We start from the raw sequence: 98,912 nt of genomic DNA, 5'->3' as shown, positions 1-98,912 counted from the left end.
GAGGTGGTCCGATCAGGCTGGACAGTTTAGGGCAGTAGGTTGAAGGAGTTGTTGATGAGTGCGATAGGGTGTCTGATACTCGAGGCTGGAGTGCACCCGGCCGTGATTGTAGCAGTCAACATATTCGGCGACGCTTTGCTGGGCATCGGCTAAATCGGTAAACACGGGCCCCTCGCGGAGTTCGAGCACCTCCGTTTTGAGGCGGGACTACAGGCTCTCGGCCTGGGCGTTGTCGTAGCAGTCGCCGCGACGGGCTTCAGAGCCTCTTTATGTCACTTATAGAGTAGTTTGGAGCTGCTATTCAGGCGCGGCCCGCGGCCCGGGTCAAATGGCTCTCGCCTGCCAGATGCAGGACTTCGGCGCGGAAGGAGGCGTCATAACGTCGACGTTTGGCGGGTTGAGGACTGTCTTCCGTGGCATTCGAAAGATAAAGCCCTATTCTGTCCACATTTACCCGACCACCTCACTACCCACGAAAAGTCGAATCAGACTATGGTAGGTTAGCTCGCAATGGGCCACCCCAAGCGGTTACTTGTAGGTGTTCGGCAACCTCCCCAAGGACATACCCACGAGAACATCTCGTCGATTCCCGCCGTTATGAGGTGCTACTCCGCTGCTCTAATGAACCACATCGACGACTCTATCGAGTACAAGCCGCCAGGGCTGTTAGTGGAGCAGTACCGATTGGAGGCCACGCACCTACCGGCTCACTTCCAAGCCGAGCACCTGCTTATTCTACACCAGGGCATCGAACCGGTGCGTTCGCACCGCCAGCACGGCACGGCGGTTGAAGAAGTGGTATTTCAGGCCGGCGACGCCGGCTTATACCCAGCCGGGGAGCGCGGCTTTGGGGGCTGGGACGGCCCCGTCGACGTCATCCAGGTGCACGTGGATGCGCTGGCGCTGGAAAACCACGCCCGCCAGGGCCTGGACCTGACGAGCTTTACGTTGCAGGATCGATTTTGCTTTCAGGACGGCTTGCTGACTGGGCTCGGGCGGCAGCTGCTGGCCGCGGCTGGGGCTGAACATGCGCTGGGACGGCTTTACGGTGAGTCGCTGGCCAACACGCTGCACTACCACCTTATCGCGCATCATGGCACGTTTGAGCGGCGCATCGCGGCGGGCCGGAATTTATCGGCCCCGGTATTGGCCCGCATCGACGCTTTCCTGGAGGCGGCCGTGGAGCAGTCCGTGACGGTGGAAGCCCTGGCCAGCTTGGCCAACCTGAGCGTGTTTCACTTTGCCCGCTGCTTCAAGCAGACCACCGGATACTCGCCGTATCAGTATGTTCTCAAGTGGAAAATCCGCCGCGCCCAACTGTTGCTGCGCGCCGGGGACCTGCCGCTGGCCGCCATCAGCGACGCGCTGGGCTTTGCCTCGCCCGCCCACTTTTCGGCCGCTTTCAAGCGGGCCCTGGGCCAAAGCCCGCGCGCGTTTCAGCAGAGCTGAGCCCGGCCCCAAACCCGCACGAATGTGTAAGTATTGAGCAGAAATTGGGCAAATTCCGGCGGCGACGCGGGGGACCTTTGAGGTAATCAAACAGGCAGCATTGCAGCCTTCTCACTTCCCTTACCCATTTCGCATGAATACGCCCCTTTCTCCCGCCAGCCCCCCCAATCCGTCGCTCAGCGAAGAATCCTCAAACCAGCCGGTGGCTTTGCCGCGCGAATACTCCGACGAGGAACTGGTGAAGCGGCTGCCCGGTTTTATCAATCAGTACGCCACGGTGAACGGCATCCGCCTGCACTACGTGGCAGGCGGCAGCGGCCGACCCCTCATCTGCCTGCCCGGCTGGCCCCAGACCTGGTATTCGTTTCATCCCGTGGCCGCCGAGCTGGCCCGGCACTACCGCGTGATTCTGGTGGACTACCGGGGCATGGGCACCTCTGACAAGCCCGAGACGGGGTACGACAAAAAAACCATGGCCCACGACGTCTACGAGTTGGTGCAGCAGTTGGGCCTGGGCACCGTTTCCCTGCTGGGCCACGACATTGGGGGCATGGTCGCCAGCAGTTTCGCCTACAACCACCCGGAGGCCACCGAAAAGCTCATCATCGTGGATGGCACCCACCCGTCGGAAGGGATGATGCAGATGCCTATACTGCCCGCGCCGGGCACCTTTGGCCCCCAAATGGACGGCCAGCAGCCCTACATCTGGTGGATGGCCTTCAACCAAATCAAGGGCTTGCCCGAAAAACTGCTGGCCGGTCGGTTCGAGCTCTTGCTGGATTACCTGTTTGCCTACGTGATGAAGGACGAAAGCAAGATGTCGGCCTTTGACCGGGCGGTGTACGCGGCCGTCTACAATCAACCCGAAAACATTCGGGCGGCCAACGCCTGGTACCAGGCCCTTGGGCAGGACATCGCCGACTCCAAAGCATATACCCAGCTTCACCTGCCGGTGCTCGGCATTGCCAGCTACGTGGCCCACGGGACCTTGCAGTACGGGGTGCCGGCCATGACCAGCAACGGGCGGGTGGTGGGCCTGCTCGACAACGGCCATTACCTGTTCGAGGAAAACCCGGCGCAGGTCATGAAGGAGGTACTGGGCTTTTTGAGCGAGTAGCCCAGAGACTAAACTTGCTGGCAACGTGCCGGAAATCCGGTATGTCTGCCACCAGCACTTCGCAGGCATAGCATAGGCATAGCATAGGCATAGCACAGGCAAAGTCGTCTTTTATCCCCTGCACTGCTTCACGCAAACGATCGAAACCGCCTGTTGCTGCCGCGTAGCTTTGCGGCATGGAATTTCAGAAGAGGAAATACACATTCCGGGGCATGGACGGGTTCGCCGGCTTCCGCCACGGCCAGGAGTACGAACTGGAACTGGGCACGAGTGAAGCCGACGACGAACGGCCGGCCGAGGTGGTCCTCGTCAACCCCGTCTCCAAGGCGTGGATGTATGGCAGCAAGCCGGAATTTGCTGAGCGCTGGGAGAAACGCTAACGGCTGCCTTGCGCGAGATTATCGTTCAAGTAAAGGGTGGCAAGGTAAACGCGCGCTGTTCAGAATTACGAGGGGCAACATATCCCACGGTTTGGATGCGCCGCTACGACCAGCCGCCGTGTGGTCTTAGGGTGTCCTTGTGGGCTAGACCGGACTGGAACCCTTAGCCGCCAATTTTGCCTGATATCTTGATTGACGCATACGCCCAGGCGGCGCCTGCGGCCAGCAGAAAATACCAGAGGGCGAGCGGGTATTCTCGCCGCAGCAGCGCCTTGAAGAACATAAATCCATTAGCAAGCACGGACAAGAGCACCAGGAGGATTACCCCCAGGAGGGCACCCCAGTCCCTCAAGCCGCTGAAGAGCAAGACGCCGAGCAGAAGCAAGCACCCGTTGAGCGTGAGCAGACCGCGCACAGTCATTTCTTTGCGCTCCTTGACAACGGGAGAATTAGGGGGCAGCGGATGCATTCAAATCAGTGGGCTGATTGGTACGAGGGTAAATGTAATGTAGAGCACGAACAGCCGCCTAAAGCGCGATAACTAAAGCGCTTCAGGAATCTACACAAGGCGAGCTTTTCCCAAGGAGTGTATGAGAGAATGGTTGCTGTTCAGGAAAACGGTCCGAAAGAATAACGAGGGCTTCCCTGTTATTAGTCTCGAACCGCTGCTTTTTTGTACATGACTGACCTTTCGATTGCCCAATCCGTGGCCCTCGCGCCCATCAAGAGCGTAGCCACCCGGCTGGGCATTGCCGAGGACGACCTGGAGCTGTACGGCAAGCACAAAGCCAAGCTGCCGCTGGCGCTGATTGACGCGGAAAAGATGGCGCGGGCCCAACTCATCCTGGTCACGGCCATGACGCCCACCCCGGCGGGCGAAGGCAAAACGACGATGTCCATCGGCCTGAGCGACGGGCTGAACAAGCTGGGCAAAAGGGCCATTGCCGTGCTGCGCGAGCCCTCCGTGGGGCCGGTGTTCGGGGCCAAGGGCGGAGCCACGGGCGGGGGACATGCGCAGGTGGGGCCCTTGGTCGACATCAACCTGCACTTCACGGGTGATTTCAGCGCGGTGGAAAAGGCTAACAACCTGCTGGCGTCCCTCATCGACAACGCCCTCCACACGCCGGGCCACCCGCTCAACCTCGACCCACGCGCCGTGCTCTGGAAGCGGGTCATCGACTTGAACGACCGCAGCCTGCGCGACATCATCATCGGCCTTGGCGGCAAAGCCAATGGGGTGATGCGCAGCGACGGCTTCAACATCACGGCCGCCTCGGAGGTGATGGCCATCCTGTGCCTGGCCACCAGCCTGGCCGATTTGAAGGCCAAGCTCGGCAACATCCTCGTCGGGTTCACCTACACGAACGAGCCCGTGTACGCCCGCCAGCTGAAGGCGGAGGCAGCCATGGCCATCCTGCTGCGCGACGCCCTGCAGCCCAATCTGGTGCAAACTCTGGAAGGCAACCCGGCCCTGGTACATGGCGGGCCCTTTGCCAATATTGCTCAGGGCACTAATACGGTGCTGGCCACTCGCATGGGCCTCTCGCTGGGCGACTACGTGGTGACGGAAGCCGGCTTCGGCGCCGACCTGGGGGCCGAAAAATTCCTAAACATCAAGTGCGGCTACGCAGCACTGGCGCCGGCGGCCCTGGTGATGGTGGCCACCATCCGGGCCCTGCGCCACCACGGCGGGGCCCCGCCCGTCGAAATCAACACCCCCGACCTGGCCCGGTGTGAGCAGGGGTTTGCCAACCTCGAAAAGCACCTGGAAAACGCCCAAAAGTTTGGATTTCAGCCCGTGGTGGCCATCAACCACTTCGTAAGCGACACAGCCGAGGAGGTGGCCCTGGTGCAGCGCCTGTGCCAGAATATGGGGGTGCAGGCCGTAGTGAGTACCAGCTGGGCCGAGGGTGGCGCCGGCGCCACCCGGCTGGCCGAGGCCGTGCTGGCCAGCATCGCGAGCGGCGCTAACCGCTTCCGGCCCTTGTACGCCTGGGACCAGCCCATCAAGGCCAAAATCGAGACCATTGCCCGGGAAATTTACGGAGCTGCCGGGGTGGATTACTCGCCCAAAGCCGAAGCCGATATTCGCCGCATCAACCGGCTGGGGTTTGCCCACCTGCCCATCTGCATGGCCAAAACGCAGAAGTCGTTTTCCGACAACGAAAAGCTCATCGGCCGGCCAGTGGGTTTCCGCGTGACGGTGCGCGAATTTGAGCTGGCCACCGGGGCCGGCTTTGTCATCCCCCTTCTCGGCTCCCTGCTGCGCATGCCCGGGCTGCCGGCCGTGCCCGCCTCCGAGGGCATGGACATCGACGACGACGGCGTCATCACGGGGCTGTCGTAACCGTGATTATCTTCACTTGATTATGCTGCTGGAGCAAGAGGAGACGTTCTAAGTGGGGAACTAATTTCCAGAAACTGTAATTACATATTTCAGGAGGAAATTATCAATTCCAGAACTGTGCATCGTGCCTTTGGGTATGGTCGTCATTTCCCAGAAGCCGCTGTGGGAGTTTTGGGAGCAGCACCCCGATGCGAAAGAAGCGCTGAGTGCCTGGTACGCCTTCGTACAGGAAAGCGACTGGGCCCGGCACGCGGATGTGGTGCGCGACTACAACACGGCCGACTACACCCGCGACGGGCGCTACGTGTTCAACATCCGGGGCAACCGCTACCGCCTGGTGGCCCGGCTGCACTTCGCCACCCGTACCGTGTTCGTCCGCTTTGTGGGCACGCACCAGCAGTACGACAACATCGACGCCGACACCGTTTGAGCACCCGCGTTGAGCACCCGTTGATTCTCTCCCATTTTATACGCTTCTTACTCATGGACATTCGCACCCAAGCCGACTACCAACAGGCCCTGGACCAGTTCACGGCCTGGATGGACCACGAACCCGCGGACCTGGCGCCCATGCGGGCACTGCGCGACGCCATCAGTGCCTACGAAAAGGGGCAGGGCTACGAATTGCCCGAGCCCCGGACGCTGGTGGGCCGGCTGGAGCTGGAGATGTACCGGCGCAAGCTCAACAAGAAGAATCTGGCCGCGCTGCTGGGCATCCCGGCCTCGCGCCTGAGCGACGTACTGCAGGGCCGCCGCATCAACCTGGACTTGGCCAAGCGCCTCTACCAGCGCCTGGGCATTCCCGCCGACTTCATTTTAGAGGCCGCTTAACGGGCCTGATCAGGCACAGGGCGCGTTCAATTAAAGGAGCGTTATATCCTTATTTGCTAGGGTAATACGCCACTAGCTGCCACTTGCCTACTCGGTACTCGATGTGGAATCCTGAGGGGTAGTACCCGGCCTCTAGGTCTAGTCGGCCCACTGCCAGCGCGGCTTCGGTCGGGCTCAGGAGCCGGACTCTCAGCGGCTCCTGTTGACACCGCACGGCGAAGCGGCGCAGCTCTTCGGCGTACGCCGTTGGCTTGACTCCCTGCATCAGCGAGGCAAAGGCGGAATCGGTCATGAGTCCCTTGCTCGCAGCAAGTGAGCCGGTTTCCAGTTGCTTGAGCAGCCGGTGCCAGGCCTGTGCGACTTCCTTCTCTTGGTGACTTGGCGCTTGCCCAAAAGAGGGGCAGGCGTATCCAAGAAGAACGAGCATCACTACACAAACGCATTTGGTCATTATCGTACGCAAAGGCAGCTGACAGTAAGGAGGGACAACTTACAACAGTTCACATAAACGGTCGGATGGTGAATGAGGGGTATTACCCCCACTCGTTCCATTCTAGTGCTTCGATATCTCGCCATAAGCCTTTACCGATGGGGAGGTACACCGCCGGTTCTAGGGTAGGGTCGATGCCCAATAGCACGCCCAGGGGCACCATGCGTCGGTCCGCTGCAGGAACTTCCGGCCCGGCTCCGGCGAAGATTTCCCAATCGTCCGCCTCCCACCGCATCATCTCCGTGGCGGCCGCCCCCCGCAACACCTGCACCTCAGTCAGGACCATGGAATGGGCCGGAACCGGGAAGGGCCACGGGCGGTCCAGCCACTGCCACACGGGCTGGGCCGTGGCGTCAAAAGCCTGTGCCATTTCGGGCACGTCCAACGTGCGGTGTAGGCCCTCGGGCACAATTTGCCACACCAGTAGGTCGGGTTGCGCGTGGTAGTCCACAGCACCCAACAGCACTCGGTTGCGCCACGAGGCGTCCACAGGTGCCAGCGTAAATGTGCCCAACAAGCCGAGCCATACCGAGAAACCCGCGTCGATGGGTTCCCTGGAGAGGCGGGACACGAAGGCGTCTAGGATTTCCCTGATCTGAGCTTGGGAATAGTACTCGCCGCCAGCAAAGACCAATTCGGCACCGACTATTAGGACACAGCCGATGGTGTAGGCATAGCGAGGCAAGGCTCCGCCAGTTACCACCGTGACATGGTAGCCGTGAGCGTTGATGTTGGCCTGGATCAAACGGAGAAACTCACTTTTCTGCATCATGCAAGCACTGAGATCTTGACTATACGGCGGAGCTTCATGGCCACGATAAGTTCAGGAAAACGGTCGTTTGGAAGACGTTATGAACCCTACCTCGGGGGGCTTAGTTAAGAGTGCCCGGGCTTTCTAAGGGCTTTCCTATAGAGTAGGTCAGCTATGCCTATAGACCCGCTATCTAAATCAACTCCGTCAACTCGCGCACGCCAATGGGTCGCTCGCGGGTGAAGCCCTCACCATACTCCGTACCGATGAGGTGGCCAAACTCGCGAGCCCGGGCCTCCATAAAGTCGCTGAACGCGGGCGTGGAGAGGTAAGTGGCCGGCTCCTGACTCTTGGGGTCGTGGAACTGGGTTTTGTAGGCTTGAATGGACTCCCATTTCTTTGCCCAATGGGCAGTAATATCCACTACAAAATCGGGCGCAATCTGGCGGTCCTGGATGTAGTGGTACACTACCCGGGGGCGCCAGGCGGCCTGGGGCTGGCCATCTTGGCCCAGGGTTTCAATCATGCGCAGGCCCGAAAGAAAGCAGGCTTCGGTGGCCACCTGGGCGGCCCGGCCGTGGTCGGGGTGCCGGTCGTGAATGGCGTTACAGAGCACGACATCGGGCTGGTAGCGGCGCAGGGCAGCAATGAGCACCAACTGGTGCTCCCGGTCGTTGCGGAAGAAGCCATCGGCCATGCCTAGGTTTTCGCGCACGTTGAGGCCCAGAATTTGGGTGGCGCGCGCGGCCTCCTCGGCCCGGGTCTGGGGCGTGCCACGGGTGCCCAGCTCGCCGCGGGTAAAATCGATGATGCCAATGGTTTTGCCCGCCGCCGCCGCCGCCAGCAGCGTGCCGGCACAGGACATTTCCACATCATCGGGGTGTGCCCCGAGGGCCAGTACGTCAAGTTTCATTTTGGAATCTTAGGAGTCTGAGTTTAGTCGGCTGAGGATTCGGGAAATTTGTCGTCCTCACCTCCCAGGATGACAGCCAGGCATCTCACACCTACTTAATGCGCAGCATACGGCCAATGCGCAACGTGCCGGTGCTGCCGTTCAAACGGCGCAGCTGAGCCTGCGAAACGCCATATTTCTGGGCAATACCCGAGAGGGTTTCGCCGCTTCTGATTTTGTGCGTTACGACGCGACGGGCCTGTGTAGGCCGTACTTTGCTGCTGCTGGCTGCTCCCGGCACGCTACCACCCCGGTAGCGGAGCGACTTGCTGTAGTAGTCGAACAGAGTCGAGGTAATCTGAAAATTGTCCTTGATGAGCTTGTAATCAGGGAAGTCGTAGAGCTCGTTGGGGTTGATGGGGTTGCCCTCGTAGCGCACTTCGAAGTGCAGGTGCGAGCCGCTGCTGCGTCCCGTGCTGCCACCCCAGCCAATTAGCTCCCCGGCCTTTACAAAGGTACCGGGCGTTACAAGAGCCTTCTGCAGGTGACCATACAGCGTTTCGATGCCGTTGTAGTGGCGCACCAGCACGTAGTTGCCGTAGCCGCTGCCGTCCCACTTCACCAGGCGCACCACGCCGTCAAAAGCCGTTTTCACCGAGTCACCGGTATTCAGGTCGAGGTCGGTGCCGTAGTGCCAGCGGTAGCCGCGGAAGCCGAAGCCCGAGGTAATGGGCGTTTTGGTAAGCGGCATTTTGGCGTAGCGCTGCTTCTCAGGCTCAATGAGCCGCAGGTTGAGCGTGTCCTTGATACGGCGGCCATCCACCCGGTACGGATTGATGTTCTGGGTGTCCCAGATAGCGTAGTAGCCGGCCACCTGAATCCAGCTGGAGTCAATCTGCACCTGCTCCTTTACCTCCACAATATGCTGCTCACCCTCGTTGAGCGTGGTCGTATCCTCGCTCACAATGGAGAGCTTGCGGGCCGGGTTGAAGAAGATAGACTTAGCCGCTTCGGAGTTATCGTCGGGTAGCTCCTCCGTCTGGATGAGTACCGTGGTATCGGGCCGCACGTAGCGAATAGTGGGCGTTTTGATGCGGAAAAAGTCCTTGCGCTTACCGGCGTCGCCAGATTTAGGCTTGGAAGTAGCGGGCACTTTGCGCCGCTGGGCCAGCAGCTGGCCGGGCAAGCCTAAAAACAGCCCGATCAGTAGTAGCGGCAGCAGCCAGTGTCTAACAAAATTCAGCAAGAGCAAAATGTTAATTAGTGAAGGCGTGGGGAAGCGAATGAGTGAATGCCGCAGGGTAAACGCCCTACCAAACCAACTGGTATATCCGGCTGGTTACACATTCACTCATTCGCTCATCCACGGCAATTAGTCGCCCAGGGCCGCCAGATAGCGTTCGGCGTCGAGGGCGGCCATGCAGCCGGTACCAGCGGCCGTAACGGCCTGGCGGTAGGTGTAGTCCTGCACGTCGCCGCAGGCAAACACGCCATCGACGTTAGTTTTGCTGGTGCCGGGCAGGGTTTTAAGGTAGCCCTGCTCATCGTGGTGCAGGTAGGGCTGGAATATTTTGGAGTTCGGGTCGTGGCCAATGGCCACAAAGAAGCCCTCGATAGCCAGCTCGCGGGTAGTACCATCGAGCACGTTTTTCACCCGCACGGCTTCCACGACGTGCTCGCCCAGAATTTCGTCGGTTACTGTGTGCCAGAGCACTTCAATCTTGGGATTGTCGAGCACCCGCTTCTGCATAATCTTCGAGGCCTTCATCTCGCCCTTGCGCACAATCATGTACACTTTCGAGCAGAGGTTAGCCAGGTAAGTTGCCTCCTCGGCGGCCGTGTCGCCGGCACCCACAATAGCCACGTCTTTGCCGCGGTAGAAGAACCCGTCGCACACCGCGCAGGCCGACACGCCCGAACCGTTGAGGCGCTGCTCGGAGGGCAACCCCAGCCATCTGGCCGACGCGCCGGTGGCAATAATAACGGTGTCAGCCGTCAGTTCCAGCTTCTCGTCAACGGTGATGCGGCGCGGGTGGGCCTCAAAGTCTACGGCCGTAGCAATGCCGTACCGGATGTCGGTACCGAAGCGCTCGGCCTGCTTTTTCAGGTCCTCCATCATTTCGGGGCCCATCACGCCATCGGGGTAGCCGGGGAAGTTCTCCACGTCGCTGGTGATGGTTAGCTGACCGCCGGGCTGCAGGCCCTGGTACATAATGGGATTGAGACCGGCACGGGCAGCGTAAATGGCGGCGGTGTAGCCGGCCGGGCCGGAGCCAATAATCAGGCAGTGAATGTGTTCGGGAGTGGTAGTGGCCATACAGTATGTAGCGGCGGCGGGCCAGGCCCGCGCCGGGATGGATTAAGGTTGGGGCTACAAAGGTAACAAGCCCGGACGGTTGGGCTGTTTTGGAAGAACATTCCTATCGTGCTTCGTAAGCTGACAGCAAACAAAAAGTGGCGAAGGCATGCTCTGCTACAACAAAAAACCCCAACCAGTGGGTCAGGGTTTGATGCTTGGGGGGTGTAAAAAATTACCCCAGATACGGTTTCAGCGCTTTGCTGCGCGAAGTGTGGCGCAAACGGCGAATAGCCTTCTCCTTGATCTGGCGAACCCGCTCGCGGGTCAGGTTGAACTTCTCGCCGATTTCCTCCAGCGTGAGCGAGCTTTCGCCGTTCAGACCGAAGTAGAGCGTAATAACGTCGGCTTCGCGCTTGGTGAGCGTGCTCAGGGCGCGCTGCACTTCCTTACGGAGCGAGTCGTTCATCAGGCCCGTGTCGGGGCTCTCCTCGTCCTCGTTTTCGAGCACGTCGAGCAGGCGGTTTTCCTCGCCCTGCACGAAAGGAGCGTCCACCGATACGTGGCGGCCCGAAATCTTGAGCGTGTCCACCACTTCTGAGGTGGTCAGCTCCAGTACTTCGGCAATTTCTTCGGGCGAAGGCTCGCGCTCGAATTTCTGTTCCAGCTCCGAGAACGACTTGCTGATTTTATTCAGCGAGCCAACCCGGTTCAGGGGCAGACGCACGATGCGCGACTGCTCGGCCAAGGCCTGCAGAATCGACTGGCGAATCCACCAAACGGCGTAGGAAATGAATTTGAAACCGCGGGTTTCGTCGAAACGCTTGGCGGCTTTAATCAGGCCGAGGTTGCCCTCGTTGATCAGGTCGCCTAGGCTCAGGCCCTGGTTCTGGTACTGCTTGGCCACCGACACTACAAAGCGCAGGTTGGCTTTCGTTAGCTTTTCCAGTGCCAACTGGTCGCCTTCCCGGATGCGTTGCGCCAGCGTTACCTCCTCATCGGGAGTCAGCAGGTCCACTTTGCCAATCTCCTGGAGGTATTTATCCAGCGACTGGCTTTCGCGGTTGGTAATCTGCTTGCTGATTTTTAACTGTCTCATTGCGGGCGCGAGAGGATGATAGTAGTGATGCTTCTGCTTGTAAACGTCATTTTTGATTCGTCGGGCGAATCCCCCCGTTCAACGGGTACTAGGCTCAGTTTAATGCAACGGCCCGGTACCCGCTAAAGTTCGGCGCAGGCGGTATTAAGCCGCGCCGTTGGAGTCGGCTGTACGCTCGGGCCTAGCCATGAGCACCTTCCGCGAGAGCCGGTATTTACCGGTTTTCTTGTCGATGTCAAGCAGTTTCACATCAATCTCCTGCCCTACTTCCAGCACGCCTTCCAGCGTGGCCAGCCGCTCGTGCGACACCTCCGAAATGTGCAAGAGGCCGTCTTTGCCTGGCATGATTTCCACGAAGGCACCGTAAGGCTGAATGCTGCGCACTTTGCCTTTGTAGGTTTCGCCCACTTCCGGCGTAGCGGCAATGGCGTTGATGCGGTCGATGGCGGCCTGCATGTCTTCCTGATTGGAAGCGTAAATGCTCACGTGGCCCTTCTCGTCCTTCTCTTCGATGATAACTGTGGCGTTGGTATCCTTCTGAATCTGCTGGATAACCTTGCCGCCGGGTCCGATTACGGCACCGATGTACTCCTTATCAATCAGCATCTTGTGCGAGCGAGGCGTATGCGGCTTCAGCTCGGCAGCGGGAGCCGAAATGGTCTTGGCCATCTCGCCCAGAATGTGCAGGCGGCCTTCACGGGCCTGGTGCAGCGCGGCGGTCATAATCTCGGCGCTCAGCCCCTGGATTTTGATGTCCATCTGGCAGGCTACGATACCTTTTTCGGTGCCGGTTACCTTGAAGTCCATGTCACCGAGGTGGTCCTCATCGCCCAAGATGTCTGAAAGCACGGCGTACTCGCCGGTTTCCTTGTCCTGCACGAGGCCCATGGCAATACCCGAAACGGCAGCGCGCACCGGAATACCGGCGTCCATCAGCGCCATCGAGCCGGCGCACACCGTGGCCATCGACGACGAGCCGTTCGACTCCAGAATGTCCGACACAATGCGCACGGTGTAGGGGTTCTCGTCATCCGAAGGCATTACCTTCTTCAACGAGCGCAACGCCAGGTTGCCGTGGCCGATTTCGCGGCGGCCGGGGCCGCGGTTGGGCTTCACTTCGCCGGTCGAGAAGGCCGGGAAGTTGTAGTGCAGCATGAACTTGCTGTAGCCCGACGTCATGGCCGTATCGACAATCTGCTCATCGAGCTTGGTACCGAGGGCAACCGTAGTCAGCGACTGGGTTTCGCCGCGCGTGAACAGGGCCGAGCCGTGCGCACCGGGCAGGTAGTTGATTTCGCTCCAGATAGGACGAATCTGGGTCAGGGCGCGGCCGTCGAGGCGGGTGCGCTCCTTGATCATCATGTCGCGGATGCCTTTCTTCTCCGCTGAAGCGTAGTAGCGGCCGAACATTTTCTGGTCGAGCTCGGGGTTTTCTTCGAGCAGCTTAGCCAGCAACGGCTTCTTGATGGCTCCGAAAGCCTCCTTACGACCGGCCTTGCTGGTGTTGCCCGACTTAGCCACGTCGTAAGCGCCCTGGTAAACCGCGTCGTTGATTTGCTTTTTCAGCTCCTCATTCTCCACGTACTTGGGGTAGTCGCGTTTTACCTTCGACTTCTCCACTTCGGCGGCCAACTCCAGCTGGGCTTTCACCTGCAGCTTGATGGCCTCGTGAGCGTAGGCAATGGCTTCTACCATTTCCTCCTCGCTCACCTCATCCATCTCGCCTTCCACCATCGCCACCGAATCAGCCGTGGCACCCACAATTAGGTCGATGTCGGCGCGGGCAATGTCGGCGGTGAGGGGGTTGATCTGAAGCTTACCGTCAATGCGGGCCACGCGAACCTCCGAGATGGGGCCGGCGAACGGGATATCGGAAATCGAGAGAGCAGCCGAAGCGGCCAAAGCGGCCAGCGCATCAGGCTGCACGGTGCGGTCGGCCGAAATCAGCGTAATCATCACCTGCACCTCATAGTGATAATCCTTGGGGAACATCGGGCGCAGAATCCGGTCGACGATGCGGCAAACCAGGATTTCCTGGTCCGACAGGCGGCCTTCGCGGCGCTGGAACGAGCCGGGAATGTTGCCGGCACCGCCGAACTTCTCTTGGTAGTCAACTGAAAGGGGCAGGAAATCCACCTCGCCGCGCGAGCTAGGCTGCGATACAACCGTGGCCAGCAGCATGGCATCGCCTAAGCGAACCACTACGGCGCCGTCGGCGAATTTGGCCAGTTTGCCGGTTTCGAGGGAAATCTGCCGACCGTCGGGCAGGGTGATGTGCTTGGTAACCGCGTGATAGTTGGGCATCGAGGGTGCTTTAAGGGAAAGCGTGCAGCGGGCGAGCAGCCGAAAAAACCGAACCGGCAATGGTCCCGTTTTGCTCTAAAAAAGATGTATCGGAATTTAAACAACAAAACCGGCGGAATGATGTAGCCGGCTTGGCACAAAAAAAGAGCAGGGAACCTTCCGGGTGGAAGGCTCCCTGCTCCGGAAGGTGGGCTTACTTACGCAGACCCAGTTCCTTAATAATCGCGCGGTAGCGGTTGATGTCACGCTGCATGAGGTAATCCAACATGCTGCGACGCTTACCTACTAGTTTGAGAAGACCCAAACGGGTCGAGAAGTCCTTCTTGTTCACCTTCAGGTGCTCGGTCAGGTCAAGAATGCGCTGGGTGAAGAGGGCAATCTGCGACTCGGCCGAACCGGTGTCTTTGGAGGTTTTCTGGAGGCTGTTTTTCTCGAAAATAGCCTGTTTTGCTTCGGTAGTCAGAATCATCGGCAGATAGGTTGCCCCGTCTTAGATTAAAAAAAGAAAAGAAAATCCACCCCGCACCTCGGGGTGGTTGCAAAGGTAGCTATTTAATATGGGTTGAATGTGGGTAATGGAGGAGCAATGTAAAAATCCGGTCGCGGGCGCCGGACTCATCCGTACACCTCGCTGGCCTTACTACCTCACACCGCCTTTTTGTAGCCGCGCAAAGGCCAGCGCAGCCAGCGGGGCACCAGCCGGCCCCAGTTCACATCGAGCAGCCCCGAATCGTGGCGGGCCTGGTAGAGGAAGAACAGACCTATAGGCAGCAGAATGGCCCCCGACATCCACATACCGATGGCAACTGGCATCACCTGCTCGCGCCCATACTTCTCGCCCATAATCGAGAACACGTAGTAGATGATAAAAAACACAATCGACACGAGAATGGGCACGCCCAATCCGCCTTTCTTGATAATGGCTCCCAGCGGCGCCCCAATCAGAAACATGAGCAGAATGGCGGCCGACTGGGTGTACTTGCGGAAGACTTCGATACGGTAGTTGGCCGCCTCCTTGGTCAGGTTGGTCAGGCGCTCCTCGGTGGTAGTCAGAGACGACTGCACGTTGCGGGCACGGTTGACAGCTTGCTGGGCGGTGGCTTTGGTAGGGGGTGGCAATCGGCTTGGAGGCACGGCCCAGGCTGCCACGCGCTGGTCGGTAGCCTGGCCCAGCGTATCAAGGCGCAAGTAGCTGTAGTAAGGGGTCAGCTGCCGCACTACCTGCCGGCGCTCCTGGTTCACCCGGGTCTGGAGCGAGTCGGTGTAGTGCCCAAGCTGATCCAGGTTGAGCATCATCTTGTTGGTATTGAAGAGCTCTTTCTGGGTACGGTCAAGGCCGAACGACTTAAGTGAGAACGTAATCAGGTTGCGGTCGAAGTTCTGGCGGATGAAGCTGGCACCAGCCGTACTCTGGGTGTTGGGCTGCTCGGTATAGGAGCGCCCCCGAAATAGCTCCAGCCCCAGATACTGCCCTCCAAACCGGGTAAACATCCGGCCCGAGTCGGCCAGGATTACGGTGCTACCACCGCGCCCGCCGGTATGGTCGTAAATCATCACGCCCATCAGCACGTCACCGTTCTTGCCCTGCTTTTCATCCACTTTAATCGTGAAACCGGGAATACCATTGTAAAACACGCCCTCGCGAATATCAAGGGCCAGCTTCTGCTGCCGCACATCCCAGAGCAAGCTAAAAGCCTCCAAGTTGGCTAATGGCACTATAGTATTGTTGAACCAGAACGCGCCCCCCGCCAGCAGCACGCTCACGACCAACACCGGCCGCAGAATGCGGGTAAGCGAAATGCCAGCCGTTTTAATGGCCGTCAGCTCATGGTGCTCGCCTAGCGTACCAAACGTCATCAGCGACGAGAGCAGCACGGCCAGCGGCAGCGAGATGGGCACAATCAGCACGCCGAAGTAGAACAGCAACTGCAAAATCACGCCCAGGCCCAGGTCCTTGCCCACCAGATCGTCCATGTATTTCATCATGAACTGCATCAGGAAGATGAACTGCACCACGGCGAAGGTGAGCAGAAAGGGCCCGGCGAAGGCCTGCAGGATTAGCTTATCGAGTTTTTTCATAGAAGCAACCGCCCGCCCTCAGTCCGGCGGACTAAAACACAACGGGGAGCAAACGCTAAACGAAGATACTGCTCGTTTCGCGTCTGCTCCCCTCCTGCCGGCCTGCGGCCCCGCCTAGCCGCCTACTTGTTCGCGCAATTTCTGCATCAGGCTGGCCCACATTTCTTCCAGTTCCTCGGTATCGGTTTCCTCCGAGTAGTCTACCACGCGTAGGTATACCTCTTGCGTCAGTTGCGACTCCTCAATCAAAAAGTCCAGGTAATTGGCGTCGGCCACCGTCTGGCGCCGCTCATCCAAAAAGCAGAACCGCACCGAGCGGTTGGTACGGTGCGAACTCATCTCGGCGTAGTGCGGCTGATTGTCCCACACGAAGTTGAAATGCTGGGCACCTTCCATATGCACGCGCTGGCAAAACCACTGTTCCAATCCCGAAGCCGTCGCCAAATAGGGATACAGAATTTTTGGAGAGGCATTAATAGGATGTTCTACCGAAAAACGGTGTTTTTGACGAGTTGTAGAAAGGGACATAAGCAGTACAGCGTAAAGAATTTAGGACCGGAACGCCGCTTGGCTGCTCCTCCGGCAGCCAATATACGCGGGTTTTTTTTCCTGCCCCTCTTGCGTTGCGTCAAAACTTGTGCCTACCTTTGCACCACCAAAACAGGGCGGGATAGCTCAGTTGGTTAGAGCACAGGATTCATAACCCTGAGGTCACGAGTTCAACTCTCGTTCCCGCTACATATCAAAACCGCGTCGGTAGTACCCCGGCGCGGTTTTTTTACGTTTCGGCCTGTCCGTTCTGCCTCCCTGGCAAATGGGTTGTTTTGCTTTGCCAGAAACGTCACTAACCGACGATTTTTCAACATTCGTCTAAATAACTAGGAGGTTGAGCGAGAAATACGCTCCTTTGAGTCTATGCGGCAGCAATTCCAAACAAGCACTGGCACCACGTTTCTTCTCACTGAATTCGACCAGCAGAATAACTGGATTTATAACGACTGGCGGGGCCTGCTAACGCTGGAATCCATCCAGGAAGGCTCCGGGGGAATTCTGCAGATCATGCAGCGCACCCGTTGCCCCTATATCCTAACTGATAACCGCCTATTGCTGGGCTCGTGGAAGCACGCCAACGACTGGCTGGAGCAGATCTGGATACCGCAGGCGCTGGCCGCTGGCATGACATACTACGCCCATGTTAAGGCGCCTGGTGTATTCGGACAGGCCGCCGTGGAGGACATGCACCTGCGTGTAGGCTCACACTTGCACCTGCAGTTATTTGAGCAGATGGAGGAAGCCGTTGCCTGGTTGCGCGAAATGCAGGAAATAGAGCGCGGAGTATAAGCAAACCTCTCCCCTAGCCAGTAGGGCTAGCTCTTTCAATAAGCAGTTCTTATCAGAAGAAGAACAAAAAAGCGGCTGCTCCTTTCGGGGCAGCCGCTTTTTGTAGTTATAACCGTTTGTGGTTACTTCATTTTCTCCACGATGCCTTTGAAAGCCTCGGGGTGGTTAAGGGCGAGGTCGGCCAGAACCTTACGGTTGAGTTCGATACCAGCCTTCTTGAGGCCACCCATGAACTGGGAGTACGACAGACCATGCTCGCGGGCACCGGCGTTGATACGCTGGATCCAGAGGGCACGAAATTCGCGCTTCTTTACTTTCCGGTCGCGGTAAGCATAGAGAAGACCTTTCTCGACAGCGTTTTTGGCAACGGTCCATACGTTTTTGCGACGGCCATAATAGCCTTTCGCCAAACGCATGATTTTTTTCCGACGGTGGCGTGAGGCCGCGTGGTTTACACTTCTTGGCATAACCTGGGTTGTTTTTGGCGGTCGGCGGCGGACTTACTGCCGCAGCTTGGGTTCCTACCGAACGCCTGGTGTAAGTTTTGATGGATAATCAGCAATCAGCAAGTAAGAAGCACAAGTATTGACTATTCAGCCAGCTAATCCTTCTTAATCAGCCATTTCTAATTACATGTTAAGCATGTCCTTTACGCGGTTCATGTCGGCCGAGCTAACCAGCGTGATGTGCGTAAGGTTACGCTTCTGCTTGGTGGTTTTCTTGGTCAAGATGTGGCTCTTGTAGGCGTGCTTACGCTTGATTTTGCCCGTGCCGGTCAGCGTAAAACGCTTCTTGGCGCCGGACTTGGTCTTCATCTTCGGCATTGTGGTGGTAGAAAAAGGTGAAACATGCGGTGGTCGGCTGCCTAGGGCCGGTGCACCAGCGAAAAACGGAGCATAGCTCCGGATAAAAGCGTTACTCGGCGCCTTGATCAGCAGCGCTGATTTCAGCCGTGGCTGTTTTAGGCGCTTCTACTGCTGCGGTTTCAGGAGCCGGAGCGGCGGCAGCAGGTTTGGCGACTTTATCGGTTGGCTTGGCCTTGTCAGTCTCCTTGGGAACAACCTTTTTAGGGGGAGCTATAACTTTGGGAGCCAGATACAGGAACATGCGCTTGCCTTCGAGCTTAGGCAACTGCTCTACCTTGGCCAGATCCTCAAGGGCTTGGGCAAACTTGAGCAGCAGGATTTCGCCCCGCTCCTTGAAGACAATGCTTCGGCCCACAAAGTGAACGTACGCCTTGATTTTCGCACCTTCCTTCAGGAATTCCTGGGCGTGCTTGAGCTTAAAAGCAAAGTCGTGGTCGTCGGTGTTGGGTCCGAAACGGATTTCCTTGATGACAACCTTGGTTTGCTTGGCCTTCAGCTCACGGGTTTTCTTCTTCTGCTCGTACTTGAATTTCGAGTAGTCGATAACCCGGCACACCGGAGGCGAGGCAGTGGGCGAAATTTCAACTAAGTCCAAGTTTTGGTCCTGCGCCATGCGCCGGGCCTGATCCGTGGGATAGATGCCTTGCTCCACGTTGTCGCCAACGAGGCGCACTTCACGGGCCGTAATCTTATGATTGATTTTGAACGGCTCCTCGACCTGGGCACGAGGGATATAGCGGCGGTTAGGGGTAGCTATGGCGGTTTCTCCTTAAGGTGAAAGTCGATTTTGACTAGAACTACAACCACATCGACCGGGGCCAATGAGTTCAGCTAGTGGGCAAATATCCGGCATTTTTTCCAAATCCTCACTAAAACCTATATAAAAAAAGGCCCCAACGAGCAGAAAAAGCCAATTTTATTAGGGCTCAGCCAACGGCCGAGCCCCGATGATGCTGCTACTCGGCCGCTCCGTCCATCATGGCGGCTACCTGGCTTTCGAAGCTCTTGATGAACGAGTCGATGGGCATAGAGCCTACATCGCCCTCGCCATGCTTGCGCACCGACACAATGCCGTTTTCCTGCTCTTTTTCGCCCACAATCAGCATGTAAGGCACTTTCGACACCTCGGCGTCGCGGATTTTACGGCCGATTTTCTCGTCCCGGTGGTCGACGGTACCGCGCAACTCGGCGGCCATCAGGCGGTCGTACACCTGCTGGGCATAATCGTGGTACTTCTCCGAAATGGGTAGCACGGCGAACTGCTCGGGTGAAAGCCAGAGCGGGAAGTTGCCGGCGCAGTGCTCGATGAGTACGGCCACGAAGCGCTCCAGCGAGCCGAATGGGGCGCGGTGAATCATCACGGGGCGCTGACGCGAGTTGTCGGAGGCCACATACTCGAGGTCGAAGCGCTCGGGCAGGTTGTAGTCGACCTGCACCGTGCCCAATTGCCACTTGCGGCCCAGCGCATCGCGCACCATGAAGTCGAGCTTAGGACCATAGAAAGCGGCCTCGCCCAACTCCGTCACGGTCGTCAAACCCTTCTCGGCGGCCGACTCGATGATGGCCTGCTCGGCCTTGTCCCAGTTCTCATCAGAGCCGATGTACTTGGCCTTGTTCTCGGGGTCGCGCAGCGAAATCTGAGCGGTAAAATCATCGAATCCTAGTGCCCGGAAAACGTAGAGTACCAGATCAATAACCTTAGTAAACTCTTCCTTTACTTGATCGGGGCGACAGAAGATGTGGGCATCGTCTTGGGTGAAGCCGCGTACCCGCGTCAGGCCGTGCAGCTCACCGCTTTGCTCGTAACGGTACACCGTGCCGAACTCAGCCAGGCGCACCGGCAGGTCACGGTAGCTGCGGGGCTTGGTCTTGTAGATTTCGCAGTGATGGGGACAGTTCATGGGCTTGAGGAAAAACTCCTCGCCCGGGTTCGGCGTCTTGATGGGCTGGAACGAATCGGCTCCGTATTTCTCGTAGTGGCCGCTGGTTACGTACAACTCCTTGGAGCCGATATGGGGCGTAACCACGGGCTGATAGCCGGCCTTGATCTGGGCGCGGCGCAGGAACTGCTCCAGCTTTTCGCGTAGCATGGTGCCCTTGGGCAGCCACAAGGGCAGCCCCGCTCCTACTTTATCCGAGAAAGCAAATAACTCCAACTCCTTGCCCAGCTTGCGGTGGTCGCGGCGCTTGGCTTCTTCCAGCTTTTCGAGGTACTCGGTCAGCTCCTTGGCCTTGGGGAAGGTGATGCCGTAGATGCGCGTGAGCTGCTTGTTCTTCTCATCGCCGCGCCAGTATGCGCCGGCAATGTTGAGCAGCTTTACCGCCTTGATGTTGGCGGTGTCGGGCAGGTGCGGGCCGCGGCAGAGGTCCACGAAGTTGCCCTGCTGATAGAACGTGATGGTGCCGTCGTCGAGGCGCTCCAGCAGGTCCAGCTTGTAAGGGTCGGCCTTCTCGGTGAAATAAGCAATGGCATCGGCCTTGCTCACTGCGCGTCGCTCAAACTTGCTTTTCTGGCGGGCCAGCTCCAGCATCTTCTTCTCGATTTCCGGGAAGTCCTCGCTCGAAATCATGCGGCCTTCGCCCAGGTCGATGTCGTAGTAAAAGCCGTTTTCGATGGCCGGACCAATACCCAGCTTCACGCCGGGGTACAGCGCTTCGAGGGCTTCGGCCAGTACGTGAGCAGAGGAGTGCCAGAAGGCCGTCTTGCCATCGGCGTCGTTCCAGGTCAGGATAGCCACTTGGGCGTCTTGCTCGATGGAGCGGTGCAGGTCGCGCACTTCACCATCAACGCGTACGCCTACGGCGTTGCGGGCCAGGCCTTCGCTGATAGCGGCAGCAACATCGTAGCCCGTGGCGCCATCTACAAACTGGCGCACCGAGCCATCGGGGAGGGTAATATTCAACATACAAAAAGGGGACGTAATGGCTATACAAACAGCCGTGAGGCGGCAAGTTAGGAAGTTTTGAGCGGAGCTGTTTTCACATCCGGCACCCAAAAACCGGGTCTGCCCGCGACATAAGGTACGCCACCCAGCTATGCGCAAACCTGAAATCACCCCAACTCCCTATAGCCTCGGTTTATAGAAGTCGAGCGGCTCGATGGCCTCTACCGGGGCAGGGCGGGGCGTTTCGTCAACTATAACACCGCGGGCTCGGTTTCCCACTTTCCAGACTTTATAGGTCCAGCGGCGGTTGCCGGGATTTTCGGCTGCCAGCAAGCGGTACTGGTCGGCGGCTTCGGCCCAGAGGCTCTGGCTTTCGAAGCTTTCGGCCAGCATGGAACGGGCATCGGGCAGGCGCGGCGCGCGGCGCAGGGCCCGCTGCAGGTGGGATGCGGCCTGCGCGTAGCGGCGGGCCTTATAGGCCGCCAGTCCCAGTCGGTAGTCGGCCCGGTAGAAGGTGGAGTCGAGCTGCGCCACGCGGGCGTAGCTGCGCAGGGCTTGCTCGGACTGGTTTTGCAGCTCAAACTGGCGACCGTAGTCGTACCAAAGCGGGGCATAAGTTGAATCCAGCTTCAGGCCGCGGGCGGCATAAACAGCTGCCTGGTCGGGCTGCCGGTAAGCGTTGGACAGGAAGGCTAGTTGGTGCAGGATTTCGGGTTCGCGGGGCGCGCGGGCTACGCTGGCACGCAAGTAATCGAGGGCCTGCACAGTATCGTTCAGTCCCACAAACGCCAAGCCTTTATAGAACAGGGCCGCGGCTAAGTCGGGCTCCTGCTGCAGGGCGCGGTCGAGCTGGTCTAGGGCGTCCTGGTAGCGGCGTGAGGCCAAGTGCATCTCCCCTACCAGCAGGTTAAGCTCGGGCGAGGCGAAACCGCGACGGGCGGCTTGGTCGGTGGCATCGAGGGCCGCCTTAATGAAGCCCTGAGCACGTAGGGCGCGGGCTTTAGTGAAGTAGAACTGGCCCGGCGCGTCATCAAGGGCAAGCGCCTGGTTGATGTCGCTCAGGGCGGCATCGGTCTGGCCGGCATCGAGGCGAAAAGCGGCGCGGCGGGCGTACAACGAGGCGTTGCGGGGCTGGCGGACAATGGCACCGTCGAGCTCCTCGGCCTGCACGCGGGGGCCGCTGGCTACCGTGCCCAGGTCAATCATGGTATCGGGCCGGGCCGCCGGAGTTGGCTCGGCGCAGCTGGTCAGCAGGGCGGCTATAGTCAGCCCGGCAATTCCCCGAAATTGAAAAAACCGCACAGTCAGCAAAAAGGTAAGGTGAGCCGGTAAAGATACGTGGTGCTGCTTAGAGCGTCAGGCGGAAACGGCCCTGCTGCCGGCGTTGGCGACGATTGAGCTGATCGAGCAGTTTCTGGCAGCTGCGGCTGATAACCAATTCTTCGGCCGTAACGGGCGTCAGCTGCACAGCGGCCTGCAGTACGGCCCGGGCGCGGCCATCCTGGCTGCGGTTGAGGTGCACCCGGGCCAGATCGTAGGCGACTTCGATGCGCTGGGAATCCAGCTGGTAAGAGCGGCGAAGCGCCTCAATGGCCAGCAGCGTACTGCCCCCCTCCGGCATGCCCCCCATAAACAGCCGGCTGTAAATACGCTCGGGCAGGCTGTAGTGGTCGACGCGGTAGTGCCAGCGGCCCAACAGCTGCCAGGCCGCGGCCCAGTTGGGGCGCAATTCGGTAGCCTGGTACACGTGGGGGCGCATTTCGCGGTAGGCCAGCAGGCGGCTGCGCAATGGCTGAAGGGGCGCTTGAGCAGCCAGTACGCGGGCGGCGGCGTAGTGGCCTTCCGCCCCTTCGGGGCACACCACCAGGGCCCGGTTGGCGTAGAGGCGGGCAGCGGCGTAGTAGGCAAACCGGCGGCTCTCGTCGGTGTAGCGGTTGCCAATGCGCACACTCAAAACGGCGGCCTGCCAGAGTGCCTCGTATGTGGCCGGAGCCTGCGCCAGTACCTGTTCGTAGCGGCTCAGCGCCTCCGACTCGCGGTAGGACTTGAGCAGTTCCCCGGCTTCGGCCAGCCCAACCTGCATGGCAGGATTGGCGGATGGTGCCCCGCAGGGAGGTGCCAGCACAGCCGTAACGGCCTTCTTTTCGGCAGAGGCACGTTTTGGGCGGAGCTGGGCCTGAGCCGCCGGGCACGCCAGCAGCCCGGCTCCACTCACGAGCAGACTCAGCAACGCACAACGAACCAATAGCAGACGAAAAACCAGCATAAACAACCAACAGCCCGGCGTTCAGAATTTGCCAGCTAACGCAAAATTGCGCAATACTGCTTACATACCCGAGGGGCTGAAATCCGAGAGGGGAAACAGCAACCTGTTACGGTGCTGCTTCCCCTCTCGGATTTCTAAACCTAACCTGCCCTAGAAAAACTTCAGCTGCGACTTGGGCGTCTTAAGCAGAGCCTTGGCCTGGGCCACCTCATCGGCCGAGATATTGAACTCGTCGGTGCGGTCGGGCAGTGGCTCGTGGGGCGCGTTGGGGTCGGCAGCGGTTTGTGGGGCCGCGGCCGGAGCGGCTTTCTTCTTGGCCGCTTTGCGCTCGGGCTCAGCACCTTCGTCGGTGAGCAGCGTGAGGGCGTGGAGCTTGTAGTAGTTGAGTTTGTTGCCGCGGGCCTTCCAGCCTTTCACGTCGATAAACTCGTGGAGCAGCAGCTTTTCGGTTTCGCGCTCGGCCTTCTTGTCGCGCTGCAGCTTTATTTCGGTAGCCGGCTCGGGGTGGGCGGTGGCCACCAGCAGCTTTGAGCCCTTGGCTTCGCTGATGAAGGTGAAGCGGTTGGCCAAGGTACTGGTTTCGATCTGGAAGCGCTTCACGAAGTGCATCTTGGTTTCGCCATCTAGGTACACCGCGCTCAGCACCGTTTTAGGATCGAACTTGCGCAGCAGCACTAGGTTGGTTACCACGAAGTCGATGGCCGGGTCGGGCGCGGTCAGCTCGTAGGTGCCATCCTTGTACACGGCCAGCACGGTGTCGTCGGTGTCGAAGGTGCCCAGGTAGCGACCGTGGCCGTTGGCGTTGAGGCGGCCCACCACGCTGTCGAAGAACATTTCGCGGCCGCCCAGCGTCGAGTCGCCCAACGATTTCTGGGTGATTTTCTTGATAGGTTGCTTGGTTACGATGTTGCCCATGGAGCCCTTGCCCTTGATGGCAAGGTCGGCAAAGTCGAAGTCGAACTGCTTAACCCGGGCTACCGCCTTATCGGCCAGCTGAATGGCCACAAGCTCCGATTCCGAGTTGGGGTTGGCCGTCAGGTAGAGCGTTTTGGTGCCCTTGGTGCCCTTGGTCAGGTCGTAGGTTTTGTCGCGGGTGATGCCCGAAACGAGGAAGCGCTTGGCAAAGCTGATGCCTGAAGTGCCGTCCTGGTACACCATGTTGTACACCAGCCGGTCGTCGTTCTTGTTGTACACGCCGGCGTGCAGAATGTCCTTACCCACAAAGGTTTTCTCGGCAATGCGCGTGACCATGAACGTACCGTCGCGGCGGATAGCAATGATGTCGTCGAGGTCGGAGCAGTCGGTGACGGCCACGGCCTTTTCGTCCTTCTTGAGGCCGTAGCCCACGAAACCGTCGGCGTAATTCACATAGAGTTTCTGGTTGGCCACGGCTACTTTCTGGGCCGTTACCACCGCGAAAGCGCGCAACTGAGTACGTCGCTCCCGGTTGGCACCGTATTTTTTCAGCAGGCCCTCGAAGTAGTTGATGGCGTAGCGCGTGAGGTTGAGCAGGTGGTCGGCTACCTCGGCCAGCTCGGCTTCGAGGCGGGCAATCAGCTCGTCAGCTTTGAAACCGTCGAACTTGCTGATGCGCTTGATGCGGATTTCGGTCAGGCGCGTGAGGTCGTCCTCGCTGATGGCGCGGGCTAGCATAATGCGGGTGTCGTTGGGCTTCTCCTTCTCGCCGGCCACCCGCGTGAATTTCTTCAGGCCAGCTTCAATAGTCAGCAGAATTTCCTCCCAGGTTTCGCACTCCTCTATTTTGCGGTAGATGCGGTTTTCGATGAAAATCTTTTCCAGCGAAGCCGAGTGCCACTTTTCGCCCAGCTCTTCCTGCCGTATTTCCAGCTCGCGCTCCAGCAGCCGCACCGTTTTCTGGGTGCTCAGCCGCAGCATGTCCTCCACGGCCACAAAGCGCGGCTTGTCCTCGATAATAACGCAGGTGTTGGGCGAGATGCTTATTTCGCAGTCGGTGAAGGCATAGAGCGCGTCCATCGTCAGGTCGGGGCTCACGCCGGTAGGCAGGTGCACCTGCACTTCCACTTCGGCGGCCGTGTTATCGACTACCTTCTTGATCTTGATTTTATTCGCCTCCGAGGCCTTCACGATGCTTTCCATCAGCGCCGTGGTGGTGGTGCCATACGGAATGTCGCGAATGACGAGCATGGTTTTGTCGGCCTTCTCGATGGTGGCCCGCAGCCGGATTTTGCCGCCCCGCTGCCCGTTCTGGTAGTTGCTCACGTCGGCCAAACCGCCGGTCGAGAAGTCGGGGAACAGCTGGAATTCCTTGCCCTTAAGTACTGCCACACTGGCCTGGCACAACTCCCGGAAGTTGTGGGGCATAATCTTGGTGCTCAACCCCACGGCAATGCCTTCCACGCCTTGCGCCAGCAGCAGCGGGAATTTCACGGGCAGCGTGGTGGGCTCGCGCTTGCGGCCGTCGTAGCTCATTTGCCACTCCGTAATGTCGGGGTTGAACACCACTTCGAGGGCGAACTTGCTCAAGCGGGCCTCGATGTAGCGGGGCGCGGCGGCCGAGTCGCCGGTGCGGATGTCGCCCCAGTTGCCCTGCGTTTCAATCAGCAGATCCTTCTGGCCCAGGTTCACCATGGCGTCGCCGATGCTGGCGTCGCCGTGGGGGTGGTACTGCATGGTCTGGCCGATGACGTTGGCCACCTTGTTGAAGCGGCCGTCGTCCATCTCCTTCATAGCGTGCATAATGCGGCGCTGCACCGGCTTGAGGCCGTCCTCAATAGCCGGCACGGCCCGCTCCAGAATCACGTACGAAGCGTAGTCCAGAAACCAGTTCTGGTACATGCCGCGCACCGTGGCCACGTCATGAATAGTTTCGCCGGGCGCAAACTTGGCCTCCTCCTCTTCTTCCGCCGACAGCTCGTCTTCGGGAATGGCTTCGGCCTCGATGATGGCCTCCACATCGGCGCCGGATTCAGCCAGGATTTCCTCGGTTTCAGCGCCGCCTAATTCCACCGATTCGCCGGCTGCGTACAGCTGCTCATCAGCATCAGATTCGGAGTTCATTGGAGCGGCGTGGGGGTTCGTTTCTTCGGACATACGGGGTGTGGCTCCGGGCCACGCTTATTTGTTCTTGTACCACTCTTCGCGTTCGGCCGAGCCGAGTGCGAAGGATTCTTACTTGTCCGGCTCCAAGCCGGGTGGCAGTTAAGCCAAATCCTCTTCCGGAACCTCTGCTACGGGCAGCACGTCGGAGGTAATCAGGTCCTTTTCGAGGCGCAGGTTGTCGATGATGAATTCCTGACGGGCGGGCGTATTCTTACCCATGTAATAGGTCAAAATCTGCTGCACCGAGCGCTCAGCCTGCAGAATTACGGGCTCCAGCTTGATGTTTTCGCCGATGAATTTGCCGAACTCGTCGGGGCTGATTTCACCCAGGCCCTTGAAGCGCGTGACTTCGGGGTTGCGGCCGAGCTGGCGCATGGCGGCCTGCTTCTCGCCTTCGTTGTAGCAGTAGATGGTCGTTTTCTTGTTGCGCACCCGAAACAGCGGCGTTTCGAGAATGTAGACGTGGCCGTTGCGCACCAGGTCCGGGAAGAACTGCAGGAAGAAGGTGAGCAGCAGCAGCCGGATGTGCATACCGTCCACGTCGGCGTCGGTGGCAATAACCACGCGGTTGTAGCGCAGGTTTTCGATGCCTTCCTCGATGTTGAGCGCGTGCTGGAGCAGGTTCAGCTCCTCGTTCTCGTACACGATTTTCTTCTTCAGCCCGAAGCAGTTGAGCGGCTTACCGCGCAGACTGAATACGGCCTCGGTCTGCACATTGCGGCTTTTAGTAATAGAGCCCGAAGCCGAGTCGCCCTCGGTGATGAACAGCGTCGTTTGGGCCTCCTCTTCGTGCTTGCCGTCGCCGAGGTGGAAGCGGCAGTCGCGGAGCTTACGGTTGTGCAGGTTGGCTTTTTTGGCCCGCTGATTGGCCAGCTTCTTCACCCCGGCCATGTCCTTACGCTCCCGCTCGCTCTGTTCGATGCGCTTTTTAAGCGCCTCTGCAATAGCGGGGTTTTTGTGCAGGTAGTTGTCGAGGTGCTCCTTGATGAAATCGAGGATAAAACCGCGCACCGTAGGGCCATCGGGGCCCATGTTCAGCGAACCAAGCTTGGTTTTGGTCTGGCTTTCGAACACCGGCTCCTGCACCCGAATCGAAACCGCCCCAATCACCGAGGCCCGCACATCGGAGGCGTCGTAGTCCTTCTTGTAGAACTCGCGCACCGTTTTCACAATGGCCTCGCGGAAGGCCGCCAGGTGGGTGCCGCCCTGGGTGGTGTACTGGCCATTCACGAAGCTGTAGTATTCTTCGCCGTAGTCGTTGCCGTGGGTCAGGGCCAGCTCCATGTCCTCCCCTTTCAGGTGGATGATGGGATAGCGCAGGGTTTCGGGGTCGGCCTTGCGGGAGAGCAGGTCGAGCAGGCCGTGCTCGGAGTAGTACTTCTGGCCGTTGAAGTGGATGGTGAGGCCGGCGTTGAGGTAAACGTAATTCCAGATCTGGTTTTCGAGGTACTCGGGGTAGAACTTGTAGTTCTTGAAAATCGACTCGTCGGGCTCGAAAACCATCAGCGTACCGTTACGCTGGCTGGTTTTTTGGGGCTTGGGGTCCGAGGTGAGCATGCCCTGCGAGAACTCGGCCGACTTCATCAGCCCGTCGCGCACGCTCTGCACCAGAAAGTAATTGCTGAGCGCATTAACCGCTTTGGTACCGACCCCGTTTAAGCCCACAGACTTCTGGAATACCTTGCTGTCGTACTTGCCGCCCGTGTTGATCTTGCTCACCACGTCCACGACTTTGCCCAGCGGAATACCCCGGCCATAGTCGCGTACCTGTACTTTATCTTCGGAAATCTTGATTTCAATGGTCCGGCCGTGGCCCATCACGTGCTCATCGATGGAGTTATCGATAACTTCCTTCACCAACACATAAATGCCATCGTCGTAGGCCGAGCCGTCGCCGAGCTTGCCGATGTACATGCCCGGCCGCAGCCGGATATGCTCGCGCCAGTCGAGTGAGCGGATGCTGTCTTCGGTGTAGCCGTGGGTGGCTACGGAAATCTGTTCTTCAGCCATGCCGAGGGGTTGCCATTCAAAAGTTGAGGTAAAATAACGCAGAAAACCGACCTTTTCCGCGTTTCATTTCGCTAGTAAAGTTAGTAAACACCGGGCAATTCTCCCAACCGATGCCCTAACAAGGCGTATCACACCCAAAAAGCCCTTCCTTCCGGGCCCGTACATCGCCCCTCTCTCCCAATAATATTAGCAAAATGAACTCTCCTCTTAGTCCGCACCGCCTGCCTACTACCACGCCCCAGCCCCCGCCCACTGTGCGGCAGGTGTCGAGCGTGAAGTTTGCCTTCTTTATGCTATCGTCCGTGCTGCTGGTTTACACCCTCCACAAGCTCGACGACATTTTGTTGCCGCTGCTGTTTGGGGTCCTGTTTACGCTGCTGCTGCTGCCCATCTGCCAGTGGCTCGAAAACCACCGGGTGCCGCGAATTCTAGCCATTATCGTGTGTTTGCTGCTAGTAATGGGGCTTTTTGCAGGCATTATTCTAGCCTTCGGAACCCAGTTGGCCCAGTTTCAGGATGAGCTGCCCAAACTGCAAGTGAAGATGATGGAATTCTTCCGCGACGGTCAGCAGTGGGCCCAGCAGAAGTTTGGCTATAAGCCCATGAGCGTCGACGATTTGAAAGAAACGACGATGAAAGCGCTTAAGAAGTCGGGTGGTACTTACCTGGGTACTACGCTGAACACCACTACCGCCGTGCTTAGCAACCTGGCGCAGGTGCTCATTTACATCTTCTGTCTGCTGCTTTACCGCGACCATCTGCGCCAGTTCATGTTTCGGTTTGTCGACCCCGACAAGCGTACCAGTGTGCTGCATACCGTCGATGACATCCAAACGGTGGTGCAGGCTTACATTTCGGGCCTGTTCAAGGTGATTGTTATTGTGTCGATTCTCAACGGCATCGGCTTGCTGGTGCTGGGCGTGAAGTTTGCCATCTTCTTTGCCATTTTCGCCTCGGTGCTGGCCGTTATTCCCTACATCGGCATCCTGATTGGCGCCACGCTTCCGGCCATTGTTACGCTGGTTGAAACCGGCTCGCCTTTGCAGGCCGCGCTGGTGGTGGGCGTGTTCGTGTTTGTGCAGTTTCTGGAAGGCAACTTTATTACCCCCATGATTACCGGCTCGCAGGTCAGCATCAATCCGCTGGCTGCCATTCTGGCCCTTATTCTGGGCAACGAGTTGTGGGGTACGCCCGGCATGATTCTGAGCATTCCGCTGATGGCCGTAATAAAGGTGGTGCTCGACGCCAACAAGTCAACCGAGCCCTGGGGCTTTTTGCTAGGCGATACGGCCGATGGCGATGACTCACTCAAGACCGAATCGGCCGAGCCGGGCGGGCTCAAGCGGCTCTGGAACCAGATGCTGGGCCGCGGCACGGCATAGGCCGGCCCCTAATTTTATACGCAACCCGGCCGCCGCTCCTGGCAGTATAAGGACGCAGTTGCCGTCGCCATCTGGCTCGGCCTGTATCTTTTACCTTAAACTCCATTCCATGGCTACTATCACTGGCGAAACCGCCCGCGCATACAACGACCTCGTAGAACTCAATAAAACGGCCGCCAAAGGCTACCAGGAAGCTGCCGAAGGCGTCAGCAGCCCCGATTTAAAAGCCAAGCTGAGCCAGTTCAGCCAGCAGCGCGCTAAGTTTGCTTCGGAACTGAGCCAGAACGCCCGGCAGTTCGGTATTAATCCGGCAGACGAAAGCACCGTTGAAGGGGCTCTCACTGACGCCGCCGCGGCCGTACACCGTGGCTGGATCAATATCAAATCGGCTATTACGGGCCAGGACGATTCGGCCATTTTGGGCGAGTGCGAAACCGGCGACGCTACGGCGCTCAGCGGCTACGAAACGGCGCTCAAATCGAACGAGCTGCCCGCAGAAGCCCGCAATGTTATTGAGCAGCAGCACAGCGAGATTTTGTCGACCAAAAACTGGATAACCGGCCAGAAAGGCCGCTAGGCTTATTGAGCTTTTAGCTGCTAGTTTTTTGAAAGAAGCCCACCATCCGGTGGGCTTCTTTTTTGGCTTTATACCAATCCTGTTGGGTTTGGTGACTTGTGCAACCATCCGGGCGGGTATCTTTGTTACCAATCTGCTTAGCCAACCAGGACCGGCTATGTATCACCACCCGAAAGCTATCAGCTAATAGTTTTCAGCTAACAGCTCAGAAATACTTGTACGCCATCATCGACCTTGAGACCACCGGGGGCCAGCCGGCGCAGGACCGCATCACCGAAATTGCCATTTACATTCACGATGGCGAGAAAGTGATTGACGAGTTCAGCTCCCTCATCAACCCCGGCCGGGCCATTCCGTTCTTCATCACCCAGCTCACCGGCATCACCGACGATATGGTGCGTGAGGCCCCGCGCTTCCACGAAGTGGCCCGCAAGGTGGTGGAAATGACCGAGGGTTGCGTATTTGTGGCTCACAACGTGCGCTTCGACTACTCGTTTCTGAAGAAGGAATTTGGTGACCTGGGCTACACTTACTCGCGGAAAACCCTTTGCACGGTGCGCCTGAGCCGCTCGCTTATGCCGGGTCAGCCGAGTTACAGCTTGGGCAAGCTCTGCCAGAACATTGGTATTCCGCTGAATGGCCGCCACCGCGCCGCCGGCGACGCGGCAGCCACGGCCATTTTGTTCGGGCGGCTGCTCGACATCAGCCAGGAGCAGGAAACGCCCGCTACTGCCCGGGGCCTGAGCCCGGCCGATGCGCTGGCCGTGGTGGATGCCAATGCTCCCTCGGGCCGCAAGCCGGCCGCGGCCGTTACGGCTATTGCTACCAAGGCGCCCTCGCCCCGCAAGATGAAGGCCGTGCAGGAGGCCATTAAAACGGCGCTGCTGCCGCCCAACATTACGCCCCAGCATGTGGCCGCGCTGCCCCACGAGGCGGGCGTGTACTACTTCCACAACGAGGCCGGCGAGGTGATTTATGTGGGTAAGAGCATTAATATTTACAAGCGTATTCAGCAGCATTTTGCCGTTGATTACAAATCGCGCAAGAGCATCGAGTTCAAGAACTCGATATCGGAAATCACCTGGGAGCTGACGGGTTCAGAGTTGGTGGCGCTGCTCTACGAGTCGCACGAAATCAAGCGTCTGAAGCCGCTGTACAACCGGCAGCAGCGCCGCTCGGTGTTTCCGGCGGGTATCTTTCTGCGCACCGACGACCAGGGCTACAAGCGCCTTTACTACGGTCGCGCCGACGACCACGCTGAGTCGCACCCCCTAATTGCGCTGGGCAACCAGTTCAAGGCGAAGGGCTTCCTGTTTCACAAAGTGGCCAAGTTCAACCTGTGCCAGAAGCTTTGCGACCTGTACAAAACGCCCGGCGCCTGCTTCGACTATCAGGTGCACCGCTGCCAGGGTGCCTGCTTGGGCCTAGAGCCGGCCGAGGAATACAACAAGCGCGTGGAAGCCGCGGTCGAGTCGTTTACCTACGAGCACGGCTCGTTTGTGGTGATTGGGGAAGGCCGGCGGCCCGATGAAAAGACCCTGGTGGTGGTAGAAAACGGCCGCTACCTGGGCTTTGGTTACATCGACGAAACCTTCTCGGCCCGGCGCTTCGAAGACTTCCGCGACGCCATCACGCGCTACAACGACAACAAAGACGTGCAGCAGATTATTCGCCAGTACCTGCGCACCAAGCATAAGGACAAGGTGAAGGTGTTCAACTAGTGGCCGGTATTTCGGTGTTGGCGCGGCCCAGGCGGTTACCCGATGTGCCGAAAGGTGCGCAAACAACGGCATGCCGGCACACCGCTTGGCTTGGAGCGGTTCCCAGTTTAGCAATAAATACGGCCAGTTTCCAGCATATAGCAGTGGGCCGGCAGGGAAGCTACGCCGACCGTTAGGAGCAATTATGCGCATCGCAACTGTGCCCGGTGGGTCCGCCGCCAAGTGGGCCGCTAGTTTGCCCAGTATGCGGGCCGTATCTTTGGCCTAGCGACTTGCTCCATTGTTTCATTTCTACATGCCTGCCAATACCTCTGCGCTTTCGATTACTTTTCGTTCCGACCTCGACCTGCTCATTGTACGCTGGCTTCGGGATGTAAAACAAAGCGAGTTGCAGGAGGGCTACGCCCAGGTTTTACAAGCGGCCATCCAGCACCAGGCCGCCTACTGGCTCGTTGATTCGCGCCGCCGCTTTAAGTCAAACCCCGAAATGGTGGACTGGCTGGCCCATGAGTATCTGCCCGATCTTAGCCCCGCCCTCGACAACCGCCCTATATACCTGGCCTGCCTGGTAGGCGCTACCTGGCAGCCGGGCAACGCCCCTGCTACGCCCTTAGCTGTGCTGGCGCAGTCTTCGTCTCTGGCTTCCAAAGACGAGTATAAGGTGCAGCTTTTCAGCGACGAGGGTGTTGCCAACACTTGGCTTCAGCAAATGGCAACCAAGTAATCGGGTCCTTGCTCTGCGCCGGCAAGCAGTCCGGAGCGAAACAACCCCAAGGCAGCGGCCCTATCTGCGTCCCGGAACGTCTGTGTTGACGACATTCTAGGACGCAGATGGGGCCGCTGCCGTACGCGCTAGTACAACCGATGGCGTAGTAGCCAGCCGGCGGCGTCGAACTCCTGCGCTTGGGGCTGGTAGGCTTCGGTTTTGAACTTGCCTACCCGAAGGGTGTTGCCGTCGCCACTTTCGTAAATAGTCAGGCGGCTGGTGGGGCTTTTCAGGGGGGCGGGCGTTGCTTCTATCAGATCCTGGCCCGAACCGTCGTAGACACTTAGCCGGATACGGCCGGTGGGCTCGCCGCGTACTTCGAACGCATCGTTGCCGCCCAGCCCGAAGAGTTTGATAGAGCGGGTTTCGGGGGCCGAAAAAGTACGCTGGTGCAGGAGCGTATCACCCTGGGGCGTACGGCGCAGCAGCTGCACCCGCACGGCCTCGGGGCCGGCGGGCTCCACCACAAACCGCTCGGCCTCGTCGGTACCAGGCAGCTCTATATCGCGGGCCAGCAGCTCGTAGAACCGGTTGGCTACGGCGGGCAGCTGGGCCCGCCGGGCGCGGAGCTTGCGCGTGAACTCGGCCTGGCTCAGCTCCTGCACCTCAGGCGGCCACACGGCCAGTGCACGGGCAATCACGTCGTCCGACAGCGCCAGGGTCAGCGAATCGGCTACCTGCTGGAAGTCCTCGCGCGTCAGGTAGGCCAGCAGCGACTTATCCATGGGCAGGGCCGCCCGATTGAGTCCCTCCACATCGGCCAGTCGTATCTTCTCGTGGAAGCTCTGGTAGTTGGTTTTCACCCAGCCAATCATGTGCGTCAGCAGGCCATCATCGAACTTGAAGAAAGCGTGGTCCCGGTCGCGCGGAATTGCCCGATAGGTGGTGCCGCCAGCCGCAGCCGGAAAGCTGGCCCAGCGCCACTGGTCTTCGCGGCGGCTCCAGTCGCCGAGCCACATATCGAACAAGCGGTTGCGCAGGTACTGGCGGGCATCTACCTGGTACCGGGAGCTGGCCAGCAGGTTGGTGAACACCTTGCGCGAACTTTCCACGCGCGCCGAGCGGCCGAAGCTGGCTACCGTGGTCTGGTCGCCTTCGGGCCGCTCCTCAAACAGATACAGTGCATACCCAAATTCTTCCCTAAACTCCCCCAGGGCCGGGTCGTCGGCCACATATACAAGGCGGGGGTTGGTGTGGTAGAGGCCGGCGGCGGTGGCCAGCGGCGCGGCAATGTAGGCCCCAAACGGATGGATTACGCTGGTCTGGTCCTTCATGATACGGCCAATGGGCCCCTCGCGCAGCCCTTCGGGCAGGGCCCGGGTAGCATCCTTATCCACGGAGCGCAACACATACTCGCGGCCGTTCCGATCAACGAGTCGCAGGTTTTTGGTCTGGAACGAGCCGCCCTCCTTGATGGGCGTCAGGCCGCCGGGCACGGCCGTGCGCAGGTTGAACACGGGTACCCGCACCGGCAGTTTCCACAGGTCGCGGTAGTGGGTACCCCAGAAAAAACGATGGATACGGCCCCGGTCGTATTGGGGGCCGGCTGCCACCACCACCGTCGAGTCGGGGCCGATTACGGGGCGGGAAGTGGTAGTAGTGCCTGATGGCTGGGCCGGAGCCGAGCAGGACAGCAGCAGCAGGCTGCTGCTGAGGCCGGTCATCAGCCAGGCCGAATAAGGGAAGAAGGACACGATACGCGAGAAGGAGAACCTACTAAGTGGCTGCCGCCAGGCGAGCCAACTACCCTTATAGCGCAAAGCCAGGGCCCGCGGTTGTTGAGAAACCAATACGCCGCAACCAACAAGCCGCGACCAATTACGTAGCAGAAACCACTGCCGCGAACTTTCCGCCCTGCATGAACTATCGTTACGCCCTGCCTTTTCTGCTGCTGAGTGCCACTGCCTGCAGCCGCAAGCCTTTTTTTCAGCCCGATGCCCGCGTGGCTTACACCACTCCCCTGCCGCCCACCGCCGATAGCGCGCTGGTAACGGCCGGGCGCCACTACCAGCGGGGGCCACTGGGCCGCTTCGTGCTGGGCCCGCACTACCGCCGGGCCTGGGCCGAGCCCGTAACGCTGCCCATATTCCGGCCCGAGCAGCTGGCACCGGGCGGGCTGAAATTTGTGAAGATGGGCGGGGGTTTTCAAACCACCAGCCTAACCATGGCCGACCCGGCGGGGCGCAGCTATGCGGTGCGTACCATCGATAAAAATCCTGAAAAAACGCTACCCAAATTCCTGCGGGCCACCTTTGTGTTCGGGGCCGTGCGCGACGCTACTTCGGCGGCCATGCCCTACGGGGCCTTTGTAGTACCACCGCTGGCCAAGGCCGCCGGTGTGCCGCACAGCACTCCGCGGCCCTACTACGTACGCCCCGATGAAACCGGACTCGGACCGGATTCAGAACGGTTTCAGGGTCGGGTAGTAATGGTAGAGCGCCGGTATGAAGGCAAGGAAAACATCGACGGGCCGGTGGCCGGAGCCACCGACCTCGATGAAACGGAGGATGTGCTGCCCGCCCGCTACGAAAATCAGCGCGACCAGCTCGACGGCGCAGCCTTTGTGCGGGCCCGGCTGCTGGACATGTGGCTCGGCGACTGGGACCGGCACGAAGGCCAGTGGAGCTGGGCTGCCTACCCGCGGCCCGACCGGCAACGGCACTGGCAACCCGTTCCGCAGGACCGCGACCAAGTGTTTTTTCGGTTCGATGATGGCTGGGCCTCGTGGCTGGTGAGCAAGGCCGTGGCCAAGTTCCGCACCTTCGGGCCGCGCTACGAAAGTATCAGCGGCTACACCCGTAACGCTTCGTTTATTGACAGCCGGGCACTGCCGGCCGTGCCGCGAACTGCATACCTGGCGGCAGCCCGCGAGTTGCAGCAACGCCTCACCGACACCGTAATTGAGCAGGCCGTACGCCAGGGTTTGCCGGCTGCGGTGTATGCCTACGAAGGCCCACGCATGATTGCCGGCCTGAAAGTCCGCCGCGCCAAGCTGCCCCAAGTAGCCGACGAATTCTACCATCTGCAGGCCGAGGAAGTGATGGTAGCCGGCACCGACGAGAAGGAGCGGTTTGTAGTGGAGCGCCGGAGCGACACGGCCACCGTGGTGTCGGTGTATTCGCTGGAGAAAATCCCCGCCGGGCAGTCGCAGGGCCAGTTGCTGTACAGCCGTAGCTTCGACCCGCGCGATACCAAAACCGTGCGCCTGCACGGCCTCAAGGGCAAAGACGAGTTCCTGGTTTCGGGCAAGGTGCGCCGCTCGCCTTTCATCGACATTTACGGCGGCCCCCACGAAGACATGGTGCGTGACTCCTCCCAGGTGGCAGGCCTGCGCAAGCGTACCCGCTTCTTCGACACGGCCCGCAACAACGACTTCCAGCGCGGCTCCGAAATCAAGGACAAAACTTCCCACGACGTTCTTTCCCACGCTTTTGACCGCGACGGTTCGGGAAGATGAGGTAAAACAGAACATCCTGCTGAGCTTGCCGAAGCATCTCTACTACATTCATAGAAGCGGTAGAGATGCTTCGGCAAGCTCAGCAGGACGTTCTGACTGCTTTCAAGCGGCTTCTATTTTTCAATCTCCTTCAGCATTTCCAGCACCATATGCTCGGTGGGCGTGAGCAGGTCGTTTTGCTTGGGGTCGGCGTCATGGCGGCGCAAGTAATCAACGAGCTTGTTGGAATTGAACAGCTCGATAACTTGGGGGTGAATGTAGTATTTGGAGCACACGGTGGGCGTGTTGCCCAAGTTTTCGGCCACGTCTTTTACGGCCCGTTTCAGGGTTTTGGGGCGTGGAAAGTCAGGTTCTTCTTCCAGAATCCGCTCCAGCGCCTCCACCATTTTCACGGTGCCGCCCCAGGTTCTAAAGTCCTTGGCTGAGAGACTCAGGCCGGTAGCCTCGTGCAGGTAGACGTTCACGTCGCCCGATTCCAGCTCCTGGCGGTGGCCGTCGGGGGCGTAGTATTGGAACAGGTGCTGGCCCGGAATTTCCTTGCACTTCTGCACCATGCGGGCCAGCTTCCGGTCGTGGATGGTGAGGTCGTGGGGCACGCCTTTCTTGCCCACGAAGCTGAAGCGCACATCGGCACCGCTCACGTTTACATGCTTGTCGCGGAGCGTAGTCAGGCCGTAAGTTTTGTTCTTTTTGGCGTATTCCTTGTTGCCGACGCGGATAAACGACTGGTCCATGAGCGTGAGCACCAAGGCTACCACTTTGGTTTTATCGAGCTGCGGCCGGGCCAGATCCTTGTGTATGCGGGCACGCAAGTCGGCCAGGTTTTCACCGAAAGCCCGCAGCCGGCTGAACTTGGTGAGGGCCCGGGCCTGGTCCCAGGCAGCGTGGTACAAGTACTGCTTACGGCCCTTGGCGTCGCGGCCCGTTACCTGCAGATGCGTGTTGGGCGAGGGCGAAATCCAGACGTCGGTCCAGGCCGGCGGAATGACGAAACCACCGATGCGGGCCAGCGTTTTTTCATCCTCAAGCAGCTCGCCCTTGGTCGTGCGGTAGCGCACTTTGCCGGCACGGGTTGTTTCGCGGGTCAGGCCGGGCTTGGTGTCGGTGAGGTAGCGCAGGCCGGCCAGCTCGGCCTGGCGGGCGGGGTCTTTATAAAGCTCGTGGGCGGCGGGCAGTGGGTCGAGACGCTTTTTCTTGGTTTTGGGGCGGGCGGTGGCAGTGGTAACCATTGCGGAATAAACAGGAAATACGGCACGCGCCGGAGCTGGCGGGCGGGTTTTGCTCTACGCAAAAACCTGGCAGAAGGTGGCCGCTGCTCGGTGCCCCGCCCAACGGCATAGTCAATCTGGCCAACTATTTTTTCTACCTGATTAGCCGCATTCTGCGTGACTGGTGCCTGTTTTTATGCCCGGACAAGCAACACCCCGCCGGGCTAGACCGTTAGTGCACCGCTGTCCCTGGCACCATTTTTTCTAGCGAGCCAGACAACTCTTTCTTATCCAACCATTCCATTCTTCGCTTCACATGCGGAATTTCCTGAAAAAAACCGGTCTTCTGGCGGGCTTGGCCCTCACCCTGGGCGGCGCAACTTCCTGCTCTAAAGACGGCGACGGCGTACTCCTGTTCTCCATTGAAGACGATAAGGCCCTGGGCGAGCAGGTAGCTGCCCAGACTGACTCAACTTTCCGGGCCAAAGGCCAGCTATTGGAGCCTGGCAGCAACCCACAGGCCTACGCGGCCCTCAACAAAATCGTGCTCCGGGTGCTCAATTCGGGCAAGCTCCAGTACCGTAACGAATTTCCCTGGGATGTAAAAATCATCAAGGACGACCAGACCCGCAACGCCTTTGCCACGCCCGGCGGCCACATCTACGTGTATTCGGGACTGATTAAGTACCTCGATAACGAAACTCAGCTTGCCGGGGTAATCGGCCACGAAATTGCCCACGCCGACCGCCGCCATACCTCCCGCCAGCTACAGCAGCAGTATGGCATTGGTGTGCTGTTGAGCCTGGTGCTGGGCAACAACCAGAACGCGCTGGTTGATATAGCCAACGGCCTGGGGCAACTCAAATTCAGCCGCGACTACGAAATTGAGGCCGATGACTACTCGGTGGAATACCTCAACGGCACCAACTACTATGCCTGCGACGGGGCGGCCGGCTTCTTCATTAAATCTCAGAACGACAACCAGGCCAGCCCGCCCGAGTTCTTCAGCACCCACCCCAACCCCGGCAACCGCGTGGAGAGCATTCAGGCCAAGGCCGACCAGCTGAACTGCCGGAACCGCACGGCTGGCTCCGACGACTTCAACCAACTGCGAAACGCGTTGTAGGGCCACGCACTCTTCGGTATTTTCAGGCTCCCGGCAGTTTGCCGGGAGCCTTTTTTGTGGCTGCTACTGACCCATTTCCACCGACCTGGCAACACCACTGGCCGGCTGCTGCGTAAACTGCTCTCCGGCAAACTGCTTTATTTGCGCCTATGCTTCCTTTCCGCGACACACTCCACACCTGGGCCGAAAACGCCGACGAATCTCTGACCCGCCTACGCAGCCGCCTCGGGTTGCTGCAACCACTACAGTTGGTATCCTACCGCAGCTACGGTACACCCGAGCGCCTTTACGTGAAGGGTCGCCTGCTCACCGACCGAGGCATCAGCGAGCCGGTCGACGACGACTCTCGCTGGCGCAACCTGCTGAACATGTACCGCCGCTTCGACAGCAACGAAATTGCCGGGGCCCAAATCAGCATCCGTCCCACCGATGGCACCAACCACCCCATTCTTACCGACGAGGAAGGCTACTTTACCCTCAACCTAGCCCCGCAGTCGTTGCCTGTGCCGATCGATTTTCTGTGGTACCCGGTGGAGGTGGCTTTGCAGCAGGCTCCTGCCCCCTTTCCCACCCCGCACGGACTGCGTGCCAACGCCATGGTGCTCATTCCGCCGCCCGACGCCGAGTACGGCATCATTTCCGACCTGGATGATACCGTAATAGAAACGTCGGCTACTGACCTGCTGCGCATGGCCCGCACGGTGCTGCTACGCAACGCCCGCTCGCGGCTGCCTTTCAAAGGTGTTGCTGAGTTCTACCGCCAGCTGCAGCTGGGCCGTAATGGGAAGCGCAACAACCCGTTCTTCTACGTCAGCAGCTCACCCTGGAACCTCTACGATTTGCTCGATGACTTTTTGGAGCTGAACGGCATTCCGCCCGGTCCATTGCTGCTCCGCGACGCGTCCATCAAGCGCCAGACGGCCGCCGCCAGCAGCCACCACGCCCACAAGCTGCACGAAATTGAGAACCTGCTGCTCACTTACCCGCTCCTACCCTTCGTGCTCATCGGCGACTCGGGCCAGGAAGATGCCAACATTTACCGCGAAGTGGTGCGCCGCCACCCCGGCCGCATCCTATCTATCTATATCCGCGACGTTAACCGCGCCGACCGCGCCGCTCTTGTTGAGCAGGTGCGCGAAGACTTACGGGGCGATAAGGTAGAGATGCTGCTGGTGCAAGACACCGTACAGGCCGCCGAGCACGCCGCTGCCACCGGCCTGATCTTCCACGAAGCCATTCCGGCCGTAGAGCAGGAAAAGGCCAAGGATGAGGTGAAGGAATAAGGCCGCACTGCCATTGCAAGTACACTCTAAAGCCAAACGCCCCCACCGGAATCCGGCGGGGGCGTTTGACCTTGGCAGTAGGGAAGGCTTAGCCGCGTACCGACAGCCACTTATCGAACACGCGCTGCTGCTCGGCGGTGGGATTGGGCTGCCGCTCGATGCGGTAGCGGCTCACAGGGCTGGCCAATAGCGGAAAGCTCAGCTCCTGCACCCGTCCCTCGCGGGTGACAAGCACCTTAATGGTAGCGCCCACGGGCCGGCCGGCCAGCAGCTTGTTCATATCGTCGGTTACGCGCACACCGTCGAGGCTCAGAATTTCGTCGCCTACGTTGAGGCCACCTTGCCAGGCACTGCCGTTGCGTACAACGCTGGCCACCGTCTGGCGGCCACCGGCAGGGCTGATGCGGGCTCCCAAGTCGGCCTCGGTAGCCTGGGCAGGCGTAACGCTCAGGCGCAGGCCGGCGTAGGCAAGGGCCTGCTCGTACGGCAGCATTTCGGTGCCGTACACATGTTTGGCGAAGAAGTCATCGAAGCGCTGGCCGGCTACTTTGGCCACCGCATCCTGATACTCCTGGTCGGTGAAGCCCCGTCCCTGCTTGAGGTAGTACTGGTCGTAGAGGTACTGCATCACGTCGTCGAGGCGCTTCTGGCCTTTGGTGGCGTTAATCACCATTAGGTCGAGCGTAGCCAGAATTACCTCACCCTTGTCGTAATAGCTGATGGCGGTATTGCCCGAGTTTTCGTTGGGGCGGTACTGCTTAATCCAAGCATCAAAGCTGGCATCGGCGGCCGACTGCACCTTGTTGCCGGGCGTGTTCTCGACGCGGTTGATACCGTTGCTTAGGTCGGCCAGGTATTGGTCGGGCGTCAGGAAGCCGGCCCGCTGCATAATCACATTCGAGAAGTATTCGGTGCCGCCCTCGCTCAGCCAGAGCATGCGGGTGTAGTTCTCCTTGTCATAATCGAACGGCCCCAGCGCCACCGGGCGGATGCGCTTTACGTTCCAGAGGTGGAAATACTCGTGCGCCACCAACCCCAGAAATCCCTTCCAACCGGCCTCCGACGAATACGCGTTGCGCGAAACCGACAGCGTGGTAGAGAACAGGTGCTCCAATCCGCCGGTGCCCCGGTCAATGTTGTGCACAATGAACAGGTAACGGTCGAGCGGATTGCGGTCGACTACCTTATGGGCTTCCTCGCACACGCGTTGCATGTCGCGGGTCAGGCGCTGCTCGTCTACCACCGGGTCGCCGTACATGGCCACCGTGTGGGGCGTGCCGTTGGCGGTGAAGGTGTAGATTTTCTGGTTACCGATTTCAATAGGCGAGTCGGCCAACTCGTCGTAGTTGCTGCTGCGGTACGTAAACGTGCCGCCGGCGGGCTTGAGGCTAGTGCTTACCTGACCCCAGCCGGGGGCGGGCTTCACCTCCAGCTGGCTGGGCAGCTGCTTGTTTTCGGCAGGGTACATGAATACGCTCGTGCCGTTCACGTAGCCGTGCGAGGCATCGATGAAACTGGTGCGCACGCTCAGTTCGTAGGCGTACACCTTATAGCGCACCGCGAAGCTGCGGGCCTTGGGGTGGTAAACGCGCCAGGTGTTCTTGTCCATCTTCTCGGTGCGCAGTGGCTGGCTGCCAGCCGTAGCTCCGAAGTCCTCTACATTACGCTCAAACTCGCGGATCAGGTAGGAGCCGGGAGCCCAAACCGGCATTTTTACGTCGGTGTAGGCTTTATTAAAGCCATCGAGGTTCATCTCGACCTCGAAATAATGGGTTTGCGGGGCCGGCATAGCCAGCGTGTAGCGCAATGTGGGCGCGGCCAGAGCAGCCAGGGCCGTGTGGCCCAGCAGCACGCCCAGGGCCGCCACCGCCAGGCGGCGGCGAGGAGCAGTAAGGAGCATTCAGCAGAAGATAAGATGGAGAACAAATGACGCCCGCCCCGCGGGCCGGCTGGGCAAAGAACGCGCAAAACCCCCAAAGGCTGCAATTACCCGCCCATGCATCTTTGCGCGCGCACTGCTTTGCCAGCGCAAACCCCACCAAGCCCGTTCCGCCTTGCCCCGCATGCGGGCCGGAACCTGCACTGTACTGTGGCCGTTAAGCAGGTCATCACCTTTTAATTGAAGCGATGCGCTACGTATGGTTGGTTTTTCTGCTGCTGGTTGCCCTGCTGCTGGGGCGTGCCGCCTGGGTGCGCCTGGGCTCCCCTGTACCTGCTGTGGTTGCCAAAGTTGACCGGCTCGCACCGGCTCGCCCGACGGCTTACGTAGTTTCGGCCACCGCCCCGCCGGCCACACTGCCGGTTGCCAGCTCCCCACTGGCCACACCGGCCGCTCGTCCAAAGCAAACGCTCCCTACATCCGGACTTCGGGCTCTCACTCCGGCCAGCAAAGCCGATAGCATCGTGGCTTTTGCGCTGCGCCAACTTGGTACCAGCTACTGCTACGCCGGCACCACGCCCGAGGGTGGCTTCGACTGTTCGGGCTTCGTGCTGTATGTTTTTGCCCGCTACGGCGTGCCCACCCCCCACTCTACTGCCCTCCTGATTGATGTGGGTCGCCCCGTGGCCCGGGCCACTGCCCGCCCCGGCGATATTGTGGTATTTACCGGCACTGCCAAAACCGCCACCACTCCCGGCCACGCAGGTATCGTTATCAGCCAGCCCGGCGAGGCTATCCGGTTCGTGCATTCCTCGTCGGCCCGCCGCGAGCCAGGCGTCAAAATCAGCCAGGTGGCCGGCACCGACTATGAGCGGCGCTTTATGCAGGTAAGGCGGGTGCTCTAAAAGGATATTAGTCAACAGGTTACCAGCCATATACAGCAGCCGGCCCCCGTCGTGAGTACGACGGGGGCCGGCTGCTGTATATGGCTGGGTTATTTTGCTTTGGAGGGCGAACGGTTTCACTTATTTATCCGATCATGAATTCGCCTAAAAGAGCGATGCCCGGCTGCCTATGCAGACCTCGTTTTGAGGCTGCTGGGCAAACCGGGCATCTAATCCTTCAAATCTTACCAAGCGGCTGGGCTGGGGTACAGCCACGCCATCTATTTGTAAGACCTTGCCAGAATGCGAGAACCCACCCTGAAGGGCCAACAGGGTTCCGCGCGTAAGCTGTTGTTAAGCGCGTCCGGCGGTGAAGCGGACTACATTCGACAGGCTTGGCAGGATTTGGTTGGGACTACTAGACATTTTGTACCTCCTTTCTTTAGATCCGACATAACCTCTGCTTCGCTACCCAGCACCTTAGGGCGGCTCGGCAGGGGCTGTAGCACTCGCTACGCATGGTAAAGTTAAACGCTAAGGGGATGGTTCAAAATAAAAACAGCTTTTTTTACGGTTCAAACTCATCTTTTATTCCATCTAATTGACATTCACGGGCTTTTAGATTCTAATTTTTCTCGTTGTCTGGCCTCACCGGCTTTTGGCCTCATACTTGCAATGCTCATCACAAGCAGAAAAATCCGCAGAACAGCCTATTGAGCTGGATTTTTCTATCTTTTCTCCCGAATCTATTTCCACTTCATTATCACCAATTCCATGAAAAAATTTCTTCTGTTAAGCGTGGCCTTCCTTTTTGGCCTGCTCTCTTCCGCTTCGGCCCAATCCCTCTCGCCGCTTGGCGTGTGGACCAATGCCGAGAAGAAAGCCACCTTTGAGATTTACAAGTGTGGCACCAAGCTCTGCGGCAAAATTGTGTCGCTGACAGTACCCAACGACGCATCTGGCAAGCCTAAAGTCGATACCCAGAATCCTGAGCCTAAGCTTCGCACTCGCCCCCGCTTGGGCATGGTATTCATGAACGGCTTCGAGTACGACGAGAGCAATAAGTGGGACGACGGTAAGATATACGATCCGGAAACCGGCAAAACCTACTCCTGCTACATAAAGATGCTTAACGCCAACACCATGGAGGTGAAGGGTTACATCGGCTTCTCGCTTATTGGTAAGTCGCAGACCTGGACGCGGGTGAAATAAGTCGCGTTACTGCACCAGTTTCGGCGGGGCTTCCGGCAACGGAAGTCCCGCTTTTTTGGGATTTCCGGGGGCCTATATTGGCGCATTTTTTGAACCTGAGCTATCAGCTGGCCACCAAACCATTTAGCTGGCCTGTGGTTACTACTTAAATTCAGTTACTTAATTTTGCTCGACCTGCTCAAACAGCTTTTTGCCGGCTCCGCCCCCGAATCGGGCGCTTGGCAGCCGTTGCACCGCAGCCCGGCGCAGGAGCGGCGCAGGCAGCAGTGGCTGGCTCAGCAGGTGTTCCTTAACTGGGCGGGGCCTTATTTCAAGGCCTATCACTACCAAAAGGCCGGCTTGCCCGGGGCTAGGTTCCGGGTGCAACTGGCCCGTAAGGAGGGTCAGCGCGGGGCTGTATTCCTTTACGACCCCAGCATGGGGCCGGGCAACTTCCAGCATTTCTTCGACTTCATCCGCGACCGGGTGCTGGCCCAGGGCTACCAGTTGGGCGCGGCCGACCAGCGCACACTGCACCACGAGCAGTACGCTGAAAGCACCCAGAAATACTTCCTCAAGCCCCAGCCCAACGACTGCACGGACACTGGCCGTTGTAACCAGCGTTTCGGCAACGTAACCGTCGATTTAGTGAGCATTAACGGCCAACCCGGCTTTATTCGGTTCGCCAACAACCCCTTTACCGACGCTATCTTCACACCGGCTGCTACCTTCGATGCACTGGTAGATGCGGTTTTCAACCTGCCCCCTGCCCCGCTCGAGGTGGAGGAACTGATAACGGCGTACAAAAAGCCAATAGCGTAGAAGCTTGCACAGCCCCAAAAACGGGTAAGGCCGCTGAACTTCCTATAGAAGGAAATTTAGCGGCCTTACCCGTTTTTGGAGCTTACGATTTTCTAGTCCTCCTTCACGAACCGGGCGCGGCTGGCCGAACCATCGGGACTGAGTAGACGCAGGTGGTAAAGGCCAGGGAGCAGCGTGCTTGTTTGGAGCACGGGGCGGGCGGCGGGCACGGTTTGGCGCAACACTACGCGGCCGGCGGCATCGGTTACCACGGCCTGAGCGCTCGGGCCGCTGAAATCGGCTAGGTGCAACTGGTCGCGGCAGGGGTTGGGGTACACGCTGAGCTGTGGCGCACGGGCCGCTTGGGTGCTCGTTATAACTCCCTCGTCGCGCACGGCCGGGCCGGCAGTGCTGTTAAGCAGCCACTGGTCGGGGTCGATTTCGATGCCGACGACTGCGCGCGACTCGGCCACGGCTAGCGTGCGTACCGGCTGCGTCTGGGCAAAGCGGACGATGCGGGTGCTGTTATCGGCAAAAGTCAGGCGGTAGTCGATATCGGTTTGGAAAAAGGGCGTAACGGTAGGCATCGATACGGTTTGGGTGCTCTGCAGATACACCAGACCGCCAGTCTGGTTCCAGCGCAACGCAAACGTAGGGTAGCCTTCACCCCGGAACCACTGGTCAAAGAAGTACTGCAACGACCGGCCGGCTTCGGCCTCGAAAAGCCGTTGCAGGTCGCGGGTGCGGGCCGTGCGCCCGCCATAGGTGCTCTGGAAGGTGCGCAGTACCCGGAAGAACTTGGCGTCGTCATTGAGCAGGTAGCGCAGCATGTGTACAACAGCCGCTCCTTTCTTGTAGCTGAGCCGGGAGCTGAAGATGCGACCTACGTTGCTGGTATCACTCACGAGTACGCTGCCGCCGGGCTGGCTCATGGCTGAGCTATGAGCTTGATTGAGCCAGCTACGGGCCGCAACGGGCGTAGAAAACGCGTTCAGCGCGAGGTACTCGCCGTAGGAAGCAAAGCCTTCATTAAGCCAGATGTCTTCCCAGGCCCCACAGGTTACGTTGTTGCCGAACCACTGATGGAACAGTTCGTGGGCCGTAAGCGTGAAATTGAAGCCGTCTTGGGTGGTCATGGTCTGGTGCTCCATGCCGCCGCCAATAGGTGCCATGCTGTGGCCATACTTCTCGTTGGCAAACGGGTAGAGACCCACCTGGGCCGAAAAGCTCTCAATGAAGCCCGGCGTCCGGTCTAATTCGGCGCGGTAGAAATTGAGGGCGGCCTGGTTGTAAATGTAGTTCACGATGGGAATACGCGGGCCACCTACGGGATTGGCGTAGTTCACATACTCGATATAAGGCGCCACAGCCACCGAAACCAGATAGTAGACAATCGGGTGGCGCGACTTCCACTCATAACGCACCTCGTTGTTGGGCAGGTTGGTTACGCGCTCCAGTACCCCGTTGGAGCCCACTTTGTTGGCTGCGGCTGTCGTCACCCACACGTCGGTCGAATCGGCTTTATCGGTGAGCACCTGCTTGCAGGGCCACCACTCATAGGCGTTGTAGGGCTCCGACAGGCTCCACGTGGTGCTCACGTTGTAGGTGGGCGCAATGCGGGTGTTCAGAGCGTTGCCGATGGCGCCCGCGTTGCTGTTGGGAGCCGTACCATTGTAAGTAATGCGGGCCTCAAACAGCGTGTTGGCGGCCACGGGCTGGGCCAGACCCACCGTTACGTCGCCCTGACCTTTGCGGCGCAGGCCGGCGCTGGCCTGCCCGTTTACCACCACCGATTCGATGGCGAAGGTGCTGTACAGCTCGAAGGCCAGCGAGTCGAGCGGCTGGCTGCCGGTGCGGGCCTTTATAGTCACCGTGCCGCCCACGTTACGGCTGGTGTTGCTCAGCCGGATATCGAGTTTGTAGTACTTGACGTCGTAGCCCGCCATTTTCTGGCGGTGGCTAAGGCTGGCGTAGGCCGGGCGGGCCGCCGCGCCGGTATGCACGCGGGCGCAGGCCTCGGCTGCCGAGCCATCGAGGTCGGTAGTGATAGGGCGATAGGTGGGCAGCTGAGCGTTGGCCGATAGGCTGCCTGCCAGCAGACCACTCAGCGTCAGCAGAAGAATAGAAAGGCGCATGGAGCGGATTGAAGTGGAGAACAGGATGCGGGACCTAAGGTACGGCCCCACCGCTCAAATTCAGTGGCTTACAGTTAGCCTTTACCCCGGCCGCTGAGTGCCGGTTTCGGTAGCGGCCGGCAGGACGTTCGGGCCGCTGCACCGAGCGTGACTTACGAAAAAAGCACAAAGCTCCTGCTTCGTGTATCACTGAATTACGGCGCGGCTGTCAGCACCGGCCCATAAAGCTGGGGCTTCGCGCCACTCGCTTTTTGCGTGATATCTACCACTTAAAATTCCTACCCCCAATACCTACTCAGGTACCGGGGGCAGGAATTTTTATTTCCCTTGCCTGCAGGGGCTCAAAATAGAAGTAGAAAGGCCGCAAACAGCGCAATCCAGAGGCCGTCGATGAAGTGCCAGTAAAGCGTGACCATGCGCAGTTGGAGGCGGCGGTAGGGGTTGCGGATGAATACCAGCGTGCGCACACCATCGGCGGCAGCGTGGTGGGTGCGTATCAGCAGCACTAGCAAAAACAGCATGCCGCCCAACAGGTGCGCCACGTGCAGGGCCGAAAGCAGGTACACGAACGAACCGCTGGCCATACCGTCGAAGAATACACCCTGAGCCATCAGCTCGCGCCACCCCAGCACCTGCAGGCCAGCAAAAACGCAGCTCAGCAGTAACGTGGCACCCAGGCAGCGGCGCAGCGTAGGCAGGTCGTCTTGGGCATAAATTCGACTGGCCTGGGCAATAACATAGCTACTGACCAGCAGCACAATGGTACTCAGCGAAAAGAAGCGCGGCAAAGCAAACACCCCACTGGGCGCTCCGGTCCGGAAATGCGTGAAGGCATAGGCACCAACCAGCACTACAAACAGCGCCGTAATACCGGCCAGCCCCACGTACAGCATCATTTGCAGCGGTGGCAGGCGCTCCATGCGCTGGAAGGCGGAAGCGGGGTGGTTGGAACCCACTTTTTTAGGAAAGTCGTGGTCGGAGCTCATGGACGAGGAAAACGGACAGACGTACGAAATGAAAACCAATCAACGGGCCTTTAGTTCCGGAAAGCCGACAGCTGGTTTCGGCTTACCGGGCCGTTTCTAAAGTACGCGAAATGGGCAGTTACAACCGTACGTTTTTCGGGCCGGTTTTCTCTCGCTTCTTCCTTGCCGGCAGGCTGCTACAGCTTACGGAAGAAGGAGCCAATTTTACCGAATACTGCGTTGATGGTAATTTTTGGGCTGCCGCTGGCGCCAAACGTAACGTGGGTTTTGCCCGCCACCCGCAAATCGAGTATCAGGCCCAGCTGCCGGGCCAGGTCGTTGAGTTGCTGCAGTGGGTCGGGGCCAGGCGGGCCTTTAGGCTTAGGTGGCGCGTGCGGGTCTTTGGGAGGACCGGCCGTTATTTTGTCGAATACGCGCTGGCTGGGAAAATTGATAATCAGGTAGCCACCCGTGCCCGCCACCTGCACCTCGTCCCCATCAAGCGACACCACCAACTGCGCGTCAATATCGAGGCCGCTAGCCAAGAGTGCTGGGGTTGGAGTTGGCCGGCGGCAGGTTACCGGAAGGCGGGTTCTCGCCCCGGGTGCGGATGCGCAGCGCGCCGTTGAGCCGCCAGGTAGTAGGCGTACCAGGGTTCTGGGCGTTGGGCACCTGCAACTCCATCTGGTCAAAATTCAGGGCCAGTTCAACGCCGCCCGAAAGCTTGGAGAGCAGCGAAGCGGCCGTGTCGGCCCAGGAAGTAGGTTGGTCAGGCATAGTTTGGTGATGAAGTGGTGAGTGGTTGATTCGTGGGGCAAGAACGTCATGCAGTTCGGAGCGGAGAATGACGTTCTCTCGCGGGCCGATGATGGTAACTCTGCAAACGCCGTTGCGGGGCGCAAGTTACAGTTGTGGACGGGCACGGCTTTTGCCTGACAGCTTATGTCCCCGGCAGAATCCAAATGGGCTGGCCTGCGTATGCAGGGCGTGCAGCCGGTTTTGTCGGGTCAGATTTTCACTTCGCTCTTTTCTATGTCCTCCTCTTACTTTGTGGCTCTGGCCACCGGCCTCTTGGCTACGGTAACCCTGCAGGCCCAAACCCTCTCGGCTTCTACCCCGGTGGCCAGCTGCCCCCACCCTTTCGGCCTGGCCGACAACACGGCCCGAACTTTTACTCTGCAGGACGGGCGGGGCTCAACCACGGGCTATTTACATCAGCGGGTGGTGAGCCTAGACACCGAGCAGAACAAGAAAAAGACCCAGACCACCAACACTGTGCTGCTTAAAAGCGGAGCCTACGACACCAAAGGACGCCTGTTGTACCTGCGCGACCTGACTTTCCGCTGCCGCCAGGACACGGCCTTTACCGACGGCCTCGACCAACTTAAGCCAGAGCAGCTCAGCTCCTTCCGCGACCGGCTCCTGACTTATACCCCTACGCCTCTGGCCTGGCCCAACCAACCCACCGTGGGCTCGGAATTACCCGGGGGCGGCATGTTGGTTGATGTGCGTAGCTCGGCCGTGGATATTGCGAAAGTCTACGCCACCGTTGGCAAGCGCCGCGTAACGGGCCAGGAGTCGGTTACGACACCTGCCGGCACCTTCCTGTGCTATAAAGTGGAGGCTGAGCTAGAAAGCGCTACCGTGGCCCGCACCGACCTGAAGCTGGGCTCTACGGTGCGGGTGGTGGATTACTACGCGCCCGCCGTAGGGCTGGTGAAGTCGGAGGTGTACGATAAAAAAGGCCGGCTGGAGCAGGTACGGCTACTGACGGGGCTGGACCAATCGGCAGGCTCCATTGTAAAAGAAACGAGTAAGCGCAAAAAGTCCTAAATTCCGACTTTCTACCGCTTTTCATTTCCTGGCTTATGCGCCCTTTCCTCCTATTGCCCACCGCGCTGCTGCTGCTGCTGTTGGGCGCCTGCCAGAATGCAACAACCACTTCCGGCACGGCTGTTACCACTCCGGAGGTTTCTCCTCCAACGGCCAATTCGCCCCAGGGCAAAACCTACGGCGCGGCCATTACGGGCGAGGGCGCTCAACCTCTGTCGGCCCTGCCTACGCTGCTTGGCACCCAGGATTCGGCCCAGGTGAAGCTGGTGGGCACCGCCAACGAGGTATGCCAGGCTAAAGGATGCTGGATGACCATGAAGCTGGCCGATGGCCGCGACATGCGCATTAAGTTCAAGGATTACGCCTTCTTCGTGCCCAAGGATATCAGTGGCAAAACCATCGTCATCAACGGTTGGGCCCACCGCGAAACCGTGCCCGTATCCGACCTGCAGCACTATGCCAAGGACGCCGGCAAATCGTCCGCCGAAATTGCTGCCATCACCGAGCCCCAGCAGCAGCTCAACTTCGAGGCCGACGGGGTATTAGTGCAGGAGTAAGAACAACCAAGCAACCGCCTGTCATGCTGTGCATGGCAGGCGGTTGCTTGTTTACCAGTTCGCGCATTCACCGCTTCACCTGCTCAATTCGTAGCTTGCGGACCTAACCTGCAACACCGCTATGAGCCCCGATATCGAAGCGCGCATTATCGCTCTTACCGAGCAGCTGCACCACCTCAACTACCAATATTACCAGCTCGACCACTCCGAAATACCCGACCAGGCGTTTGACGCGCTGCTGGCCGAGCTGGCCCGGCTGGAGGCCGAACATCCGGCCCTGGCCCGGCCCAACTCGCCCACCCGGCGGGTAGGTGGCACCGTTACCAAGCAGTTCCCAACGGCCGAGCACCGCTACCCCATGCTCAGTTTGGGCAATACCTACTCAGAGGCCGATTTGCGTGAGTTCGATGAGCGGGTGCGCAAGGGCCTGGAGGGTGCCGAAATGCAGTATGTGTGCGAGTTGAAGTTCGACGGCGTGGCCATGAGCCTGACCTACGAGCATGACCAGCTGGCGCAGGGCGTTACGCGCGGCGACAGCACCCGCGGCGACGTGGTAACCAACAACGTGCGCACCATTCGCAACCTGCCGCTGCACCTGCGGCCCGCCGGCCCGCCCCGGCCACCCGAGTTCGAGGTGCGGGGCGAAATATTCATGCCCCTGCCCGTATTCGGCGAGCTGAACGAGGAGCGCGAGGCCAACGGCGAGGCCCTGTTGGCCAACCCGCGCAACGCCGCCAGCGGGGCCCTCAAGCTCCAGGATTCGGCCCAGGTGGCCGCCCGCCGGCTGCGCTTCTACGCCTACTCCTTCCTGATGCCCGGCCGCTCGCAGTTCGAAACCCACAGCGCCTCGCTCGAAGCCTTAAACGCCTGGGGCCTGCCCGTTTCGGACACCTGGCGGCGCTGCGCCACTATCGAGCAGGTGCTGGATTACGTGCATGAGTGGGACAAGAAGCGGTTCGGGCTGCCAGTCGCCACCGATGGAATAGTTATTAAGGTAGACGATTTCCGGCAGCAGGAGCTGCTGGGCTACACCTCCAAAAGCCCCCGCTGGGCCATTTCCTTTAAATACCCCGCCGAGGCCGGCCGTACCCGTCTGCAGGCCATCCAGTATCAGGTAGGCCGCACCGGGGCCGTTACGCCGGTGGCCTTACTCGACCCCGTGCCGCTGGCCGGTACCGTGGTAAAGCGCGCCTCGCTGCACAACGCCAACCAGATTGCCGCCCTCGACCTGCGCCTCGGCGACCTGGTGTTCGTGGAGAAAGGCGGTGAAATTATTCCCAAAGTAACCGGGGTTGACCTGGAAGCCCGCCCCGCCGATAGTCAGCCCATCGTGTACCCCACCGAGTGTCCGGCCTGCGGTACGCCGCTCATCCGGCCCGAAGGCGAGGCCCACTTCCGCTGCCCCAACGACCGGGGTTGCCCGCCCCAGCTCAAGGCTAAACTCGAGCATTTCGTGTCGCGCAAGGCGCTTGATATTGACGGGCTGGGCGCTGAAACCGTGGGCCGCTTCTTCGATCTGGGTTTAGTGACTGATGCGGCTTCCCTCTACGAATTGCCGGCTAAGGCTGTAGAGTTGGCCCAGTTGGAGCGCATGGGCGAGAAGTCGGTGCAACGGCTGGTGGCGGGTCTGGAAACCAGCAAGCTGGTCCCGTTCGATAGGGTACTGTTCGGGCTGGGCATCCGCTACGTGGGCGAAACCGTGGCCGAGAAGCTGGCCGCCCAATATCGCACCGTAGAGGCGCTGGCAGCGGCCACGGCCCCCGAGCTGGCCGCCGTGCCCGAGGTGGGAGGCGTTATTGCCGAATCGGCTGCCGCCTGGTTTCAGGAGCCCGCCAACCAGGACTTTGTGGAGCGCCTACGCACCGCGGGCGTGCAACTGGCCCTCACCGGCGAGGCACCCCAGCCCCAAAGCGACCGGCTGGCCGGCCTCACGTTCGTGCTTTCGGGCGTATTTGAGCTGCACAGCCGCGACGAGCTGCAGCACCTGATTCAGCAGCACGGCGGCAAAATCACGGGCAGCATCAGTAAAAAGCTCAGTTTCCTGGTAGCCGGCGACAAAATGGGCCCGGCCAAGCGCGAAAAGGCTACCACGCTGAAAGTGCCCATCATTGGCGAAACGGAACTGCTGGCCATGCTCCCGAAAGCTGACGAAACGCCAGTTCCCTCAGCCGACGAAGCCCCAGCGGCTTCCGCCGACAAGGCTTCGGGCACTCTCACCCAGGGTTCGTTGTTCTAGCTTCGGTCAGGCCAAGCACGCAATACGTTTGGGCCGGCCGCCTTCTTATTCATCTCTCACAGAAATACTTACCATGCTTCGTCACCTGCTGCTGATTACCCTGGCCCTCGCGCCGCTGACCTTGCTGGCCCAAACGCCCCTGCCCGCCGCACCAACGCCGGCTCCTAAGCCAATCAGTACCGGTGCTATTTCCGTTGCCGCTGTACCGGTAGCATCCATCGCCGAGGTGAAGAAGACGCTTCGCCAGCCTAATGTGGTGCTACTCGATGTGCGCACGCCCGAAGAATTTGCCACCGGCCATCTGCCCGGCGCCGGCAATGTGGATTTTCGCGCCCCCGACCTGGCCGCGCAGTTACAGAAGCTCGACCCCAGTAAAACCTACGTGCTCTACTGCGCGTCCGGCAACCGCAGCAACAAAACCGCCCTACTCATGCAGGAAAAAGGCTTTAAGCACGTTATGAATGCCGGGGCTTACAAGGATCTGAAGGACGAGGTGAAGTAGCGTCAAGCGCCGTAAATGATATGGACCGTACCAGAGCGCAATCCTGCCAGTCGGTTTTACCCGTATCATTTACGACGCCGCCGCTCTTGTACTGCGGAGCGGGGTTAAGTCGTTCGCTGTATCCGCGCGTCAGGAGGCTTGCCTCACGACCAAGTAGCCATCGGCGCACCAACTATAGCCCATCTTAACTCCTCACGCCATGCCCCGTCTGCTGCGCCCATTGTTCCTGTTTCCGCTATTCGCGGGCTTGGCGGCCTGTTCAGAAGGAGTGGAATCCATGCCTGAAATGCCTGCCCCGGCAGTTGGCGCGGCGCTGTACCGCGTTACGTTCGAGGCCAGCTGGAGTGCAGCCACGCATGCCAGCTTCCCGGCCGGCGCCCATTTCTCCGCCGTAGTAGGCGCTTCCCACCGCGCCGATGGCCTGCTGTTTCAGCCGGGCCAGCTGGCTAGTGCCGGCATCAAAGACATGGCCGAGCGGGGCAACAACACAGGGCTGCGCGCCGAAATCAACGCTCTGCAAGGCAGTGGGGCGGCTTTTCGCTTGATGGAAGGTCGCGGCAACATCAATTCGCCAGGCATGGTGGCCGACACCATTCGTCTGGATGCAGCGCATCCCCGGCTGAGCCTGGTAACCATGATTGCGCCGAGCCCGGATTGGTTTGTGGCGCTGGAAAATGAAAACCTGCTCGGAGCCGATGGGCAATGGGTAGCCGAGCGCCGGATAGCAGCTCGGGCCTACGATGCCGGTACCGACGGCGGCGCTACCTTCACGGCACCCGACCAGCCGATGCTACCGGCCGGGGTAATTGTGCGGTTGCCATTGCCCCCCGCCACCGGACCAGCCCCCGACGGCCCCCCATTGGGTAGCTGGCATCTGGAGCGCATCAAGTAAGCTACCCTCACAGCGTGCCGACAGACCTATTCCGTGGCGCGGGTCGAACACTCAACGCCTGCCACACCAAAAGCCCCTGACGTCAGCATTGACATCAGGGGCTTTTGCGCTTTACTTCTTCTCTTTGATTTCGAGCCTAGAAGCTCTGCACCATGTTGTTGTGCAGAGTGCGAGGGGTCCAGTAGCCGCTGGCGATGATGCGGCGGATGGTGAAGAGCGGGTCCTGCTGGTCGCGCTTTTCGGCCAGGATAAACGCCGCGTCCATGCCGCGCGACTTCAGCTCCGGAATAGCCTCGGGGTTCCAGAGGCCGAAGGGGTAAGCGAAGTAGTTGACTTTCTTGCCCGTAATTTCTTCAAGCACTTTGGTAGGCTTCTCAATTTGGGTCACCCAGTCCTGGCCCTGGTACTTCTTCACGTTGTGGTGGTCCCAGGTGTGCGAGCCGATGACGTTGCCCTCATCGGAAAGCTGCTTGACCTGCGCCTTGCTCATGTAGCGGGGGCGGCCGAGGCTCACGGTCATGATGAAGTACACGCCCTTGAAGCCGTACTTCTCCAGCGTGGGGCGGGCCACGGTAAACTGGTCGAGGTCGGTATCATCGAAGGTGAGCATGACCGGCTTGCTGGGCAGCGGGGCACCGGTGGTGAGGTAGGCGTAGAGCTGGTCGGGCAGAATGGCGTGGTAGCCTGAGTCGGCCAGCATCTTCATCTGGGCCTTGAACTGAGCTACCGGAATGATGTAATCCTTAGCGCCTTTCGAGTCGGATGACTTCCAGTCGCGAATCTGATGGTAGCACAGAATGGGCACCTGCTTACGACCTAGCACGGTAGCAGCATCGGCCCGTTGGCCGGCCGGGATGGTGGCCGGGCTGCCGTTGTTCAGGCTGGCGGCCGTGGCGTTGCCGGCGGTGGGGGTAGTGGCCGTCAGGGCCGAGTCGGCGGCTAGTTCGGCGGTAGCAGCGGCGGTTTCGGTACCGGCGGCGGTTTTGGTTTCGGTGCAGGCAGGCAGCACGGCCAGGGTGGCCAGCGCGGCGGCCAGCACGGGGTACTTCGTGAACTTCATGGATGATGGGAGTGCAGGCTGCCGAAAGGCGGGCCGCAGGGGAAAATACAGTGAAAGAAAATCAGATGAACCTTCGGTCTGACGGCCGTATCTTGCCGCCGGTCCTTCTTTCTACAAAGCAACCGCTTATTTCCCGCATGGACAAACTCCGTGGCACCGGTGTGGCCCTGGTTACGCCCTTCCTCCCCTCCCCCGACCGCGCCGTGGACTACCCGGCCCTGCGTCGCCTCATCGATTTCCAGCTCGAAAACGGTACCGACTACCTCGTTATCAACGGCACCACCGCCGAGTCGCCGACCCTGACTACTGAGGAGCGCAGCGAAATCCGGCGCGTGGCTCGTGAGCACACGGCCGACCGCGCCCCGCTGGTGTACGGCCTGGGCGGCAACGACACGGCCGCACTGGTCCGCAGCCTGGAAACCACCGATTTAAGCGGCTACGACGCGCTGCTCTCAGCCTCGCCCTACTACAACAAGCCCAGCCAGCGCGGTATCATCGCTCACTACCAGGCCCTGGCCGACGCCTGTCCGATACCCGTGCTACTCTACAACGTGCCCGGCCGCACCAGCTCCAACCTCACGGCCGCTACAACCCTGGAGTTGGCCCAGCACCCCAACATCATCGGCATCAAGGAAGCCAGCGGAAACCTGGAGCAGTGCATCGCCATTGCGGCCCAAAAGCCCACCGATTTCCTGCTGATTTCGGGCGACGATATGATGACTACCTCCCTCATCAGCTTCGGCGGCGCGGGCATCATCTCGGTGCTGGCCAACGCCTTCCCGCAACGCTTCTCGGCCATGACCCGCGCTGCCCTCAACGGCGACTTCGACGAAGCCAGCCAGCTGCTGTTTGGCTTCGCCCAGCTCAACCCGCTCATGTATGAGGAGAGCAACCCCGTGGGCGTAAAAGCCGCCCTGGCCGCCCAGGGCCTGTGCTCTGATGCCGTCCGCCTGCCGCTGCTGGAGGCCAGCGAAGGGTTAACTGGCCGGATTAAGGAGTTGATGTAATAGAGTTTTGACTCGGAAAATCCGCATATACCCGACCCTTATGGTCGGGTATATGCGGATTTTCTCCGTTCCGTCTGTACTCAAATTAGGGTCGAACAAAATACGTACAGCAGGGGCGTTAGTGCTATGCCTAATAATACCACGTAATCCCTGCGCTTCTGCCCTCTGTTAAACAGACTCAGACCTCCCAGCGCCAGCACAAATATGGCAACTAACCCAAGCGTTAAGATCACCAATGCGCCGTTTGCGGCTCCGCAGGATGCTGGATAATTGGCCGAACCATTTGCAAACCAATTAACCACGAACGCCCACCACAAGCCATAAAATCCGACGGCGATAGTGCTCCAAAGGCGACGACGGAAGATACTCAACATTAATGCAATGGCTTAATGAAACTACAAAAGCTTTGTTACCAACCACTGGCCAGCACGTCGGCGATGTGCAGGGTTTTGATGGGCTTTTTCTCGCGGCGGATGTAGGCGTCGAGGTGCATCAGGCAGCTGGTGTCGGTGCTGATTAGGTAGTCGGCGCCGGTGGCTAGGGCGTGCTCGACCTTCTGCTCGGCCATAGCCACCGATATGGCTTCGAATTTCACGGCGAAGGTGCCGCCGAAGCCGCAGCAGGTTTCAGTTTCGGCCATTTCGAGGCGTTCCAGGCCCGCCACACCATCGAGTAGCTGGCGTGGGGCCGCGCGGATACCGCACTCGCGCAGGGCCGCGCAGGAGTCGTGGTAGGTGTACTTGCCACTGAGGTTTGCCCCCGGAATGCTGGTGATTCCCAGCACATCTACCAGAAACTCGGTCAGCTCGAAGGCCCGGCGCTGCACGCCGTGGTAGCGGCCGGCGTCGGGCGTGCCCTCGAACAGGTCGGCGTAGGTGTTGCGCACCATGCCGATGCAGGAAGCCGAGGGGCTCACGATGTAGCGCTCCTGCTCGGTTGGAAAGTCGGTGAGAAACTTGCGGGCCACGTCGCAGCTCTCGGTTTTATAGCCCGCGTTGTAGGCTGGCTGCCCGCAGCAGGTTTGGTTGGGGTTGTAATGTACCTCGCAGCCCACGGCCTCCAGCACCTTCACCATGTTCATGGCGGTGTGCGGGAAAAGCTGATCTACGAAGCAGGGAATGAATATATCGACGGCGGTATGCATGGGGCAGGTCTAATAAGCAGCGAATAAACCTGTCATCCTGAGCGGAGCGAAGGACCTGGAAAGAAGCTGCTGAGCAATGACGTCAGCTTCTTTCCAGGTCCTTCGCTCCGCTCAGGATGACAGTGAACTAGTGCCCCGCAAAGATGCGCTGATTCAGCCGCATGGCCTCATTCAGCGCCTCCAGGTTCACGCCCGGCTCCAGCCCGACTTGGGTCGAAAACTCTAGGAGCCGCTCGGTGGGCATATTTCCGGTGAGCTCATCGGCCGCCATCGGGCAGCCGCCGTAGCCGCCCAGTGCCCCATCAAAGTGGCGGCAGCCGGCCTCGTAGGCGGCCTGCACTTTCTCCTGCCAGGTATCGGGCGTGGTGTGCAGGTGGGCCCCAAACCGGATATGCGGGTAAGCGGCCGTCAGCTCGCGGAAAGCGGGCGCGATGGTAGCCGGCGTGCTGGCCCCGATGGTGTCGGACAGCGCCACAATGCCCACGCCCAGCGCGTCGAGCTTCTGCGTGAACTCGCCGAGCACAGCCGGGCTCCAGGCGTCGCCGTAGGGGTTGCCGAAGCCCATGCTCAGGTACACCACCTGCTGCTGGCCGGTGCGGGCGCAGATTTCCTGCATGCGGGCCACATCATCGAGGGCCTGGGCAATGCTTTTGTTGGTGTTACGCTGTTGAAACGTTTCGGACACCGACAGCGGGAAGCCGATGTAGCGGATTTGCGGGTGGCTGGCAGCCGTTTCGGCCCCGCGCAGGTTGGCCACAATGGCCAGCAGCATGGTACCCGACTGGCTCAGGTCGAGTGCTTCCAGCACCTCGGCTGTGTCGGCAAGCTGCGGAATGGCCTTGGGCGAAACGAAAGAGCCGAAATCGAGCGTACTGAAGCCGACTTTCAGCAGGGCGTTCAGGTAGTCTATTTTATCGGTGGTCGGTATGAACGTGGGCCAGCCCTGCATCGCGTCGCGGGGGCATTCGGTGAGGTAGAGCATGGGCGGGAAGTGGGTGGAGCGCAAAGATAAACCCTGCCCCGACAACCCCAGCCTCACTCCAGCTCCGCTCCTGCTAACAGTCCACCACTCCGTAGCGGCCGCCCTTCACGATCAAAATCAGCAAGCCGTTAACGAAAGGTTTGTGAAAGCTGGGTTAACCTACGGTCTTTTGCTGCGCGACCTTTTTATCGGATACTGCTATCAGCGCTCCGGGCTTCCTGCCGGGCCCACAGCTTGCTAGCGAACTACCCGGCTCGTTTCGGGGTTGAAACAGTCACTTCTAGTATCGCTCTACTCCTCCCCGCTCGCTTCATGCTGCACCGCCTTCGCGCCCTGCCTTTTCTGTTATTGATTACGTTGTTGAGTGCTTGTAGCCAGAACCAAACCCTGCGCGGCCTCTTTCAGCAAACCACGCCCCACGAAACCTACGCCCGCCGCCTGCAACAGTCGGGCCTCGCCGAAACGGCCCTGGGTCGCGACTGGCTCCGGGCCGCCGAACAGGCGTTGCGCGACTCGCTCACCGTGAAGCTGCCCTACCAGGAATCGGGCTTTTTTCCGGCCGACCGGGCCGTGGCGCTGGGCCTGCGCTACGGTGTGCGGGCGGGTGAGGCTATCCAGGTCAGCCTCACGCTGGCTCCCGGCACGGCCGCGCCCCGCGTGTTTCTCGATGCTTTCGAGCTGAGCCCCGATCAGCCCGCGCCCCGGCACCTGATGGCCGCCGACACAACCAGCCTCTCGTTTCGCTACGTGGTGGAGGCCGACCGCCAGCACCTATTGCGGGTGCAGCCCGAGCTGCTGCGCGGGGGGCGCTACACGCTCAGCATCCGCCGCGAGCCCACCCTGAGCTTCCCGGTGCAGGGCAAGTCTGATAAGGCTATCGGCTCGTTCTGGGGCGCGGGGCGCGACGGCGGGGCCCGCCGCCACGAGGGCGTCGATATTTTTGCCGCCCGCGGTACGCCTGCCGTCGCCGCGGCTGCTGGCATCGTTACGCGGGTAAACGAGACTCCGCTGGGTGGCCGGGTTGTGTGGCTTTCCACCGCCGATTTCAACGCCCACCTCTATTACGCCCACCTCGATAAGCAGCTGGTGCAGCCCGGCCAGCGCGTGCGCCTGGGCGACACGCTGGGGCTAGTGGGCAACACCGGCAACGCCCGCACTACGCCGCCCCACCTGCACTTCGGCGTGTACCGCAGCGGCGCCCTCGATCCGCTACCCTTTGTGCGTAAGGCCGATGCGCCAGCTACAACGCCGAAGAAGCTGCCCGCCGAGCTGGGCCAGTACGTACGCGTACGCGCCCCACGACTCCCGTTGCGCCCCGCACCAGCCACTAACGCGGCGGGCTTGGCGGGCCATATCGCCACGCCTACCATCCCGCTGCTGGTGCTGGGCGCCGTGCCCGGCTGGTTGCGGGTGCAGCTACCCGGCGGCGGCAGCGGCTTCGTACCTGCCCCGGCTGTGCGGACTGCCGTACCGCTGCGCCGTGAAAAGCTGACGGCCGAGGCCGAGCTGCGCTCCTTCCCACTACCCGACGCACCGGCCGTAGCAGCCTTGCCGGCCCAAACCGCCGTGGCCGTGCTGGGCGAGTTTGGGGGCTACCGCCTCGTGCGCCAGGCCAACGGCCGCACCGGCTGGGTTAAGGCCGGATAAATGGCCGGGATAATTCGCGCCTATTTTTTCCGGTTCTTCCTTCGGCCTTCATGAAGTTGCCCGTAGGTTTGAGCCGGTGATTAGAGTAATAACGCGGAGTGGCTTTTTCGGAAGTTGTTCCGCGTTCCTGTTTTACTCCAGATCAGCAGTTGCTTCGTATGTGGCTACGGCCGCTGTATCTTACCTCTTTCTACTACCTACTTATGCGCGTTTTACTTTTCGCAACTGCTTTGCTGGCAGCTGAATCAGGCTTGGCATCAACTGGTTTTGCCCAGACGACTTCTGCGGCGGCCGTGCCCGTTGCTGCCTGGGGTAGTAGCCTGGAGGCAGCCATGCAGCAGGCTAAGGCCACCAACCGGCCCGTGCTGGCTGTTTTTTCGGGCTCCGACTGGTGCAAGCCCTGCATTATGCTGAAGCAGGAAGTGTTTGATACGCCGGCCTTCGAGCAGTTTGCCCGCGACAGGTTTGTGCTGGCGCACTTCGATTTCCCGCGTAGCAAGAAGAACAAGCTGTCGGCTGAGCAGCAAAAACAAAACGAGCTGGCCGCCTCCAAATTCAACCAGGAGGGTTCCTTTCCACTGGTAATCTTGATTTCGCCTGAAGGCAAGGTATTGGCCAAAACCGGCTACCGGCCCGGCGGCGAGGCCGCCTACGAAGCGCACCTCACCGCCCTGCTGGCCCGCAAATAGAGCGTCCTCTTGCCTTGGTCGATGCTGCCCGAATAGCACCACCAATCAGTTCTTTTCGGCTCCGATTATCCCATTTGCTATGCATGCCGCCTCCTTGCTCCGTTTTTTGTGGCTGCTGGCGCTGTTGCTGCCTTGGCAACCCATGAACGCAGCCGCTCAGCTGCGCAATTTCAGCAAGCAGGCCCAACTCATGGGCTCACACTTCACCTACACGGTGGTGGCCGACAACGATACGCTGGGCTGGACTGCGCTCAACGCCGCCATTGCTGAAACCCGCCGCATCGACCGGCTTATGTCATTCTGGGATTCCACTTCCCAAATCACGCAGATCAACCGGGCCGCCGGCCTGCACCCGGTAGTAGTTGACCAGGAGGTGTACGACCTGATTGAGCGTACCCTCCGAATTTCGGCTTTGAGCGGCGGGGCCTTTGACATCACCTTCGCCTCGGCCGACAAAATTTACCGCTTCGACCGGCAGGAGCACCCGCTGCCGCCCGAAGCCGTGCGCCGGGCCGCCGTGGCCCGCATCAACTACCGCCACGTGCTGCTCGACCCCGCCCGGCGCACCGTTATGCTCCAGGAGAAGGGCATGCGCATCAATCTGGCTGGGGTGCTGCAGGGCTACGGCATCCGGCGAGCCCGGCAGATGCTCGATAAGCTTGGCATCAAAGGTGGCCTGCTCAACGGCTCGGGCGATATTCTGTGCTGGGGCCGGCAGGCCGATGGCTCGCTCTGGCGCGTGGCCATCGGCAACCCCGACCACCCCGGCAGCATTTCGAGCTGGGTGCAGGTAACCGATGTGGCCGTGGTAACGGCCGGCAACTACGAGCAGTACTTCACGTCGGGCGGCAGGGTGTACGGCCACATTATCAACCCCGCCACTGGCCTGCCCGCCACTGGCCTGCGCTCCGTCACCATCATCTGTTCCGATGTGGAGCTGGCCGACTGCCTCGATGAAGTAGTGTTCGTGAAGGGCCCCGTGGAGGGCCTGGCCTTCATCAACCAACTCAAGGGCGTCGACTGCACCCTGATTACCGACGACAACCGCACGCTGGTTTCCAAAAACATGCAGATCAACTACTACCGCAACAGCGCCCCGGTGCCGGCAACCCGCCAACCGTAACCGGGTAATTTACCGTACGTTTTCCGGCGCTTCGCCCTCACGCTTTCTGCTTCTTGCTCATGCCCGATATTCCAGCTCTTATTTGCGTGCGCCGCCCGATAATTGGGCTGGCCGGTTTGCTGCTGGCGGCGGGTAGCCTGGGGGGCTGCGTGTCGGTGGCCGCGTATCAGAAGGTATACCTCAACGACGAGGATATGAAGCTCGCCAACAAGCGGATAGAGGTTTACGAATCCAACTTTCAGTCGTACCGCGAAGGAGCCGGCGGGGCCAACGGCGGCAAGGTGGGTGGCGGTTGCGGCTGTAATTAAGGCCCTTAGCCCACTGCGCTGGGGTAGTTTTTCGAAGATGTGCTTTTCGCTTGTTGTATGTGTCTATTCTGGATTGAGGTGGCTTTTTTTCGTCGGATGACTCTGGCCGCCTGCGTAGTACTGCTGCCTGGCCTGGCTTGGGCCCAGGGGGGCGCTACGCCCAACCGCATCGATGGCTCCGGGGTGCCGCTCCGCCTCCAGCCCACTGCGCCCGGCACTTCGGTGGGCGAAACCGAAATCAATATCCTGGGGAGCTACTACCAGCAGGACGGCACGCACGGGGCCGTGCAGGGCGGGCGCGGCACCGAGTACCTCACCGACGTAACTCCTACCATCATCCTCAATATCCCGCTCGATACGGTCAGCCGGCTCACGGCCAACATCGGGGCCGACTTTTACGCCTCCGCCTCCACCGACCGTATTGATGGCGTGGAGGGCCTTTTCCTGTCCACCCCTTCGGCGCGCGACACGCGCCTGCACGCCGATTTCGGTTACTCGCGCGAGAATAAGGCCAAGCGCCGCACTATCGGGCTGGGAGCCGGCGTATCGACTGAATATGACTACTTCTCGGTGAACGTAGCGGGCTCGTGGGCCAAGAGCTCCCGCGACGGCAACCGCGAGTTCAGCGTTGCCGGGCAGGTGTATCTCGACAAGGCCACTCTCATCTATCCCACCGAACTGCGCACTGGTCAGCAACTCGTGCCCACCGACAAGCGCCAGAGCTACAATTTGTCGCTGGTGTATTCGCAGGTAATCAACCAGCGGCTGCAGATTGCCGTCAGCACCGAGCTGGTGTACCAGCGCGGGCTGCTGAGCACGTCCTTCCACCGGGTGTATTTCCGCGAGCCGGGCAATGTGGCCCCCAAGGTAGAGCAGTTGCCGCAGCGCCGCTTTAAGTACCCGGTGGCGTTACGGGCAAGCTACTTTGCCTCCGATTTTGTGCAGCTAAGGGGCTTTTACCGCTTCTACAACGACAACTTCGGTATCTCGGCCCACACCTTTGAGCTGGAAACGCCGCTGAAAGTAACCCCCTTCTTCGTGCTTTACCCATTCTACCGCTACCACACCCAAACGGCGGCCAGGTACTTCGCCCCCTACGCCCAGCACTCCAGCGCCAGCGAGTTCTACACCTCCGACTACGACCTGTCGGATTTCTCGGCCAATAAGTTCGGACTGGGGCTGCGCTACTCGCCGGTGTACGGCATCAGCCGCTTCAAAACCCCCTTCGGCAACGGACAGGGCGGCCGCAAAGTGGCCAAATTCAAGTCGCTCGATGTGCGCTACGCCTATTACCAGCGCAACAACAATTTCAACGCCAACCTAGTCAGCTTCGATCTAGCCTTCACGATGCCATAGCAGAGTGATGAGTTGACAGCTTAGTGTACTTTCTGCAACAACTGATTAACAAACAATTATTGCAGAGAGCATTATCCTTGCTAGCAATGTAAAGCGCCGCCGGAATAGCTCCGGCGGCGCTTTGCAGTATATCTGACAGGGCAGTGGACACTGGTGCAGCAGTGCAGATAGTTTAATTTTTATACAATCACTTACCCGTCCGAACAGAAACTGCAGGCTGTCTGCCTGACTCGACCTTATTCGGCAATAACTACCGCACGTTTCAGGGTCTTGGAGAATGCCAGGCGCCGCTCCCGGCCATCGGCCGAGGGGTAATCGAAGCCAATGGCCCGACTATCGGCTTTCACCGACGACCACGACTGGGCATCCACGTTCTCGGGCTGAACGGCCGCCTTAGGCACGGCCGGCTGCACAAACCGGTCGTCGCGGAAAAAGCTGTTCATGCCCTGCAGAATAGCAATTTCCTTGTCGCGTACGGTAGCCGTCTGCGGATCGGTCATGTCCTGGTCGCGGATAAGGGCGGTGGCGGGCATCACCTCCTGGCGTAGCGTATCGCCGGTGCTGCTGAGGATGATAAAGTAAGCCCGCGACGAAGCAATTTTAGGTCCGCGCAGCTGCAACACAAAGGAATCCTTGTCCTTGGTGGAGGAGAAGTTATGGGTGGCGTTTACCGTACGTAACACGGTACGCTCGCTCACCCGGCCGCGGTTGGCCTCCAGGCCAGGCGTAAATTGACGGTCGGTGTTGCGGGAGGTGGCCACTTCGCGCTCCGTATTCAGGCAAGACGACAGCTGAAGCAGGCAAAAGGCTCCGGCAACGGGGATTAATAGTTTTTTCATGAGTAAACAGACGCAGCAACAATTCAGCCAGACAGCCTTTAGAAAGGCTCCAGCCCCGAAAGTTCGGGATTTCCCCGCATTCGGCCAATTATAAATATCCCTAAATCAATTAACTATTAATACCCTGCCCCCACGCGCACGCAGTTGTATGGCCGGCAGCTGGCTTGCTTACGAAATTTGCCTGCCTGCAGACTGCTTTGGAAAGCCTTTTTTTGGTCGGAACTCAGAATACCCCCACCTCTATGCCCAGCAGCCAGCGCGGTAGCTCGGGGTAGATAGCGGGCGCCTGAGTGCTGAATGTATCGGCGAGCCGGTAGCGGCCCACCAGGGCGTAGCGGCCCGCGCCCAGCCGGGTACCTAGTCCCCAGCTCCAGCGGCGCAGGTAGGCCGGGCGTACTTCGCGCACCAGCGTCCGGGTGCCTTGCCCCTGCCCGGGCCGGTCTTCGTAGCTGTGGTTGCTGCTTATCGCCCAGCTGCCCCAGCCGCTTACGTCGAGGTAGTGTCCTACCACGTTTCCGCGCCGCCCGAAACTCAACCGGACAAAGGGCTCCAGCTGCAGCTGCGTCAGGCTCAGTGATTCGCGGTAGTGCGGCTGGGCCGTGGGCACCTGTTTGGCACTGCTTTGCCGCAAGTGGTAGCGCAGGTAGGCAAAGCGGGCATCCAGCCCTGCCGCCGTGGCGCCTGTTACGCGCCACTTGTTGCGCAGCCCAACAAACAGCTCGCCCGATTGGGGGTAGCGCAACGGGGCTCCGGGCCCGTCGGCCGCGCCCACCACGGCAGTGTAGCCTAGGTACAGGTGCTGATAAAGGGCCCGGTTGGGGCCGTAGCGCCTAGGAATGGTATCGGTGGCGGGGTCGGCGCGCAGCAGCACCCGCTGGGCCGCTGCCAAGCGGGGCCAAACGGTCAGCAGCAGCAGGGCCAGCAAAGGTGGCCAGTTAAAGATGAGCCTGTTCATAAAACGCTGAAGCTAGCCGTGTATCCCCGGAAATGCACCCGTAGTGTACCACCCGCTGGCAACTGTTGCAGCGGCACCCGCAGGATGGCCCGCTGGCTTACCTCCAGCACCTCATAGCGCGTAATAAAGCCGCTGGCATCGCGCAACTGCCAGTACAGCGGGGCCGGCGGGCTGGCAATTTCGGCCGTTGGAGTGTCGGCAAGCGGCTCGGTAGCGGCCTGCAGCGGCAGCGAATAAGCGGGCACAACGGCTGCCTCGGGTCGGATAATAACGCTAACGGCCGAGTCGGCGGCCACAAAATCGAAGGTGGGATTTGGCAATACCGCCGGCCCGTCGCCGGCGCTGAAGGCGGCTACCCGGGGCAGGCCGTAACCGTGGGCATAGTCGAAATACGGGTAGAGCTGCCCGGCCTGCTGCAGCCGGGCAAACAGCGCCATTACCGGCAAATCGCGCTGCTGCTGCCAGGCACAGGCCGCAAAGCCCGCCACCAAAGGGCTGGCAAACGAGGTACCCTCGACCCGCTCGAAGCCACCCGGCACGGCCGTTATGGCCACCCCGAAAGCCGACAGATTAGGTTTGAGCCGCCCGCCCGCCGCGGGCCCGTAGCTGCTGAAAGGCAGATGCAGAAACGTATCGGGGTCGAGGCCGCCCACGGTCAGCACCGAGTCGGCATCGGCAGGCGTGCCAACGGTGCGCCACGTGGGGTCGTCGCCGTCATTACCGGCCGCATTCACCACCAGCATGCCCTTGCGCACGGCCATGGCGGCGGCGCGGGCCACTAGGCTGGTACGCCCGTTCATCTGCTCGGGAAAGTAGCGACGGTCGGTGTAGCCCAGCGAGGAGTTGATAATGTCAGCCCCGTTCCGGTCGGCCCACTCGGCGGCGGCCAGCCAGGCTTCTTCCTCGGCGTACAGCTCGCTGCCCTGCTGTTCGGTGCGCGCCAACAGGAACTCAGCGCCCGGCGCCAGCCCCAGAAAGGTGCTGTCGGGTAGCTGGCCGGCCAGGCACGAGAGCACCTCGGTGCCGTGGCTGCCACCCCGGTATACATCGGGGGTGCGGCGCAGGAAATCGTAGGTGGCCGCAATGGCCCGGCGGCGGTACAGGTGCGCGAAGGCCGGATGCGTGTTGGTGGCACGGAAGCCTACATCGAACACGGCAATACGCAGCCCCTGCCCTTGCTGCCCCGCCTGCCGGAATCCGGCGGCCCCGAGCACGGCCGTTTGCCGGCGGGCCAGCACCAAGTCGTCGGGCGAGAGGGGATCAGGCGAGCCAGCCGGTGGCGCGGCAGGGCGTTGCAGGCGGTGGATTACGGCAGGCAACATGGGGCGCTCGGGCCATACCTCTACGCTGGATACGCCGGGCAGAAGCCTTATACGGGCAGCCTGGGCAGCGGTGGCTCGGCAGGCCACGGCATTAAACCAGCGGCTGACAAGCGTAACCGAATCAGTTAGTGCCCGCACCCGGGCCAGATAATCGGGGCGCACCGGGAAATCGGTGCTGTCGGCGGCGGGCAGGTGCTGGCGACGGCGACGGGCCTGGGCAGCCGGGTCGAAATAGGCGGCGGGTTGCAGCATCTGGCCCGCTTTGTCGCGGAACGTAACCCAATAGCGGGCAGCAGGAGCCGTGATGGATGCGGAGCTCTGAGCGGCCGCCGGCAGCCCAGCCAGCAACCCCAGCCATAAAGTCAGATGTTTACGAAAGCGCAATTGTTCTCTTACCTAAAAACCTGTTTCAGATTCGAAGGTACAATAAAGCCCCGTTTGACGAAGCATCGACGGCACACTGGTCGACAACCAGGCCTACGGTTGAGCCGTTGTAGCGGGGTAGCTCCACAAAATTATTTTTGGGGCAGTTTTTTTTCTACCGCTTCACTGTTTTTTTATTTCTACTACTCGTATGTTCTTTTCTTCCGTTTTCCCCAAAGTGCTCTGCGGAGCGGCCCTGCTTGTTGGCTCGGCCAGCTGCGTGTCGCAGAAAAAATTTGACGCTGCGCAACGCTCATTTCAGGAGGCGGCCCAGGCCCGCGACCAACTACAGGTTGAAAAATCGGCCCTCGAAAATGAGAAGGCGCGCAATGAAGAATCGTTGCGCAGTAATTTACTTTCTAAAAATCAGCAGGTAAACCAACTCAACCAAAGCCTGAGCGGAGCCCAGCAGGAAAATTCGCAGCTTTCCACCGATTTGCGTACCAAGGAAGAGCGCATTGCCGAAATGCAGCGCGTGCTTGACCAGAAGGAAGCCGCCGTGAAGGCGTTGCGCCAAAAAGTAGGCGACGCGCTGCTTGGTTTCAACGCCCAGGATTTGCAGGTAAACGTTAAAAACGGCAAAGTGTACGTGTCGCTTTCCGAGCAGCTACTCTTCAAATCGGGCTCGACCAAAGTAGACCCCAAAGGCCAGGAAGCCCTCAAGAAACTGGCGGCGGCTCTCAAAGGCAACCAGGACGTGAACGTGCTGGTGGAAGGCCACACCGACAACGTGCCGGTGCGCGGCGTGGTGAACGGGGCGAAGGACAACTGGGATTTGAGCGTGTTACGGGCAACTGAAATCACCCGTATTCTCACCGAATCGGGCCTTTCTGATTCGCAGGTAACGCCTTCGGGACGGGCGCAATTTGTGCCCATTGCAACCAACGACACCCCCGCCAACAAGGCGCTTAACCGCCGTACCGAAATTATTCTGACGCCTAAGCTCGATGAGCTGTTTCAAATTCTGGAACAGAATTAACGCGCTTTCAGCCAATGGTTTCTCCCATACTACAGCGTACTCCGTAGTCAGTACTTTGTGGGTAAAAACTATGTCTCCCGGCAGTTAATCTTGCGACTGGCCTGACCAATAATATTCTAAAAAGCAGGTAGCCTGTTTACCCGGGCTGATAACAGGGCAAACAGGCTACCTGCTTTTATGGCGTCACTTTATTTATTCTCCGGGCCAGATATATTATTGCTTTTCACGTATCGGGATTATTTCGAACACCTAAATGCTTGTGAAATAAAAATAAACAGGCAACTTTACAACCTCATAACTTCTCAACCCATTTATTTTCCTAATGGCAACCAACGACCTTAATAAGCTCCAGGAAATTCTCAATAGCGCCGAAGACAACCACGCGCTCCTGACCCGCATTCGGAAGCAGGCTTCTAAAATCAACAGCATGATGGAAGAAATGAACGCTATGCTGGACCCTAGCTACAAAATTGAGAAGAAAGAGCGTAAGCCACGCGCCGCCAACAACACTGGCAAAGGCCCCGGTCGTCCGCGCAAAAACGCTGCCGCCGAATAATATTTTCGGTAAGCGTAGAACTGAAAGTGCCCGGCTGCCAATGGCAGCCGGGCACTTTTATTATGTCACATTTCTGAAAGCTGACGATATTCTTATAGTCCGTATTTGCTGAGCAAATACACCAGCGCGGCCATGCTGGCACCGCCCAGTTCCAACTCGCGCCGGTTCACCTTGTCAAACGTGTCGGCGGCGGTGTGGTGAATGTCGAAGTAGCGCTGCGAGTCGCAGTCGTAGCCGAACAGGGCCTTGGCCTGGTCTTTAAGCGGGCCGATGTCGGTGCCGGCGTGGCCTTGCGCGAACTGCCCGCTGTTGTAGGGTACGAACAGCGGCTGCCAGGCCTCAATTTTGCGTACCACGGCCGGGGCCGCTTCAATGTTGAAGCCCCGGGGCGTGAAGCCGCCACCATCGGATTCCAGGGCGGCGAGGTGGTTTTCGTTGTTGGCTTTGGCTACTTCGGCGTATTTGAGGCCGCCGCGGTTGCCGTTTTCCTCGTTCATGAACAGCACGGCCCGCAGGGTGCGCTCGGGGCGCAGGCCGGTAGCCTTCAGTAGGCGTAACGCCTCCATGCTCTGCACGCAACCGGTGCCGTCGTCGTGGGCACCCTGGCCCAAGTCCCAGGAGTCGAGGTGGCCGCCCACGGTGATGATCTGGTCGGGGTATTTAGAGCCCTTGATTTCACCGATGACGTTGTAGCTTTTCACGTCGGGCAGGGTTTGGCAGCTCATTTCCAGCTCCACGCTCAGGTTGGAGTCGGCCTTGAGCAGCTGGCTGAGCTGGTCGGCACCAATGGTGCTGAGGGCGGCGGCGGGCACCTGCGTTACACCTTCCTGGTAACTCATAGTGCCGGTATGGGGCAAATCGTCGTGGGCCAGGGTGAGGCTGCGCACGAGTGCGCCCACGGCCCCGCGCTTGGCGGCGGCCGCAGCGCCGGAGCGGCGCTGGTCGCCGGCCTCACCGTAGGCTTTGCCAGTTTCCACATGTAGCGGGTTCATGGGGCGGTTGAAGAACACGAACTTACCCTTCACTTTGGCTTCGGGCAACGCGGCCAGCTCGGCCAGACTCTGCACCTCTACCACGCCGGCGCGCAGCTTGCCGCCGGTGCCCACCGAGCCCCCCAGCGCCACCACGTTCAGGTTCACGCCCTTGCCCTTATCGCCCCGGATGCTGGCCTTTTCCTTGGCCCCGCGCACCCAGTGGGGCACCATCACTTCCTGCAGATACACGCGGTCGAGGCCAAGCTTTTCCATAGTCGTCTGGCCCCATTGCACGGCTTGGGCGGCCTGGGGCGAGCCGCTGAGGCGGGCGCCAATCTGGCCGGTGAGGTAGCGCAGGTTCTCGTAGCTCTGCCCGCGGGCCAGGGCTTCGTCGTAAATCCGGCGGATATTGACCGAGTCGGTGGCGGTGGGCGCCTGGGCCCGCACGGCCAGCGGGGCGGCGGGCAGTAGCAGGGCTAGCACCAGGGCGCGGCGCAGGAAAGCAATTGGCATAAGCAGGGAGCGGAAAGCGGCTAAAAAAGTCGGAATAGAAGTCTATAGAGCCAAAACGAGCCGGCCGGTTGCAGCCGACCAAGCCACCGGCCCACCAACCTACTGGCCCGCCGATGAAAACCATTGATGACTGCTATTCCTGATGAGGACTACTGGTTGACGGACGACGCGCCGTAGCGGTGGGCAACGGCCGTGGCGGGGCGGGTGGCATCGGTGGGAAGATGCACTTCCAGCAGGTAATCGTAGATTTCATCGGGCACGGTGGGCACGGGCCGGGGGGCACCCAGGGCCTCCGCGGTTTCGAGGATGGTGTTGGAGTGACCCACCACCAGCACGTTCTGGTTGGGGTAGTCGCGGCGGATGCGGGCGGCCAGCGCGGGCAGCTCGCGGGCATCGTAGACCAGCACCGGCAGGCGGCGGGCGGCGGCCAGCGGAGCCACCGTGGCCTGGGTGCGGGCCGTGTTGGTGCTGAAAATGGCGCTCAGGCGCGTCTGGCGCGGAATAACGGCGGCCAGGGCCTGGGCGCGGGCCTGGCCGGCGGCCGTCAGGGGCGGGTCGGGCAAGCCGGGCGTAAGGTCTTTTTCGGCGTGGCGCACCACGTACACCCGGGTTTCGGGGCCCAGGGCAGCCTCAGTGGGGCCGGGCTTGCGCACGCAGGCCGCAGCCAAACCGAACAGCAGCAGCCAGCCGGCCAGAAGCAGCCCCCAGGCGGCCAGGGGGCGCGGGGTTTTGGTTGTAGAGTTCATCAGTTGCCGCATTATTTCGCGTTTAAGATCTGTTTCAATTCGGCGGCACTCACGCTAAGCAGGCCCACTTTGGGCAGGCGCTCGGTCAGCAGCCGCCAGTTGGGCTCTTGTTTGAAGATGGGCCGCAGCAGCTTCAGGGCTTCGGGCAGGCGCTGCTTGTTGGCCAGGCTGATGGCGTGCCAGTACTGCATTTCCAGGTTGTCGGGGAAGAGCTTTTCGGCGGCCTCGTATTCGCGGATGGCGCCGGGCACGTCGTTGTTCTCTACGGCCAAATCGCCGGCGTTCATGTGCTCGTAGGCCCGGCGCAGGCGCAGCAGACGGCCCAGCTCGCGCAGGGGTTCGGCGCTGTCGTCCACGCGCAAATCTACCAGGCGGTCGGTCCAGGGCTCGGCGCTGGCCGTGCCGCGCACCACCAGCAGCGCCGCCGACTGCCGGCCCCGGATGTCGCCGCCCGCGGCCTGGGCGCCTTCCAGGGCCGCGAGCAGACGCTCGGGCAGCGGCAGCTGGGCGTTGCGCTCGAAGGCGCGGGCCATGGCAGCCGGCACCTGTTCCGTCAGCATCATGTTCGACTGCACCGAAAACTGCGCACCCTGTTGGTGGCCGGCAAAATCGATGCACTTGGCCCCGGTATGGGTGGCCACCCGGCCCTGGTTGTCCACGATGGCTACCTGACGCACGTCGCGGCCTTCGTCGGTGCGCAGCAGCTCGTCGAGGGTCTGCTGGGCCGACTGGCCGCTTTTAAGCAGCGCCAGCCCCCGCGGGCCGAACGATTTGTTGGTGAACGACTGGGTGGCAATGGCCCCCACCCCGGCTTCTGCCCAGCTTACGCTCGTGCCCACCGAAAACCAGTGGCTCTGTACGGCCACGGCCAACTCGCCGGTGCGCGGGTCGCGGGCCACGATGCTATAGGTGTGGGCCAGCGGGTCGGTGGCGCGGTATATCTGGGCGGTGGCGGACCCGGCCAGCGCCAGGCACAGCGCCAGCAAAGGCAGAATGCGGTTTATCATGGCTTAAAGCTAAGTCAGAATAGGCACGTAGCGCAAGTTTATTGGGTTTGCGGGCCGATTAGGCGGAGCCCGCCAGCCCGGGCTGGCAACTTTCGGCTGCCCGAACGGTAGTAACGGCCCGGCCCCGGCAGCCCCGGCGCCTCGGCCCGGGTTCGCACCCGGCCGCTTATCTTGCCCCCATGCCCGAGCCTCCACCCGCTATCGAAGCCCGCAACCTGCGCAAGCACTACGGCGCCCACGCGGCGGTGCAGGATGTGTCGTTTCGGGTGGAAGCGGGCCAGACGCTGGTGCTGCTGGGGCCCAGCGGCTGCGGCAAAACCACGCTGCTGCGCATGCTCAACCGCCTCGTGGAGCCTGATTCCGGCACCGTGTTCATCAACGGGCAGGATGCGCGGAGCCAGCCGGCCGAGCAGCTGCGCCGCGGTATGGGCTACGTGATTCAGCAGGTGGGGCTGCTGCCGCACTACACAGTGGCCGAAAACGTGGCCGTGGTGCCGCGGCTGCTGAACCACGCCCCGGCCGCGGTGGCGGCCCGCACCAACGAGCTGCTGACCCGGCTGCACCTGCCGCCCGAGCGGTTTGCGGGGCAGTACCCCAGCCAGCTTTCGGGGGGGCAGCAGCAGCGCGTGGGCCTGGCCCGAGCCCTGGCCGCCGACCCGCCCATCGTGCTGCTCGACGAACCCTTCGGCGCCCTCGACCCCATCACGCGGGCCAGCATCCGGCGCGAGTTCCGGGAGCTGCCCGAGCTGCGCAGTAAAACGATGGTGCTGGTAACTCACGACGTAACCGAAGCCTTCGAGCTGGCCGACCAGATTCTGCTGCTCGACGCCGGCCAGGTGCAGCAGCTGGGCCCGCCCCGCGAGCTGCTGCTGCGCCCCGCCAACGACTTCGTGCGCCGCTTTTTCGCCGCCGAACAGCTGGCGCTGCAGCTGCGGGCCCTGCGACTGGAGGACGTGCTGGGCGAGCTACCGGAGGCTATAAATCGAGTCGTAACTAACAATGAATCAGATTTTAATACACTTCCACTTACTGCATCGGTACAACTAGCGCTGGAGCAGCTAAGCCACGCTCCGGCCCGGCACTCCGGCGAGCCGGTGGTGTGGATGCGGGTGTCCGACAGTACGGTTCGGCCCCTCACCTACGCTACGCTCATGGCCGCTTTTGGCCGGGCCGTGCGGCGGCTGGCAGCAGAAGATTGAACAACCGTAGGGGCGGGGCTTGCCCCCGCCCCTACGGTTGAACGAAACCAGACGTTGCCGTTGAACGGCGGGCGGGGACAAGCCCCGCCCCTACTCGTTCTATTCCTCACCTCCTCACCCCATCACCCCCTTTGAACATCCTTACTGAACTCTTCGCCTTTTGGCAGGCGCAGGCCGACAAGCTGGGACAGCAAACCCTACAGCACATCGGGCTTACGGCGGCTTCGCTGCTGGCGGGAGTGGCGGTGGGCGTGCCCCTGGGGCTGCTGCTAACGCGCCGGCCACGGCTGGCGCCCTGGGTGCTGGGTGGGGCCGGCGTGCTGCAAACCATCCCGAGCATTGCGCTGCTCGGCTTCCTGATTCCGGTATTAGGCATCGGGCCGGGGCCGGCTATTCTGGCGTTGTTCCTGTACTCGCTGCTGCCCATTGTGCGCAATACGCTGGCGGGCGTGCAGGGCGTAGATGCGGCCGTGGTGGACGCCGCCCGGGGACTGGGCCTGACCGATGGGCAGGTGCTGCGCCGCGTGGAGCTGCCGCTGGCTATGCCGGTGCTGCTGGCCGGCATCCGCACGGCGGCCGTGATAAACGTGGGGGTGGCTACACTGGCGGCCTACGTGGCAGCGGGCGGACTGGGCGAATTTATCTTCGGCGGCATTGCCTTGAACAACCCGGTCATGATTCTGGCGGGCGCCATTCCGGCCGCCGCACTGGCTTTGCTGTTTGATGGGGCACTGGCCGGGCTGCAACACCTGCGCGGACGACGGCTGAGGTGGGCCGGGCGGGCACTGCTATTGGCGTTGCCCCTGCTGGCGTGCCTTTACCTGCTGCCCCGCGCCGCCAGCAAGCTGCTGGCCGGCTTTAGCCCCGAGTTTGTGGGCCGCTCTGATGGGCTGCCGGGCCTGCGCCAGCTTTATGGCCTCAACCCGGCCTCGGTGGTGCTGGCTCCGGCGCTGGTGTACGAGGCTGTGCGCAGCGGTGATGTGGACCTGATTGACGGCTACTCGACCGACGGCCGCATCCGGGCCTACGACCTGCGGGTGCTACGCGACGACCGCCACGCCTTTCCGCCTTACCAGGCCGTGCCGGTGGTGCGTCGCCAAACGCTGCAGGCTCATCCCGAGCTGGCCCCCACGCTGGCCTTGCTGGCCGGCCAACTCTCTGATTCAGTGATGACGGAACTGAACTACCGGGTGGATATCCGCCATGAAACGCCCCGCGCCGTGGCCCACGATTTTTTGCGCCGCCGCGGCCTGTGGCGCGAACCGCAGCCCGCCACCGGGGCCACTATTCGGCTGGGCTCCAAGATTTTTGGCGAGCAGTATATTCTGGCTGAAATGTATGCGGCCCTCATCAGAGGCTACACCAACCTGGGCGTGGAGGCCAAAACGGGCCTGGGTGGCACCAGCATCTGCGCCGACGCGCTGCGCACCGGCGCCATCGACCTGTACCCCGAATACACCGGCACCGGCCTGCTGGTGGTGCTCCAGCCTTCGGCCGCCGTGCTCGATTCGCTGGGCCCCGACCCGGCCGCGGTGCTGGCCTACGTGCGCCGCGAGTACCGCCGCCACTACAACTTGGAGTGGCTAGCGCCGCTGGGTTTCAACAACACGTACGCGCTGCTCATGCGCCGCCAACAGGCCGAGCAGCTGGGTATTAGCTCGGTATCGGAGCTGAGCGGGTATTTGAAGTAGAGACGGAGCTTGTCACCGCCATTAAACGATTATTGTTGCAACGATGTGAGCGAAGGACAGCGAAGCTAAGCCCCGCCCCTACCCCCGCACCAGCCGCTTGTACAGCTGCACCAGCCGGGGCTGCGGCACGCCGAGCCAGAACAGCCCGGTTAGCAGCGCAAACACGCCCTGTAAACGGTAAATACCGTTACGGCGGTACTTGCGGGCCGAGGTGGTGATGTAGCCTGACAGCACCCGAAACGGCCCGTGTTGCCGCAGCCGACCCACAATTTCCTGATCTTCGAGCAGCTGCATTTGCTCGCGGTAGCCGCCCGCTTGCTTAAACACCGCCCGCTGCACAAACAGGCTCTGGTCGCCGTAGCGGATGCCGTTGAAATTGAACCGCGTAAACCAGGCGTTGGCGGCCAGAAACCAGTGCGGCTCGTCGAAGCTGAGGCGGTAGCAGCCAGCCGTGGCCCCAGCCGCCACGGCCTCGCGCAAATCGGGCAGCAACGTGGCGGGCGGCAGCGAATCGGCGTGCAGAAAATACAGGATTTGCCCGCGGGCGTGGGCGGCCCCGTAGTTGAGCTGGGCGGCCCGGCCCCGGCACGGGCACTGCACCACCCGAGCACCGTGGGCGGTGGCTTCGGTGGCCGTATCATCGAGGCTCCCCCCGTCGGCCACCACTATTTCCACGGCCGCATCGGGGCCGCTGATAGCCCGCAGGTGAAACAGCAGCCGGCCGATGTGGCCGCCTTCGTTGAAGGTGGGAATGATGATGCTAACGAACAGCGGCGGGGTAACGGGGCCGGAAGGCATGGATACGTATAGTGAGTAGGCGGGCGCAATCGGGCCTTAACATACGCAGTTGGCAGACAAGCGCTCAAGGCGCAGCTGTTTTCCCGTTACAGTCTCGCCTAACCTCTATTTCGACCCAAGCCACTCCCTGCTTCCTTGCTTCTACCCCAGACCCGAAGCCGATTCGCCAGGACCGGGGGTGGCGCTGCCCGGCGAATCCAAAGGCAGTGCCGGAGAGGAGGCGGCCGAACCGGATGCCGACAGCTCCCAGCTTTGCTGCATCTCATGCAAACCCGGCTGCGAAGTCAGGTCGTACTGGCAGGGCACGATGGATACATAATTGTTGGCCAGCGCATACTCATCCGTATCCTGACGCGGGTCCTCGTTCACAAACGAGCCGATAAGCCAGTAGTAGGGCCGCTTGTAGGGGTCGTGGCGCAGGTCGAACTCTTCCTGCCACTTGGCGCGGGCCTGGCGGCACAGCAAGGCGCCGGCAATGGGCTGGTCCGATTTCTTCGGAATGTTCACGTTCAGGGCCGTGCCGGCCGGAATACCGTGCTCTAGGGCCTGCCGGGCCAAGCGCTCCACCCATTCCTCGGCGTGCGAGAAGTCCGCGTCGTGGCCGTAGTCGCAGAGCGAGAAGCCAATGGCCGGCAGCCCCTCAATAGCGGCCTCAATAGCGGCCGACATGGTGCCCGAGTACAGCACATTCACGGCCGAGTTGGAGCCGTGGTTGATGCCCGATACCACCAGATCGGGGCGTCGGTCCTTGAGGACGTGGTGCTTGGCCAGTTTCACGCAGTCGGCGGGCGTGCCACTGCACTCGTAGGCTTCGATACCCTCAAAAATGGGGCTGGCATCTAGGCGCAACGGCTTACCAATGGTAATCGCGTGGCCCATGCCCGACTGAGGCGAGTTGGGCGCTACCACCACCACTTCGCCCAGCCGGCGCATTACGCGTACGAGCGTGGCAATACCGGGGGCCGTAATGCCGTCGTCGTTGGAAATAAGAATAAGCGGCTTGGCAGGGGCTGAAGTTGACACAGGAAACAGGCTCATGAGAATAAAAAGAAGTTGCCGGGCAAAGGTATGCCCCCCGGCAGACGTGCTTCTTAACGCCCCTCCCCGCCCGGATGTTTTACGGGACGGGCCACCACCGGCCGGCCTCCGCGCCGCAACAGGCTCAACCGTGGCGCCCGGCCCCATACCGGCTCTGCCACTTGGACAATGCTACAAATAATGTATTTTGCCACGCCTATATACGTTCCAGCCCTTGTGGCGGGCCGTTTTTGTCCTACTTTCTGCCCTGGCCCGCCTGCCCACCTGCTTATGGCTTTATTTGAAAATCGTTACCGCACGCATGATTTAGGCCTGCTGCTGCTACGTGTTGGCATTGGTTTTATGTTCACCGTGCATGGCTACCCCAAGCTCACGGGCGGCCCGGCCGCCTGGGCCGAACTCGGGGGTGTAATGAAGCTGGTGGGGCTCGATTTTGCACCCGCCTTCTGGGGCTTTCTGGCCGCGTTTGCTGAGGCTATCGGCGGCCAGCTGCTGGCGGTTGGCCTGTTCTTCCGCTGGACCTGCGCGCTGCTGCTCGGCACCATGATAATGGCTACCGTTATGCACCTGAGCAAGGGCGACGACTTCAGCGGCTACTCGCACGCACTCGAATCGGCCTTCCTTTTCCTGGGACTGGCTTTTACCGGCCCCGGCCGCTTCAGCCTCGATCAGGTACTGTTCCCGGCTGCCCGCCGGCTGTACTAAGGATTAAGGAGTAGCTAAACTGTAACCACATACTCTCTTTTGAGGATAAATTCCATGAGGATACATAGTATGAAAAATGCATTCATTGTATTGGCTTACTTGCTGATTTCTATTTCTTGCGTGGCACAAGAAAAGGCACAGCAAATATCAAATTCAGGTTTGCCAAAAGAGTTTTTTCGTCGCTGGAAATTAGATTATGGAACGGCAGACGGAAGTAAGATAGACCTCTCACAAGCCCCACACGATGAGTATGAGTTTAAGCAGAATGGTAAATACGTGCTCTATATTGAAGATGGCTCTTTACTAACTGGGACGTGGGAATATGACGAAAAAGAGAAGGCAGTCTATACAAAACGTGATGACGGAGAATTAAATGGGAGAATTATAAAGATAAAGCCGGGAAGTATAACGCTAGTCCCTGATGGCAAGGGTATCTCAGGAACAATGTTTGAGAACTTTAAATTTTATTATAAGCCGAACTAGAATCAAACTTTATCAATACGCTAGTTTCGCCTCATGCTCCTGCTTTCCCTGCTCTCCTTGCTGCTGACCACGCCCACCAGCCCGGATCCGGCCGACTGGCGCACGCCCTTCGAGCAGGGCAACGGTAACACCACCGCCACCTATGACGAGTGCATCGGCTACTACCAGCGGCTCGATGCGGCGTATCCCGAAATCCAGCTGCGCGAGGCGGGCACCACCGACAGCGGCCAGCCCCTGCACGTGGTAGTGGTTTCGGCCGATGGCGACATGGAGCCGGCCTCGCTGCGGGCCAAGGGCCGGCGCATTGTGTTTATCCAGAACGGCATCCACCCCGGCGAGCCCGAGGGCATTGACGCCAGCCTGATGCTGGCCCGCGACTACGTGCAGAAAAAGGCCCTGCACCGCCAGCTCGATGATGTGGTGCTGGTCATCATCCCGATTTACAATGTGGGCGGCGCGCTCAACCGCAACTCCAGCACCCGCACCAACCAGAACGGGCCCGAGAGCTACGGCTTCCGCGGCAACGCCCGCAACCTCGACCTCAACCGCGACTACATCAAGCAGGATTCGCGCAATGCCCGCTCGTTTGCGGCCCTGTTTCAGCGCTGGCAGCCCGATGTGTACGTGGACACCCACACCTCCAACGGCGCCGATTACCAGTACACGCTCACGCTCATCGCCACCCAGAAAGACAAGCTGCACCCTGCCCTGAGCCAGTACATGCAGCAGCAACTGCTGCCGGCCCTCTACGGCGGCATGGACAAGCAAAAGTGGTATCTGAGCCCCTACGTGGATTTTAACGGCCGCACGCCCGATGCCCGGGGCCTGGTGGGTTTCCTGGAGAGCCCGCGCTACTCCACCGGCTACACCACGCTGTTCAACACCATCGGCTTCGTTACGGAAACGCACATGCTGAAAGCTTACACGCCGCGGGTGCGCGCCACCTATGATTTTCTGAGCTTGCTGATTGGCACTGTGCAGCAGCAGAAGGCAGCGCTGGCAACGGCCCGCACCGAGGCCGCCCGCCTCAGCCAGCAGCAGCAGGAGTTTGCTCTTGGCTGGCGGCTCGATACCACCCAGGCCGAGCAGTTCACGTTCCGCGGCTACGAGGGCAAAACCAAACCCAGCGACGTGAGTGGCCAGCCCCGGCTATACTACGACCGGAAAGCGCCTTACACCAAATCCATCCCCTACTACAACACCTTTCGGCCCACGGCTACCGTGCAGCGCCCCCGCGCTTATGTGCTGCCTCAGGCCTGGGGCGAGGTGGCCGAGCGCCTGCGCCTCTCGGGCGTGCAACTGCGGCAGCTGTCGGCAGATACCGTTATCAACGGCGAAACCTACTATATCCAAGACTACAAAACCAGCCCCCGGCCCTACGAGGGCCACTACCTGCACTCGGGGGTGCAGTTGCGCCCGGTGCGCCAGCCCCGCCAGCTGCTACGCGGCGACTACTACATTTCCTTAAACCAGCCCGCCGCACGCTACCTCATCGAAACCCTGGAGCCCCAGGCCACCGACTCGTTTTTCGCCTGGGGTTTCTTCGACAGCATCTTGCAGCAAAAGGAGCACTTCTCCGACTACGTGTTCGAGGACCTGGCCGCCAACCTGCTCCGCCAGAAGCCCGAACTACAGGCCCAGCTCAACCAGAAAAAGCAGACCGACCCTGCCTTTGCCGCCAGTGGCCCCGCCCAGCTCGACTGGCTTTATCGTCAATCAGACCACTACGAACCCAGCCACCTGCGCTACCCCGTACTGCGGGTTTTGTAACGATTAACGCGGGGGAGGTTGGGTTAACCAATACTTCCGCTTTATACATTTTATTCACTTATCCTCAACGAGTTGGCATAGTTTACCAGGTAAGCCAGGTCGCGGGCCTCGGCATAGTTGAGGTTGTTGGTTTTGGCGTATTGGGCTAGTTGGCGGGCCTGCGCCCGGAAGTAGCTGGGCAGGTCTTTTTTGGGTGTACGCAACGGCAGCACGGTGCCGTCGGGCAAACCCAGGAAGAAGTTATCCTTGACTTCGGTGTAGTAGCCCATGGTACGGCCAGGCATACCATTGTAGCCACCATAGCCGTAGGGGCCGCCAGCTGTAATGGGCCGTTCTACCAGGCCCTCGCGGCGCAGCAGAATTATGGGGCCGCTACTAAGCTGCTCAAAAAAACCGGGGGCCTTAAAGTCGCTATAGTCATTGTCGCGGTTCCAGCGGTACACCCGGAACACACGCAGCAGGTTGGTATCGGCCCGCTCGCGGCGGCGCGGCGGCGGGGTGGCCCCAAACCCGGGGTTGCCCGAGTAGTAGCCCTGCCGCATGGCATAAAAATCGTCGTAGTACAGCCGCTCGCGGCTTTGGTCGTATTGCTCGCCGCGCACCGCGAAACTCTGCACGTTCACGGCGGGCAGCGTACGCACAGTGTTGTCGGCTAGCGTCATCGTCAGCGTTTCCTCGCCCCGGTGCAGCGCCAGCGGCCCGCTGATACTGTCGCCCGAGCTAAGCAGCACGCTGCCTTGGTTGAACTGCTGGGTAAAGCCCTGGCCGCCCCCACGCTGAGCTGCGGCCGCCAGCGGCAGTACCAACGTCAATAGAAGCGGATAAAGTAGGTTTCTCATATCCGGAAGTTAGCTGATTGCCCCCACATTCGCACGCTTCGTTACCTAGCCCTACGCGCCGGGCCCGGCCAGCAATGCTGACCGGGCCCGGCGGATAAGAAAGAAGACTTACTGAGGCTTACTGACCCGTAACACCGGGCACTTCGGCAACCGGGCTAGCAGCGCCGGTCTGGTGCAGAATGGTGTGGCCCAGCTTGTCGCGCTTGGTAGTGAGGTATTGCTGGTTGTGCTCGTTGGGCTCCACTTCAATAGCCACCGACTCGACCACCTCCAAGCCGTAACCGATAAGGCCGGTACGCTTGCGGGGGTTGTTGGAGAGCAGCCGCATCTGGCTGATGCCCAAATCGCGCAGAATCTGGGCGCCTACGCCGTAGTCGCGCTCATCCATGCCGAAGCCCAGCTCTAGGTTGGCCTCTACGGTGTCGCGGCCTTGCTCCTGGAGCTTGTAGGCCCGCAGCTTATTGAGCAGGCCAATGCCCCGGCCCTCCTGGTTCATGTACACGATAACGCCACGACCCTCGCGCTCAATCTGCTGCATGGCGCGGTGCAGCTGGGGGCCACAGTCGCAGCGGCACGAGCCGAAAATGTCGCCTGTTACGCAGGAGCTATGCACGCGCACGAGCACCGGCTCGGGGCCCGAAATATCCCCTTTTACCAGCGCCAGGTGCTGGGTGTTGTTGCTCTGCTGGGTGTAGGCAATTAGGTCGAAGTCGCCGAAATCGGTGGGCAGGCGCACCGAGATTTCGCGGGCAATCAGGCTTTCCTTTTCGAGGCGGTACGTGATGAGGTCCTGTACCGAAATCAGCTTCAGGTTCCACTTGTCGGCAATTTCGCGCAGCTCGGGCAGGCGGGCCATTTCGCCGTCCTCCTTCAAAATTTCCACCAGCACCCCAGCCGGCTCGAAACCTGCTAAGCGGGCCAGGTCTACGGCTGCCTCGGTGTGGCCGGCGCGGCGAAGCACGCCTTCTTTGCGGGCCTTGAGCGGGAAAATGTGGCCTGGCTTACCCAGCTCCTCGGGCTTGGTTTCGGGGTCGATGAGGGCCAGAATGGTCTTGGAGCGGTCGGAAGCAGAAATGCCGGTCGTCACGCCGTTCTTAAGCAAATCGACGCTTACCGTGAAGGCCGTGGCATGCAGGGCCGTGTTGTTGCCCACCATTAAATCGAGGCCCAGTTCTTCGCAGCGGGTTTCGGGCAACGAGGCGCACACGAGGCCCCGGCCGTGGGTAGCCATGAAGTTGATGACTTCGGGCGTGGCGCAACGGGCGGCACAGATAAAGTCGCCCTCGTTCTCTCGGTCTTCGTCATCAACCACCACTACTACCTTACCGGCGCGGATATCGGCAATGGCGTCTTCAATCAAGTCAAGCATGGATCACGGATTAGCGCGGATTTTTTTTCGGATTTCCCGGATTCGGTGGCGCCCTTCGGACTACCAAGGGGCTGCCGTACAACCAACCGGGCCGGGCAAAGTTACGAATCCGGAACTGGCAGCCGTCCCTGAATTGGTGTAGGACGGCTTCAGTAGTACTACGTTTCTGGGCCGGGCCGCCAGAAGGATGCGTTGAACAGGTACTTCAAGGCCTCGTAACGCCAGTGCTAACGGCGAGCGGGGGCAAGCCCCGCCCCTACAGCGTTCCGACTGATTTACCTCGCAACTCGGATTAAGTTATCAAGAAAGCAACCCGTTATGCTGAGCTTGCCGAAGCACCTCACCGCTTGCCCTGAAACCGGGCGGTAGGCTCCCAAACGGCCGTTCTGATGCCGCGCAGGTAGCGCCAGAAACCCAGCAGCAGCGCCGCGTTCATAGAGTAGAAGTGACTGATGAAGCGCAGCAGCCGCAGATGAATGCCCACGCGGTGCAAAACGGCATCGAGCAGCGGCAGTAGTAGCGCGCCCAGCTGCCCGGCCAGCAGCAGCTGGTACAACCAGCCGCCGCCCCTCGCCACCAGCAGCGCGCAACTTAGCAGCATAAGCAGCAGCAGCAGTGGCGTAAGCCAGCGCAGCACCTTGTGCGACCAGTAGGCGAAGCCTACACCCCGCCACGGCGGCCACAGCAAGCTCCGAAAGGCTACCAGATTCTGGAAGTTGCCGGCCGAAATGCGGGCTTTGCGCCGGAACTCCTCGGGCAGCTGGTCCGACACGTCTTCGTGGCACACGGCGGCCAGCTCGTTGATGGCCTGGTAGCCACTCTGGAGCACGGCCATCGAGATGAAGAAGTCGTCGACGATGAAGCCGCGCGGGGCCGGGTGGTAGCAGGCGCGGCGCACCGCAAAGCAGCCCCCAAACGCCCCGATCATGCTGCCCCACACTATGCCTTCCTGGTACTTAATCAGGTTTTCGCGCTCCAGATACGCCTTCTCCTGGCCCGAAATACCTTCCCGGCGGTGGTCGGGGTTGAGGATGTGGCCGCCTACCAGGCCCATGGCCGGGTTGCGGAAGTGCTTCACCAATTCATAGAGCGTGTCGGGCGTGAAAAACACGTTGGCATCGGTGAGCACCAGCACCGGCGCAGTAGCTTCCTCCGATAGCACTTCCATCACGCCGGGCTTGCCGGTACGCTGCTCCAGCGGCCGGAACTTCAGGCCCGGATATTCGGCGGCTAGTTGGGTAATGAGGGCGTTGGTGCGGTCGGAGGAGTTGTCGGAGCCGATGTAGAGCGTGAGCTTGTCCAGCGGGTAGGTAGTGGCGAAAGTCGAGCGGATTTTCTCCTCGATTACCTGCTCCTCATTGTACACGGCCAGCAGCACATCCACGGCCGGCAGCTCCCAACTAGCGGGGGCGTATACCTCGGCATTTTGCCGGCCGCCGCGGGCCAAGCGGGCCAGCAGCAGCGGGTACAGCACATAGGTGTGGGCTACCAGCAGCAGGCTGACCCAAAAACAGGCCGCCGCCAGCGCGTCAGGTAGTGGCGGCACGGGCGGGCAGCAGAATGGTGTACAAATCGAGGAAGCTCTCCACTACCCGGGCATTGTCGTAGCGGCGGGCAATGGTGCGGGCGGCCTCCTGCCCGATGGCGGCGGCGGGCAGCTCGGCGTGGTAATAACGGCCCAGCTGCGCCAGCCACTCAGCCGCCGAATCGGCCACTACAATATCGAAACCGGGCTTTACGTGAATGCCTTCGGCTCCGAGCGTGGTGCTAAGAATGCATTTGCCCAGCGCCATGCCCTCAATGATTTTGATGCGCATGCCGCCCCCGCTCAGCAGCGGCACCAGCATCAGCTCGTACTGCTGCATAAATGCGGCCGCTGACTCGACGAAACCGTGCACCGTGACGCCGGGTAGCCGCAGCTGCCGGAACCGCTCGGGCATGTTTTTGCCGCCTATATGGAGCTGCAACTCCGGAAATTGCCGCCGGGCCTCGGGCCAGACCTCGCGCAGCAGCCAGTCGAGCCCCTCCTGGTTGGGCAGCCAGTCAAACGAGCCCAGCATGCACAGCGTACGGGGCCGGGGCCGGATGGCCGGGTCGGGCCGAAAGCGGCTCAGTTCGACACCAGCCGGCACGAACACCACCGGCTCGGAGCAGCCCAGCCGGCGCAGGCGCTGCTGGTCGGGCTCGGTAATGGCGGCCACGGCATCGAAGCGGGGCAACACCAGCTGCTCGAAGCGCCGCAGCCGGCCGGCCAGCTGGCGCAGATACCACTTTTTGAGCGGGTTGCGGGTTTTGTCAGCCAGCATCTGCCAGATGGTGTGCTCCACGTTGTGGGCCCGCAACACCACCGGCACCGTGGGGGCCAGCCGCTTGAGCGCCTCCACGTACCAGGCCACAAAGGTCCCCTCCACCTGCACCACATCAAACTTCTCGCGGGCCAGCAAGTCGGCTAGTTGCGCCTCCACGGCCGGGCTCACAAACCGCTCTACATTATAGGGCAGCGCGCTGGAAAGCAGGTTTTGCAGGGCGTTGCGCGGCGAAAGCCGGGTATCCACGTTCACCGTCAGCAGACGTACGTTGGCGCCCAGGTGGTCGAGCACGGTATCGGGCTGGTGGTGCTTGGGGGTGTTGAGGGCCAGCACCGTTACGCGGTGGCCAGCGCGGGCCAGGCCGGCGGCCACGTCGTACATGGCAATGGCCCCGCCATCGGTGGGCGGAAACGGAACGCGCGGGCAGATTTGGAGGATGTGCACGAGGAAAGCGGCAGCTTAAAGGGCTCCGCGAAGATACAGCATCAGTTGGCAGTTGTCGGGGACGTCATTCAGAGCGCAGCGAAGAATCTCGGGTGCCAAGTTAATCCCATCATCAGTTAGTGTGGCACGCGCGATTCTTCGCTGCGCTCTGAATGACGTTCCTAACAACTACCATTACATCTGCTGGAACGCGTCGATCAGGCGCATAATTTGCTCCTCGGTGCCCAGAAACAGCAGCACGTCGCCGGGGCCGGGCACCAGGTCGGCGGGGGGGCTGATGGTAAACTCGCCCGACTGGTGGCGCAGGCCGATAACGGTGGCGCCGGTGCGCGAGCGCACGTCGAGCTGGCGGATGCTCTGGCTCTGCAGCTCGGGCCGCAGCTCTTCGGCGCGCATTTCTTCCAGCCGCAGCCGGTGCGGCCCCAGGCCCGAAATCATATCCAGAAACCGGATGACCTCGGGGCGCATGATGAGGTTGGCCATGTGCGAGCCCCCGATTTCATCGGGCATCACCACCGAATTGGCCCCGGCCCGCAGCAGCTTGGTTTCGGAGCTTTTGAGGCTGGCGCGGGCCACGATGTTGATGCTGGGGGCCAGCTCGCGGGCCGTGAGGGCCACAAACACGTTGTCGGCGTCTTTGGGCAGGGCCGTAATAAGGGCGCGGGCCCGCTCGATGCCGGCCGCCCGCAACGACTCGTCGAGCGTGGCGTCGCCGCGCACGATGGCCACCGGGCCGTACTCCTCGGTCGAGGCCTTGCTCAGTACGTCTTCGTCCTGCTCCACCACCACTACATCGGCCCCGCTGGCGCGCAGTTCCAGGTAAGCTTTGCGGCCGTTGCGGCCGAAGCCGCATACAATCACATGGTCGGAGTACTGGCGGATTTGCTGGTCGTTTTTAAGCATAGTAAACATCGTGCGCAGGCCGCCGTCGAAGATGTACGTGCTCAGCACCGACAGCAGGTAGGCCAGAATCAGCAGGTTGAAGAAAATGTACACCGACACGAACAGCCGGCCCGCCGCCGACAGCGGATGCACCTCCTGGTAGCCCACCGTCGAAACGGTAATCATGGTCATGTACAGCGCATCGAGAAACGAGAAGTTCTCAATCCACATAAACCCCACAATACCAATAGCTAAAGCACTAACCGTGAGCACCAAAGCCCCCACAAAGCGACCAAGCTTGAAGCGCCGCCACACGTTGCGCACGTACTGCTGCAGGCCGGAGCGCGGGGGCTGAACGATGGGGGGCATTTTGTTGGTAAGCGGTTAGCTGGCAGTCGTTGACTTTTCGGGCTGTGCGTAGCGGGCTACTATATGGGGCCGCAAGAACGGCAGGCGGGCGCGCAATGGCAAGGCTGGAAGGCCGGTAGCGCGACTATAACGCGAAGCTTCCGCTTCGTGCTATGGCCGTTCTGCTTTGCGCTAGAGGCTCAGGCGCGGGATAACAGTGCCCAGCAGGCCAGCCAGTTGGTTGTCCATCTGCTTGAGCAGGTGAATGGTTTGCAGGTTTTCCATCATTTCGGCCTCGTCGGTTGGGTGGCGCAGGGCTTCAAGGCGCACGGCCAGCTCGCGCTCCACATTCACTTTATTGAGGCGCAGAATGGCGTTGTCGCAGGCCGGCTGCAGCACATCCAGCTCGCGGGGCACGTAAATCTGGTGGGTGGTCCAGTTGGGGCTCAGCTCGTACTTCTCGGTGGCCAGCTCGGCCACCACGCTCCGGATATCGGCCCGGCCGTGCTGGATGAGGGTGCGCACTTCGGGCCAGCGGCCCTGGTTAAGCTCCTCACGGCACAGGTGCAGCATATCGGCGTAAATGCCGGTTTTGAACGTCGTATCGTCGAGTTGTTCCAGCAGGTACTGGGCCACGCTCACCTCGGGCGCCAGCGGCTGGGCCGAGTACAGCAGCAGCAGGCGCACCACCTCCCGCTCGCAACGCTCCAGAATGTCGGGCACGGGCTCCAGCTCCTCAGTAGCATCACTGCCGCCGGCCAAATCGTCGGGCGAGGCGCCGTACATGAGGGCTTCGGCCTCTTCTTCGGGGCTGAGTTGGCGGCTGGGGCGGAGCGACTGGTTGCGGGTTTCGGGCTGGAAACCGGCTCCGCTCCCACTGCTGCCGGTGCTAGTGCCGCCGTTGCTGGTGCCGGGTTTGGCGGTGGGCTGCCGGGCCAGCTTGTTGTATTCGCTGATGATGACCTGCTCGTCGATACCGAACGTCTGCGAGGTCTGCTGCAGAAACACCTGCCGCTTAATCGGGTCGGGCACCTTGGCAATACTCTGGAGCACCTCGCGGATGGCCTCGGCCTTCTTCACCGGGTCGTGGGCGGCCTCGCGGCTCACGAGGTCGGTTTTGAACTGGATGAAGTCCTGGCTGGCCGTTTCGAGGTAATCCTTAAAGCGCTGGTCGCCGACTTTACGGATGTAGCTGTCGGGGTCGTCGCCGTCCGGAAACAGTACCACGCGCACGTTCAGGCCGCCTTCGAGCAGCATATCAATGCCGCGCAGCGAGGCCCGGATACCGGCGGCGTCGCCGTCGTAGAGCACCGTCACGTTGTCGGTGTAGCGCTTCACGAGCCGGATCTGCCCGTCGGTGAGGGAGGTACCGGAAGTGGACACCACGTTCTTCACGCCGCCCTGGTGCAGGCTCAGCACATCGAGGTAGCCTTCCACCAGATAGCACTGCTCCTCGCTCCGGACCGCCTGCCGGGCCTGGTAGAGGCCGTACAGCACGTCGGATTTATGGTAAATCTCCGATTCGGGCGAGTTGAGGTACTTGGCCGTTTTGTCGTGGGGCTTGAGTGTGCGTGCCCCAAAGCCAATCACGCGGCCTGATACGTTGTGGATCGGGAACATCACGCGGCCCCGAAACCGGTCGTAGCGCCGGCCGGTATCCTGGCCGTTGTCGTCCTCTTTCACTACGACGAGGCCGGTTTTCTCTAGGTATTTCTGCTCGTAGCCCGCGGCCGTAGCCGATTTAAGCAGGTTGTCCCACTGGTCGAGCGAATAGCCCAGCTCGAAGGTGCTGATGGTAGTCTGGTTGAGGCCACGCTGGCGCAGGTAGCTCCAGCCCACGCTCTGGCCCTCGTCGTCGTGCTCCAGCAGCCGGTGGTAGTGGTCTTTGGCCCAGTTGGACACGATGAACTGGGAGTCCTTTTCGTTCTGAGCCAGCTGCTGCTCGGGGGTCTTCTCTTCCTCCTGAACATCGATGCCGTACTTTTTGGCCAGGTACTTCAGGGCCTCCACGTAGCTGGTGCCCTCGATGTCCATGATGAACTGCACCACCCCGCCGGCCTTGCCACAGCCGAAGCACTTGTAGAGCCCTTTGGCCGGAGCCACCGAAAAGCTCGGCGACTTCTCGTGGTGAAACGGGCAGCAGGCCCACATATTCTGGCCCTTCTTCTTGAGGCTCACAAAGTCGCCCACCACCTCCACAATATCGGCGTGGTGAATAATCTGGTCGACGGTTTCTTTAGGGATGCGGGCCATAGCGGCAAAGGTAGCACACCCCGGCGCCGCCCCAACCCCTCTTATGCAGCAGAAGTTGGGGCGGGGCGGCTAAAAATTCCGGCTGGCCGTAGTTTCGGGGATGATGACCACGTAATCGTAGCCCAAAATGGTGGCTTCCAGTTCTGCGTTGCTAACCGTGAGCTTGTCCCGAAGCAGTGCCCGGCGCAGGGGACGAAGGTCGAATACCTGCCAGGCGGCGCCGGCCGGGGTAGCGGCCACAAAGGGACTCTGCGGGTCGGCGGAGTAGGGCGCCACGTTTTTCGCAAAATCGTCAGGATCAAAGCCCCCAACCTGGGTACCCTGCTTACCAATGATGAAGATGTGCAACGACTTCTGGTCGTGAACATCCGCCAGGTTCAGGGCCATATTACCTACGTCATAGTAGTCGCCCAGTACACTAATGCCCCGGCCCGCGTGCACGGCTCCAAACTTGAACAACATGGGCGGCAGCGGTTGGCCGGTGGGTTGGTAGGGCTGGAGCTCAGTCAGCAGATTGCGCTTCATCAGGCCGACGCGCATGGCATGGCTGCGCACGCCGCTCACGCTAAAGAGCCGGTAGATTTCCGCGCTGGCCGCAAAATCCTCCACCATCTGCCGCGCTACCGGGCTCTCGCGACGCGTGAGCAGGCGCAGACTGTCGAGGGCGGAGGGACGTTGCACGAACAGGCTGTACTGACCGGTGTCGCCTTTCATAATCGCCCGGTCCTGCGCCTGGTAAGCAGCGGCGCGGCCCAACAGGTAGGCACGGGTTCGCCGGTTTTTCACCTGGTCGGCCAGCGTCCCGAAGAAGGTGCCGGTGGCGGTCAGGCTCACTTGGTCGATACCCACGATGGCCGCGCGCTGGGCCCGTAGTGTACGCGCCAGCTCGAACTCCTCGGCCCAGCTATAAAATGATAACCCATTGGGATGCTGCCGCATAAACGCCGTAGGCAGGCCCGGCTGGTCAGCCATTCGGCTCAGGTAGCGGGCTTGGTACTTGTCGATTTCGGCCACGTACACTTTGGGTTTCAGCACGGCAGCCACGGCAGCCGTAAACTGTGGAACCTGGGCCATGCCGTGACCTTCGCCAATCAGCACCAGCGTGCTTTGCTGAATATCCTGCTGCAGCTTCTCCCAGCCCGGACCCGAAAACTGATTGCCATTCTGCACCAGGTCGTACTGGTATTTATGCACCAAGCGGGTCAGAGTGCTGTCTTGGGCCTGCGCCTGGGTACTGAGCAGGCCGGCCAGCGCAGCGCAGGCGGCCAGGCGCAGCCGGCGGCGAGCGGCTGGAGAAGAAACAAGGCCGAACAGGATATGGGAGGAGCGCAACATTGGCGAAGAAATAGTTGGTGAGCGGTAGATTCTGGAACAAAGAAATTGCAGAGCTTTGGCTGCCCGAAGTTTCTTCGACCAAGTTGCGGCCCCACACCACCAAATGGCCCGTTGTCCTCCCGCTTTTCGATGCCCGCCCCAACTTTAGCCTCCCTGCGCCCCCGGTTCCAGCTGAGCACCGCCGCCGCGGCTGGGCTGCTGCAGCTGGGGCTTTGGGTGGTGATGCTGGGTTTCTACTTCGCCTGGAACAACCGGCCCAACTTCAGCTTTTCCGGCCCGATCTGGCCACTGGTGCTGTTGCAGATGGGCTTTGCCGTGCTGCTGTTTAATGCCCTGGTCTACCTTATTATCCCGCATTGGCTGCTGCGTGGGCACTACGGCCGGGCGCTGCTGGGGGCGGTGGGGCTGCTGTACGCCTTCCAGCTATGGGCCTATACCTGCGCCCGGCTGGCCCTGGCCTTCTTGCCCCTCGATGCGGTGATGCGGCGCACCCTGCATGCCTTTTACGTGGCCGATTTCTGGACCATGCTCCTCAGCCCATTCGGCCAGCTGCAGGTGCTGATGGGGATGCTGGCCGTCTTCCTCTTTCCAGTGCTCATCAGTTTTCTGGCCTATACGCTGGTAGTCGAGCGCCGCCGCCTGCACCTGGAGCGCCATCACCTGGCCCTGGAGCTGGGCTTCCTGAAGTCGCAGATCAACCCGCAGTTTTTGTTTCATACGCTCGGCAGCCTGCTCCGGCTCACCCAGACCCGCGACGCCCGGGCCCCCGATGTGGTGCTGCATCTGGCCGACCTGATGCGCTACACGCTCTATGAAACCGACGCCGAGCGGGTGCCGCTGGCCCGGGAGCTGGAGTTTCTGGAAGACTACCTGGCCCTGGAACGCCTGCGCCGCCCCGCCACCGTCGAAATAGCGCACACAGTATCGGGCGAGGCTACCACCCAGCAGCTGGCACCGCTACTGCTGCACCCATTTCTGGAGCGCCTATTCGCCCCCCTCGACGACAACGACGACGACATCTTGCCCGAACAGCCGGCCCGTTTCACCAGCCACGTGCAGGCAAATGCGGCGGCCGTTGGCCTCATTCTCACCCGCACCTCTGCCGCCGCCCGCCCGCCAAGCTACCGCACCGAGCCTGCCGTGGCGGCCGCCCTGCGCCGGTTGGCGCTGCAGTATCCGGGCCGCCATACGGCACACATCAGCGAGGCGGCGCATACGTTGCGGGTTGAAATTCACATTGAGTTAGCATAATGAAACAGCTGCTTGCCTTCCCGAAGCGGCTGGGGTCGCGCCTAACGGCCCGGCTGCCCCCAGCAACGGCACGGCTGTTGCGCCATGCGCTGCTGTGGGGGCTTTTTGCCGGGTTTCAATACCTGGTTTTTTCGGAGTGGCAACTGGGGGCGCTGGTTACCTGGGGCTTCGTGCTCACCAACACCGGAGCGGCGGTGGCGGGATTCTACTTCTTTTCGGTGGTGGTGCTGCCGCGCTGGGTGTTGCGAGGGCGCTGGGTGCTCACGCTGGCGGGCCTGGCGGGCATCTACTACCTGTGGGCCCTGCTCTCGTTCGCCTATTTCAGCTGGCTCGCAAGCCGGGCTCTCGTGACGGCGGACTTGCACGATTACGTGTCCCGGGTGCTCGACTACGGCCTCTGGGGTGGCGTGTTTTCCTGGCGAGCCGTGAGCATGGGCCTGAGCGACTTTGTGGTGACGGTGTTGCCGCCCATTCTGCTGCGCTTTGTTGTGTTTCTGCTGCGCAGCAGCAACCGCAGCCTGCGCCTGGAGCGAGAAAATCTGAATCTGGAAGTCAACTTTCTCAAGGCCCAGATCAACCCGCACTTTCTGTTTAATACCCTCAACAACCTGTATTTGCTGGTAGTGAAGCAGGACGTGCGCGCCCCCCTGATGGTGGAGCATCTCACCCACCTGATGCACTACACGGTGCACGAGTCGGACGCGGCGCTGGTGCCGCTGGACCGGGAAATCGGGTTTCTGGAGGCTTATCTGGAGCTGGAGCGGCTGCGTTACGGCCCCAAAGTCAACATTAGCTACGGGCAAACCGGCCTGGTAGCCGGCCACCACATCACGCCACTACTGCTGTTTCCGTTCGTCGAAAACGCCTTTAAACACGGCGTCGATAGCAGCCTGGAAGAGTCGTGGGTGAAGATTGAGCTGACGGCCGCCGATGGTTGGCTGTACTTTGCGGTGCGCAACAGCTGCAGCCCGGCCGCGCCCCGGCGCGAGGTGGGCGGCGTGGGCCTGGCCAATGTACGCAAGCGCCTGGCCCTGCACCACGCCCCCGCCGACTATGAGCTGACTATCAGCCAACAGCCCGAAACATACACTTACGCTGTGGCCCTACGGCTACGGTTGCAACCCGCCGAGGTAGCCCCAGCCCGTGCGGCCAGCCGCCTCTCGCCCCTTCCCTATTCATGATCAACTGCCTGATAATCGACGACGAGCCGTTTGCCCGCGAGCTGCTGGAAAGCTACGTGGTTCAGCTGCCCCAACTGCACCTGGCGGCTAGCTGCGAGCACGTGTTCGAAGCCCTGGAAGTGCTTCAGCGCCAGCGCATCGACCTGCTGTTTTCCGACATCAACATGCCTCAGGTCAACGGCCTGGAGTTCATCCGGTCTTTGCAAAACCCACCCTACGTTATCTTCATTACGGCATCACCCCACCATGCCCTCGAAGGCTACGAGCTCGACGCCCTCGATTACGTGGTGAAACCCGTGAGTTTACCGCGCTTTATGAAGGCCGTGAACAAGGCCCAAGTGGTGCTCTCAGGCCGGCCGGCCGCGCCAACGGTGGCCGCCCCGGAGTACCTGTTCGTGAAGGAAGGGCACGCCCTGCGCCGGGTGCTGTTTGCGGAAATCGACTACATCGAGGGGCTAAAGGACTATATCAAAATCGTGCTCAAGGACCAGATGATCATCACCTATCTGCGCATGAGTCGGGTAGAGGACCAGCTGCCGGCCGACCGTTTCGTCCGCATCCAGAAGTCCTATATTGTGCGCCTCGACGCCATCCGGGCCATCAGCGGCAACGAGGTTGAACTCTACGACCGATCCGAAAGCCTTCCCATCGGCAAGCAGTACAAGGAGGCGTTGCTGGCCCGTTTCGGGTTGTAGAGACGCAACATGTTGCGTCTTGTCGTTGCTGACTTTGCTTATGCTGGCTGTTCTGTACCGCCGTCCAACGACGAGACGCAAAATATTGCATCTCTACGCCGTAATAGCTTCCAAAATTTGGATAGTAGTAAAAGCGCTGATCCGGCCGCATCGGCCTGCTCCAGCCAACGGCCCGGTTTCCGGGTTATCTTTGCACTTCGTTACCTACTTGCAGCAACCCTATGGCCATCATCACCAAAGAAGCCGTTCTAAAAGCCCTTAGCTACGTTGAGGAGCCCGATTTGGGCCAGGACCTCGTCACGCTCAACATGATTGAGGACGTACAGATTGAGGGCCAGCGCGTATCGTTCACCGTCGTGCTCACCACGCCCGCCTGCCCGCTCAAGCAGCTCATCCACGACGCCTGCGAGCGAGCCATCCATACGATGGTCGATGCCGAAGCCGAAGTAGTTATTGTGATGACTTCGCGGGTGACGACTATGCGCCAGAACCGCGACATTCTGCCCGGCGTGAAGAACATTATTGCCGTGGCCTCGGGCAAGGGCGGCGTAGGCAAAAGCACCGTAACGGCCAACTTGGCCATTGCTTTGGCCCAATCGGGCGCCCGGGTGGGTCTTATTGATGCCGATATTTCGGGCCCCAGCATGCCGCTCATGTTCGGGCAGGAAAGCGCCCGGCCGCACGTGTTTCAGGGCGAAGATGGCAAGAACCGCATCCAGCCCATTGAGGCCCACGGCGTGAAACTGATGAGCATTGGCTTTCTGGCTCCCGCCGAGTCGGCTATAGTGTGGCGCGGCCCGATGGCGTCGTCGGCCCTCAAGCAGTTCATTACGGAGGTGGATTGGGGCGAGCTGGACTACTTGCTGCTTGACATGCCCCCCGGAACGTCCGACATTCACCTGACCATGGTGCAGACCGTGCCCGTAACCGGCGCCGTCATCGTAACCACGCCCCAGAAAGTGGCGCTGGCCGATGCCGAAAAGGGTTTGCAGATGTTCCGGCTGCCGCAAATCAACGTGCCCATCCTCGGCGTAATCGAGAACATGGCCTGGTTTACGCCCGCCGAGCTGCCCGACAACAAGTACTTCCTCTTCGGCCAGGGCGGTGGTCAAGCGCTGGCCGACAAGCACGAGCTGCCGCTGCTGGGCCAGATTCCGCTGGTGCAGAGCATCCGCGAAAACGGCGACCAGGGCACGCCCGTCATTCTGCAGAAAGACTCGCCGGCCGCCACCGTGTTCGGCCAGTTGGCCGAGGAAGTGGCCCGGCAGGTAAGCATCCGCAACGCTGTGGCTCCAAAAACCAATATTGTGGAAATGAACAGGTAGGCTTATCCAGGCTGCTTCTTTTAGAGGCTGCTAACGTTTGCGCTGCGGTAGCCGGGTTGTTCGTTGAATAAACCGGCTACCGCAGCGTTTTTTCTGGGCTTCCGGTCAGAAAATCCGACAGAACGCCAATCTTTGCGCCTATGAAAGTTCTGCTGCCTGTTCTGCTCGCGCTGTCCTGCACCGCTGCCCTCGCCCAAACGCCGCCCCCCGCCGACCTCGCCATTCCGCGCCTTATTCAGGAGCGCCAGCTGCTGGTGAGCCAGTACGAAGCTGCCAACGGGCAGCGCAACGCCTTTCTAGCCAATAAGCCCAGCAAAAAAGACCTCCAGGAAGTGGTGGAGGCACTTAAAGGCATCATCCGCAAAGACACTGAGCTGATTCAGGCCGTACAGGAAGCAACCCTGCGCCAGACGGCCGCCGTGGTGGCCGAAAATCAGCAGGTCAAGCAGCAGGTCAACGTAGCCCAAACCGACCGTAGCAGCACTCAGCAACGCTTCTACGACCTGCAAAACCAGATTACCAACCTCCAGGAGCGCGACCGGCAGCGCGATAAAAAGCTGCGCGACCTGCAAGCCACCGCCGACGCCGCCACCGGCGCCCGCACCAGCCGCGAACTGCTGGCTGTGGCCTTGGCCCTGCTCGCCGCCGGCCTGCTGTTCTACGTGCTCAAACTGCGCGGCCAGCTCTCAGCCCAGCCAGCCCGGCGGAAGTAGCTGTCAGTCGTCAGTTGTCAGGCAGAACGTCATTCAAAGCGCAGCGAAGAATCTCGCGTGCTGATGTTGCAACGGTATAATAACGGCTTCAAGCGAGATTCTTCGTTGTGCTCTGAATGACGTTCTACCTGACAACCAATAACTAACAACTCACTCCTTCACCAGCTTTTCGGCCCGGAATACATCGTCGGCGGCTTGCAGCAGCTTGGCACGGAGCTGGGGATTATAGCTGGGGTGGGCCGTAAGGAAGTCGCGGACGGTGCGGGGCGCGGTGGGCGTTTGGTAGCTCCCGAGGGTGGATTGAAGCCAGGAATAGGGAAAAAATATGTCGCCGGTCTGCTGGATTTCTTCCAGCAGCGCCAGACTCTGGGGCAGGTATTTTTCGGACGTGGCGGCCCGCAGCGGGTGGTGCAGGTAGCCCAGCGCGGCCGTTACCCAGGCTTCCTTTTCGCGGTTCTTTTCATCAGAAAGCGAGGCAAAAAAGGCGTCGCGGGTAGCCACATCAGGCGCGAGGGCGGGCAGCATAAACTCCATGCGCTTGCGGCGGTCGGGGTTTTGGATGCGGGTGAGCTGACGGGCCAGAATGGGCGCGGGGGCCGGGTAGTCGCGCACGGCCAGCGCCAGGGCCAAGCTGGTGTAGTCGTCCTCGGTCAGCTTAACGCCCGCGGGGGCCTGCTGGGTGTCCCAGATGCGGTAGAGACGCGCCTGCGCCGCCTGACTCAGGGCCACCGACTGATAGGCTTTGAACAGCAGCTTCTTGGAATTGGGCGCGGGGTTTTGCGCCAGCGCGACCCACAGGTCCTTTTCCAAATTCGGCCCCACGGCCTGCCGCTGAGCGGGCGTGAGAAACTGCCAGAACACGGCGCTGGCCTGGCCCGTGAGCAGTTTCAGGTTCAGCTCTTCGGGTTCGCGGGTGAGGGCCCGGCGGTAGGTCGTGAGCAATTCAAGCGGCTTAACGACTTCGCCACGGAGCATGTTTTCGTAGAGGTTAACGTAGCTGGCGGCCCGTGCCACGGGGTCTTTCAGCCCAGTAAGCGCGGGCAGCACTTGCGGAGCCGCCGGAAACACGCCGTAGCCCAGGCCCGTCGAGTTGAACAGGATATACGCGGGGGCCGGCTCACCTACGGCGGCCGGCACCGGCACTTCGCGGGCGTTCTGGTTCACCGTCAGCTCGCGGGTACGGCCATTGGGATATACCAGTAGCACCTCGAACAGCTGGGGCCAGAGGCGGTCGGAGCCGTCTTCGGCCTGCTGGCTGAGCGTGAGGCGGCTGATTTTTCCGGCGCTGGTTTGCAGGTCATAGTTGAACACCGGACGGCCGGGCTGGTTCACCCAAACCTGGTTCCAGGCCTGTAAATCGGCCGGCGTACGCTCGTCCAAAATTTTGATAAGGTCGGGCCAGGTGGCGTTGCCGTGGGCGTACTGCTTCAGGTAGGCGCGCAGGCCGTCGCGGAAGGGCTCCTCCCCCATCAGCCGCTCCAGCTGGCGCATCATAATGGGCGCTTTGTGGTAGATGATGCCCCCGTAAAGCGAACCCGCGTCGCTCAGGTTATCCAGGTTCTGGCGGATGGGGTTGGCCCCGGTGGTGCGGTCGACGCCGTAGGCGGCCGGGAAGTGGTCGATGACAAATTTGAGGTCGTAGTTCGACTCGGGCAGGGCCACCTGCGTGATTTTATCGGCCATGAAGTTAGCAAACACCTCCTTCATCCACACGTCATTGAACCACTGCATTGTCACGAGGTCGCCGAACCACATGTGGGCCGTTTCGTGGGAAATGAGGTTGGAGCGGGCGATTTTCTGGTCCTGGGTCGCGCCCTCATCCAGAAACAGCGAACTGGCTTTGTAATCAATAGCCCCCACGTGCTCCATGCCGCCGTACTGGAAATCGGGCAGGGCCACGAAATCGAACTTCTGAAACGGATATGGGATGCCGGTATAGTCCTCCAGAAAGCGGAGGGCGTCAGCATGAATCTGGAAGATGGGGTCCAGGCTCAGGGCCAGCTTGCTCTTATCGGTTTCGCGGTGCAGCAGCTGCATCGGGCGGCCCGCCATGGTGCGGGTCAGGGGCGTAAACCGGCCTGCCGCAAATGAGAACAGGTAGGTACTGATTGTATCGGAGGGCGCGAAGCGGTAAGTTTTGCGGCCGTTAGTGCGGGTCGAGTCCGTCAGGCGGCCGTTGGCCAGCGCCTGCCAGGTGTCGGGCACGGTCAGGCTCAGGGTGAAGGCGGCCTTCAGGTTGGGCTGGTCGAACACCGGAAACACGGTGCGGGCGCGGTCGGGCACGAGCAGGGTGTAGAGGTAGTCGGCGTTGCGGTTGAGGCTCTGGTCGCCGGCCGTGAAATCAATTTCCACCACATTGGGGCCGGTTTGCAGGCGGGCAGCCGGAAGCACCAAGTGTTCATCGTGGTAGTCGAGAGGCACCGGCTGGCCGTTCACGCGCAACGTGTGCAGGTTGGCGGTGGGCGCTTTGAAATCTAGTTGCAGGGGCTGGCTGGCATCGATAAGGCGGAAGCGGATGGTTTCGGTGGCCGCGATAGGCGCGGCCTTGTCGGCGGGCACATTCAGGCTAAGCTCGTAGCCCAGGCCCGATACCCGGGCGACCCGGTCATCGGCCAGCGCCCGGCTTACGCCCGCCACCACGGGCACCGCCGGGGCAGCGTTTTGGGCAGCGTTTGAGGCGGCCGTGCCGGGAGTAGCTACCGGCGTCAGCGGAGCACGGACACAGGCAGCCATCAGTAGGGGCAGCGAAAGCAATGGGTAAACGGCGCGCGAAAGGGCGGGAAAAGTCATGCAGGCAAGGCGAGGAACGTTAAGAGGACCAAGATACAGCCGTTTGGCAGCTACGGCGCGAACTTTAGTTTGTAGCCCGACACTTGCCCGGGCCACTCGGGGACTACAAACTAAAGTTCGCGCCGTAGCTGCCCCAGACCTATCTTGCCCAGCCATGCCCGATTCGTCCCGCCTGCCCGCTGCCCTACCCCCGCGCCTTTACCCGCTCGGCGAAACGGCCGTAGTGCTGGAATTCGGCGCCGTTATCAGCGAGGCCACCAACGCCACCATTCAGGCCGTAGCCAAGTACCTGCTGGCCCACCCGTTTGAGGGGCTAGTGGAACTGGTGCCGGCCTTCACCACCCTCACCGTATTCTACGACCCCTGGCAGGTATGCACGGCCGGGGGCGGCTCGCCGTTTGAGGCTGTGGCCGCCCATCTGCGCAACCAGCTGGCGCAGCTGCCCGCCATCGGGGCTAGTAGGGAAACCGGACCAGCCGTAGAAATTCCAGTGTGCTACGGCGGTGAGTTCGGACCTGATTTAGCGATGGTGGCCCGGCACTGCGGCCTGAGCGAGGCCGACGTAGTGGCCCGCCACGCGGGGGCCGAATACCAGGTGCATTTCATCGGATTCGCACCGGGCTTTCCGTACCTAGGCGGCCTGCCCACCGAACTGGCCACGCCCCGGCGCGCCAGCCCCCGGCCCCAGGTGCCGGCCGGGGCGGTGGGCATTGCCGGTGCCCAGACCGGTATCTACTCGCTGCCCACGCCGGGCGGCTGGCAGCTGATTGGGCGCACTCCGGAGCGGTTGTTCCGGCCTGAAGCGGCCAACCCCAGCCTGTTGCGGGCGGGGCAACAGCTACGGTTCATGCCTATCACGGCGGAGCAGTTCCGCCACTGGCCCGCCGCCCGATGAGCCTGCACATCGGGCGCCCCGGCCTGCTCACCACCATTCAGGACGCCGGCCGGCCCGGCTACCGGCAGGCGGGCGTGAGCGTAGGGGGGCCTGTTGATCCCCGGGCCCTACGGGTAGCCAACGCGCTGGTAGGCAACGCGCCCGGCACGGCGGCACTCGAAATCACCCTGCTCGGGCCTACCATCCGCTTTAGTACCGACCACCTGCTGGCCCTCACCGGCGCCGACCTCAGCGCCACGCTCAACGGTCAGCCGCTGCCACTGAACCGGGCCGTAGCCGTGCGAGCCGGCACCGAACTAAGCTTCGGCCGGCCCAAAGCGGGCTGCCGGGCCTACTTGGCCGTGGCCGGCGGGCTGGCCGTGCCGACGGTACTGGGCAGCCGGGGCACCTACCTGGCGGCCGGCATCGGCGGGTTGGCGGGCCGGGCGTTGCGGGCCGATGATGTGCTGCCCGTAGCCGCTCCCGGCGCCGTGCGCCAGCGCCAGCTGCTGCTGGCCCGCTCGCCCCAACTGCCCAGGGTGGCCGCCTCTTGGTTTGCCGACCCGGCCCTGACACCCCGACCCGAAGTCGCGCCTCTACTGCGGGCGGTGCCGGGCCCCGAATACGGGCAGTTTACGGCGGCCAGCCAGCGGGCTTTCTGGGCCGAGGAATTTCGGGTAACGCCGGCCTCCAACCGCATGGGCAGCCGGCTGGCGGGCCCGGCCCTGCTCCGCTCCGCCTATGCGCCCGAGCTGCTCTCGGCGGCCGTTACATTCGGCACGGTACAGGTGCCGCCGGGGGGCCAGCCCATCGTGCTGCTGGCCGACCACCAGACCACCGGCGGCTACCCCCGCCTGGCCCTGGTAGCCGCCACCGACTGGTCCCGACTGGCTCAGGTCCCCCCGGGCGGCGTCCTGCGGTTCCAGGAAATCAGCCTGCCCGAAGCCCAGCAACTGTACATGGAGCAGGAGCAACAGCTCCGGCAGCTGGAACGGGCCGTGGCGCTGCGGCCGATGTAGGGGCGGGGCTTCGCTTCGCTGTCCTTCGGGTGTCCCCGCCCGCCGTTGAACGCAACCAAACGCCACCGTTCAACGAAACCAAGCGCCGCTGT

86 protein-coding genes, 1 tRNA gene and 2 pseudogenes are annotated in these 98,912 nt (G+C 60.8%); 43 read left to right on the top strand and 46 right to left on the bottom strand.

Annotated elements, in window-relative coordinates; genetic code table 11:
- Nucleotides 1–12: 12 nt before the first annotated feature.
- Nucleotides 13–192, bottom strand: a pseudogene (locus tag HW556_RS19000) (integrase core domain-containing protein); the annotation flags it as partial.
- A 429-nt stretch (nucleotides 193–621) separates the two neighbouring features.
- On the opposite strand from HW556_RS19000, the gene HW556_RS06215 reads away from it, so the two are divergent.
- The 3 genes from HW556_RS06215 (at nucleotide 622) to HW556_RS06205 (ending at nucleotide 2,946) form a co-directional block, all read left to right on the top strand.
- Nucleotides 622–1,449 (top strand): helix-turn-helix transcriptional regulator, encoded by an 828-nt coding sequence (locus HW556_RS06215; protein WP_176899005.1) that lies wholly within the window; start codon nucleotides 622–624, stop codon nucleotides 1,447–1,449.
- Between the two features lie 133 nt (nucleotides 1,450–1,582).
- Nucleotides 1,583–2,566, top strand: coding sequence for an alpha/beta hydrolase (locus HW556_RS06210; protein ID WP_176899003.1), 984 nt, complete (start codon nucleotides 1,583–1,585; stop codon nucleotides 2,564–2,566).
- 176 nt (nucleotides 2,567–2,742) lie between these two features.
- Nucleotides 2,743–2,946, top strand: a complete 204-nt coding sequence (locus HW556_RS06205; protein WP_176899001.1) for a hypothetical protein — start codon at nucleotides 2,743–2,745, stop codon at nucleotides 2,944–2,946.
- A gap of 163 nt (nucleotides 2,947–3,109) precedes the next feature.
- On the opposite strand, the gene HW556_RS06200 is transcribed toward HW556_RS06205, so the two are convergent.
- Complete coding sequence (locus tag HW556_RS06200; protein ID WP_176898999.1) at nucleotides 3,110–3,415, bottom strand: hypothetical protein; 306 nt, start codon at nucleotides 3,413–3,415, stop codon at nucleotides 3,110–3,112.
- 210 nt (nucleotides 3,416–3,625) lie between these two features.
- Here HW556_RS06200 and HW556_RS06195 point away from each other — a divergent pair, with 210 nt between their 5' ends.
- From HW556_RS06195 to HW556_RS06185, 3 genes are all read left to right on the top strand, one after another.
- Nucleotides 3,626–5,293: a formate--tetrahydrofolate ligase gene (locus HW556_RS06195; protein ID WP_176898998.1), complete on the top strand. Its 1,668-nt coding sequence runs from the start codon at nucleotides 3,626–3,628 to the stop codon at nucleotides 5,291–5,293.
- A gap of 136 nt (nucleotides 5,294–5,429) precedes the next feature.
- Nucleotides 5,430–5,723: a type II toxin-antitoxin system HigB family toxin gene (locus HW556_RS06190; protein WP_176898997.1), complete on the top strand. Its 294-nt coding sequence runs from the start codon at nucleotides 5,430–5,432 to the stop codon at nucleotides 5,721–5,723.
- Nucleotides 5,724–5,776: 53 nt separating this feature from the next.
- Nucleotides 5,777–6,124: a helix-turn-helix domain-containing protein gene (locus HW556_RS06185; protein ID WP_088465645.1), complete on the top strand. Its 348-nt coding sequence runs from the start codon at nucleotides 5,777–5,779 to the stop codon at nucleotides 6,122–6,124.
- A gap of 49 nt (nucleotides 6,125–6,173) precedes the next feature.
- Here HW556_RS06185 and HW556_RS06180 read toward each other — a convergent pair whose 3' ends face one another.
- The 10 genes from HW556_RS06180 to HW556_RS06135 all read right to left on the bottom strand — a co-directional run bounded on the left by HW556_RS06180 (nucleotide 6,174) and on the right by HW556_RS06135 (nucleotide 16,563).
- A complete protein-coding gene (locus tag HW556_RS06180; protein ID WP_176898996.1) occupies nucleotides 6,174–6,416 on the bottom strand; it encodes a hypothetical protein in 243 nt (80 codons plus the stop codon).
- Nucleotides 6,417–6,657: 241 nt separating this feature from the next.
- Complete coding sequence (locus tag HW556_RS06175) at nucleotides 6,658–7,386, bottom strand: DUF4262 domain-containing protein (RefSeq protein ID WP_176898995.1); 729 nt, start codon at nucleotides 7,384–7,386, stop codon at nucleotides 6,658–6,660.
- A 172-nt stretch (nucleotides 7,387–7,558) separates the two neighbouring features.
- Entirely contained in the window at nucleotides 7,559–8,278 is a 720-nt protein-coding gene (bshB1, locus tag HW556_RS06170) for a bacillithiol biosynthesis deacetylase BshB1 (protein WP_176898993.1), read from the bottom strand.
- Nucleotides 8,279–8,369: 91 nt separating this feature from the next.
- On the bottom strand, nucleotides 8,370–9,503 hold the full coding sequence (locus tag HW556_RS06165; RefSeq protein ID WP_246289539.1) for a peptidoglycan DD-metalloendopeptidase family protein: 1,134 nt from the start codon (nucleotides 9,501–9,503) through the stop codon (nucleotides 8,370–8,372).
- Between the two features lie 126 nt (nucleotides 9,504–9,629).
- Nucleotides 9,630–10,574: a thioredoxin-disulfide reductase gene (trxB, locus tag HW556_RS06160; protein ID WP_176898991.1), complete on the bottom strand. Its 945-nt coding sequence runs from the start codon at nucleotides 10,572–10,574 to the stop codon at nucleotides 9,630–9,632.
- A 214-nt stretch (nucleotides 10,575–10,788) separates the two neighbouring features.
- A complete protein-coding gene (locus HW556_RS06155; RefSeq protein ID WP_176898989.1) occupies nucleotides 10,789–11,652 on the bottom strand; it encodes a sigma-70 family RNA polymerase sigma factor in 864 nt (287 codons plus the stop codon).
- A gap of 144 nt (nucleotides 11,653–11,796) precedes the next feature.
- Nucleotides 11,797–13,956 (bottom strand): polyribonucleotide nucleotidyltransferase, encoded by a 2,160-nt coding sequence (pnp, locus tag HW556_RS06150; protein ID WP_176898988.1) that lies wholly within the window; start codon nucleotides 13,954–13,956, stop codon nucleotides 11,797–11,799.
- Between the two features lie 193 nt (nucleotides 13,957–14,149).
- The gene (rpsO, locus tag HW556_RS06145; protein WP_116941622.1) at nucleotides 14,150–14,425 is read right to left on the bottom strand and encodes a 30S ribosomal protein S15; all 276 of its coding nucleotides are present in this window, start codon (nucleotides 14,423–14,425) and stop codon (nucleotides 14,150–14,152) included.
- A 176-nt stretch (nucleotides 14,426–14,601) separates the two neighbouring features.
- Nucleotides 14,602–16,035, bottom strand: a complete 1,434-nt coding sequence (locus HW556_RS06140) for an LptF/LptG family permease (protein ID WP_176898986.1) — start codon at nucleotides 16,033–16,035, stop codon at nucleotides 14,602–14,604.
- A 114-nt stretch (nucleotides 16,036–16,149) separates the two neighbouring features.
- Nucleotides 16,150–16,563 (bottom strand): START-like domain-containing protein, encoded by a 414-nt coding sequence (locus HW556_RS06135; RefSeq protein ID WP_176898984.1) that lies wholly within the window; start codon nucleotides 16,561–16,563, stop codon nucleotides 16,150–16,152.
- 136 nt (nucleotides 16,564–16,699) lie between these two features.
- Here HW556_RS06135 and HW556_RS06130 point away from each other — a divergent pair.
- Nucleotides 16,700–16,773, top strand: a tRNA-Met gene (locus HW556_RS06130).
- Between the two features lie 177 nt (nucleotides 16,774–16,950).
- Nucleotides 16,951–17,376 (top strand): hypothetical protein, encoded by a 426-nt coding sequence (locus HW556_RS06125; RefSeq protein ID WP_176898982.1) that lies wholly within the window; start codon nucleotides 16,951–16,953, stop codon nucleotides 17,374–17,376.
- Nucleotides 17,377–17,498: 122 nt separating this feature from the next.
- Here HW556_RS06125 and rplT read toward each other — a convergent pair whose 3' ends face one another.
- The 8 genes and pseudogenes from rplT to HW556_RS06085 form a co-directional block, all read right to left on the bottom strand.
- A complete protein-coding gene (gene rplT / locus HW556_RS06120; protein WP_092770401.1) occupies nucleotides 17,499–17,843 on the bottom strand; it encodes a 50S ribosomal protein L20 in 345 nt (114 codons plus the stop codon).
- A gap of 162 nt (nucleotides 17,844–18,005) precedes the next feature.
- Nucleotides 18,006–18,200, bottom strand: a complete 195-nt coding sequence (rpmI, locus tag HW556_RS06115) for a 50S ribosomal protein L35 (RefSeq protein ID WP_092737641.1) — start codon at nucleotides 18,198–18,200, stop codon at nucleotides 18,006–18,008.
- Between the two features lie 241 nt (nucleotides 18,201–18,441).
- Nucleotides 18,442–18,999 (bottom strand): annotated as a pseudogene (infC, locus tag HW556_RS06110) (translation initiation factor IF-3); the annotation flags it as partial.
- Nucleotides 19,000–19,198: 199 nt separating this feature from the next.
- Nucleotides 19,199–21,148 (bottom strand): threonine--tRNA ligase, encoded by a 1,950-nt coding sequence (gene thrS / locus HW556_RS06105; protein WP_176898980.1) that lies wholly within the window; start codon nucleotides 21,146–21,148, stop codon nucleotides 19,199–19,201.
- Nucleotides 21,149–21,307: 159 nt separating this feature from the next.
- A complete protein-coding gene (locus HW556_RS18910; RefSeq protein ID WP_176898978.1) occupies nucleotides 21,308–22,429 on the bottom strand; it encodes a tetratricopeptide repeat protein in 1,122 nt (373 codons plus the stop codon).
- 46 nt (nucleotides 22,430–22,475) lie between these two features.
- On the bottom strand, nucleotides 22,476–23,393 hold the full coding sequence (locus HW556_RS06095; RefSeq protein WP_176898976.1) for a tetratricopeptide repeat protein: 918 nt from the start codon (nucleotides 23,391–23,393) through the stop codon (nucleotides 22,476–22,478).
- A 150-nt stretch (nucleotides 23,394–23,543) separates the two neighbouring features.
- On the bottom strand, nucleotides 23,544–26,465 hold the full coding sequence (locus HW556_RS06090) for a DNA gyrase/topoisomerase IV subunit A (protein ID WP_246289538.1): 2,922 nt from the start codon (nucleotides 26,463–26,465) through the stop codon (nucleotides 23,544–23,546).
- 108 nt (nucleotides 26,466–26,573) lie between these two features.
- Complete coding sequence (locus HW556_RS06085) at nucleotides 26,574–28,484, bottom strand: DNA topoisomerase IV subunit B (protein WP_176898974.1); 1,911 nt, start codon at nucleotides 28,482–28,484, stop codon at nucleotides 26,574–26,576.
- A gap of 194 nt (nucleotides 28,485–28,678) precedes the next feature.
- Here HW556_RS06085 and HW556_RS06080 point away from each other — a divergent pair, with 194 nt between their 5' ends.
- The 4 genes from HW556_RS06080 (at nucleotide 28,679) to HW556_RS06065 (ending at nucleotide 32,888) form a co-directional block, all read left to right on the top strand.
- Nucleotides 28,679–29,866, top strand: a complete 1,188-nt coding sequence (locus tag HW556_RS06080; protein ID WP_246289537.1) for an AI-2E family transporter — start codon at nucleotides 28,679–28,681, stop codon at nucleotides 29,864–29,866.
- Between the two features lie 109 nt (nucleotides 29,867–29,975).
- Complete coding sequence (locus tag HW556_RS06075; protein WP_176898971.1) at nucleotides 29,976–30,443, top strand: ferritin-like domain-containing protein; 468 nt, start codon at nucleotides 29,976–29,978, stop codon at nucleotides 30,441–30,443.
- A gap of 215 nt (nucleotides 30,444–30,658) precedes the next feature.
- Nucleotides 30,659–32,164: an exonuclease domain-containing protein gene (locus tag HW556_RS06070; RefSeq protein WP_176898969.1), complete on the top strand. Its 1,506-nt coding sequence runs from the start codon at nucleotides 30,659–30,661 to the stop codon at nucleotides 32,162–32,164.
- Between the two features lie 295 nt (nucleotides 32,165–32,459).
- Nucleotides 32,460–32,888: a hypothetical protein gene (locus HW556_RS06065; RefSeq protein ID WP_176898967.1), complete on the top strand. Its 429-nt coding sequence runs from the start codon at nucleotides 32,460–32,462 to the stop codon at nucleotides 32,886–32,888.
- A gap of 128 nt (nucleotides 32,889–33,016) precedes the next feature.
- Here HW556_RS06065 and HW556_RS06060 read toward each other — a convergent pair whose 3' ends face one another.
- A complete protein-coding gene (locus HW556_RS06060) occupies nucleotides 33,017–34,624 on the bottom strand; it encodes a hypothetical protein (RefSeq protein ID WP_176898965.1) in 1,608 nt (535 codons plus the stop codon).
- 164 nt (nucleotides 34,625–34,788) lie between these two features.
- Here HW556_RS06060 and HW556_RS06055 point away from each other — a divergent pair, with 164 nt between their 5' ends.
- A complete protein-coding gene (locus tag HW556_RS06055; protein WP_176898963.1) occupies nucleotides 34,789–36,387 on the top strand; it encodes a hypothetical protein in 1,599 nt (532 codons plus the stop codon).
- 113 nt (nucleotides 36,388–36,500) lie between these two features.
- Here HW556_RS06055 and HW556_RS06050 read toward each other — a convergent pair whose 3' ends face one another.
- On the bottom strand, nucleotides 36,501–37,616 hold the full coding sequence (locus tag HW556_RS06050; RefSeq protein WP_176898961.1) for a DNA topoisomerase IB: 1,116 nt from the start codon (nucleotides 37,614–37,616) through the stop codon (nucleotides 36,501–36,503).
- A 295-nt stretch (nucleotides 37,617–37,911) separates the two neighbouring features.
- Here HW556_RS06050 and HW556_RS06045 point away from each other — a divergent pair, with 295 nt between their 5' ends.
- Together HW556_RS06045 and HW556_RS06040 are read left to right on the top strand one after the other, a co-directional pair.
- Nucleotides 37,912–38,721 (top strand): M48 family metalloprotease, encoded by an 810-nt coding sequence (locus HW556_RS06045; RefSeq protein WP_176898959.1) that lies wholly within the window; start codon nucleotides 37,912–37,914, stop codon nucleotides 38,719–38,721.
- Between the two features lie 149 nt (nucleotides 38,722–38,870).
- A complete protein-coding gene (locus HW556_RS06040; RefSeq protein ID WP_176898956.1) occupies nucleotides 38,871–40,004 on the top strand; it encodes an App1 family protein in 1,134 nt (377 codons plus the stop codon).
- 88 nt (nucleotides 40,005–40,092) lie between these two features.
- On the opposite strand, the gene HW556_RS06035 is transcribed toward HW556_RS06040, so the two are convergent.
- The gene (locus tag HW556_RS06035; protein WP_176898954.1) at nucleotides 40,093–41,904 is read right to left on the bottom strand and encodes a M61 family metallopeptidase; all 1,812 of its coding nucleotides are present in this window, start codon (nucleotides 41,902–41,904) and stop codon (nucleotides 40,093–40,095) included.
- 227 nt (nucleotides 41,905–42,131) lie between these two features.
- Here HW556_RS06035 and HW556_RS06030 point away from each other — a divergent pair, with 227 nt between their 5' ends.
- The 3 genes from HW556_RS06030 (at nucleotide 42,132) to HW556_RS06020 (ending at nucleotide 44,780) form a co-directional block, all read left to right on the top strand.
- Complete coding sequence (locus HW556_RS06030) at nucleotides 42,132–42,788, top strand: C40 family peptidase (protein WP_176898952.1); 657 nt, start codon at nucleotides 42,132–42,134, stop codon at nucleotides 42,786–42,788.
- Between the two features lie 753 nt (nucleotides 42,789–43,541).
- Complete coding sequence (locus HW556_RS06025) at nucleotides 43,542–43,979, top strand: DUF2147 domain-containing protein (RefSeq protein ID WP_176898949.1); 438 nt, start codon at nucleotides 43,542–43,544, stop codon at nucleotides 43,977–43,979.
- Nucleotides 43,980–44,144: 165 nt separating this feature from the next.
- The gene (locus HW556_RS06020; protein ID WP_176898947.1) at nucleotides 44,145–44,780 is read left to right on the top strand and encodes a hypothetical protein; all 636 of its coding nucleotides are present in this window, start codon (nucleotides 44,145–44,147) and stop codon (nucleotides 44,778–44,780) included.
- Between the two features lie 92 nt (nucleotides 44,781–44,872).
- On the opposite strand, the gene HW556_RS06015 is transcribed toward HW556_RS06020, so the two are convergent.
- From HW556_RS06015 to HW556_RS06000, 4 genes are all read right to left on the bottom strand, one after another.
- Nucleotides 44,873–46,894, bottom strand: coding sequence for a M1 family aminopeptidase (locus HW556_RS06015; protein WP_176898945.1), 2,022 nt, complete (start codon nucleotides 46,892–46,894; stop codon nucleotides 44,873–44,875).
- 341 nt (nucleotides 46,895–47,235) lie between these two features.
- Entirely contained in the window at nucleotides 47,236–47,880 is a 645-nt protein-coding gene (locus HW556_RS06010) for a cytochrome c oxidase subunit 3 (RefSeq protein ID WP_176898943.1), read from the bottom strand.
- Nucleotides 47,881–48,056: 176 nt separating this feature from the next.
- Nucleotides 48,057–48,404 carry a hypothetical protein gene (locus HW556_RS06005; protein WP_176898941.1) on the bottom strand — a complete coding sequence of 116 codons (348 nt, stop codon included), beginning with the start codon at nucleotides 48,402–48,404 and terminating at the stop codon, nucleotides 48,057–48,059.
- Nucleotides 48,397–48,636, bottom strand: coding sequence for a hypothetical protein (locus tag HW556_RS06000; RefSeq protein WP_176898939.1), 240 nt, complete (start codon nucleotides 48,634–48,636; stop codon nucleotides 48,397–48,399). The genes HW556_RS06005 and HW556_RS06000 overlap by 8 nt, the downstream gene beginning before the upstream one ends.
- A gap of 255 nt (nucleotides 48,637–48,891) precedes the next feature.
- Here HW556_RS06000 and HW556_RS05995 point away from each other — a divergent pair, with 255 nt between their 5' ends.
- The 5 genes from HW556_RS05995 (at nucleotide 48,892) to HW556_RS05975 (ending at nucleotide 53,879) form a co-directional block, all read left to right on the top strand.
- On the top strand, nucleotides 48,892–49,692 hold the full coding sequence (locus tag HW556_RS05995) for a TapB family protein (RefSeq protein WP_176898937.1): 801 nt from the start codon (nucleotides 48,892–48,894) through the stop codon (nucleotides 49,690–49,692).
- Between the two features lie 35 nt (nucleotides 49,693–49,727).
- Nucleotides 49,728–50,249 (top strand): DUF4920 domain-containing protein, encoded by a 522-nt coding sequence (locus HW556_RS05990; RefSeq protein WP_176898935.1) that lies wholly within the window; start codon nucleotides 49,728–49,730, stop codon nucleotides 50,247–50,249.
- A 121-nt stretch (nucleotides 50,250–50,370) separates the two neighbouring features.
- Nucleotides 50,371–52,485, top strand: a complete 2,115-nt coding sequence (ligA, locus tag HW556_RS05985; RefSeq protein WP_176898933.1) for an NAD-dependent DNA ligase LigA — start codon at nucleotides 50,371–50,373, stop codon at nucleotides 52,483–52,485.
- Nucleotides 52,486–52,558: 73 nt separating this feature from the next.
- Entirely contained in the window at nucleotides 52,559–52,987 is a 429-nt protein-coding gene (locus tag HW556_RS05980; protein WP_176898931.1) for a rhodanese-like domain-containing protein, read from the top strand.
- 199 nt (nucleotides 52,988–53,186) lie between these two features.
- Entirely contained in the window at nucleotides 53,187–53,879 is a 693-nt protein-coding gene (locus tag HW556_RS05975) for a spondin domain-containing protein (RefSeq protein WP_176898929.1), read from the top strand.
- Nucleotides 53,880–54,015: 136 nt separating this feature from the next.
- On the opposite strand, the gene HW556_RS05970 is transcribed toward HW556_RS05975, so the two are convergent.
- Entirely contained in the window at nucleotides 54,016–54,939 is a 924-nt protein-coding gene (locus HW556_RS05970) for a polysaccharide deacetylase family protein (RefSeq protein ID WP_176898927.1), read from the bottom strand.
- A 137-nt stretch (nucleotides 54,940–55,076) separates the two neighbouring features.
- Between HW556_RS05970 and dapA the strand changes: the two genes are divergently transcribed.
- Nucleotides 55,077–55,946, top strand: a complete 870-nt coding sequence (gene dapA, locus HW556_RS05965; protein WP_176898925.1) for a 4-hydroxy-tetrahydrodipicolinate synthase — start codon at nucleotides 55,077–55,079, stop codon at nucleotides 55,944–55,946.
- A 409-nt stretch (nucleotides 55,947–56,355) separates the two neighbouring features.
- On the opposite strand, the gene HW556_RS05960 is transcribed toward dapA, so the two are convergent.
- On the bottom strand, nucleotides 56,356–57,090 hold the full coding sequence (locus tag HW556_RS05960; RefSeq protein ID WP_176898923.1) for a (Fe-S)-binding protein: 735 nt from the start codon (nucleotides 57,088–57,090) through the stop codon (nucleotides 56,356–56,358).
- A 127-nt stretch (nucleotides 57,091–57,217) separates the two neighbouring features.
- Nucleotides 57,218–58,072, bottom strand: coding sequence for a hydroxymethylglutaryl-CoA lyase (locus HW556_RS05955; RefSeq protein ID WP_176899009.1), 855 nt, complete (start codon nucleotides 58,070–58,072; stop codon nucleotides 57,218–57,220).
- 312 nt (nucleotides 58,073–58,384) lie between these two features.
- Between HW556_RS05955 and HW556_RS05950 the strand changes: the two genes are divergently transcribed.
- From HW556_RS05950 to HW556_RS05930, 5 genes are all read left to right on the top strand, one after another.
- The gene (locus tag HW556_RS05950; protein ID WP_176898921.1) at nucleotides 58,385–59,719 is read left to right on the top strand and encodes a M23 family metallopeptidase; all 1,335 of its coding nucleotides are present in this window, start codon (nucleotides 58,385–58,387) and stop codon (nucleotides 59,717–59,719) included.
- 203 nt (nucleotides 59,720–59,922) lie between these two features.
- Nucleotides 59,923–60,408 carry a thioredoxin family protein gene (locus HW556_RS05945; RefSeq protein WP_176898919.1) on the top strand — a complete coding sequence of 162 codons (486 nt, stop codon included), beginning with the start codon at nucleotides 59,923–59,925 and terminating at the stop codon, nucleotides 60,406–60,408.
- A gap of 79 nt (nucleotides 60,409–60,487) precedes the next feature.
- On the top strand, nucleotides 60,488–61,531 hold the full coding sequence (locus tag HW556_RS05940; protein WP_176898917.1) for an FAD:protein FMN transferase: 1,044 nt from the start codon (nucleotides 60,488–60,490) through the stop codon (nucleotides 61,529–61,531).
- A 59-nt stretch (nucleotides 61,532–61,590) separates the two neighbouring features.
- Nucleotides 61,591–61,839 carry a DUF4266 domain-containing protein gene (locus HW556_RS05935; protein ID WP_176898915.1) on the top strand — a complete coding sequence of 83 codons (249 nt, stop codon included), beginning with the start codon at nucleotides 61,591–61,593 and terminating at the stop codon, nucleotides 61,837–61,839.
- 96 nt (nucleotides 61,840–61,935) lie between these two features.
- Entirely contained in the window at nucleotides 61,936–63,195 is a 1,260-nt protein-coding gene (locus HW556_RS05930; RefSeq protein WP_176898912.1) for a DUF3570 domain-containing protein, read from the top strand.
- A 236-nt stretch (nucleotides 63,196–63,431) separates the two neighbouring features.
- Here the strand turns inward: HW556_RS05930 and HW556_RS05925 are convergent, their stop codons facing one another.
- From HW556_RS05925 to HW556_RS05915, 3 genes are all read right to left on the bottom strand, one after another.
- On the bottom strand, nucleotides 63,432–64,034 hold the full coding sequence (locus HW556_RS05925; protein ID WP_176898910.1) for a hypothetical protein: 603 nt from the start codon (nucleotides 64,032–64,034) through the stop codon (nucleotides 63,432–63,434).
- A 223-nt stretch (nucleotides 64,035–64,257) separates the two neighbouring features.
- Complete coding sequence (locus tag HW556_RS05920) at nucleotides 64,258–64,989, bottom strand: hypothetical protein (RefSeq protein ID WP_176898908.1); 732 nt, start codon at nucleotides 64,987–64,989, stop codon at nucleotides 64,258–64,260.
- Complete coding sequence (locus HW556_RS05915) at nucleotides 64,986–66,695, bottom strand: S8 family serine peptidase (protein ID WP_176898906.1); 1,710 nt, start codon at nucleotides 66,693–66,695, stop codon at nucleotides 64,986–64,988. The genes HW556_RS05920 and HW556_RS05915 overlap by 4 nt, the downstream gene beginning before the upstream one ends.
- A 190-nt stretch (nucleotides 66,696–66,885) precedes the next feature.
- Between HW556_RS05915 and HW556_RS05910 the strand changes: the two genes are divergently transcribed.
- Together HW556_RS05910 and HW556_RS05905 are read left to right on the top strand one after the other, a co-directional pair.
- Nucleotides 66,886–67,713 carry an OmpA family protein gene (locus tag HW556_RS05910; protein WP_176898904.1) on the top strand — a complete coding sequence of 276 codons (828 nt, stop codon included), beginning with the start codon at nucleotides 66,886–66,888 and terminating at the stop codon, nucleotides 67,711–67,713.
- Between the two features lie 322 nt (nucleotides 67,714–68,035).
- A complete protein-coding gene (locus tag HW556_RS05905; RefSeq protein WP_176898902.1) occupies nucleotides 68,036–68,269 on the top strand; it encodes a hypothetical protein in 234 nt (77 codons plus the stop codon).
- Between the two features lie 92 nt (nucleotides 68,270–68,361).
- Here the strand turns inward: HW556_RS05905 and HW556_RS05900 are convergent, their stop codons facing one another.
- The 3 genes from HW556_RS05900 to HW556_RS05890 form a co-directional block, all read right to left on the bottom strand.
- The gene (locus HW556_RS05900) at nucleotides 68,362–69,756 is read right to left on the bottom strand and encodes a M20/M25/M40 family metallo-hydrolase (RefSeq protein ID WP_176898900.1); all 1,395 of its coding nucleotides are present in this window, start codon (nucleotides 69,754–69,756) and stop codon (nucleotides 68,362–68,364) included.
- 149 nt (nucleotides 69,757–69,905) lie between these two features.
- Nucleotides 69,906–70,502, bottom strand: coding sequence for a histidine phosphatase family protein (locus HW556_RS05895; RefSeq protein ID WP_176898898.1), 597 nt, complete (start codon nucleotides 70,500–70,502; stop codon nucleotides 69,906–69,908).
- A gap of 11 nt (nucleotides 70,503–70,513) precedes the next feature.
- The gene (locus HW556_RS05890; RefSeq protein ID WP_176898897.1) at nucleotides 70,514–71,509 is read right to left on the bottom strand and encodes a DUF1028 domain-containing protein; all 996 of its coding nucleotides are present in this window, start codon (nucleotides 71,507–71,509) and stop codon (nucleotides 70,514–70,516) included.
- 179 nt (nucleotides 71,510–71,688) lie between these two features.
- Between HW556_RS05890 and HW556_RS05885 the strand changes: the two genes are divergently transcribed.
- Nucleotides 71,689–72,708: an ABC transporter ATP-binding protein gene (locus HW556_RS05885; protein ID WP_176898894.1), complete on the top strand. Its 1,020-nt coding sequence runs from the start codon at nucleotides 71,689–71,691 to the stop codon at nucleotides 72,706–72,708.
- 131 nt (nucleotides 72,709–72,839) lie between these two features.
- Nucleotides 72,840–74,399, top strand: coding sequence for an ABC transporter permease/substrate-binding protein (locus HW556_RS05880; RefSeq protein ID WP_176898893.1), 1,560 nt, complete (start codon nucleotides 72,840–72,842; stop codon nucleotides 74,397–74,399).
- 78 nt (nucleotides 74,400–74,477) lie between these two features.
- On the opposite strand, the gene HW556_RS05875 is transcribed toward HW556_RS05880, so the two are convergent.
- Both HW556_RS05875 and surE read right to left on the bottom strand, forming a co-directional pair.
- A complete protein-coding gene (locus HW556_RS05875) occupies nucleotides 74,478–75,197 on the bottom strand; it encodes a TIGR04283 family arsenosugar biosynthesis glycosyltransferase (RefSeq protein WP_176898892.1) in 720 nt (239 codons plus the stop codon).
- A gap of 141 nt (nucleotides 75,198–75,338) precedes the next feature.
- Nucleotides 75,339–76,235, bottom strand: coding sequence for a 5'/3'-nucleotidase SurE (gene surE / locus HW556_RS05870; protein WP_176898891.1), 897 nt, complete (start codon nucleotides 76,233–76,235; stop codon nucleotides 75,339–75,341).
- 270 nt (nucleotides 76,236–76,505) lie between these two features.
- Between surE and HW556_RS05865 the strand changes: the two genes are divergently transcribed.
- The 3 genes from HW556_RS05865 (at nucleotide 76,506) to HW556_RS05855 (ending at nucleotide 79,193) form a co-directional block, all read left to right on the top strand.
- Nucleotides 76,506–76,940 carry a DoxX family protein gene (locus HW556_RS05865; protein WP_176898890.1) on the top strand — a complete coding sequence of 145 codons (435 nt, stop codon included), beginning with the start codon at nucleotides 76,506–76,508 and terminating at the stop codon, nucleotides 76,938–76,940.
- 69 nt (nucleotides 76,941–77,009) lie between these two features.
- Entirely contained in the window at nucleotides 77,010–77,423 is a 414-nt protein-coding gene (locus tag HW556_RS05860) for a hypothetical protein (protein ID WP_176898889.1), read from the top strand.
- A 33-nt stretch (nucleotides 77,424–77,456) separates the two neighbouring features.
- Nucleotides 77,457–79,193 carry a M14 family metallopeptidase gene (locus HW556_RS05855; RefSeq protein WP_176898886.1) on the top strand — a complete coding sequence of 579 codons (1,737 nt, stop codon included), beginning with the start codon at nucleotides 77,457–77,459 and terminating at the stop codon, nucleotides 79,191–79,193.
- A gap of 50 nt (nucleotides 79,194–79,243) precedes the next feature.
- Here the strand turns inward: HW556_RS05855 and HW556_RS05850 are convergent, their stop codons facing one another.
- From HW556_RS05850 to HW556_RS05820, 7 genes are all read right to left on the bottom strand, one after another.
- Nucleotides 79,244–80,032, bottom strand: a complete 789-nt coding sequence (locus HW556_RS05850; RefSeq protein WP_176898885.1) for a hypothetical protein — start codon at nucleotides 80,030–80,032, stop codon at nucleotides 79,244–79,246.
- Between the two features lie 118 nt (nucleotides 80,033–80,150).
- Nucleotides 80,151–81,401, bottom strand: coding sequence for a bifunctional 3,4-dihydroxy-2-butanone-4-phosphate synthase/GTP cyclohydrolase II (locus tag HW556_RS05845; RefSeq protein WP_176898883.1), 1,251 nt, complete (start codon nucleotides 81,399–81,401; stop codon nucleotides 80,151–80,153).
- Between the two features lie 340 nt (nucleotides 81,402–81,741).
- On the bottom strand, nucleotides 81,742–82,947 hold the full coding sequence (locus tag HW556_RS05840) for a glycosyltransferase (protein WP_176898882.1): 1,206 nt from the start codon (nucleotides 82,945–82,947) through the stop codon (nucleotides 81,742–81,744).
- Nucleotides 82,931–84,154: a glycosyltransferase family 4 protein gene (locus tag HW556_RS18905; RefSeq protein WP_176898880.1), complete on the bottom strand. Its 1,224-nt coding sequence runs from the start codon at nucleotides 84,152–84,154 to the stop codon at nucleotides 82,931–82,933. Before HW556_RS18905 ends, HW556_RS05840 begins: the two co-directional genes overlap by 17 nt.
- A 174-nt stretch (nucleotides 84,155–84,328) precedes the next feature.
- Nucleotides 84,329–85,405 (bottom strand): potassium channel family protein, encoded by a 1,077-nt coding sequence (locus HW556_RS05830; RefSeq protein WP_218136876.1) that lies wholly within the window; start codon nucleotides 85,403–85,405, stop codon nucleotides 84,329–84,331.
- A gap of 171 nt (nucleotides 85,406–85,576) precedes the next feature.
- A complete protein-coding gene (gene dnaG, locus HW556_RS05825; RefSeq protein WP_176898878.1) occupies nucleotides 85,577–87,637 on the bottom strand; it encodes a DNA primase in 2,061 nt (686 codons plus the stop codon).
- A gap of 69 nt (nucleotides 87,638–87,706) precedes the next feature.
- The gene (locus HW556_RS05820) at nucleotides 87,707–88,972 is read right to left on the bottom strand and encodes a hypothetical protein (RefSeq protein WP_176898876.1); all 1,266 of its coding nucleotides are present in this window, start codon (nucleotides 88,970–88,972) and stop codon (nucleotides 87,707–87,709) included.
- 129 nt (nucleotides 88,973–89,101) lie between these two features.
- Between HW556_RS05820 and HW556_RS05815 the strand changes: the two genes are divergently transcribed.
- The 5 genes from HW556_RS05815 (at nucleotide 89,102) to HW556_RS05795 (ending at nucleotide 94,137) form a co-directional block, all read left to right on the top strand.
- A complete protein-coding gene (locus HW556_RS05815; RefSeq protein ID WP_176898873.1) occupies nucleotides 89,102–90,223 on the top strand; it encodes a sensor histidine kinase in 1,122 nt (373 codons plus the stop codon).
- Nucleotides 90,223–91,404 (top strand): sensor histidine kinase, encoded by a 1,182-nt coding sequence (locus HW556_RS05810; protein WP_176898871.1) that lies wholly within the window; start codon nucleotides 90,223–90,225, stop codon nucleotides 91,402–91,404. Before HW556_RS05815 ends, HW556_RS05810 begins: the two co-directional genes overlap by 1 nt.
- Nucleotides 91,401–92,099, top strand: coding sequence for a LytR/AlgR family response regulator transcription factor (locus HW556_RS05805; RefSeq protein WP_176898868.1), 699 nt, complete (start codon nucleotides 91,401–91,403; stop codon nucleotides 92,097–92,099). The genes HW556_RS05810 and HW556_RS05805 overlap by 4 nt, the downstream gene beginning before the upstream one ends.
- A 221-nt stretch (nucleotides 92,100–92,320) precedes the next feature.
- Nucleotides 92,321–93,424: an Mrp/NBP35 family ATP-binding protein gene (locus tag HW556_RS05800; protein ID WP_176898866.1), complete on the top strand. Its 1,104-nt coding sequence runs from the start codon at nucleotides 92,321–92,323 to the stop codon at nucleotides 93,422–93,424.
- 140 nt (nucleotides 93,425–93,564) lie between these two features.
- A complete protein-coding gene (locus HW556_RS05795; protein WP_176898864.1) occupies nucleotides 93,565–94,137 on the top strand; it encodes a hypothetical protein in 573 nt (190 codons plus the stop codon).
- 150 nt (nucleotides 94,138–94,287) lie between these two features.
- Here HW556_RS05795 and HW556_RS05790 read toward each other — a convergent pair whose 3' ends face one another.
- Nucleotides 94,288–96,927, bottom strand: coding sequence for a M1 family aminopeptidase (locus HW556_RS05790; protein WP_246289536.1), 2,640 nt, complete (start codon nucleotides 96,925–96,927; stop codon nucleotides 94,288–94,290).
- A gap of 154 nt (nucleotides 96,928–97,081) precedes the next feature.
- On the opposite strand from HW556_RS05790, the gene pxpB reads away from it, so the two are divergent.
- Nucleotides 97,082–97,822, top strand: a complete 741-nt coding sequence (pxpB, locus tag HW556_RS05785) for a 5-oxoprolinase subunit PxpB (protein WP_176898862.1) — start codon at nucleotides 97,082–97,084, stop codon at nucleotides 97,820–97,822.
- Nucleotides 97,819–98,820 carry a 5-oxoprolinase subunit C family protein gene (locus HW556_RS05780; RefSeq protein WP_176898860.1) on the top strand — a complete coding sequence of 334 codons (1,002 nt, stop codon included), beginning with the start codon at nucleotides 97,819–97,821 and terminating at the stop codon, nucleotides 98,818–98,820. Before pxpB ends, HW556_RS05780 begins: the two co-directional genes overlap by 4 nt.
- Nucleotides 98,821–98,912 lie beyond the last annotated feature (92 nt).

This window comes from Hymenobacter terrestris (genome assembly GCF_013377905.1).
Taxonomy (GTDB): Bacteria; Bacteroidota; Bacteroidia; order Cytophagales; family Hymenobacteraceae; genus Hymenobacter; species Hymenobacter terrestris.
The sequence above is the reverse complement of the archived record's forward strand: the minus strand, read 5'-3'. Positions and strand labels throughout refer to the sequence as shown.

Bases quoted from the DNA above. Each gene is read 5' to 3' on its own strand.
- HW556_RS06215 (WP_176899005.1), top strand. From the start codon at position 622: ATGAACCACATCGACGACTCTATCGAGTACAAGCCGCCAGGGCTGTTA.
- HW556_RS06210 (WP_176899003.1), top strand. From the start codon at position 1,583: ATGAATACGCCCCTTTCTCCCGCCAGCCCCCCCAATCCGTCGCTCAGC.
- HW556_RS06205 (WP_176899001.1), top strand. From the start codon at position 2,743: ATGGAATTTCAGAAGAGGAAATACACATTCCGGGGCATGGACGGGTTC.
- HW556_RS06200 (WP_176898999.1), bottom strand. From the start codon at position 3,415: ATGCATCCGCTGCCCCCTAATTCTCCCGTTGTCAAGGAGCGCAAAGAA.
- HW556_RS06195 (WP_176898998.1), top strand. From the start codon at position 3,626: ATGACTGACCTTTCGATTGCCCAATCCGTGGCCCTCGCGCCCATCAAG.
- HW556_RS06190 (WP_176898997.1), top strand. From the start codon at position 5,430: ATGGTCGTCATTTCCCAGAAGCCGCTGTGGGAGTTTTGGGAGCAGCAC.
- HW556_RS06185 (WP_088465645.1), top strand. From the start codon at position 5,777: ATGGACATTCGCACCCAAGCCGACTACCAACAGGCCCTGGACCAGTTC.
- HW556_RS06180 (WP_176898996.1), bottom strand. From the start codon at position 6,416: ATGACCGATTCCGCCTTTGCCTCGCTGATGCAGGGAGTCAAGCCAACG.
- HW556_RS06175 (WP_176898995.1), bottom strand. From the start codon at position 7,386: ATGATGCAGAAAAGTGAGTTTCTCCGTTTGATCCAGGCCAACATCAAC.
- bshB1 (WP_176898993.1), bottom strand. From the start codon at position 8,278: ATGAAACTTGACGTACTGGCCCTCGGGGCACACCCCGATGATGTGGAA.
- trxB (WP_176898991.1), bottom strand. From the start codon at position 10,574: ATGGCCACTACCACTCCCGAACACATTCACTGCCTGATTATTGGCTCC.
- HW556_RS06155 (WP_176898989.1), bottom strand. From the start codon at position 11,652: ATGAGACAGTTAAAAATCAGCAAGCAGATTACCAACCGCGAAAGCCAG.
- pnp (WP_176898988.1), bottom strand. From the start codon at position 13,956: ATGCCCAACTATCACGCGGTTACCAAGCACATCACCCTGCCCGACGGT.
- rpsO (WP_116941622.1), bottom strand. From the start codon at position 14,425: ATGATTCTGACTACCGAAGCAAAACAGGCTATTTTCGAGAAAAACAGC.
- HW556_RS06140 (WP_176898986.1), bottom strand. From the start codon at position 16,035: ATGAAAAAACTCGATAAGCTAATCCTGCAGGCCTTCGCCGGGCCCTTT.
- HW556_RS06135 (WP_176898984.1), bottom strand. From the start codon at position 16,563: ATGTCCCTTTCTACAACTCGTCAAAAACACCGTTTTTCGGTAGAACAT.
- HW556_RS06125 (WP_176898982.1), top strand. From the start codon at position 16,951: ATGCGGCAGCAATTCCAAACAAGCACTGGCACCACGTTTCTTCTCACT.
- rplT (WP_092770401.1), bottom strand. From the start codon at position 17,843: ATGCCAAGAAGTGTAAACCACGCGGCCTCACGCCACCGTCGGAAAAAA.
- rpmI (WP_092737641.1), bottom strand. From the start codon at position 18,200: ATGCCGAAGATGAAGACCAAGTCCGGCGCCAAGAAGCGTTTTACGCTG.
- thrS (WP_176898980.1), bottom strand. From the start codon at position 21,148: ATGTTGAATATTACCCTCCCCGATGGCTCGGTGCGCCAGTTTGTAGAT.
- HW556_RS06095 (WP_176898976.1), bottom strand. From the start codon at position 23,393: ATGCTGGTTTTTCGTCTGCTATTGGTTCGTTGTGCGTTGCTGAGTCTG.
- HW556_RS06090 (WP_246289538.1), bottom strand. From the start codon at position 26,465: ATGTCCGAAGAAACGAACCCCCACGCCGCTCCAATGAACTCCGAATCT.
- HW556_RS06085 (WP_176898974.1), bottom strand. From the start codon at position 28,484: ATGGCTGAAGAACAGATTTCCGTAGCCACCCACGGCTACACCGAAGAC.
- HW556_RS06080 (WP_246289537.1), top strand. From the start codon at position 28,679: ATGAACTCTCCTCTTAGTCCGCACCGCCTGCCTACTACCACGCCCCAG.
- HW556_RS06075 (WP_176898971.1), top strand. From the start codon at position 29,976: ATGGCTACTATCACTGGCGAAACCGCCCGCGCATACAACGACCTCGTA.
- HW556_RS06065 (WP_176898967.1), top strand. From the start codon at position 32,460: ATGCCTGCCAATACCTCTGCGCTTTCGATTACTTTTCGTTCCGACCTC.
- HW556_RS06055 (WP_176898963.1), top strand. From the start codon at position 34,789: ATGAACTATCGTTACGCCCTGCCTTTTCTGCTGCTGAGTGCCACTGCC.
- HW556_RS06050 (WP_176898961.1), bottom strand. From the start codon at position 37,616: ATGGTTACCACTGCCACCGCCCGCCCCAAAACCAAGAAAAAGCGTCTC.
- HW556_RS06045 (WP_176898959.1), top strand. From the start codon at position 37,912: ATGCGGAATTTCCTGAAAAAAACCGGTCTTCTGGCGGGCTTGGCCCTC.
- HW556_RS06040 (WP_176898956.1), top strand. From the start codon at position 38,871: ATGCTTCCTTTCCGCGACACACTCCACACCTGGGCCGAAAACGCCGAC.
- HW556_RS06035 (WP_176898954.1), bottom strand. From the start codon at position 41,904: ATGCTCCTTACTGCTCCTCGCCGCCGCCTGGCGGTGGCGGCCCTGGGC.
- HW556_RS06030 (WP_176898952.1), top strand. From the start codon at position 42,132: ATGCGCTACGTATGGTTGGTTTTTCTGCTGCTGGTTGCCCTGCTGCTG.
- HW556_RS06025 (WP_176898949.1), top strand. From the start codon at position 43,542: ATGAAAAAATTTCTTCTGTTAAGCGTGGCCTTCCTTTTTGGCCTGCTC.
- HW556_RS06015 (WP_176898945.1), bottom strand. From the start codon at position 46,894: ATGCGCCTTTCTATTCTTCTGCTGACGCTGAGTGGTCTGCTGGCAGGC.
- HW556_RS06010 (WP_176898943.1), bottom strand. From the start codon at position 47,880: ATGAGCTCCGACCACGACTTTCCTAAAAAAGTGGGTTCCAACCACCCC.
- HW556_RS06000 (WP_176898939.1), bottom strand. From the start codon at position 48,636: ATGCCTGACCAACCTACTTCCTGGGCCGACACGGCCGCTTCGCTGCTC.
- HW556_RS05995 (WP_176898937.1), top strand. From the start codon at position 48,892: ATGTCCTCCTCTTACTTTGTGGCTCTGGCCACCGGCCTCTTGGCTACG.
- HW556_RS05990 (WP_176898935.1), top strand. From the start codon at position 49,728: ATGCGCCCTTTCCTCCTATTGCCCACCGCGCTGCTGCTGCTGCTGTTG.
- ligA (WP_176898933.1), top strand. From the start codon at position 50,371: ATGAGCCCCGATATCGAAGCGCGCATTATCGCTCTTACCGAGCAGCTG.
- HW556_RS05980 (WP_176898931.1), top strand. From the start codon at position 52,559: ATGCTTCGTCACCTGCTGCTGATTACCCTGGCCCTCGCGCCGCTGACC.
- HW556_RS05975 (WP_176898929.1), top strand. From the start codon at position 53,187: ATGCCCCGTCTGCTGCGCCCATTGTTCCTGTTTCCGCTATTCGCGGGC.
- HW556_RS05970 (WP_176898927.1), bottom strand. From the start codon at position 54,939: ATGAAGTTCACGAAGTACCCCGTGCTGGCCGCCGCGCTGGCCACCCTG.
- dapA (WP_176898925.1), top strand. From the start codon at position 55,077: ATGGACAAACTCCGTGGCACCGGTGTGGCCCTGGTTACGCCCTTCCTC.
- HW556_RS05960 (WP_176898923.1), bottom strand. From the start codon at position 57,090: ATGCATACCGCCGTCGATATATTCATTCCCTGCTTCGTAGATCAGCTT.
- HW556_RS05955 (WP_176899009.1), bottom strand. From the start codon at position 58,072: ATGCTCTACCTCACCGAATGCCCCCGCGACGCGATGCAGGGCTGGCCC.
- HW556_RS05950 (WP_176898921.1), top strand. From the start codon at position 58,385: ATGCTGCACCGCCTTCGCGCCCTGCCTTTTCTGTTATTGATTACGTTG.
- HW556_RS05945 (WP_176898919.1), top strand. From the start codon at position 59,923: ATGCGCGTTTTACTTTTCGCAACTGCTTTGCTGGCAGCTGAATCAGGC.
- HW556_RS05940 (WP_176898917.1), top strand. From the start codon at position 60,488: ATGCATGCCGCCTCCTTGCTCCGTTTTTTGTGGCTGCTGGCGCTGTTG.
- HW556_RS05935 (WP_176898915.1), top strand. From the start codon at position 61,591: ATGCCCGATATTCCAGCTCTTATTTGCGTGCGCCGCCCGATAATTGGG.
- HW556_RS05930 (WP_176898912.1), top strand. From the start codon at position 61,936: ATGACTCTGGCCGCCTGCGTAGTACTGCTGCCTGGCCTGGCTTGGGCC.
- HW556_RS05925 (WP_176898910.1), bottom strand. From the start codon at position 64,034: ATGAAAAAACTATTAATCCCCGTTGCCGGAGCCTTTTGCCTGCTTCAG.
- HW556_RS05920 (WP_176898908.1), bottom strand. From the start codon at position 64,989: ATGAACAGGCTCATCTTTAACTGGCCACCTTTGCTGGCCCTGCTGCTG.
- HW556_RS05910 (WP_176898904.1), top strand. From the start codon at position 66,886: ATGTTCTTTTCTTCCGTTTTCCCCAAAGTGCTCTGCGGAGCGGCCCTG.
- HW556_RS05905 (WP_176898902.1), top strand. From the start codon at position 68,036: ATGGCAACCAACGACCTTAATAAGCTCCAGGAAATTCTCAATAGCGCC.
- HW556_RS05900 (WP_176898900.1), bottom strand. From the start codon at position 69,756: ATGCCAATTGCTTTCCTGCGCCGCGCCCTGGTGCTAGCCCTGCTACTG.
- HW556_RS05895 (WP_176898898.1), bottom strand. From the start codon at position 70,502: ATGAACTCTACAACCAAAACCCCGCGCCCCCTGGCCGCCTGGGGGCTG.
- HW556_RS05890 (WP_176898897.1), bottom strand. From the start codon at position 71,509: ATGATAAACCGCATTCTGCCTTTGCTGGCGCTGTGCCTGGCGCTGGCC.
- HW556_RS05885 (WP_176898894.1), top strand. From the start codon at position 71,689: ATGCCCGAGCCTCCACCCGCTATCGAAGCCCGCAACCTGCGCAAGCAC.
- HW556_RS05875 (WP_176898892.1), bottom strand. From the start codon at position 75,197: ATGCCTTCCGGCCCCGTTACCCCGCCGCTGTTCGTTAGCATCATCATT.
- surE (WP_176898891.1), bottom strand. From the start codon at position 76,235: ATGAGCCTGTTTCCTGTGTCAACTTCAGCCCCTGCCAAGCCGCTTATT.
- HW556_RS05865 (WP_176898890.1), top strand. From the start codon at position 76,506: ATGGCTTTATTTGAAAATCGTTACCGCACGCATGATTTAGGCCTGCTG.
- HW556_RS05860 (WP_176898889.1), top strand. From the start codon at position 77,010: ATGAAAAATGCATTCATTGTATTGGCTTACTTGCTGATTTCTATTTCT.
- HW556_RS05855 (WP_176898886.1), top strand. From the start codon at position 77,457: ATGCTCCTGCTTTCCCTGCTCTCCTTGCTGCTGACCACGCCCACCAGC.
- HW556_RS05850 (WP_176898885.1), bottom strand. From the start codon at position 80,032: ATGAGAAACCTACTTTATCCGCTTCTATTGACGTTGGTACTGCCGCTG.
- HW556_RS05845 (WP_176898883.1), bottom strand. From the start codon at position 81,401: ATGCTTGACTTGATTGAAGACGCCATTGCCGATATCCGCGCCGGTAAG.
- HW556_RS05830 (WP_218136876.1), bottom strand. From the start codon at position 85,405: ATGCCCCCCATCGTTCAGCCCCCGCGCTCCGGCCTGCAGCAGTACGTG.
- dnaG (WP_176898878.1), bottom strand. From the start codon at position 87,637: ATGGCCCGCATCCCTAAAGAAACCGTCGACCAGATTATTCACCACGCC.
- HW556_RS05820 (WP_176898876.1), bottom strand. From the start codon at position 88,972: ATGTTGCGCTCCTCCCATATCCTGTTCGGCCTTGTTTCTTCTCCAGCC.
- HW556_RS05815 (WP_176898873.1), top strand. From the start codon at position 89,102: ATGCCCGCCCCAACTTTAGCCTCCCTGCGCCCCCGGTTCCAGCTGAGC.
- HW556_RS05810 (WP_176898871.1), top strand. From the start codon at position 90,223: ATGAAACAGCTGCTTGCCTTCCCGAAGCGGCTGGGGTCGCGCCTAACG.
- HW556_RS05805 (WP_176898868.1), top strand. From the start codon at position 91,401: ATGATCAACTGCCTGATAATCGACGACGAGCCGTTTGCCCGCGAGCTG.
- HW556_RS05800 (WP_176898866.1), top strand. From the start codon at position 92,321: ATGGCCATCATCACCAAAGAAGCCGTTCTAAAAGCCCTTAGCTACGTT.
- HW556_RS05795 (WP_176898864.1), top strand. From the start codon at position 93,565: ATGAAAGTTCTGCTGCCTGTTCTGCTCGCGCTGTCCTGCACCGCTGCC.
- HW556_RS05790 (WP_246289536.1), bottom strand. From the start codon at position 96,927: ATGACTTTTCCCGCCCTTTCGCGCGCCGTTTACCCATTGCTTTCGCTG.
- pxpB (WP_176898862.1), top strand. From the start codon at position 97,082: ATGCCCGATTCGTCCCGCCTGCCCGCTGCCCTACCCCCGCGCCTTTAC.
- HW556_RS05780 (WP_176898860.1), top strand. From the start codon at position 97,819: ATGAGCCTGCACATCGGGCGCCCCGGCCTGCTCACCACCATTCAGGAC.